Source organism: Prochlorococcus sp. MIT2302, from assembly GCF_059772385.1.
Genome location: NZ_CM186285.1, coordinates 899,212 through 1,011,888, shown reverse-complemented (window position 1 = coordinate 1,011,888; position 112,677 = coordinate 899,212). Strand labels below are relative to the sequence as shown.

Genomic DNA, 112,677 nt, shown 5'->3' with positions numbered 1-112,677 from the left:
TACTTTTAAAGAATTAGAACAAGTGCCTACCTCTGAGGATGCTAGCTCTATTACGAGTGAAGTATTAGCAGAATTTCTCTCCGAAAGTACAGATCGAGTAGAGGTCATTTATACTAAGTTTGTAAGTTTGGTTAGTTGTAACCCAACAATACAAACTCTTTTACCTTTAGATCCTCAAGGAATAGCAGATTCAGAAGATGAGATTTTTAGATTAACTACAAAAGATAGCCAACTAATTATTGAAAAAGATGCAGCTCCTTCGAATGAAGAACCGAAATTACCTTCGGATATTGTTTTCGAACAAAGTCCTGATCAACTTTTGAATGCTCTTTTGCCTCTTTATTTACAGAATCAATTACTACGTGCGTTACAGGAGTCAGCTGCTTCAGAGTTGGCGAGTAGGATGACTGCAATGAATAATGCTAGTGATAACGCTAAGGAGTTGGCTAAAAACCTTACTATTGATTACAACAAGGCTAGACAAGCAGCAATTACACAAGAAATTTTAGAAGTTGTTGGTGGAGCTGCAGCGTAGTTTCTTATTTATCTAATTTTGCAAATTCGCAAAGTATAAGTAATTAATAAAGTGAAACTTGAATTTATAGAAATGGACATTGATTGGCCTTATGAATTGTGCATAGTTGACTTAAAAAAACATATTTTATCTGTTCTAAGAGAATTTGGTGACCCACTAAGGTGGGCAATTACTTCAGTGACGACTCGTTCTGAAAAAAAAATCCAGATAATATCGCTGGAAGTTGTATTGATTATTAATCAGGATAAGGAAAAAGGCGTTAATCCCTGAATTGGATTGATCTCTTATGACAAATACTGATCCTTTCCCTACATTATTGATTATTCCTACAGGTATAGGGTGCAGTATCGGTGGCTATGCAGGAGATGCAATACCCGTTGCAAGATTATTGGCTTCTGTGAGTGACTGTTTGATAACTCATCCCAATGTTATGAATGGTGGATCTTTGTATTGGCCAGATACTTGTATCCAATATGTAGAAGGTTATAGTTTAAATCTTTTTGCCGCTGGAGAAGTATTTCTCAAGCCAGTAAGACAACAAAAAGTAGGTTTGCTATTAGATGCTGGTTTAGAGCCTGACTTGAAAAAAAGACATTTACAAGTTGCTGATGGCTGTATCGCGACCCTGGGTCTAGATATTGGTCCTGTAATTACAACTGAAAGAGCTATAAGAATGAATCTGAGGAAAGGTTTAAGTGGTTCAAGTTGGGGGAGTATAGAAGATCCAGATGTTCTTTTGAGAGCTGCCGAAAAACTGAAGAAAGCTGGTGCAACAGCAATTGCTGTAGTAACGCGTTTTCCTGATGATAGTGATGAATTAGAAACTCAACTTTATAGACAAGGTAATGGTGTTGATGTCATTGCGGGACTCGAGGCTGTAATCAGTCATTTCCTTGTAAAACATTTACTGATTCCTTGTGCCCATGCACCGGGGTTAGCTCCATTACCAATTGATTATGATCTAGATCCTCGAACCTCGGGAGAGGAGATTGGGTATACATTTTTGCAAAGTGTTTTAGTTGGTCTTAGTCGTGCACCTGATCTGATCGGCAAGTCAGCTATGAATACCAAAGATAATGCTTTTTCACAGGTGAGAACTTTATTAAGGAATAGTGATTTGGGAGCTGTTGTTGTTCCGCAGGGTGCATTGGGTGGCGAAGCAGTTTTGTCTTGCATCGAAAGATTTATTCCTTTAATAGTGGTTTCTAATCAAGGAGTATTAAATGTAAGCTCCAAAAAGATGAGGCTAGATTGCGTACCTGGTGATAAAGATAAGCATATTTTGTATGCTGAGAATTATTTAGAGGCTGCGGGACTAATAACAGCTTTACGTCATGGGATTAATATTAAGTCTCTACGAAGACCAATTGATTGCTTAAAAGAAATTAATGACGAAAAGAAGTAGATTCAAAGACTTATCTTGAGGCTATTGGCTTTTTCCACCCACTTCCAAAAGCTTGGTGACTGATTTTCAACAAAGGAGGGGCTTGATAACGTTTGAATTCAGCTTTCTTTAATAAATTGGCGACTTGGAGAACTATCTGCTTATCAAAACCTTTTTCTATTAAAACTTCAGTTGGTAAATGCTGTTCAATTAAACCGTTTAGTATTGGATCAAGAATGAAATAATCCGGCAAAGAGTCGCTATCTAATTGCTCTGGTCTTAATTCAGCACTTGGAGGCTTGCTTCTTATTTCAGAGCTTATGATTTCTCCTGTTTCAGGGAGGAAGAAATCATTTCTACAAGTAGATGATGACTCGCCATCTATCCAATCACATAGATCAAATACACTTGTCTTATAAAGATCTCCAATTACAGACAAGCCTCCGTTCATGTCTCCGTAAAGGGTGCAATAACCTACAGCCAGTTCTGATTTATTTCCTGTAGATAGAAGTAAATGCTTCCTTTGATTTGCAAGAGCCATCAATATTGTTCCTCTAATACGAGATTGTAGATTTTCAGCTGTTATACCTGTTGGTATACCCCATATTGAATTAGATAAAACATCGTTGAAACTATTCATTATGGCTGAGATCGGGATCCTTTGATGATTTATTCCAAGTCGATTAGCTAACGCCGTGGCATCATTTACAGACCCTGCTGAACTCCATGGAGATGGCATTAAAATTGCATGAACTTTAGACTTGCCTAAAGCTGCGACAGCAATAGCGGCTACTAGTGCTGAGTCGATACCCCCACTTAATCCAATAATCGCACTTTTGAAATTACATTTCCTTGCATAATCTTTAACTCCAAGAACTAAAGCTCTGAAAAGAACTTCTTGTGATGTTGGAGTCTTACTCGATATCGAGGCTTTTTGTTTGAGGGAAGATATTTCACAAAGACTAATTGACTCTGTGAAGGCAGGAAGTTCATGCCGTAATTTCCCTTCATTGTTAAGAGCAAAACTAGAACCGTCAAAAATTAATTCATCATTCCCTCCTACTTGATTTACATAGATCACGGGGCATGAAAGACGTATAGCTGCTTTGGCTGCTATGCGTTGGCGTAGTAAACTTTTAGCTTCAATAAATGGAGAAGCTGAGAGATTGATCAGTAAATCTAATTTTTCTTGTTCTAGGGATCTTAAAGGGTCTTTCCCTTGGATCTTCTCATTTTGTAAGTTTTTTTCAACCCATATATCTTCACAAATAGTTATTCCAATCTTCCAGAGTTTTTTTTTGGTATTAAAATTTAAAATACTACTATTTTCTGCAGAACGAAAATAGCGTTTTTCATCAAACACATCGTATGTGGGTAGGAGTTGCTTCCTCGCAACGATTCTCCAGGAACCTTTTTCTAGAATAACAACAGAATTATAAAGTTTAGGAATTTCTTTATCTGGAGTTGGTTCTGCGATACCAATTAATACAGATAAGTCTTGACTAAGATTACTTAATCTTTCGCTTAATTTGTTTAGGACATCTTTTTCCTCTTCGAACAGTTTTGGATTAAATAGTAAGTCTTTTGGAGGGTAGCCGATTAAAGAAAGCTCTGGTGTTATTACTAGATCAACATCTTCGTTCTTCAGCTCTTTGCATACTTCAAATATTTTTTCTGTATTACCATCAAGATCTCCAATGACTGGATTTAGTTGGGCTAAGGCTAATTTCATTGTTTGTTATCTGCCAGACCGTATAGATTTTCTTCAATTAGTAATGGAACAAGCTCTTGAGGGACAAGAACTTCTTGAGGTCTTTCTCTGAATTTCGAACTTGATGATTCAGGTATATTAAAAGGCAATAGATTAATTTCACCACCAAGATTTTTAATTTCATCTAATTGATTATCGCTAATTGGCCATCCATCTCTCATTGTGATAGCTATTGCTGCTTTACTGAGAATAGATCTGGCATTGAGCCATTTTGGAATTTGAGAAGCTAAATCACTACCAATTACAAAACTTAACTTCGCTTCGGGCCATAGTTGAGAAGCTTTTTTTAGAGTATCAATTGTCCTAGGACTACTCAATTCTTGAACTAGCTCTAATTTAGGATGTGAAATTTTTTGTACAAGTATTCTTAAAAGCTGAGTTCTTTTTAGAAGGGGAATTTGATGTGTTTTATCAGGGTTATCACTTGCCCATGTTATGACTTTTGGGAAGATTTTTGTTAATTCATTCAACATGGCCTCGTGACCTAAGGTAGGCGGATCAGCACTTGTTCCGAATAGTGCTATTTTGCTCAGTTTTGCTTTCATGGCAACAAATAATTCTTGTTTTTTGTCGTACTTGATGTAAGAAATTTATAGTCACCAAGCATTATTCGAAAGTCTGTATTTTTTTTGAGAATATAGTTCAACATTAATCGAGGTCTCCCATCTTTTTTATTTGTACTCCTTAAAAATTTATAAGCTGCGAGACGACCTATGATTTTTGTTGAATGAATCGCAAGAGTTGCTTGTACAATGGCTATTAAAGCAGTGGGTGCAAGGCTTAATCCTCCCGTAAGAGGTGCAGCAAGTAACAGTATTTTCTTGAAAATGTTTAAAGTAAATTGTATGCCTATTTGTGCCCCCCCAAGTAATGAATTTTGAAAACCAAGCTTTTTAACTAATTGTCTAGCGGATGGACCACCTACCTCTAAACCATATAATTTACTTAATTGGATAACAAGGGCACTATCAAAAGCAAGACCAGTAAGAAGATCAATCATTAAAAAGGGATTAATTGCTACTCCTGAGGCTTTTAAAGTTGCAAATTTGCCGATTAAGCTTTGTGCTTCTGCTTTGTTTTTAAGTAGTCGATTCTCCTTAAGTGATTTGTATAAATAGTCTGCAATCCTAAGACTATTTACACAAAGTAGTAATTCCCCGCTTTGATCGAGAATATCTTTAAGTTCATTCTTGAGAATATCAACTTTAGGTGTTTTTTGTTCACTTCTAACAGTCCCGTCTGGTTTTATTTTTGCTTCCCTTGGAGACGATGATACTAGAGAAATTTTAATTTTCTGTTTGCAAAATGATAATTTTCTGTGAATACTAGAGAGTATTAACTTTGTCTCTTTTGCATTCCATTGATCACAACGATTTAAGACTATTAGTATGGGTTTATTATGCCTTAATAGCTGTTCAATAGAATTCAATTCGATTCGAGTTAGATCACTATCAATTACAAAGAGAATTAAATCCGTATCTAATATGTAATTAAAATGTATTTCTTCTTGATTAGTTTTATTTATTTCATCTATACCAGGAGAGTCTATTATTTCAACTTTGTTTAAGCTGCTAAATCTTTTCTCCAACGTATAAGATTTCGTAGTCTTTGTATTCCCGTTTAGCACATCGGTTGGAAAGATTTGCTTTCCAACTAATGCATTTAACAAGCTTGATTTCCCAACTCCAACTCGTCCATATACTGATATGCGTAGTTCTTTTTTTTCTAATTTGTTTATTTGAACTTCTAGCTGATTTAAAATATCAGCAAACTTAGTTCTCTCGTAATTAGTAAGATTTAGATTCTCTTTCCATTGATCAATGCAAAACTTGCATTTTGTAGCTATGTCTGTTTTGTTAATCATTTATTTGATTTTCTCCACCAACCAGCCAAAACCGCCAATACAGCTTCTGCTCCTATTAAACCAACAAATCCACCAAATTCATCTACCACAACTCTGACTCCATTTTTGTCTTCATTAAAACCAATCAGTAGTCTATCTACTCGAATCATTTCTGGCACAAACTCTACATTTTCGCTTAGATCGTAAGGAGTTAAATGAGAGTCTCCTTGAAGTAAAGAGGCTAGAAGCTTTTCACGGTTAGCGACACCAACAACCTTGTCTACTTCTTCCCCTAATACTACCCACCATGTGGCATTATTTTCTAATAAATTTGATTTAACAGATTGCAAAGAAACTCTTCCTGGAAGTGTTGGAGCAGCAACTCGTGGAGTCATTAGATCTTTAGCCGTAAGATCATTAAGCTGAAAAACTTTGGATATCATTGCAGCCTCATCTGCTTCTATTTGACCTATTTGAGATCCAAGCCTGGCCATCTGTCTTATTTCTTCTTCGTCTGTTGTTAGCTCGCTCTTGGCAGTGATAATTGGTAGTAGACGTTCAAGAACTATTAGCAATGGACGCATAACTATACTTAAGAAATCAAGCACAGGTGCACTCGTTAAGCTTATTTGCAATGCAAGCCTCGTACCTAGTGCTTTGGGTACGATTTCTCCAAGAAGTAAAACAAGAATGGTTAGGCCAATGAAAAATATTGGCTTTACATTTCCGATCCTATTTTGAAAAATAAAACTTGCGTAGCTACCAACCATTAAACTTCCAAAAATATTGAAACTGTTATTAGCAATGGTGACTACAGTTAGAGTTCTTCCAATTCGGTGACGTAATTTCTCTAATCTTCTAGCTCCCAGTACTTTTGGTCTTCTTCTGGCAAGCTCATGCACGCGTAATGGGTTGACAGCCAATAATGCTGCTTCTATCCCTGAGCACATTGCAGAACCCATTAAAATAATTGCGATAAGAGCAGTTAAGAGCAGAATGTCTTGGCTCATCCCCTAAAGATTTTTTAAATAGTAAGGATCTTTTGCTTTTATTTTTCCACTAAGTCAGTTCTCTTGCCATCCTAAAGAGTAAATAGAGTTATTTTTGTGGCTGATTCAAGCATTTTTCGTCGCCGTAGAGACATATTTCTGTCACATTTAGGAGAATATGCGGCCATTATCCCCGCTGCAGAACTCGTGACTCATCATGCAGATTGTGAATATCCTTTCAGGCAAAATAGTGATTTTTGGTATTTAACTGGTTTCGATGAGCCAAATGCAGTAGCGTTGTTTTTACCTCATAAACCCAAGGGAGAGCAATATGTATTGTTCGTATTGCCAAAAGAGTCTGCAGCAGAAGTTTGGACTGGCTTTAGGTGGGGAATAAAAGGAGTTTTAGATAATTTCGATGTAGATATATCCCATCCTTTAAATGAATTACCAAACCTTTTGCCTCATTATTTAAAAGGGGCTGAAGGGATTGCGTTTCGAGTTGGGAAACATCCACATTTGGAACCTTTAGTTTTGAAAACTTGGTCTGAGCACTTACAAAAACTTCCTAGAAGTGGCTGCGCTCCGTTTTCAATGATTGCACCTTGCCCAATACTTCATGACCTGAGACTTCGTAAAGATGAGTTTGAGATAGAAAGGATGCGTATCGCATCAAAAATTTCTGCAGAGGGTCATGAAATAGTTAGAGAATATGCACGCCCTGGGATGAATGAGAGAGATTTGCAAGCTCAAATAGAAAAATACTTTCTTGAAAAGGGGACAAGAGGTCCTGCTTATGGCTCAATAGTTGCTTCAGGTGACAATGCATGTGTACTTCATTACACGGCAAATAATTCACCAATAAGAGATGGAGAGCTTGTTTTGATAGACGCTGGTTGCTCTTTGGATGATTATTACAATGGCGACATAACAAGAACCTTCCCTGCTAGTGGCAGATTTTCTGGAGAACAAAAAGCTTTATATGAAATTACTCTCACAGCTCAAGAAGCCGCAATTCAATGTGTTAAACCAGGTGCTAACACCGAAAATGTACATATGACTGCCTTGAAGCATCTTGTTAAAGGTTTGGTTGATATTGGCCTGCTTGTTGGCGAAGTGGATTCGATCATTGAACAAGAAGCTTACTCTCATTTGTATATGCATCGAACAGGTCATTGGTTAGGTCTTGATGTTCATGATGTAGGGGCATATCGACTCGGTGATTATCATATGAAGCTTGAACCTGGAATGGTTTTAACAGTTGAACCTGGTATTTACATAAGTGATCGTTTAGCAGTACCCGAGGGGCAGCCTGAGATAGATGAGAGGTGGAAGGGTATTGGGATTCGCATTGAAGATGATGTTTTAGTAACAAAAAATTCTGTAGAAGTATTGAGTCGTGGTGCGACTAAGAATGTGAATGATTTGGAAAAATGATTGAATTCATTGAGAAAATTCCAAAAAAATCTGTTTAATTGAATGACAATGAGGAATTAATCTTCCCAAATAATTTTCTATTTTCATAATCCCTTCATTATCAAATAATAGAAAACCTTTTGAATTCCTAATCTAGTTATTCAAATAGGTCCTAGTTCCTGTTAGGTTGTTATCTTGTTAGCTAGTAGAAAACTTAGAGATGATGGTTTCTGAAGAGGCTGGTACTGTGCAAGAAGATGTAACAAGTACTGAGGGAATCCCACAATCTGAAAACCAAGGAAAAGTTAGTTCTGAAGAGACAAAATCAGGTCGACCAAGTGCACTTGGAGGTGCTGCAGCATTAGCAACTGCAACGATAGATGCAGATGGAGTACCTTCTGGATATACACCAAAGGCAGATGAGGGAAGATTTTTATTAAAAATTCTTTGGTTGCCAGACAATGTGGCTTTGGCCGTTGATCAAATTGTTGGAGGAGGGCCTAGCCCACTTACAGCCTATTTCTTTTGGCCAAGAGAGGACGCATGGGAAACATTAAAGTCTCAATTAGAAGAAAAAAGTTGGATTACTGATAATGAAAGAGTGGAAGTTCTAAACAAAGCAACAGAGGTGATTAATTATTGGCAAGAAGAAGGAAAAGGAAAGACCTTAGAACAAGCCAAAATTAAATTCCCTGATGTAACTTTCTGCGGTACGGCGTAAAAAAGTCTTTGAGAAAATATTTGTTCAAGGGGAAAATTTGTTTTAATTTTAGTCAGATTTTGAAGCATTAAACCATGCTTTAGCTTTGTTCAATGCTTCTTGAGCTTTTATTTTTTCGGGGGAGGTTTCTTTATCCTGAGCTTGACTTAGTTGATTTTTAGCTTGTTCTAATTCAGCTTCAGCTTTGGCAGAATCAATATTTTTACCCATCTCAGCTTTATTTACTAAAACTGTAACTTCATTGGATTCCACTTCCGCGAAACCTCCACTTAGCGCGATTGAATCCCACGTACCGTTTTTAAAAACCCTCAAAACACCAAAATCAATAGCAGTAACCATTGAAATGTGACCAGGTAGTACCCCCAATAGCCCTGTGGTGCTTGGAAGTATTATTTCATCAGCAGTATCATCGAACACGCTTTGATCAGGAGCAAGAACTCGTAGAGTTAAAGACATATCTTTTGGGTTTAGAAAACGTTGTACTTAGATGTAATTGTATATAGAAAAGATTTTTAACCTTTTGCTTCAGATTCTATTTTTTCTGCTTTAGCCTTTACTTCCTCGATGCTTCCAACAAGATAGAAGGCTTGTTCAGGTAAGTTGTCCAGTTCTCCTGAAAGAATCATGTTAAAGCCTTTGATTGTATCTTCTAATTTCACATATTTACCAGACATACCAGTGAATATTTCAGCAACAAAGAATGGCTGAGATAGGAATTTTTCGATTTTGCGTGCACGATCTACTGTCTTTCTGTCTTCTTCTGAAAGTTCGTCCAATCCCAATATGGCAATGATGTCTTGCAATTCTTTGTATCTTTGAAGTGTTGATTGAACTGCCCTGGCAGTGCGGTAATGCTCATCACCTACTACAGATGGCTGTAGCATGGTGCTGGTGGAGTCAAGTGGGTCGACAGCAGGATAGATGCCTTTAGCCGCAAGAGCTCTGGCTAGGACAGTAGTAGCATCTAAATGAGCAAAAGTAGTAGCAGGAGCAGGATCTGTTAAGTCGTCAGCAGGAACATAAACAGCTTGAATTGAGGTGATAGATCCTTCAAGAGTGGAGGTGATCCTTTCCTGAAGCTCTCCTACGTCAGTACCTAAAGTTGGCTGATATCCAACAGCAGATGGCATACGACCTAATAATGCAGATACTTCTGATCCAGCCTGAACAAATCTGAAAATATTATCAATAAACAAAAGAACATCTTGTTTGTTTACATCACGAAAGTGCTCAGCCATCGTCAAAGCTGATAGGCCAACTCTCATTCTTGCCCCAGGGGGCTCATTCATTTGGCCAAAGCACAAGGCTACTTTTGACTTGGTTAGATCCTCTGAATTTATGACCCCAGATTCTTTGAATTCTTCGTATAGATCGTTACCTTCTCTTGTTCTTTCTCCAACTCCACCAAAAACTGATACTCCTCCATGTTCTTTAGCAATGTTGTTAATTAGCTCTTGAATTAAAACTGTTTTTCCTACACCAGCACCTCCAAACAGCCCAACTTTTCCCCCTTGGCGGTAAGGAGCAAGTAAATCAATAACTTTAATACCAGTCTCGAATACTTTTGGCTTTGTTTCTAGGTCTGTGAGGCTTGGAGCTGAACGGTGAATTGGCGAAGTTGTTACGTCCTTAAGGTCTCCCTGCTCATCAACGGGTTCTCCAAGAACATTGAAAATTCTTCCAAGGGTAGCTTCACCAACAGGTACTGAAATGGGAGCTCCTGTATCTATTGCTTCCATTCCTCTGACTAATCCGTCAGTTCCACTCATGGCCACGGCTCTGACTCGATGATCACCGAGTAATTGTTGAACCTCTGCAGTTAGTGCAACATCTTGCCCTGCAGGATTCTTGCCTTCAATCCTTAGTGCATTGAGAATTGAAGGGAGTTTGCCAGCTGGAAATTCAACATCTAAAACTGGACCAATTACTTGGCGAACAATACCCTTAGTTCCGACAGTAGTGGTAGCAGAAGCGGCCATAAGATAACTAGAAACTTTGTGAGCATGCTCTGATTTGCATACTCTTATCAGCGGCTTAGACTACCACTTCACAGGCGTTTTTTTTCAGTGTTCGGTCAACCGCACAGAATATATGTGGTCTTGTGAGTGTTTAGATGCATAAATTAATACCGTTGGTAATGAGTAATACTCTTTATCGAGTCAGCGCTTTGCGCTTTTGTTTTTTTTGCTACTGCACTAATTTATGGCAGCTGTATCTCTCAGCGTCTCCACTGTCAAACCACTTGGAGACCGTGTATTTGTAAAAGTTTCTGAATCAGAAGAGAAAACTGCGGGGGGCATACTGCTTCCCGACACTGCTAAAGAGAAACCTCAAGTCGGTGAAGTTGCACAGGTTGGTCCTGGAAAACGTAACGAGGACGGTTCACGTCAATCTCCAGAAGTAAGTGTTGGAGACAAGGTTCTCTACAGTAAGTACGCAGGTACTGATATCAAGCTTGGCAGCGATGAATACGTACTTCTTTCTGAGAAAGATATTCTTGCTGTCGTCAATTAGATCTCAGCTTTTGCTGAACTCAAAACCCAAAACTTTTCGAAATTAAAGGAAATTGCCTCTTATGGCTAAGCGCATTATTTACAACGAGCAAGCCCGCCGAGCACTCGAGCGTGGTATTGACATTTTGGCTGAATCAGTCGCCGTCACTTTGGGACCTAAAGGTCGGAATGTTGTCCTCGAGAAAAAGTTTGGTGCACCTCAAATAATTAATGATGGTGTAACAATCGCAAAAGAAATAGAGCTCGAAGATCACATAGAAAACACAGGTGTTGCTCTAATTCGTCAAGCTGCTTCAAAAACCAATGATGCGGCTGGAGATGGCACCACTACTGCAACTGTTCTTGCCCATGCAATGGTTAAAGCTGGTTTGAAAAATGTTGCAGCAGGAGCTAATGCAATCACTTTGAAAAAAGGAATTGATAAGGCAACCGAATTTTTGGTTGAAAAAATCAAAGATCATTCCAAGCCCATTAGTGACAGCAATGCAATTGCCCAATGCGGCACCATAGCTGCGGGTAATGATGAAGAAGTTGGAAAGATGATTGCTGATGCAATGGATAAAGTTGGCAAAGAAGGTGTTATTTCCCTAGAAGAAGGCAAGTCAATGACCACTGAATTAGAGGTCACTGAAGGAATGCGTTTTGATAAGGGATATATCTCCCCTTACTTTGCAACTGACACTGAAAGAATGGAAGCAGTGTTGGATGAACCTTACATACTTTTAACCGACAAAAAAATTGGTTTAGTTCAAGATCTTGTTCCTGTATTAGAGCAAGTTGCAAAAACTGGTAAGCCCCTCCTAATAATTGCTGAAGATATTGAAAAAGAAGCTTTAGCTACATTGGTTGTTAACAGACTTAGAGGAGTCTTAAACGTTGCAGCTGTTAAAGCTCCTGGTTTTGGAGATCGCAGAAAAGCGATGCTTGAAGATATGGCTGTCCTGACAAATGGCCAACTTATAACAGAGGATGCAGGTTTAAAACTTGAAAATGCCACTCTTGATATGCTTGGTACTTCAAGGCGGGTAACAATCAATAAGGACACATCCACAATTGTTGCTGAAGGTAATGAAGTAGCTGTTAATGCTAGATGTGAACAAATCAAAAAGCAGATGGATGAGACCGACTCAACCTATGATAAAGAAAAGCTTCAAGAAAGATTAGCTAAACTCTCTGGTGGAGTTGCTGTAGTGAAGGTTGGTGCTGCGACCGAAACTGAGATGAAAGACAAAAAGCTTCGTTTAGAGGATGCCATTAACGCCACTAAAGCTGCAGTTGAAGAAGGAATTGTTCCTGGTGGTGGAACAACACTCGCTCATCTGGCTCCTGCCTTGGGTGATTGGTCTTCCTCCAATCTATCTGGGGAAGAATTAATTGGAGCAAATATTGTTGAAGCGGCTCTTACTTCTCCATTAATGCGTATAGCTGAGAATGCTGGGGCTAATGGAGCAGTTGTTGCAGAAAACGTTAAATCAAAACCAGTCAATGATGGCTACAATGCTGCAACAGGTGAATATGTAGATATGCTTTCTGCTGGAATTGTTGATCCAGCAAAGGTAACCCGCTCGGGTTTGCAAAATGCTGCCTCAATAGCAGGAATGGTTCTCACTACTGAGTGCATCGTGGCTGATTTACCTGAGAAAAAAGAGGCTTCCCCAGCAGGTGGTGGTATGGGTGGTGATTTTGATTATTGATTAACTTTTAATCAAAAGAAACTTTAATTTCAATGAGGGTCAGGGCTTATACCTTGTCCCTTTTTTGTTGTTTATCAGAAAATGGTTTTGGAAAATGTAAGAACATACCTTGAGCAAAAAATTAGAAAAGGTTTTGATTATTTTGCCTGGTTAGTATTGGGATATTTTATTAATTTCTCTTGTTTTTTTTAAACAAATATTTTCTAGAAACGTTTGACAGTAATAATATAGTTCTTTTGAAGTCTATTCAATAATAATATTTAGAAGGCTAAAAAATATGAAAGAGTAAGACTGGACTTTATTTTAACCAACCTGCGCTAAGAATAACTGCGAGGGCTAAAAATAAGATAAGGCATGTCCATGTCGCTCTATTTAATGTAGATTCTGCGCTACTGGCACTTGTGAACATAGAACTTCCGCTAGATGCAAGGCCACCCATCCCATCGCCTTTTGGGCTATGAAGAAGAACTAATAGTATAAGAAAAACCCCTAAAATTGCCCAAGTCCAAGATAAAAGTGGAATGATCATTTTTGTTTTTAATTATGCAGGTTGAGGAATAAGATTTGTTTTTTTAGGTAAGTTAATCGGCTCAATAAGTGTTGTGCCAGTCATTGCTTTTGGTTTTGGTAAATTTAGTAAGTGTAAAAGAGTAGGAGCCAAGTCAGATAATCCTCCTCCAGATTCTCTGAGTTTTATATCATTCCCGTATCCACTCAATTTACGTTTTTCACCTTCAACAAGTATTACAGGGACAGGATTTGTTGTGTGGGCGGTCCATGGTTGGCCATCTGGGCCAACCATAACCTCAGAATTACCATGATCAGCTGTTATCAAAATAGATCCTCCTAGCTTCCCTATTGAATTTAATAATCTTCCAAGGCAGCTATCCACTTTTTCATTGGCTTTTATTGCAGCTGAAATTATTCCAGAATGTCCAACCATATCTGGATTAGCAAAATTAATTACCACTAAAGAGTAAATTCCACTTTCAATTGCTTTGATGCAACTTTCGGTCAGCTCATCAGCTGACATCTCAGGCTGAAGATCGTATGTTGCAACTCTTGGAGAGGGCACAAGGTGTCTTACCTCTCCTTTTAATGGTTTCTCAATTCCTCCATTTAAAAAATATGTTACGTGTGGATATTTTTCAGTTTCAGCTGTTCGATATTGATTTAAACCATTATCAGAAACTACTTGTCCTAATAAATCATTTAATGGCTCAGGTGGAAAAGCAACTGAGACGGGAAGACCTGATTCGTATTGTGTAAAGGTGAGGACGTCAATATCTATTTTTCTCTTTCTTTTAAATCCGTCAAAATCTTTTAACTTAATCGCCTTTACTAATTGCCTAGCTCTATCAGGGCGAAAATTAAAAAAAACTACTCCATCCCCATCTTTTAAGAAAGAGGAAGATAACCTAATTGGTTCAATAAATTCATCAGTAATTCCTTCTTCATAGCTTTTATTTAAACTTTCTTCTGCTGAAAGATCGCTAATTATGAAGCCTGGATCTGTCAGTAATTCATAGGCTTTTAATGTTCTTTCCCATCGATTATCTCGATCCATAGCCCAATATCTGCCGCATATAGATGCAATCTCGCCCACTCCCGTTGATTTGATTTTGCTTTCTATTGTTTTAATGTATTTAGAGGCACTCTTTGCAGAGGTATCTCTTCCATCCGTGAATAAGTGCAATGAGAGGTTTTCTAGCCCCTTTTTGGCGGCCCATTCAATTAAGCCGCATAAATGAGTGATGTGACTGTGAACTCCTCCATCAGAACAAAGTCCCATGATATGGAGAGTGCCTTTTTTCTTTTTTAAATTTTTAGAAAAATCATTAAGAGCAGGATTTTCAATTAATTTATTTTCTTTGACTGTATTGGATATTCGAACCAATTCTTGTTGAATTATTCTTCCTGCTCCAATAGTTAGATGTCCAACTTCAGAGTTGCCCATTTGCTCATCTGGTAGCCCAACATCCCCACCACTGGCTTCTATAAGAGTATGAGGATAAGCATGCCATAAGGCATCAAAAACTGGCGTTGAGGCCTGTTTTACTGCATTATTTTCAATTTCTTCTCTATGCCCCCAACCGTCAAGTATCGCCAGCACGACTGGTGCTACTTTATCTTTGTTCATTGAAACAGCGGTGTTTCTGCTTGGCATTCAAAGAAATTTGTTTCTTTTGATGGTTTTCTTTCGTATTAAATTACTTCCTAATAGGTAAACAGGCTAATTCTTTGATGTTTGGTTAGCTTTTCCCTATTAGATTAAAAAAGTCTTTAAGTTATTCCTAAGAAAAAATAAAATTTTTAGGACTTTAAAATATGCCAGATAAAGCCATAAAAAAAGAGAAAGAAATCCTTTCAGAAAAAGAACTTGATAGAACCATCAAAAGATTGGCTTCTCAAATTTTGGAAAAGATCCCAAGTATTAGTTCATTATTGCTAGTTGGAATTCCAACTAGAGGTGTGCATTTGTCTAGATTGTTAGCAAAATATTTAGAGGAATTATCTGGTCAGCCAGTCGAAAATGGATGTTTAGACCCTACTTTTCATAGAGATGATCTTCCCAGAGTTGGGACTCGAATAGCTCAAGTGACAGATTTACCCTCCTCTGTTGATAATAGAGAGGTCGTTTTAATAGATGATGTGATTTATACCGGTAGAACTATCAAAGCTGCATTAGAAGCTCTTCATTTATGGGGCCGAGCAACAAGAGTTACGCTTCTTGCGATGGTTGATAGAGGCCATAGAGAAGTGCCTATTCAACCAGATTTTTGTGGACGTGTGGTTCCCACTAGTAAAGATGAGACTATTGAACTCAGATTAAGAGAGGTTGACGGAGAGGCAGGTATTTTTTTATGTAAAAAACTTTAAATGATTAATATTAAAAATATAAGATATTTATCTGATTTCCCCAAGATTTTGACTTGTGATTTTATTGTTATTTCGTAAATCAATCCCTTCAACTTCAAGTTGACAATTTTCATTAATATTAAAATTTAATTTAATACAATCTTGATCGATTTCTCCTGGAGGATCTAACGGAATGGAAATGATACTATTATTGATCTTTTTGATTTCCTCATTAGATTCTATAGTTTTTAAAGTTGGTAATCCATTAATATAAACAATCTCATTTGATCCTTCTTCTTGAGGTTCTCCAATTATTAAATCTATGCTTAATTGATCATTTACACTTGCAGATAAAATTATTTCTAAAGGTTTAATTGTTGGCCATGTTTGACCTGCTAAGAAAAGAGGGTGCCATATGTGCTTTTCATTTTTTTTGTTCCAGCATCTTAAACTTACCCCTTTATTTAGTACATCTTTTACTTGAACACCTGGCGTTAGATTTAAGGCTCCCAAAGCAATTGCCTCAATAGGTGGAGGAGTCAAAAAAGGGATCGAATTACAGATATTACTTAAATGGTTTTTAATTAAAGGTATTCGAGACCCTCCTCCGACTAAGACAACACTATCAAGATCTTTTAATTCAAATGAATTGCGTCTTGCGATATTAATTGTTTGATTGAAAAGCTTTTCAATACTTTTTAAGAGCCCTTTTTCTATAAGTAATTCTTCAAGTCCTTTTTTAGAAAGTCTTAAAATCTTTTCCTCGTTATCATTATTTTTTACTTGTTTAGTGATAGTAAATGTCTCTTTTATATTGATATTACTTAATTCACATTTCAGCTCCTCGGCCCTTCTCAAGATTGAGTTAGTTGGTTTCTCTTCTGGTAACAAATGATTAGATATCCATCTATCTATATCTTTGCCACCTAACCGAAGCCCTGATTTCCCAAGAACTTTTGCGGTTCGAAGAATTTGTGTGCTTTTTCCTTCTAAATTATTTCCATCAAATCTGACAAGTTGAGCAATGGGAGAGGCTTGTCCCTCTCCACCCTCTAAAGCAACAATTGACATGTCAATTGTGCTCCCTCCAAAATCTAAAACAAGTAATGTGGATCCAGGTTCAAGTCCAGCTCCCATTGCAGCAGCGGTAGGTTCATCAACTAAGGCGATTTCTTTTACTTCTAAGGAATTACATACATTGATTAACCAAGTTCTATATTCTCGATATGTATCTACGGGAGCAGTTAATACTAGTCTTTTGATTTTGACCTTCTCCGAGACTTTTCTCCAAATATTATGAATTAAAACCTCTCCTGCTTTCTCTGGGGAGATTTTTGAATCATATATATCCTCAATTTCTTGAGATCCTATCCATCTTTTAAAGTCTTGACTTAAGTTATTTTCTTTTTCATTAATTAAATTTGAATTGATAACTTCTTGACCAATTAAATAGGAATCTTCTTTTTCTGATAATTTCCAAATTAAGCTCGGTATTTCTCCTGGAGCTCGACTAATGGGGGGCAAATCTAGCATTTCAGGAGGTTCTCCATTTTCTTTTTGAAAAACAACTACCGTTGTTGAACTCCCTAAATCGATGGCTAATGTTCCAAAATTATTTGTATTGATTTCAGTTGGAAGGATGTTTTCGAATTGATTGATTATATTTTTTTCCATCTTTACTAAGTGAATTTTTAATAGGAGCAGAAAAATCTATAAATAGCAAGTGAGTCTAGAAGAATTAACACAGGGTTATTATTTGGCTAAAAATATAGAAATGAGCGATTCTCCTCTAGAATAAGTCAAAATTAAAGTTTTAAGTGTGATTAAGTCAGGTTCAGGTGTTAATTCAAAGGATTTAGCAAAAAGAGGGGAGAGTCTCATAAGACAATCCACTAACCGCTACCTCACTACTGTTCGGATTGCTTTTAGAGCAAAGCAAAGAAGATTTGATGATTTCGATGGCCTTTTAGAAGAATCAACGGTTAAGCCAGTACAAAGAGCCATAATTGAATTAAGTGATGAACAAGATCAGCCTGATCTATTACCTGGTTAGGTGATTAAAAAAGAAGGTCCGGGTTGGAGAATAATTAGAGACTCTTCGAGAGATAACTTTTCTACGCTTATAGGAGGAGAAAATTGGGCTATAGAGTTGAATAAATTTGAGTGGGAAAATCTAGTTAAGCTAGTAATAGATTTGTCTGATCAATACAAATCAGTGAGAGAACAATTAATGGGCGACGAGGATATCACTTTGGAATTAGAGCGTAGCCCTTGGTTGGCAATTTTAAAAGGTGATCAAAATGGATGGAACCTTAGATTGATCTTGAGTGCTAATGGTCTATTAAGTCGAGGAGCAGAAGTCTATTGGCCCAGAAATGTGACAACTTACGTTACTAATGCAATGAGAATAATGTGGGATTCAGACTATTTGTGAGAGAACTTAACTAAAAGTTTTTCAATTTTTCCCCAAATCCAAATGGATTTAACTCACATTTTTTCCACAGGATTGATCCCATTAACTTGGTTCCAACTAATTGCTGTGGAAAAAGACTGAGTTTGATTCCTTGGATTTGATTGTTAAATAAGACTAATAACTATGATAACTAATACTTATTATTCCTTGCGGAAAGTAGTTGAGTGCTTGATCTGAGGATGAGACGGCTCGAGAAAGCGTTTAGTCGTCTTTGATTTTGATAGTAGTTTGATTGTGGATTTAATACTATCAAAAGCCTCTTAAATGAAAGATATTGATTTTATGGAAGAAACCAGCTTGATCCAGAGTTCTGAGAGTTTGGAATCTGAGGATACGATTAGTTTTCAAACAAAAATACCCAAGCAGATTCAACAAGCGATGAAAGTTTATATTGAGAAACATCCAAATTGGGATCAATACAGGCTTTTACAAGCAGCGCTTGCAGGATTCTTAATCCAAAATGGTATCAGTTCTAGATTGATAACTCGTCTTTATATCGGAAATATGTTTGGGTCTCATTCTTTTTAAATTAATTTTTCTGGAGTTTTTCGAGAAGTTTTAAAGCGATATCTTTTTCTATGGGCATTATTGATAGCCTATTGCCTTTGCGGACTAAAGTTAGTTCTTCAGACGTGTAATCTTCTGATAGCTCCTTTAAAGTAATCATATTTTTAAATTCACAGATATATTTTGTCTTGACACAATCCCAACGAGGGCTTTCTCTCTTTGATTTTTTGTCAAAGTATTTTGAACTTTCATCAAACTGAAATGGGTCGATTAAATTGGTTTCAGTGATTTCCATTAAACCAACTATTCCAGGAGGTTTAGTATTTGAATGATAAAAAAAAGCTTGATCACCAATTTCCATTGACCTCATAAAGTTTCTAGCTTGATAATTTCGTATTCCATCCCAGAGGGTTTCTCCTTCCTTTTGCAAATCTTTAATGCTGTAAGCATCTGGCTCACTTTTCATTAGCCAGTAGTTGATTTCTTTCTTTGACATTGATCTTGGGAAAAATGTAGGGTTTGAATAAAGTTTGAATAAACTTGACTCTAGTCGCTCACTAGATTTCTTGATTAAGGCAAGTCTAACTCAGTTCATACAGATCGCCCGTGACTTATTTGAACAATGTTCACGATGAAAATAGGGTCAGGTTGGGAAGGAATCACACCCTCTTTTGCCTCTCTAAATTGGTCCAAAGCTGTGTCTAATAACGTGCATAACTGCTATGTCCACAGTTACGCAAGCTCTTAAAATCATAGCTATAGCCTTGCCAAGCTAGTCATTGTCTTGCTTATTGAGTCGTTGAACCTCTATCTGGACACGGATTGGACACTGAACTGGGCGCAAAAGCGCCAATAGTAATACAATTGTACTAATAATCAACCCTAGGGATGAAGCGTGACGGATGGCTTAAGGAGCCGAGTGGAGTTTGGATATTGAGGTTTAGATATGATTGGTCGAGCTGGGATCAGAATCCAAAGGTCATTGTCGACAAAGGTAGGCTTGAACGTAATGGTATACCTCTACTTAAGAGTCGTAAGAGGATGCGTAGAAATCTAGCGATTCAGTTATGGAAGAACCTTTTGGCTAATGGCTGGCGAAGAATCAAACCTCAATGGGAATAGCCACAGGGAAAAAGGAATGAAATACTTTAAAAAAAACAACCCATAACACCCCATATGGGGGTGCTTTGTGTCCTGCTTTATACGTTAATAGGCTTCAGAAATTTATATTATTTTTTTATAGATTATGAAAAGCGATTAAAGGGGTCAACCCTAGACAGGGATTGATTTCTGTTTATTTAGCTCCTTATTTTACAGGTAACAACGCCTAGGCGTTAGTGCGCGGTATACTGTTGTCTACAAGTATTTTCCCTTATTTTCTTTATATTTGTTTTTCTAAATCGTAGAAAAGTGGTGTATGTTATTTGTTAAATCGAACTTCGCTGAAAGCCATGAAGAATGGAACCACCTATGAAAGACATAAAACGAATAGTGCTGCTTATAAAGATTTTAAAGACGACTTAAAGTTTGAGACGATAGATCCTCCTGTAGATGAGTTGATAGATATTGATTCGTTTAGAAGAAAATTAGAAGATGGCAATACTCATCAAATGCTTCTGACAATTTTCTATCAGAATCGCCATATCATTAAAAATCAACTGGAAGATAAGAAATACCGTGACGACAAAGAGCAACTAAGAGTTTATTTTCTTAGGCATAAGATAGAAAACTGGTTAATGGTGGGCTACACAAACACCCTTGAAAGAAGATTGAAAGAGCATGAAAGAAAGGGGTGGGAATACCTTGGCGATCAAGTTGGAACTCAACAAGGCTTAGAAAAACCACTGTTAGATTCCATTCGTGAGGCTGGCTTTTCTTCGATTCCTACTTCAAATGAAGTTTTTAAAATAACTGCACCTTTGATTAACTTCTTAATTGCCAAGAAATGCAATGGTATTACAGAAGACTTGCTCCAAAAAGATACCCAGACTTCTTTAATCCTCTAGTGATACGCACCTTCCTTAAGTCCATAGGAGGACGGCTAAGAAGGCATTTCAGATTCTCCTGGGAAGACTTGTTGACCGAATTAATTGATAACTTCATTAAGTATTAGTCAGCAGATAACTTAATTATTTCAATATGCAAACATTGAGAGCTCATCCGCTTATAACCTAAGTAAGTTACAAGTCTTAGATCCGTTATTCGAGAATGCCATCCTCAGTTAAGTCAAGTCCGGCGAAGCCCGAACCTCCTGGAAAGAATCGGAATATTGATGAAAATCTCATCTTCGGAAAAGATCAGCACAGCAGGTTGTTCAGGGTTTTTTCTCGCCAATTTTCACAGCCTGAATTAATTCTGCTATCTAAAGAAGTTTGCAAAGTGCCAGCCCTTCACAGTTCTCAAATTTCTGGGCTCCAAAAAAATACACTTAAAGAACCATCTCCAAAACTTTTTCTCATTATTGGTGAACTAAACTTAGCAATGGCAAGAAGTCAAGGGATAAAAGTTTTGCCAAAAGGTCCTAAATGTCCATCTAATCTCAAGCACTTGTGGGAGGGGAAGCTGCTTCTTCGAAATCTAGATGGATCACCAATGGGTCCAGTTGATGTCTTTAAAGTTTTCTCTGGATTGGTAGATATGAAGTTAAATTCAAGAAATATTCCTTCAGAAATTGAGAAGTCTGTCTCTAAAAGTTTAGGTAAATATCTCAGATTGAAACTATCCTCTGCAGGGATTGATTGGTTTGATGAAATGGATTCTCTCAAGAAAAAATGTCCAATAATTGAAGATTTAGTCTTAGGTAAAACGGTTAGTGGTGATTCGATCGTGCCGCAATTGACTGCTCTTTCAGAACTTTGCAACGTCACAGAAGACGAAATATGGGATTCAAATGTTGCTTCAATTGTTGCTACTCAATTAGGTAGAATCTCATGAATAACTTTAAATCGGAAGTCGAGGCAATCATTAATCAAAGAAGAAAAACTTCTAATAAACCTAATCAACAAAAAAGTCGATCTAAGAAGATACCTAGTGAATTACGTTCACATTGGAACAGCAAAAAGCGTCAACGGACCTTAAGCCTCAGTGACGATGGATGGGAGGTCTTGAGTGATTTATCAAGTAATTTGTCTGATAAAGGTCAATGGAATCGTTCCGAAACAATTGAGATAATGGCTCGTTATTTTCACCGAAACAATATTGATCTAATTAAGGCTCGAGAAGAAGAACTTTCATAGCCAAAACAAGAGTATTGATCGAATATCAATTGACATGAACAACCTCCCCTTTTATGTCTTAAGCCGAGTAATCCTTTTCTGTGTTGTTGGCGTGGTTATTAGGCAGATGCTGGTTGTCTCTGGGATTCTTTGAATCTTTTCAAGGTTTGTAGAAAACTAGACAATCTAGTGTCATCTAGAAATATTCATTCAAAATGGTCATCAGGATAGAGATAAGACTTGTCATTCTCATGCGAAGGATCGTACTCGCACCGCTAATACTTGCTCTCTCTTCGCCCGTAATGGCTGAGAACTTTGCTAGTACACAATTAAAAGAATGGCAGAATGTACCAAAAAATAATATTGCCTTTGGTTTGTTTTGGAATAGAGCTGAAGACCTTTTGAAAAGTGGAAAGGACAAATTTGCTGAAGAAGATTATCAAGGTGCAATAGATGACTACACAAAAGCAATTGAAATTAATCAAAAATATGTTGATGCTTATTTATATAGAGCTGTTGCAAAGTCTGATATATCTGATCATTATGGAGCCATCTCGGATGCAACAAAAGCAATTGAATTAAATCCAGATTCGGAGGAAGGTTATTTTATTCTAGGTTACGTAAAAAAAGATTTAAAAGATTATAAATCCTCTATTTCTGACTTAACAAAAGCCATTGAACTTAAATCCGATTATGCAGAGGCATATGCTGCTCGAGCATGGTCAAGAAATAAATTAAAAGACTATAATGGAGCTATAGATGATTATACAAAAGTTATTGAAATTGATCCGAATTATAAGCGTGTCTATTACTATCGAGGAGGAGCGAAATTTGCACTAGATAATTATCAAGGGGCTATAAATGATTTCACAGAAGCTATTGAAATAAATCCAAATTATAGTAAAGCCTACTTTTATAGAGGCTATTCAAAATCTAAGCTTAAAAATCACCGAGGTGCGATTTATGACTACACAAAAGCTTTAGAAATTGATCCATATTATAATCTTGTCTATACTCACAGAGCATCTGCTAAGTACGATGTAAATGATTACTATGGAGCAATTGATGATTATACAAAAGCTATTGAAATAAATCCAAATTCAAAATCTTTGTATCTGAACAGAGGTAATTCAAAATATTTTTTAAAAAATTACACTGGATCAATTAATGACTATACAAAAGCTATTGAATTTGATTCGAACTATTCGTTAGGATATTTAAATCTAGGTTTAGCAAAAAGATATTCTGGCCAGTACTCAGAAAAGTCTGCCTGTATGGATTTTAAAAGAGCTGGTGAACTAGGAAATTCAAGCGGAAGAGAACAATATAAATCAACTTATTGCAGTAATGCATTCAAAGAGACAGCCATTAATACTGACAAAAAACCTTCCCGATCTCTTAATACAGTTAGGTCATCAACCTCTTCTCATGAAGCATGCCTTGAAAAGGCAAGAGCCTCTTCTGGGTCAAATCATTTTCATGATATTTACACCAAATGTAAAGGGAGAACTTACAACTCTGGTTCTCAAATAAAAAACAAAAGAGTTACAACTACCACTAGGAAGAAAGGTAATGGATTCTTAAGAAAGCTAGTTCGTGGTCTTGCAGGTGCAGGCGGTAATAATCAATCTTATCCAGGTCCTGCTCAAAATCAATTTCAACGACAGACTCAGAGAAATTTAAATAATCAATATGAATACAATCAAAGACAGCGTGAACAATACAAACAGCAATATATACCAAATTATAAACCTCATCCTCAACAAAATTACAGACCATATAGATCTCCAGGACTTTATAGTCCATATTAATTCAGAATTTTGAAATGCTTTTTTCTAAAGCCATTCAAGAAGCTATCTAGACGTAGACGTCTTAATATCAAACGTGTCATCTTCTTTCCATTAATCGTCTATGCAGCCTATGTATTTATTGATAGCTTTCTGCCATTGTTTATGGTTGGGTTTGTAATTTGGTTGTTGTATAGCTGGACTGGGAAGAGGAGATATTAGTGCCTAAAAAAAAACAACTGAACAGAAGATATACAACTGAGGAATGGATTTGTATAGCAGAAGAGAGATGGGGAGGTAAATATGATTACAGCAAAGTTGAATATCAAACCAAAGATGAGGAAGTCATAATTGGTTGTCCAGTTCATGGATTTATTCCGATAAAACCATCAACCCATACATGTAAAAAAATATCCAATACAGGTTGTCCTAAGTGTGGAAAAGACAAGATGAGGAGGCACACTTTAGAGTTAAATAAAGCAAAAAGAAAAACTCAAAAACAAGTTATTAGACAATTCAAAGAGAAACATGGAGAGAGGTATGATTATTCAAAAGTCAGATATAAGGGTGCTCATAAAAAAGTTGCTGTGATATGTAAAGTCGAAGGTCATAATGAAGAGCGTAACGGAGAATTTGACATTATCCCGAATAGTCATATTGAGGGATATGGCTGTCCTGATTGTTTTAAGGTCAGCATTACCGAAGATCTGACTGGATGGCAGCCTCCTGGCAGCAAATTAACGGTTCTTGAGCTGATTTTAAATAAGAAAAAGTATGGCATTAAAGATACTGATGCTCATTGGCGGGTGCAATGTGCATGTGGTAGAGAACCCCATATAGTTGGCGCTCAGGAATTAAAGGAAAAAGTTAAGGCATGTAATGTATGTGCTCAAAGAGATAGATCACTCAGAAAAAATAAGAAGTTCTGGGAAAAAATTAAAGATAAGAAATTTGGATTACTGACGATAAAAAGAGATTGGGGTACCAATAAATATCAGCAAAGAATGGTTCTATGTGAATGTGATTGTGGAAGGACTCACGTAACACAATCTCAGCTGCTAATGGCAGGTCATACTTCAAGTTGTGGATGTATGCCTAAAGGACAAGATAATTATTTATCATTTTTAAAAAATGATACGTATGCAAATGAAGGCTGCCATTTTTACATTGCTGAAATTGATGATGATTTTATAAAACCTGGAATTACTAATGACTTGAATGCAAGGAAATTGAGTGGCGAGTATAAGTCTTATTTATTTACTTCACCTCTTTTTGCTAGATGTGAAGCGTGGGTTATAGAGCAAATGATTTTGTTTGAAACTATGAATGCCTATGTGGATAATATTCCTGAACAATACAGTTCTCGTAATGGAGTATCTGAGTATAGATATAGACAAAAAAATGATATAAGTTCTTATTTGACTAAATATCATAATTTAATCGAAAGGCTTTCAGAAGTTGGATGGGACCAGTTATATACAGAAAGATTTTCTCCTAAAGGAGAACCATTTTAACCTTTTCTGTTATCTGCTTTTAAAATATGTCTACTTTAAGTTAGCTATTTATTTGAAATATTTTATCTTTAATGGTGATTTCTTTTGGACTGAAGCTATTAATAGTCCCTTCTTCTTTGAAGGAGCATTGTTTGATTGAATCTTTAACTGCTTGTTGATTTCCATTGTTTGATGAGTTTGTTTTGTGAAATATAAAGTTGATGTATTCTCTACAACTTTGTGTCAGCCTATCTTTGCTGACAATCTCAATACCTAAAGCATTTTGAATCTTTAGCATAAATGGGATAGAGACCGAATCCCTTCCTTTAACAAGCTCTAAGAAGGTTGAGTTATTCATCCCTAGCTTGTGGTTGATTAGGTCTCCTTCCTCAAGTTGTTGGTTGTAAGAAGTAATTAGATTTTGTCTTTCCTCTTCACTAATTCTTATTCGTGTAGACACCTTGATCGCTAGCGGAAAGGGTCTGTATGACGTACTCATAATGTTTAATTTGTTTTCGTTGTTTTCATTAATGTCAGGCGTTTACTTAGCCATGTATTCAATTGGTCTGTAGTTTGAATGCTTGTTGTCAATCACTCTGTCTTCCATCATCACTGCTACTTCGTTAGCAATGTCTTTGCACTTAATTAAGACAGCTTCTCTTACAAATGAAGAGATGTCTGGATAGCCTGCATAGTTCATGAGTGAGATCATTGAGTTGTATGCACCGTTGTCTAAACGTGCGTTTACTGTGTAGCTGTTGTGCTTTGGTCTTTGAGAAGTAGTTACCATTTAGTTAGTTGTTTTGGTTGGTGTAAGTAGATTTAATTGTTGAAGTCTTTTGTTTTTATCTCGCTCTTCCATTTTTTGTATTAGTAACAGCCTAAGTTTTGATTCAAATTCAGAGATATCTAAACTTTTCTCAGTTTCTAGTCTCTGGTTATTCATTGCTAATAGATCATCATCATTTGGAATGGATAGAGTCTCTTCTTGTGGTTCTACTGTCTTTGAAGCCTTGATGTATTCTTTCAAGTTTCTCAACGAAACTTTCTCATTACTCATATGTAATTGAGATGCCTTATCTAAACCAGCCTTACTAAGTAGATAGCATTTCTCAGTCCCATGAGAGTCAAACCAATCAAGGAAATCATCCTGCCAGCCTAGTTTTTTGTAGTCAGCTTTAAATTTATCTATCTGATTTAACTTGCTTAAATAACCTTTGCTTATTCCTATCTCTTCTATAAACGGCTCAGCAAATGCTATCGCTGTTTTGTTAGCTGAAGTCTTCCAGTCTCTATATGTTTCTACAATACTTTTTCTACAGTTATCATATTGTTCGAGGTACGGATTAAGTCTGTTATTTAAATCTTTAAGTTGTTCTTGTGCTTGATAGTTTAATTCGTTAGTTGGTTCAATTGATAGATTCATCGTTTCATTAATTATTCATTGATGTCTGTATAGGAGATATAAGTATCTACTGTAGATATGGATATCATCTATACCGACTTGTTAGAGAGGTTGGGTTAGTGATAGTTAGAGATGTTGTCTTAGTAATCAACCTTCGCTATCTCGGCTCCGCCTCGATTAGCTCAGAGTTAGATAGTCGCTTCGCTCCTATAGAAACACTGGGGTTTGGAGGTCTTCCTGTATATATAACTGACCTCTTCTCCCTGTATATGTAACTGACCGCAAGACTTCAGTCAGAGACTATGGATTTGTTGTCTCCCTTGTATAGGTCCGCCCGTGTTTCTCCCTGTATACGTGACGCACCCCAAAGAAGCGTGTCATAGAAAGAGGTCTTAGGTCTTCCCCTGTATAGTAAGGGGTACCCTTTCTCCCCTTGTATAAGGGTAGACTTGAAATTCTTCAGTCACATAAAGAGGTCTTGTTGCCTCCCTGTATATGTGACGACTCGCTCTTCCCTGTATAGATGACGACTTGCTCTCCCTGTATACGTAACACAATAAAATTTCCCTCTCCTCTGTATATATGACTGACCAAAAAACATTAGTATTTGATTAGTCAGCTTTTTAGTCATGGGAAAGGCTTATTTCGTTGCTGCTAAGAATGAGTACGAGAGACTATTCCTTGAAACTTGTGTCGATAGGAAAATAGTCAGTAGCTTCTCTCCTGTTGGTGATATCAGCTTGGATAACAGACTGGATCATGCATCGAAAGTTTCAGAGATCACATATTACGTAAATGCAATTGCAAGCCAAATCTATAGCCGAGAAGAGTGGCGTGAGTTCAGGGAGAAAATTAAAGATCTAGCCTTTAAATACAAGCCAGATCTTGAGGACTTCGATGAATACGAAAGCTCAAAGAGGATAAATTATCCTTACTAAAAAGCGGCTCCTACTGCCTGTATACATGACTGACCGCCAACCTTCCACGATAAATCGCTCCTAGGGCGCTTGTAAGATTGTGTGACTACATCTACCTAAAGTTGCCTAAGGTCTCTTGTAGGCGATTTTGCATGGAGTAGATACGTGATCCAGTTGTTTGGTTATTTCGTTGCTCAGTCCGTTCTCTGCAGGACTAGCCACAAAGTATTTAAACACTTAGAACCATGAACACCACATGCCTTTTGGTATGGGTGGTAGTCCTACTGCTCGTGCCTTTTATTGTCTTTGCTCGTTTTTGCGAGTCAGAGAAAGAGACTGTCTATCGACTAAGGAAAGATGGAAGATCCTATAAGTGGATTGCTGAAAGATTAGGTCTTTCTGTTTATAGAGTTAAGAAGAATATGACACTTACTCCTCAAATAAGTTGATGATATGAAAGGAATAGTCTCAAGGCAAGATTATTGATCTAGTGACTGTTGCTTTTTCTTCTTCTTCAACTGCTCTTCTAAAAGCTTTTTTTCTCTTTCTTGCTTCGGTGTCAAAGGTATCTCGCTATCGCCTAGATCTAATTCAAAGATTCCTCCTGCACCAAAGTGATTGGTGTCTGATTGTGATGGGGTGGGGAAGATGAGTGTGGCGGTTAGGGCTAGTAGTAAGAGTTTGTTCATTGGTTAAGCAAACCCAGTCATTTCAGTGAAGAGAGCTTTGTTTTCAGCTGATTCAGCAAACCCTAATAGTACTTCATATCTTGTTTCTGCTCCGCTATCTAACTGTCCTAACCAATAGTTTAAGCCTCCTGTATCAGCATCTCTCCCTAGGACATTTTTATAGAGAGTATTCACATAGGTGGAATCAGACACGTTATCTCCATATCGCTCAGCAAATTCAGCTGAACCTAGAAATGATGATGCAACGACTCTGATGGAGTTTGCTCCAGAACTGAACTGATTAATCCAATACTCCAATCCATCAGCATCAGGTAATCGCTTAAACGATGCGTTATATAAACGGAACATACGTCCTGAGTCTGTATTTAAACCCGTGACTTGATCAAATGTTCCTTTGATATCAACGATGGCACTAACGTCTCTAAAGGAACTTGTTATTGCTTCCCCTGTAAAGGTCAATAGTGGAAGACCTGTGATGTCGTCATAACCAGAGTCTGTTTTTATTTGATAGACACCATTACCTTTGTTGTAGAACTTGTAATCACTAAAGTTGCCGCTATAGGTTTTAACAATATCGACTTTTGATTCTTCTACGGTTTGATCTGCAAACTGAATGTATTCAATATTGGAAAGTGTATCTGTCCCATCATTTGTTCCTGTCCGTTGATCAGCTACTTGAATAGAGCTTGCAGTTCTATTAAAGGAATAATCAGAAAAATTACCTGTGTAGATAGAAGTATCGGAACCTGCTCCGCCATCAATCACATCATCTCCTTTTCCACCTGTAATTTTATCTGCACCTCCTAAAGCATTAATCTCATCTTCTCCTGAGCTACCAGTAATGGTGTCGGATGAATTTGTAATTGTATTGCTAGTCTCTTCAAGATCATTGACTCCTAAAAATCTCCATAAAGGACCAGTGCTGAGACCTGAATTATCAATCGCCTCAAACTGGATGGTATATAGAAATTTTGTTTCAAAATCAGGAGAATGATTAATTATCATTTTGTTTCCGACAATTGAAAAGTATTGGTTGTCAGGTCCATATTCAGGACTAGAAACGAATTGAAAAGTATGAGTATCTAATGCATCCTCATCAACCCCAGTAAGTGTTGCTATTACACTTCCGGCTTTAATATTTTCGTCAAAAGTAACGCTTGACATATTCCAATTTGTCGGCGCATCATTTTGATCTATGACTGATAAGTTAAAATCTTTTTCAAATGTATTATCCTGATTGTCGGTAGTTCTGAGACTGACTTTATAAGTCGACTTAGTTTCATAATTTGGTGATTCTTTAATTTTTAACTTGTTATTTGAAATTAGGAAATATTGATTGTCATTGTTTGTATTCTCATCTGTGAGTGTATAGGTATGCGTGTCTGAAGTATTTGAATCTTCCGTTGTCAATGTTGCTACTGTTGAATTAGCGGAAATATTTTCATTAAATGAACTTACTGAAAGGAAAATATCAGTTGGCTTTGAATTAAGTGAATTGATGTAAGAAGTATATGTATCTAACCCTTTATATTTCCAATCTGAATTTGATCCTTTAGTTCTGTAATCATTTTCTTCAAGAGTTACTCTTCTAATCCTTCCATTCGCAATATCCTCTGTAAGATATATTTTATAATCGTTCTCTATCTGTTGTTCGATAACCGAAAGTGGAGTTCCGTTAATTATTCCATTAGCTACTATATTAGGATCAGTAAATACAATAGATTCAATATCATCTGAGATCGTTAAATGTATCGTTGAAGAGCTATATTCAGGGTAAGAATCTAGGGGATCAATTATAAAAGTTAATACTGTTTCTCCTGAATTGTTGCGACTAAAACTGGGTTGATTTATTCCAATTTTCCCACTAATTAGCAAACTGTCTGTTCCAAGTCCTCCTGATATATATCCATATGCATTTGGTACAAATTGAGAGCTTATAGTGATAGTATCATCTCCATTTTGTCCATATATATAATCAGTTCTATTTTTAGGTTGGCCAATAATGGATTCTATTACATCATTTCCATTTCCTGCATATATATTAAAGCCCGATTTATTAGAATATGTATTCTCTAAATTTTGTACTTTTATATTATCAATTCCTGAGGTTCCATAATAATTATAGTTAGTACTTTTTATCGAATTACTTAATTGATTTCCATGAAAAAAGCTATATGTATTTAAACCTTTTGAATACCAATCAGAAGCATTTCCAGATGTTCTTGCTTGTACTTCGTCCCAAGTAACATGATTTAAATTACCGTTAGATCCAAAGTTGAGGTTTTTTGCTAGATCTTCTGTTAAATAATACCTATCTTCATTATTTTCATTTTTTAAAGTTATATATTCAATATCTTCACTTACATAAATTCTTACATAGTCTCCTGCATAGTAATTAAGGTACCACCAGTTTCCACCTGGGTTTAAGTTATCTTGTTTAAAGCTAAGGCTGTAATCAACATTAATATTACCTAGAATTTGTAGATAATCTTGACCTGATCCACCATAAATACCTAGTGTCGATCTTCCTGAATCACGAGAGGCGGTTACGAAGTGATCATTGCCATCCATCCCATACAAAGTATCCCATCTATTCCAATTCTCGTTACCTATGAATGAGGCTTTTAGAATATCGTCTCCTCCGTATCCCCAGACGTAATACTGTTGATATCCCATCGCCCAGCCATACGTAACCGTCCATCCATTTGAAGTTCCGCCTGCATACCAATAAGTATCTACTTCATCTCTTCCATTTGTCCCTTCAATCCTGTATGTACTCATCCGCTTCCAGTTACTATCAACAAAGCCTTTTGACAATTGTACTAGCTAATCTAGTTTTCTAGCAATATTCTCTAATTTGTTACTAGCCTGACCTAATCCACCTCAAACTTTCCTCTGCTGGCTTAATCTTCCTCCCTTTACCAAGAATCTCTGTGGACTCATCTGCTCTGTAATGGAAGTAATGCTCTTGGATATATTTCATGCTTGTGTCGGTGTGTCGAGTTAAGAAAGATCTGAGATTTACTCCTCAAATAAGTTGATGATTTGAGGGACATTCTTTCTCTTCCCGTAGTCAATATCTGTCAGTTCTTTTGCTCTTTCTCTAATATCCATTCTTTCGTACGTATCCATTAGTGTTTTCACGCTATGACCTGAGACTCTTGCAAGCAGAAATATATCTGTGCCTTTGAGTAAGTGGTCTTCAATAAAAGTTGATCTCATGCTGTAAAGGGTGTACTTACGATCAGAGAATTTATGTCCCTTTAACTTCCCTTCAAGCATTAATCCATCAACAATCTTTCTCCAAGCTTGTCTAATTCTGGCTTGGCTTGGTTGCTTCATTTCGTTATGAACCTGAGCAAAGACATAGTCATCTCCACGGATTACATACCCTGATGTCTTCAAGAATTTCATCCATCTTCTGAACTCAGTTCCAAGGTTGCATGGGATCTCTCTAGGCTGGGATGTTTTCTTTCTGATGGTTGAGATGTAAGCGATTAATCGTTCCTCTCTTCCTATGTGGCTAGGGTCAGCAATCCAATCTCCAGACTTCGGATCGTGGAGAGAAGGGATAACTTCAATACCCTCTTGCTCTAGGTCATATATCTCTTGCTCTGCCTTGGACTGGCTATATCTTCCAACATCTCTAATCTCCACATTCTTCCATTTAAGTTTGCAAATCTCTTCGGGTGACATGCCTGTTTTCTTCGCAACTAATATCCAATGCCAGAACATTTCTCTAAACCAGATACTCTTTTTCTCAGACTTTCTTTGTGTACGAATGTTCTTATGAAATTGATTGCTCGTCGTCATTAGAGTTGGCTCGTAAGCCTGTTTCCTCCACACATCCCTTGTGTAATCAAGGATGACTTTCCAGTCGTCTGGATTGATAGCAGGGTTAGCATCTTTATCTATTTGCCTTACTTCAATACGGGGTAAGAACTGACCATCAAGCCATAGATGAGCTGGAATATATTTGAATCTAACTAGGTAGCTTTTAATCCATTCACCTATGACGGCTAGCTCTCTGTGGATGACGATTCTTCTTTTAGTTTTCTGGAACCTAAATTCGATATATTCGTCAAATGTACCTGTTGAGATCTGAGAGGTGAAGAATATTTTCTTGTACTTGAGATAGCTTTTGAGATGTAGAGCTGCATGGTACTTAGCTAAGTAACTGTTCCCTTCAAAGGTTCCAGCATCAACTCGTTTTTTCTGTCCAGCTAACCAATCATCTAAGGCTTTCTCTGTCGTCATCTTTGGGTTCTCTTTCTTTCTCTCTTCTCTGGCTAATCTTTCTTTCCTACTGATTAACTTCTCTTCACGTTGAACCAATGTGAGGGTTTCAGTTGGAATCTTTTCTTGAGGTATCGCGTCTCTTGATTTGTGATGAGGTTCATTTTCTCTTAGAGCAATCATGGCTTCCATTGCCATATCTTCAGCTTGCTCAATATTTCCTGCACCTTCTAGTTTCTTGTTTCTATATCTTTTAGTTCCTTCGATCTTCTCCCTATAGAACCATTGACCAACGGCATTACCATTCGCATAAGTCAGAACAACGCCACGTCCTCCTAATACCTTCTTTTTCTCTTTAATCTTCAACTAAAAGTTTGAATAAAGTTTGAATAGATTATAGCAAATCCGTCAAACTATAGTCTGCTGCTTAAGTTTAACTCTTCATTAGCCAATAGTTGATTTTCTTTGCTGCCATGGGATCTCAGCGAAAAAGCAGTGTGTGGAAAGGGTGTTGACTGATTTATTCTATTCCGCTTGCTTCTCTTCCAGCATTACCTAACTTTTGAATCTAATAAAACTTATCGCTAGACATAGACTTGTCAATTTCTGAAGAGTCAGTCTTACCAGAGTCTTCCAGACCAATCAAATTATCTTTATTACATTTATTTGCTTGTTAATTATACGTAAGTATAAAATCTACTTCTTATAGATGTTTAATTCTAATGGTCTATTTTTATTTCTACTTTAATCAAAAAAATAATTATTTATAATTTCTTTTCAAGTGAAAATTTCCCAGACGTTGAATCCTTTACTCTATAACTCTTTGCTTAGATCTTCCTTTTCGTTTTATTATGATTTGGCAATTGCTAATGTTTATCAAGTTGATTTAGAAATTTTCTACTTCTCTCGTGTCTTGCACTAGAAAAGAAAATATTTGGAGGAGATGTTTCTATAACTTTACCTGAATCCATAAATAAAACTTGATCACTTACGTCTTTAGCAAAACCAATTTCATGTGTTACTACAACCATTGTCATTCCTTGATCAGCAAGTCTTCTCATCGCATCGAGCACCTCATTGATTCTTTCTGGATCTAGAGCGCTAGTGGGTTCATCAAATAGAAGTAACTCCGGCTTTAATGCTAACGCTCTAGCTATGGCTACTCGTTGCTGTTCTCCTCCGCTAAGTTGACTTGGGTATTTTTTTGCATGTGATTCTATTCCCATTTGATTTAAGAGATACATGCCATATTCTTCCGCTTCAATTTGACGACGTTTTTGAACATTTATTGGAGCAAGAGTGATATTTTCAAGAATTGACAGATGAGGGAATAAATTGAATTGTTGAAAAACCATTCCTACTCTTCTTCTTATTTTTTGGATTTTCTTTTCATCATGAATGGAATTAATTGTTATTCCTAAAACATTCAGTTCTCCTGTGTCAAAAGTTTCAAGACCATTAAAGGTTCGAATCAGAGTACTTTTTCCTGAGCCAGAGGGACCCATTACCACTAGGACTTTCCCTTGATTTACTGTCAGAGAAACATTATCAAGAGCTCGTAATCCTTTTGTGTAAGACTTAGTGAGATTCTTTGCAACAACAATAGGTTCCATGAATTATCAAAAATTAGCTTGATTAATGGTCATTCTTTGTTCAAGATGTTTTGCTAGAACAGCCATGATTGTACAAACCATCCAATAGACACATGCTAGCCAAACATAAACTTCAATATATTGACCAATAAATTCTGGATTAGCCAGGATACTCCTTCCTACACCAAGTAACTCTACTAATCCTAAAATAGCCATTAAAGATGTATTTTGAAAAAGTCCGATGGATTGGTTAGTCAAAGCAGGTAATGCAATACGTAAGGCTTGAGGTATCAATATCAATTGGATGATTTGGAATTGATTAAGGCCAAGACTATTAGCTGCTTCTATTTGGGTGTTAGGTATTGACTGCAATCCGCCACGAATATCTTCTGCTATGTAGGCAGAGACAAAAAGAGTGAATGCAAAGATAGCTCTCCATACACGATCAACTTCTATTTCTACTGGAAGAAATAAAGGTATTAATAGTTGACCAAAGAAAAGTACAGCAATAAGAGGTACTGCTCTCATTACATCTATATAGAATGAACTTAGCTTCTGAATTAATGGTAATGAACTTTGACGACAAAGTGCTAAGACTATTCCCAATGGTAATGACAACAAAGAACTACAGGCAGTTAGTAGAATAGTTAGAGTTAAGCCTCCCCAATGTCTACTCATGATAGGTGACAATCCAAGTCCCCCATAAAGTAAATAAAGACCAAGGGGTATAGTGCCTACCCATGCTATCAAAAGATTTTTGCGTAGCCATTTCCACCCAGGGCCAAAAATTGTAATGATACTGAGTGAAAAGAGAATAATAATCCAAGTTGCAGGCCTCCATCGTTCATTCGTTGGGAAGCTACCAAATGCAAACAAAGGAAGATTCGATGTAACAACTGCCCAATTAGCTTTAAATATAAGCCATCTAAACGTATTTAGACAAACTAAACTAATTATCAATATGAAGATTAGACTAATAATGCTATTGGATAAACTTGAAAACAAAGTTTTTCTTAGTCTTTGGAATAGATTTATAATTAAAGTCATATTTAGTATCAATTAGTTATGTTTTCTAGAGTTGATAATTATCCTATTGATAATTTCCATGCTATTACTTATTAATAGATTTAATACTAAGAAACTAGTAAGCAATATAAGGAAGCATTCGATTGCTCTTCCAGTTTGATTAATAATAGTATCATTTATTGCATAAATATCTGAGTAACCAACTGCTATCGCTAAAGTGCTATTCTTTGCAAGATTAAGATATTGACTTGTTAATCCTGGAATGATTGCTGGTAAGGCTTGTGGAATTATGATGCTGATAAGACCTTTTCTTTCAGAGATTCCTAAGCTTCTATAAGCTTCCCATTGCCCCCTTGGAACAGAAAGTATTCCTCCACGAATCACTTCTGCTATATACGCACTTGTGAATATACTTAGACCAAGTAATAACGCTGAAAACTCTGAAGATAGGTTGAACCCTGATAACTGTATTCCTTGATTTGAAATTATAAATATATCTTTTATCTGGATTAATACATTATCTTTTAAGCCTAAAAAACCAACAAAATACCAAAACATAAGTTGAAGTAAAAGAGGGGTTTGGCGAATAATTGTAATGTACCCAGCTGAAAAAAGCCCTAGTAATGAGTTTTTACCAGTTCTTGCAAAGCCTACAAGTATTCCCAATAAAGTAGCTAATAATAATGATGAGACTATTACTTTTAGGCTATTGAGCCAACCTATAAATAATGCCCAAGCATAGCTATCTGAAGAGGTATAAGGTAAGGGGTGTTCCGCTAAAGCAAAACTCGCTGGTTTAAAAAGCCAGCTAAAGTTAAAACCAAGACCTGTTCTTATTAGATTTATTGTCAAATTATTAATTAGTATCCCAATCAAACCAAAAAAGATAATAGTTGTCCCTAATTGAAAAAATATTTTTTGATTTATTTTCATTCCAGTGACAAATTATTTTTAGTTAAATGGTGGTGAAATATGTACACCTCCTTTTTTATATAACTCATTTTGTCCTCTTGGAATAGGCACCTCGCTATTTTGACCTAAATTTCTTTCGTAAATCTCGCCATAATTGCCAGTTGAGCTAATTACTTTAACTACGAAATCGTTGCTAAGGCCAATTTTTTCTCCTAGGCCTCCATCAATACCTAGAAATCTTCTTAAAGGTTTTAATTGAGGATTATTCTTTGCGAGATGTACTTTTTCACCAATATTTGACTTTGTTATCCCTTGCTCTTCTGCTGATATTAGGGCAAAGATAACCCATCTCATCGCATCAGCTAGTTTCTGATCTTGGCCATCGGAGGCTGGAGCAAGTGGCTCCTTACTTAATACATCATCTAGAATAATATGTTCTTTTGGATTCTTAAAACCAGATCTGGCTGCTGCTAATTGTGAACGATCAGAAGTCATGGCTGAACAACGACCCTGTAAATAACCAGCAACTACTTGATTAAGGTCTTGATATTTAATTGGTGTGTAAGGCAGCGAGGCACTCTCGAATGCATCATTTATATTTTGCTCAGTGGTTGTGCCTGAACCTACACATATAGATTTATTTGCAAGATCTTTCATACTTCTAATTTTACTTTCCTTCTTGACCATCAATCCCTGCCCATCATGGAAAACAACTGGTGCAAAAGTTAACCCATTTCCTCCTGAGGAATCTCTACTGAGAGTGAAAGTGGTATTTCTTGATAACAGGTCAATTTCCCCAGTTTTTATAGCTGTAAATCTTTCTGCTGCAGTTAGAGGCCTGTATTGGACTTTTTCCGAATCTCCTATAAATGCAGCAGCAAATGCTTTACATATATCGACATCTATTCCTTCATAACTACCATCACTTTTCAGAAAACTAAATCCAGGAATTTTCCCACTTACTCCACAAATTAACTCGTTGCGATTTTTTATCAGGTTAAGTCTAGAACTATTGTCTTGATTTGTTGTCGCACAACCAGCTAATAGAGCTGCTAGACCAACTATTCCTGATACCAAGCGACGCATAATTTTTTTAATCAATAAATTTGATTTTCGCTAAATTTTTCCATTTACTATGCAATTAAAGAAAATCTTTTGCTTTTTCTTCATTCAAAGTTGTGATCTCATAAATAAAGCTCCTTGAAATTTCAAAGCGTATTTTTTGAGTTTAAATATATCCTAAAGATAGAACATTTGTCTGCATTTATAAATCATTAAGCTTAAATCAACTTGATCAATTTCTGAGGATGAATCTGCATTAAGTTCACTCTTAATTATCTAAAGGTTAATTTCATCTTTATCAAATGATTTGTGAGTAAGTATAGGATCTCAATAAGTTTAGTAACTTTGTAAAATTTAAAGCGAGGGCTTCTTTTTATTGATTATTTCTCGCAAGAGTAGATGTATTTATAAAGAATATGTTCTGTGGAACAAGGTTTTTATTCTTTATGTTTTGATCCATTCTCTGTATTCTTGACAAATAGCTAACTGATCTCCAGTATTGAATTTATCAGTTCTTTTAGACATATGACATGTAAGGCCTGACATCGTTTCTTCGACAGATTGATGAAATGCCATCTGCTAAAGGTAGCTAATATAAATTACTCTCTGAGATCAGTTTGTAAACTTCCATAAACTTTTTTTATAAGCAGTTTAAATGCTTAGATGAATTACGTAAGCCCCTTGCCTGATTGCTATCTTATTATCTAATACTTATTTGTTGTATATGTCTACTAAAAGTAGTTGTTTGTAATTTCTACTTTTGATCTGTCAATTATATATACAATATAAAAGCTGAATCAACTTTTATTACATTAAAATTCCTTTACTATCTATATTGCTTGAGAATAGAAAATATAGATTCCTAATAGGATTTTAAACATTTGGGTATGAAAAATTACAATACAAAAAAAATAATCAGAGCTTTATTAGTAATAGCTTGTCTGACTTTCTCTTTGTTTATTGGTTTTATAGTTAGTATTAATTTTATAGTTGATCCTATTATCTATTGGCTTGCATCAACTGAAGGGGCACGGATATTAATAAGTTGTATTCTATCTTGGTTAGGAGTTTCGACACTTTTCGACTTGTTTTATAAGTACTATAGGCGTAGTGAAAAATTGAAAAGATTTAATGCACTTAATATTCCTTATCCTCGGACTTTTAAAGGTAGGAAATGATTATTTTTTAGAGGACGGCTGAGCAAATATATAAAGATTATAGAAAGGAATAAATGAACAAAACGCCCATAAAACTAAGTTTTCCTTACCTATATCTCTCAGCCTTCTGATTAATAAAGCTACAAAAACTAAAAAAGATGGAATACTATACAAGTAACTCCAATCATATCCTTCAGAGATGGTATAAAAATCATTTGGATCATTAGCAAAGTTGTCATTAGATAGAATTGAAACCACAGCTCCTATTAATCCATCAAGGATAAAAAAGTGCCAAAAAGGTACTCTACTTGTTTTATCTTTGTAGTTGAAAATCTGACTCCAAGCCAGAAAGTAATTTGAAAGAACTCTCTCTAAAAAATTCATCCTTATTTTTACATGTATAAATAATTATGTAAGATCTTACTCTTAAAAGGCTCTAAAGTTTTTTATCTCATAAATAAAATAATGAACCGTATCTTTTTCATGGCTCTATCTTTTGCTCTTATGTCTCCGATGGCTGTTAAGTCTGATGATCGAATTTATGAAACCAAGAATATTTGTGGACGATACTATGCAGTCGAAATTAACGGTGGTGATGCTGCTAGGTTACTAGGCTTAAAAGATTCTGGAAGGGTTAGCTCAAGGGTAGAGCAGTACTGCAATTTCTTTCGCTAAGTTTCTTGTTTATGCTTTCTGCTCTTGCAGTTAATCATATATTCCTAGTTGTTGTAAGTGTTGAGATAGAGTGTATGGCTATTAAGTAATGACAGAATTTATTTATAAATTTCATGTTCAAGCTTTGAAAAAGATCATGAGGACTAAGGGGGGGTAATATTTATGAGTTGGCTTTAGTTATGGACAAGAGGACGTAAGCTGTGTTGATCAGTCTTGTTAATGCTTCTACAGACTTTGGAATAAAAAATCTTTTTAAAAATTTAGATCTTCATATAAATAAAAAAGAGAGACTTGGTTTGATTGGTCCCAATGGATCTGGAAAGTCAACACTTTTGAGAGTCATTGCAGGAGTAGAACCATTGATGGAAGGAGAAAGGAGATGTTTATCATCTTTGCGGATATCTTTGGTTGGGCAAGAAACAAGTTACAACAGTGAAAAAAGTATTTTGGAAGAAGTTCTTGAAGGGTGTGGAGAAAAAAGAAAATTATTACTTAATTTCAGTCAGCTAAGTAGAAAAATCGCTCAAAACCCAGAAGATGAAGACCTTTTGAAAAAACTTGGCCATGCAAGTGAACTTATGGATGTCGCTGGGGCATGGAATTTAGAACAACAATGCCAAGATGTTCTAAGAAGACTAGGTATAAAAGATTTAGATAAGCCTGCAAAAGAGCTTTCTGGTGGTTACCGCAAAAGAGTGGGACTTGCCGCTGCACTTGTATCTAAACCAGATGTTTTGCTTCTTGATGAACCTACTAATCACCTCGATGCATCTGCAGTGGAATGGCTTCAAAATTGGTTAGACCATTATGACGGCGCTCTTGTCTTGATAACTCACGATAGATATTTTCTTGATCGTATTACTACTCGGATGGTTGAAATCAATAATGGAGAAGCTCGCAAGTATTCCGGAAATTATCGCCAATTTCTTCAACAAAAAGTTGAACAAGAACAATCAGAGGCATCTACAAAGAAAAAATTTCAGGGTGTTTTAAGAAAGGAATTAGCTTGGTTAAGACAAGGTCCCAAAGCAAGAAGCACAAAACAAAAAGCACGTATTCAAAGGATTGCTGAAATGCAAGCGAAACCTAAAAATCATTACCAAGCTAAATTAGAAATGAATTCATTGAGTAGAAGAATTGGAAAAATCGCAATTGAAGCTGAAGGTGTAGGACTCTCTTTAAATGAAAAAGAAAATAATTTGGATCTTTTACATAATTTCACGTATAGCTTTAGTCCTGAGGATCGTGTGGGTATCATTGGTCCAAATGGAAGTGGTAAATCGACTCTTTTAGATCTAATTGCAGGTAAAAGATTACCCACTAGTGGGAAAATAAAACTTGGAGAAACCGTTCATATTGGCTATCTCGACCAACATACAAATGATTTAAATCAAGGGGAAGGCCAACAGCGCAAAGTTATCGAATTCGTGGAGGAAGCGGCATTACGAATTGAACATGGGGGAAAACAAATAACCGCATCTCAACTCTTAGAAAAATTCCTGTTTCCACCTAGTCAGCAACATAGTCCTCTACTTAAACTTTCAGGAGGAGAAAAAAGAAGACTTGCTCTCTGTAAAATGCTCATACAAGCTCCAAATGTATTGTTGCTTGATGAGCCTACAAATGATTTAGATATACAAACACTAAGCGTGTTAGAGGATTTTCTAGAGGACTTCAAAGGTTGTGTCGTAGTCGTATCGCATGATAGATATTTTCTTGATCGAACTATTGATCGAATTTTTCATTTTGAAAATGGTCACTTACGAAGATATGAAGGTAATTACTCTCGATTTTTGGAACAAAAAATATTAGAGGAGCGAAATAAAGAAGCCAAAGGCCGAGATCACATAGTTAATAATTCACATAACGAGGTTGGATCAGAAAATAAATCAAAACCTCAACAAACTGTCAGAAAATTGAGTTTTAAAGAAGCTAGAGAATTAAAAGAACTAGATCTTAAGCTTCCTATGTTAGAAAAACAGAAAATATTTTTAGAAAAAAAAATAACTGATAGTGATGAAGACATTAGTGAAATTAGTCATCAATTAGCAGAGCTTATTGAAGCTATACAAGAGCATGAGGATAGATGGATTGAGCTAAGTGAGTTGTCTGAGCTAGCCTAATAGCAACGTAATTGTTTTTTTTGACGACGAAAAACAGATTTAGATCAAATTGTCACCATTGATTTTTTGATAATGGGAAAGCGATGTGACTTTTGCTCCTCAATCGTCAGATTTGCCTATTTAGAGCGTAGTTCGACTCAAGCCAGAGGATGGGGATGGGAGTCGATAACCTGGTTAATATGTATTTCAATGGAAAATTTATGTGTAGTTTAATTCTGATTCAAAGTTTCAGAGAAAGCTCACTTGTATGTGCATTGATGATTTAAAATCAATTTATAAAACCAATAATTTCAGGTATATTAATATATCCATATTGTTAGAATAATACCCCAGCATTTATATGCCTATCAACGTTGCTGAATTAGTTAAATCCCTAGAGTGATATTTTTATAAGTTTTTAAATGACTCATTTTAGTAGCTATTAATTCAATAAAACAATTATGTTTGACTTTAGTTCCTTAGTCCAAGAACTGTTGAGTAGAAAAACAGCTCGCATGAAAAAGACATGCTCTTGTCCTAAAGAAGTTGCTATTTGCTGCTTTTAACTATAATAATTTTATGTATACAGATGAATAGTGAAGTTGATTAAATGGCATAAATCATTTGTTGAACGTGCTCAAAAAGAAATGGGGATATCTAATTACGCCCTTTATTGGTTTGGCTTTCTTGAGGGCGCTTTAGTTATGTGGTTACTTATGAAAATTACGTCTGCCTTATGGATAAAATCTGAGTTTCCTTTTTAATAAATATGTTTTAATAGATGAATTATGGAGTTACTAAAAAAAATCCCTGCCAATACTTATCTAATTTTTTCTTTAATTTTCATAACAGCAGCTATTGCAGTTCTTTTTTTAGGGAAATTTACTTTTGCCATCTTGTCTTTGCTAATAGGACTTGTTTCATTAATAGCATGGACTTTTTTTGGATTATTTGAAGAAACTAAAAAAACATAAACGCTTCATTAAACTTAGATATAGGGGTATGGTTAGCAAAAAATTCTCATGATTACAGTATTCATTAGGGGCTTGTTTTCCTTTTGAATGAATTTATTCTAATTATAGGTTGATTTGTTTCAGTTGAAATGACTATTGATCCAGAAGTAATTCCTCCTTCAAGTAATAAAGGGAGTAGAGCAGGTAGATATGTTCCTAAATGGGCAATTTATAGCTCTGCCGGAATAGGAGTTTTGGTTCTAGTTGGCTTAATTAAAAGCCTTCTTCCTTTAATTGGAATGGCTTTTTTATTGACTTTTATCTGGTCGCAATCAACAACTAACCGAAGATACTGAGAATTTTGCTCTCCAATAACTAAGTCGTTTCCCAGGAAAAGTATGAGTTATCTCCCGATAATAAAATGGTGAACAGAGGGAACCGTTCTATATAGAATGTAAATAATAAGAACTAGTAAATTCCCTCCAACAACGGCTGCTCCTGCAGCAAAATTTCCTTCTTTGGTGGTGTAATCCCACTTTGGCTCGTTATCTGTCATGGTTGAATTATTAATCACTTCATTATCGCCATTTATTCAAAGCGTTCAACAAATATAACTAATAAAAGAATAAAGAAACTCCTAATTTTTTGAGATTCAAAATAGAATTTACTTTTTTAGGATGGGAAATAAATCCAAACAAAGGGGTTTAGAGTTTTCTTCTCTTCAGATCTCCCACTATGACTACGTTGTTGAAATCTAAATTTATGCTTCCTCTTCAGAAACCACCTCGGCATCAACCACTTCTTGTGAATAAATAAATTCGTTTCTCTTCCTATCTATCCAACTATTAATTCCAAATACGAGAGGCTTTGATCCTCGATAAATAAAAATTGCGGTAGGAAGAACACTTATTATCCCAACTGTGGGATTTTTGAATATGAGCCTTCCTGCTTTGACATTAAAAAGAATAATTAATAAAGAAGGTATTAAAACGCTGAGAATGGTCTTTAGAGCCTCAGTCCATCCAACCTTATAAACCCACCAAATTGAGGCTATTCCAGCAAAATACAAAATAATATAAGTCATAAAATATTAATTACCGAGTAAGTAAATTCTAATTACTTAAATATCTTAGGAACTTCTTTTACGCTTTGACTTGCTCGTCTCAAGGATGTAAATACTAAAAGCCATCAATAAGGTTACCAAAATCGATGCAGCCAACCAACTTAATTGACTTGAAGTCATACCTAAGTAAGGGCCATCAATAGGTTGCTCAGACCAAGTGCCTGGCAAGTGCCATACCTGTGGATTCGATAGAAAAACCATGCAATACCTTTAATTGCTTTATATGCAAAGTGTATATTTAAAATGAACAAATGCTCTGAATAATTACTTATCTTTACTTGTTTTGATAACTAAATTGAATCTTGATTTAATCCTAAATTATTAACGTATTATTTTTAAATCCTTTAAAAATAATAATTACTCATGGCAAGGCTGTGAAATATAAGCCATCTTTAATTTGAAGTCATTTCGAGATAACAATGTCAAGAGCTATGAATTGGGTCTTGCTTCAATTGGCTATGAGTTATTACGGTGACTCATTAAAAGAGTTTCAAGTAGAAAATGAATAGTTAGTTCTGTATAAGTTTTGAATATTTTTTGAATTTCTCATGATTCTCATAAAATGCTAACTCAGTTCATTATCCCTAATCCAGGCATGGCTGATCTGGCTAAAACCAATAGTAATTTACAAACAAATAAAAAAAGCAACTAAGCAATAAATTGCATTATTTTACAGGCAGAGATTATCTTACTTTAAGATGTTTTGCACGGATTACTGCCTTTTAATCTGACTTTGATAGGGGGCTATGTACCAATAGTGTTTGAAGTGCATCACTCTCTCTACCGAAAAAAAACATGGTATGGCACATCTCATTTAGGGTTGATAAGAGTGAATTTTCGACTACCTTCAATCACTAAATGGTGTTCAATTTGATGATGAGTGTAATACTGATCAAAATCATCGTCACTTGGGGGAGATATGGCATTTCTGTGATGGATGAAATCATCGGCTTCTTTGATACATTTACGCCTGTATCTAAAAAGGATACGTGAGGTGTTTTACGAAAAACATGAATAGGGACAAATCAAGAAGCATTTGTAAACCTCTTGTCCTTGCCATTTATTAATAATCGAAATTAGTTAACTTATAAATCCCGGGTTTAATCTAGTTAGATATTTTTATGAAAATCATTATTTCTGCAAAGATTGAGTTTGCTTAAATTACTTTGTGCAAAGACTTTTTAACTCCGAAAAAGAAAATACTTGTCTATTCATTGCTGAACCTTTTGAAGATTCTTGATGTATGGCTCTGGAAGATAAAACCCAAGGTCCTCCTTTGAATAAAGGTACAAAAGTATCTTCGTAAAAGTTTTTTCCCTTTAAATCTTTTTTTGAAATTGGATCAAGATATTGGCTGGAATAACTCTTGCTTAAGTAGCCATTGCCAGTATGAAGGACATCTTCAGTGAGAATAATTATTAGATTCCCATGAATATGCCTATAAACCATTGTAACTATATCGTTTTTGACCCTATATTTGTCACCTTTGTTTTTCCCTCCAACTATAACTTCTAAGCCGATTTCATTTTTATCCCCAAAAGTAAAAGTATTTTTACCATGGGTTTGTTCAAATGATCTTCTCACTCTATGAATGGCAACTTCCCAAAGTTGTGAAGAAATGGCTTTGTTTATTTCTTCGTCATCTATATCGTGAACAGTAGCTTTTAAATCTTGTCCCAAGCAAAAATTTCCTTCTACTTCTCTTTTGCCATCTGTCCATGAACATTTCCCTTCATAACCTGAAAAATCTGATTCCCATGTGTATCTATTTTCATAGGCAGACTTAAATAGACGAGTACAATCTTCACCTGTCATTTCGTTGTTTAGCGCAAAACTTTATTTACTAACTATTTTAGTCAATTAAAGATATTAATAAACTAAAAAATATATTTACGAAACACAAATTATTTATAATTACCTATAACTATTGTAATAAACAATAAACACAGATAAATAATTTTCCAAGATCTAATTTTTAATTCCGTTTTTTTAAGGGTAAAAAAATTTTTTTGATAGTAGAGAGGATTCAAGATGGCAATCACAAAAAGGATCGTCTGAATTGAAAACTATTTTATATATTATTAATAGATCTTTCAAAAATTTGTAGATTTCATGATACAAATCAACTCAAATCATTTGACTCAACTAGGGACTAAAAGATTACTAGTTGTTTTTTACTAAGGATTTTCTATTTTCTAGCTGCGAAGCGCATCATTTTTATCGGGTTTTTCGTCCCAGCCCCAGCTTCTTTTAATTTGTTTTAGTGATCGACCAGTTTTTCTTTGTTGAGCGCTTAAAGGGATCCAACTCCAATCAATAAAAAGAGTAGCAGCGACTCCAAAAAGGACATGACCTATTAATACGCCTACAACATCAATGATGGTCAGTGAATCTTGTCCAATCGAAGGGTCGTACAAATTCCGTTTTAATTTGACTTTTGAACATTATAGTGATCTTTGATGTTTCAAAGACAATACAAGCACTTAGATTTTGTTTTTATATAGATTTTTCTAATGCACTTGATAATTTTTACTATTATGTTCGGTTGCCCACCATCAACATCAAATGATAGTTCGTTACATTCCTTTACATACTTAATCCATTCCAAATGACTCCTGAAGCAGAAAAGTTTAATGGTTGGGCAGCAATGCTTGGCTTCGTTGCAGCCTTTGGCGCTTATGCAACAACCGGACAAATAATTCCTGGTATTTTCTAAGTCTTAATCATGCAACCATCTAATAAGACAATCTTGGAAAGAAGTATCGGCAGACCAGCAATGATGGCTTTCGTACTTCTTACAGGTATCTACCTAACTACTGGCCAACTTATCCCAGGAGTTGTGTGATGACTACGAAAGAGAACATCACAACAAACATTGACCCTGAAAAGCTAACCGCAGAAAGGCTTAATGGATATGCAGCGCTACTCGGTTGTGTAGCTTTAATCGGTGCATATGCAACAACAGGCCAAATTATTCCTGGTTTTGTTTAACCGTCGAAAAGATATCAAAATCGTGAAACATATTATTGATGTTCATATATTTGATATCTAATCAGCAGTCATTGAAACCGATCAATTTGCTGGTTAATTCCAAAAACATCTATAAATTTTCTAAATAAAAAGCTCCTACTTTTCGGGGGCTTTTTTTTTGATTAGTATCTGGTAACGATGAACTTAAGCTTCATAGGAATATCCCTCTTGATTGAAAAAAACTGTGAAAAGTTGGATTATGAAGATATTCAATGTAAAGTGCGATCAAGAAAGCACCACCTAAGCAACTACTTGCAATTATTGATCCAAAAATAAAAACTTGTTTTTTATTTACATTTTGCTTCGTATCTACAAATACAAATCTCTTTGATCTTGATACAGTCATTTAATTTTTTTCAGTTACTTAATACCTAGCAATGACATGTCTTAATTATTGCCTGCTTAAGACTTTCTTTACGAAACGACGTCCTCTGGGTAAATAGCTTGACAAGAAAATTCTTGAATATCTCCATTAGGTAAAAGTTGAGCAAATCTGGGTTTATCCATTCTTAATCCATTTTTTTCATCCTTATAACTCCATAACCATTTCTTGTCGGTGAAAGATATTTCACCGACCTTAAAAGATACTGGGAGCATAAGGTTGATATCGCGCCAATTAAGAACTATAAATGCTCCTTCATCAATATTGGAGATATCATTTGTTATTGAAAAATCTCCATTTAAGTTGTTTCTAATGACGGCAGTTAATGTGTTCCCATCGCAATCGAAATTTGGTGAAGGATTAAGAGTAATAAGTAAACTAAGGAAAAATGAAATAAAAATCATTTACTTAAGAATGAGAGAATATTTCTGTAAAACCATATTATTTTTTATCTGTCATCATAGTTGTTTTATCGATGATAAAAGGAAATTATTTCATACTTTATATTAACGAATAAATTTGGTAAATAAAACTAAAGTTGAGGCCTTTAAATCAAAAACTAAAAAGATACTTATACCTACTCCACAAAAATTAGTTGCAAATATATTGGGGAATTGCGCATTGAAGCGAAGCATTGCTTTTTAGGGAGTGCGATTCATACTAATTCACCCAAAGGCCATGATGGCGAAGGAAAAGATTTTCCCCCAACTGATTTTTTAGCATCTCCTTTGGGAACTTGTGTAATCACGATTTTGGGTATTGAGGCAAAACGTATAGGGTCGCAACTTGAAAATATTCCTATTGATGTTTACAAAATAATGACAAAAGATGGACTAAGAAAAATAAAGAACCTTACTTTAGGAATATATATATCTGCTATGGACTATGAAAAGTATAAAATCCTTCAAAGAACAGTTCAAGATTGTTCCGTAAAGCGTAAACTAGAAAACTCTATTGAAATTAAGTTGAATTAGCTTCAAACAAAAATTGAAAAAAATAAGTAGATATATTATTGTTTTTTAATTGTCTGATTATTAAAAATTTCTTTAAGTGAGTTCCTTTTAAGATTATTTAAACCGAGTAGTAAACCTCCAATCAGAGATGTATTCATTAGAAAAGCTTTTGCTTGGAAAGGAGAGAAATGAAATATAAAGGTTGTTGGTACAATAAAGATTAGTAGAAGATAGGCGCCTAATTTTTGCTTAAATCCCGAAATGAAAAGGATCGAACCAAAAACCAAGCAAATGATTGCTGAAATTAATAAATATGGTGCTAAAGTAAGAGGTATATTTTTATTTGATATAACCTCAACTGTCCTTTCGAAATTTAATATCTTACCAGGAATTGCATAAATAAATATAGCTGAGATTAATACTCTACCAATTAAATTTCTTGTTTGTTCAAAGTTCATTAGCTTAATATTAAGAAAAAAATTAATGTTTAAGTTTCAATATATTATTATGTAATATTTATTTTGTTTTTGTGGATATTTCTCGATTTTTTAAATTTTGATGCTCAATTGTATTGCTTGTTTGCGTGAGCAATCAAAATGCAAATCTATTGCTATGTTATTTTTAGATTGTTTTACTTTTAATAATGACAAGGGATTGTGAGTCGGGTCCATCAATTTATAAGAAAGGCTCCTTCCACAATAAAATAGGAATGATATTACTTTGGATTTTTATATGCTTGGTCTTAATTCAAATTTTTATATTGATTCTTAGTTGAATTACATTTCCATAATTCTTTAATATTAGATGAAGTATAAATTTATATAATATTTAATTATTAATAAATTGAATTGAATTTCAATTTTCTAAGTTTTGCTTTAATTATGATTCTTCTCAAAATTACTAATGCATCAGATGTGGTTGCCTCTAAAGCAGGTAAATTATTTGAGAAAATGACTCCAGAAATGATTGATCAAAAATTAGTAGAAAGCCAGGTTATGCAACAGATGATTGATCAACTTCAAATAGAGGGCTTGAAAGGGCAGATCTCTAGTGTGAAAGGGATAGATATTAGTGAAGATAATTTGATAACTAAGAATAGTTTTAAAATCAGGACTACAAAAACCTTTTAGCAGAATATATCAGTACTTACAAAATCTATATAAAAGCAAAAATGGCCAAAAGCTAGATTTTTTAGATCAACTAGCGAGTCTCTCCTATTTAGTTTGGATTTGCTTAAAGTTTTTTAGTTCTTCTTATAAAAACTTAATTATTTATTATTGAGAAGAGATTCGTTTTTATTACGGAGGATTACCTATTCTTGAATGATATAACTAGGGAAATGTTTTGGGTTTTGGTGCCCCAAAAATAAGCAAAGAACAAGAGCGATTAAAAGCTCTTGCTGAATATAGAATTTTAGGGACTCAACCTGAGCAATGTTATGACGACATAACGAAAATTGCTTCTTTGACTTGTGGAACTCCTATTTCTTTAATGAGTTTGGTTGATACAGATACGCAATGGTTTAAATCAATGTGTGGGTTTGAGACGAAAGAAACATCAAGGGACGTTTCTTTTTGTGCTCATGCGATTGCTAGCTCTGAGCCGTTGATTGTTGAGGATGCTTTATTGGATGAGCGATTTAAATCAAATCCTTTGGTGGTTGAAGAACCAAAAATTCGTTTGTATGCTGGTTTTCCATTGCAAACCCCTAATGATCAGCGAATAGGAACTCTCTGCGTGATTGATAGAAAGCCTGGACATTTGTCTGGTCAACAGCATCAAATTATGGAGGCATTGTCCAGACAGGTTGTGACTTTATTAGAACTTCGTAAAAGATCTATTCGTCTTCTTGATGCTCTTACCCATATGCATAACACTGAAGGTATTTTAACAACATGTTCATATTGTAAAGAGGTTAGGGATTCTGATGGCGAGTGGCAGCACTTAGAAAAATACCTTTCAAAAATTGCAGATATTCGTTTTAGTCATGGTATTTGCGATTTATGCATGGAGAAGCATTTCCCTGATGTATTAGAAGTTTGGAGTGATGACAAACTTAATTTAAATAGTAAGAAAAACAAGCCAGAATGCAAAAAAAGTAGTTAGTTAACTAGAAAACCAGCTTATTTTAGTTAGTAGCTACGTAAACTATTGATGAACTGAACATTTAATTCTTTTAAAATTTATTTATCAAAAAAGATAAATATGATTGGTTTTATCGCGGCTATATCTGCAGTATTATCTTGGACTTTTGCGTGTTCTGTTTGGCGTAGAGAATCTAGAAACTTGCTACCTAGGCAAATCAATATTTATAAAAATGTTCTTGCTTCAATTTTCTTTTTGCCAGTTGCCCTAACAATAAATTGGGCTTCTGATTTAACCTCTATATTTGTTTTGATGATTAGTGGAATAGTTGGTATTTCTATAGGGGATACCTTGTACATAAATTCATTGAAAATAATAGGGACTAGAAAAACTCTCTCATTTGAAGCGCTAACACCAATAATTGCGACTACTTTAGGAACATTGAGTATTAATGAGATATATCCTCAAAGAGTATGGATAGGATCTCTAATTGTATCTTTTTCTTTATTTATGATTGTACGTCAAAACACATTTCAAAAAGAGGAAGCTAGCGAAACAAATATTCTTGGTATTCTGTGCGCATTAGGGTCGGTATTTTGTGCGGTTTTTGCAGCTTTATTATCAAGGATAATTTTAATCAGCTCTACATTAACTCCACTACAAACAACTGAAATAAGACTTTTATCAGCATCGATGTTTTTATTTTTTATTTTCAAAAAGGATTTTATTGAGCTTCTAAATAATAGATCAATAACTAAAAACAAGAATTTAAATTTAATTTTATCAACCTTACTTGGTACTAATTTTGGAATACTATTTCAACAAATAGTTTTTAAGTTTTTGCCTATAGGTATTGGTTGGACTTTGTTAAGTCTTTCTCCTATCTTTGCGCTTTTTATTTCTAAGATAGAGGGAGATCAAATAAATAAATTAACAATTTTTTATTCTTTTTTATCTTTTTTTGGAGTTGCTATCGCTTTAATTTAGACCTCAAAGTAATCATTCTCTTGCCAATACTCATCTGGATCATCTTCGACGTCGGGTGGATCTTCTAGTTCTCCGGGTTTCTCACCTAGTAGTATAAGTAATCCTTCTAGATATCTCATTTCTGAAGGATTATCTGATTTATCAAGGCGATCTTTTACTTTTTGTCCAACTTCAGGATCCCCTCTCTCAACTGCTTGTGTTAATAAATAAAGAGGATCTTTTTTGGGGTCTATTCCTTTCATTTTAATTAGAAACTATTTATGAAAGTGAAATACAGTGTTTTATATATTCAAGATAAACTTCTATCAGTTGTACCTGGATAGAAAAGAGTATTTTGATCGAGATTAATTTCTGAGAACTTTGTAGGTTCCCAAAATAAATCTCTTGTAATTAAAAAACGAATATCTTTTTCTTTTAAAAATTTTTCATTAACAAGTTCTTGCAGTGCTTTTATCGGTATTTCTCCCCATTTGCTGGAATTAGTTAACCAATTATCCATTTCCCAAGCAGGTTCAGAATTTATTATTTGAAATCCAAAGGCTTTTTCTCTATCTTCTGATATCTCTGAAAGGTACCAGTCACCTACAATTCCATATAGGTGACAATAAATTAAATCATCAACCGAACCAATACTTTCGCCTGATATTGACTTCATCAATTTAGCTGTTGACTCTGGAACGAGAACAAATGGATTTTGGTTTTGTTCGGACAAAATAAGATATTCCTATAATCCCTTTTTAAAGGATTTTATACTTAATTATATTTTTTATAAAGCACATTTAGTTCTTTTAATTTCTTATGTAATAAACTACCTAATATTTAACCCTCTTGGTCAGATTCTGTCGCTTTGAGTGCTTGCAAGGCCATATTTATATGTGCTCCCATAGCCCCAAAGGCTATCAGAGATTTAGGACTTCTGTTTTCAGTTAAAACCTTTTGTTCCTTGCTAATCATTAGGAGTAACTTTTGACTTGATTCTGTCCAGGCTTCAAGTAAATCAATTAATTCTTGACTTTCCTTCGATTTATTTTTTTCAGGAGTATCAAATGAAGATATATCTTTTTTGGCTTTGATTAAAAAGTCACTTAATTCCTTATGACTGATAGCATTTTGTGAGAACTGGTTGTTGTTCAACATACAAATTCTAAGGAATACACTCAAATTATCATGGGGAAAATCTACCCCAAGGGTGGATCTCCGACCAAATCTATTTGTCTTGGAAAAAATAGATCATTGAGTATCTCTATATTTTTTGACTAGTTCTTTAAAATGGTCACCTCTTTCTTCGTAGTTTTGATATTGATCAAAACTTGCACAGGCTGGAGATAATAATATGCTTTTGGAGGCTGTTTCCCTGGCTAAATTAATAGAGGCTATTGTCGCCTCTTCTAGATTGTGTTTGACAATGACTTCTCCTTTATAAGAAGAATCTAATAATACTTTCTGTAAGTTTTTGGCACTAAGTCCAAATAAAACCACTCCGTTAGTAGATTGTTTTATTTGTTTTAACCACGGTAGATGATCTCCTTTCTTTTGTATGCCGCCAGCTAATAAAATTATCGGGGAGGAAATGGATTTTAAACCAGTTATTGAAGAGTCGAAATTAGTAGCTTTGCTGTCATTATAAAAACTTAAATTTTTTGTAATTCCTAAATATTCCAATCTATGGGGTACCCCTCTAAATGAATTTATGGCTGTAGCTATTGATGAATGATCAAGACCTATTTCTCTTGCTGCTGCTGTTACGAGTAAAAGGTTTTGCAAGTTATGTTTGCCTGGCAACTTAAGTATCGAGTTATGAAATAGTTGTTTGTGTTCTTCATAAATATAACCTTTTCGATCGATCCAGAATCTTGGATGATGATTATAGGATGATCTTTCCTCTATCCCAACCCATATTCCTTGAGGTAATGCTTCTCTTTCCTTAGATAAAAATTTGTCATCGGAGTTATAAATTCGAATGGATGATTTTTCTAATAAACTTCGCTTGATTTTGAAATAAGTTTCTATATCACCATGTCTTTCTAAATGGTCAGGCGTAAATGTTGTCCATATGCCTATGGTTGGTTCTACTTTTGGAGAACCTTCAATTTGATAACTACTTAATTCTAAAACTAGCCAGTTCAAATGTTGGTGATGATTGTTTATACTTTCTAAGGCGATTTTAGATAATGCCTTTCCAATATTGCCTCCCATATCAGTATTTAAACCATTTGATTTTAGAACATGATTAAGCATATTTGTTACGGTGGTTTTGCCATTTGTGCCAGTAATAGCAATTGAAGGAACATGATTCAATCTTTCCCAAGCCACTTCTACCTCACCTTGAATATTGATATTTTTGCTTCTTAATTCTTTTAGGACTTTATGTTCCCATTCTATCCCTGGACTTACAATTATAGTATCAATTTTACCTATCCAGGGCGTGAAATTATTAATATTAAGTTGTTCGTCGAGTAAGATAACACTGATTCCTTCTGATTCTAGTTTATTAGATATACTTATTAATTTTTTATTTTTATTATTTTCTAACACTAGGACTTCCTTGCCTTCTGATTTAAGTAGCTTTGCTGCACTGATACCAGATTTGCCCAGTCCGAGGACAATATGTATTTGATTTGATTTTGTTTGTTTTGGCAAGTTAATTTAGATTTGAATGTAAATAGGTTTTTCTATTGGTAACTAGCTTAAGAAGAATCTTCTTGCATAAAAATTTGACTACTCTCTAATATAAAATATTTTTTTGCTTCCATTATTTTCATCCTTAAACAAAGATATTTACTAATTTTTACTACAGTGCTTACTGTCCTAAAGGTAAAAAATTAATAATAAATCTTGCAACTTGATTCTTGTAAGATTAAAGAATCATTAATACTTCTGGCTTTATTCATTAAAAGTTGTTTTGATGCAAAGGAATTTGCTTCTGTTTAATGCCTGCAAACATTGATGGCGTGGAAATGTTAAAACTAAAAGAAAAACAAGAATCAACTAATGGTGAGTATTCTCTAATTGGTGGAGGTGAGCAGAGTGAGAGTGAGATTACATGGATTAAGCTTCATCAAATGTTTGATAAGTAAGAATTTTAAATCTTTTCTATTACTTTTATTTATTCAAATATCTAAGCGAACAAAACTTGATTGATGGGCGATACTGGAATCGAACCAGTGACTCCTACCGTGTCAAGGTAGTGCTCTACCTCTGAGCTAATCGCCCTAGCGAATCGATTTAGACCTAAATTGCTAAGTTCCCCAATGAAGTTAGCAGGCAATAGGACCTAATAATCATTGCCTTAGTAATTTGATTCTCCAGCGTTCTTTTTTTGTTTTATCTATATCTAGTATTTTAAGTGAACCTTTGTGCTCCAAGTGGATTAGGTCTCCAATTTCCAACGATTTACTGGGCTGATTATTCAGCCTCCAGTTAAGTCGCAGGCAGCCTTTCTTAATTTGAGTCGTTATTTTTGATCTCGATAAACCAAATCCTGCAGAGGCTATGGCGTCTATTCGTGTAGAGGCCTCAACTGTATTAATTATTTTTTCTGGTCTCTTAAAAGGGATTTCCATATCATTGAGATCTAACGCTTCGATTGTGATTTCGACTTCTCGTAATTTGCCAATTTTTTGATGAATAAAATCCGCACATTTCTGCGAGCAAATGGCTTGGGCACCTCTATCTCTAATTAACCAAATGTCTCCAATTGCGCCTTCTTCTACTCCGAGCTCATGCAAGGTATCTCTAAAATCATTTTGTTTTGCTCTATCGAATAGGAAATTTCCTTTTAGATAAATACCTTTTATGGGAATATTTAAAGACGGAAAGTTGATTTCTTGTTCAGATCTTATGAAACATATTCTTTTACGTTCTGAACCAGGGAATCCCCCCTCAAAAAAGAGGGTTATATCACTTAAATTATTGAATTTTTTTTTTACTTCCTCCATTAATTGTGCTGAAACGAAAGGAGACCATATAGGTTTTCTCTCATTTAGTGCCTTTTCTGCATAATCAAGTAAAACCTCTAGCTCTTCGCTAAAATTGCTATTTAATAGAATCTTTTGTTTAGGAAGATACATGAAAAGAGAAGAAATTTCTCGTTTTATATTTGAATATTCTAGACCTTTCTTTTAAATTAATGCTTGATTTTGATAAATATACTATTAAATCTAGGTTTTAGCTGCCAACATCAATTTTCCTTGTTTCAATATTATTTAAGTTAGAATTACTCTTTGCCTATATTTATAATTTCTAAGCTATCTATTTCTTTTAGAATTCCCCAGGGTGGTTCTATCTCTAGTGGTAATTCTAGAATTATCAGCCAACAACCTCCTTCGCTTTTTTTTCTAATAGCTCTTAAATCATCATTTGTTTCTTGGCTAATGCCCCCAGCCGAAAAAAAACTCCCCAGGGCTCCTGAAATCATTCCTACTATGCCTCCTAAGAGCTTCTCTAATTGATTTGGGAACCCCATGTCTGCGAATGTTTTAAGATCTGTCATTTGAGAAAAGCTTAGACCTGCAATAAAACCAAAGGGAATCAACCATGATGCCAAAGTTTTTTGGCGATCCTTTCGAGCAAGAGTTGGATTCAGAAGCTTGATATTATTAAAATTTGATTTATTGGAAAAAACTTCTTCAGATGTGTCTAGATTTGACTCCTCATCTTTAGATTGCTTATCCAATGGTTCTACAAGATCGCAATTAAGGATAGGTGTTTGAGCCTCTCTTAATTTGAGAACTAACTCTTTCAATGGTTCCTTTTCTTTCGAGATGATTACGAATGTGGACACTAATTAGCTCCTTGAAATGTTTGGATATTCAATCCTGCTCAACATAATTCTGGCCAGCAGCAAATAGATCACTAAAGTTCAGATCGGCACGTTTATCGCCCTTTAATGACGAAAGTTCTTGTTTCTGATCCAATTGATCAAGCAGGTATAGATATTCTTACTCAGGTTGCTCAGGTTGACCAAAAAGTAGGTCTTTCGATAGATGAGTTAAAGAATATTATTAGTGATTATGATGGTTTAATGATCCGCTCAGGAACTCAAGTTACCTCAGATGTGATTGCTGAGGCTAAGAAATTAAGAATCATTGGTAGAGCTGGAGTTGGAGTTGATAATGTTGATGTTCCAAGTGCTACTAAAAAGGGTGTCTTAGTTGTAAATTCTCCAGGTGGGAACACGATTGCAGCAGCAGAGCATGCTTTGGCAATGATTCTTTCATTATCTAGAAATATTCCTCAAGCACATGCAAGTATGTTTTCTGGAGGTTGGGATCGCAAAAAATATGTAGGGAATGAGCTTTATAAGAAAACTTTAGGAGTAGTTGGACTTGGCAAGATTGGATCTCATGTAGCAAAGGTCGCGAATGCAATGGGTATGGAAGTCATAGGATTTGATCCTTTCGTTTCAACTGAAAGAGCTCAGCAAATGCAGGTTCGATTAAGTGATATTGAAGAGTTGTTCAAGCAATCTGATTATGTAACCCTTCATCTTCCAAGGACAACTGATACAGAGAATTTAGTTGATATGGACCTTTTGAAAAAAATGAAACCAACTGCAAGATTGGTGAATTGTGCAAGGGGCGGAATTATTAATGAAAATGATTTAGCTAATGCATTAGTAGAAAATGTGATACAAGGTGCCGCAATCGATGTGTATGCAAAAGAACCTTTAGCTGAGAACTCCCCTCTACGCGCAGTTAAAAAAGGCTTGGTACTTACTCCTCATTTAGGTGCTTCAACTGTTGAGGCACAACAAAATGTAGCTATTGATGTTGCAGAACAAATTAGAGATGTTCTTTTGGGTTTGCCTGCACGCAGCGCGGTAAATATTCCTGGTCTAAGCGCAGAGATAATGGATAGTCTTAAACCACATTTAAAACTTGCGGAGACATTAGGATTGTTAGTTAGTCAAATTTCAGGGGGACAGATTCAAAAATTAGAAGTTCGTTTGCAGGGAGAATTCGCTCAACATCCATCTCAGCCGCTAGTTATTGCTACTTTGAAGGGATTACTTACTAGTGCATTGGGAGATAAAATTAATTATGTAAACGCTTCATTGGAAGCAAAAGCACGCGGTATTGATGTCGTCGAAATTAAGGATGAATTGAGCCCAGAGTTTGCTCGAGGCTCTTTACAGTTGGATAGTTTTAGCGACAAAGGTGGACATAGCGTTTCTGGTACTGTTTTTGGTGATGGTGATCTCGGTATTACAAGTATTGATGAGTACCCGATAAATTTTGTGCCAAGTAGACATATGCTTTTCACGAGGCATAGGGACATGCCTGGAATTATTGGTCAGATAGGCTCACTTCTTGGAAAATACAATGTTAATATTGCCTCAATGCAAGTAGGAAGAAGGATCGTTCGAGGTGAGGCAGTTATGGTTTTAAGTATCGATGACCCTATTCCATCTGAGTTGCTTGGCTCAATTCTTTCAATGCAAGGAATAAACGAAGCTCATTCTGTGACTTTATAATTTGTTAGTTGAGCAGAATACAGAGTTGAATAATTCTCAGATTATTTGGTTGAGATTGGAGCAAGAAATTGCAGTTGAGCTAGAAGATTCTTTTTATTGGCTTTTGAGCAAGCTAGATATTCATAGATTCTCTTTAGAGCATGATCCATCAAACAATTCCACTGAAAAACTGTTTGTATGGCTTCCTTTGAATGAATGGTTGATTAAGGATCAAGAGATCTTAGTCCAATCATTTATTTCGTTAGCAAAACCTTTTGACTTGACTTTGCCTGCATGCAAATGGATAAAAGTGAAAGATGAAGATTGGAGCTTAAGTTGGAAAAAAAACTGGAAACCTGATCCCGTAGGAAAATCAATCTTAATTTTACCTGCATGGTTAGATGTCCCTGAGCAATTTCTAGAACGAAAAATTATTCGCTTAGACCCAGGTAGTGCTTTTGGAACTGGTAGTCATCCCTCTACGCGTTTATGTATTGAATTCTTGGACAACGACCCTCCAGTAGGTCAAACTATCGCTGATTTGGGCTGTGGTAGTGGAATATTATCTTTGGCTGCATTGAAATTAGGAGCTAAGACCTCATTCTCTGTTGATACCGATTCTCTAGCAATATCTGCCACTAAAATTAATTCTGATTTGAATTGCCTCCCTGAAAACAGCTTAAATGTTTTCATTGGTTCTATCGGTGAAGTCGAGGCGAATATGCCCGATAAAAAAATTGATTTAATTCTCTGCAATATCTTGGCACCTGTAATTAAATCACTTGGTCCGAGTTTCGAAAAAATTGTTAATAACAAAGGTAAACTGATTTTATCTGGTTTATTAGTTGAGCAAATTAAAGAACTTCAAGAATTCTTTTTATCACTTGGTTGGAAAGTTCTTGAAATTAAGACAAAAGATAAATGGGCCTTACTGGCATTGAGTCAATATTTACCTTGAATTAAATAAATTCAAAATTGCTAAATTAACAACTTTCATGAAGTCTTTTAAGATCACTTTTAGTAATAAGTTTAGTGGTCTTAGAGAAATCATCGATATCCCTAATGATAAATATATTCTTGATGCTGCTTGTTAAAAAAACTTTAGCTTTCTTACTTTTGTCGATCGAGAGTATGTTCAACTTGTTTCGGTAAATTAGAAAGAAGAGTTTGACAAACAGGATCAAAGTTTTTTTTGATGATGATCAAATAAAAAAGGTTATGTTTTTCGTTGCATCTCTGACAGCTGGCTGTCTAATTAGAACTCATGTGAAGAGAAAATGTATTGATATTAATTTTTTCGAAAGATTCTTATTGTTTTGCTAGCCATGTATCTCCTTTTTCGCCAGAATTTATCCTGTGTGCTCATGGGCGCAAATAAATTTATTTATTGATTAATTGATTTCAGAAGTTTTACCAACCGATAAAGTTAAAGATCTTTTAGATCATGGTTCTATTCACTCAAGTGTTGGTGGTCAATTTAGTTATAGGGTTCTAGGCCCTTGTTGTCGTCTTTATGACCGTGAAGAATTACCTTGGCCTTGTTGCAGGCTTTCATGGAGAGGGAGGGAGCCTAGTTGGAAAAGAGTTGGCAAAAGATTTGTTCCTGATATCGCAGCACAAAAATGCCCATCTTATTCCGTTGAGATAATCCAACCTGGAGAGAGACCTACAAAAATGATTTTGACATCATATTCTGAACGATTAGATTCAAATATTGAGGAATGGTGGTATAGCAAACGTCCTCGTTCAAGAGTTAGCACAAATATTGCGCCTCAAGCTGTATGAATTTAAGAAAATTGAAAATCCTTTTTGGATTTAAAGTGATGAAGATATGAAGCATTTCACGTTAAAATTCATACCATTTTTCAAAATTGAAGGATAATTGTAAGCAATTAAATTTCAACAAAGGGATGAACTTCGACTATCACGCTGTTGCTTCTGCTGCCACTGCTGCTATTCCATTGGCTGCGGGAGCTGCTGGGGTTGGCTATTTTATATTGCGCCAAAAAGGCTTTGGCTTTGGCACCTCACATTTGCTTGTTGGCCTGCCAATGTTTGCGGTTGGCGGAGCTGCAGCGGCTTTCTTCCTTATCACAAAATAAAAAAGTTAGTTTTCAACCTAATAAAAAAGGGGCCAATGGCCCCTTTTTTATTAGGTGTTAAATTTTGGAGAAATTTAAGTACCTGGGTTGAAACCCTGACCTTTGGTCGCGGGGACATATCCAGCACCTCTAGTGCTACAACCAAGACTATCGGCTGTGCTTCCAGTAGCTACCTCACAAAGCTTTTTCTGTTGACTTCTATCAAGTACAGCATCTGTAAAGTCAGCACCTTCGATGGTTACACCATCAAAAACACTCTTTAGAAGCTCTGCACCGGTGAGTTTTACGTTTGTGAGGTTCGCATTATCAAACCTAGTTGCATAAGCAATGACATTTGTCATGTTCGCACCTGTTAGGTCAGCATTTTTTAAACTAGAAACACTGAAATAAGCACCTGTAAAATTTGCCTCACCAAGATCTTTTCCTGATAAGTCGTACTTTACATATTCTGTATTTTGCAAGTCCTGACCATGCAAGCTGTCATCTATAGCGTCTACTGATGAAGGATCGCTGGGATACAGGGCACTTGCAGATAAAGGACTAATGCTGAGACTTACAAGCACAGGTATCAAGATAAATAGTCTTGTAAGTGACCGTTTAAGGGAAGAAATAAGAGAATCCATTAATAACGCCAGCGATTGACGGAAGCACCAAACTCGACCATTGTTTCATGTAGTGGCAATTCATAGGCAAGGGATCAAGAACTGTTGCAGCGTTTTTTTAGGTCAATTTGTAAAAAGTCTTTTGCCAACTGAGTATTTGGAAAAATTGCTTTTGCTTCATTAAGCAAATCATTAGGAGTTGTTTCATTCCCAGGGGTATATCTCGGGCTTAAATGAGTCAAAATTAATTGATTTACGTTCGCTTTTGCAGCAATTTGAGCCGCCATAGTGGAAGTAGAATGACCTCTTTGATAAGCCATCTCGGTTTCTTGGTAACCATATGTAGCTTCATGAATTAATAGGTCAGCCTCTCGCGAAAAATCAACTGCGGATTCTGTATAAACAGTATCCGTGCAGTAAACCATGCTGATGCCAGCTCTAGGAGGCCCGCAGAATTCTTTTCCAGAAAAAATTCGTCCATCATCTAAGCGCACTTCCTCTCCTCTTTGGAGTGCGGCATATACGGGGCCAGGTGGTATTTTTTGTGATTTTGCTTTATCTATGTCGAATCTGCCTGGTCGGGATTTCTGATTCACTCTGTAAGCAAAAGAGGGAATTCGATGCTTAAGAGGAGCAACTTTTACTTCTAAATTGGAATCTTCAAATAAAATTTCTTTTTGAAAAGCAGAATTTTCTACCCTATGGAATTTTAATGAGTAAGCCAATCTGCTGGAACTGTTATATAAGCAAGCATCAATAAAATTTTTAAGAGGTGCAGGTCCATAAAGCTCAATTCCAGAGCTGCTTCCAGCCAACCCAATACTTGATAAAAGTCCTGGTAGGCCATACACATGATCACCATGCATATGAGTTATGAATATTTTTTTTATTTGAGATAGTTTAAGGTTGCTTCTCATGAATTGATGTTGAGTACCTTCACCACAATCAAACAACCACAAATCTGATCTTTGTGGAGGCTTTAGTACCATCGCTGATACGTTTCTAGTTAGAGTTGGAACTCCTGAGCTTGTTCCTAGAAAAGTGACTTGCAAGTTTCTCCTCTTTAGTACATGGTGCCATTCAAAGCTTTGACCACTGGTAGATCTTCTATCTTATAGGCAGAATTAGTACCTAAATTCAATTTTTATTGTGAGCACGTCACTTAAAAGTAGTAAGGGATGGGCCATGATTTTTTTAGCTATATTTTTCATCTCCCCATTAAAGTCAATTGCTGCTAAAGATCCAGTAATAAGAGTCTTAATTGGTCAAGAAAAAAAGGCAAGATTTAGAGCAGATGGTGCTAAATCTTTTTTTGTTAAAGGGATTTCTTCTAAACAAAGATCTATTAAATCTATAAATATAATTTACGATAATGGCAATGTTAACTATTCTATTAACAACAATAAAAATTCTTGGTTTGAATTACCTAAGAACTTTAATTTAATAATCAGAAATAATGATGATAGAGGGATTTGGTATAAAAATAGAAGATATGCGGGAGACTTAAGAATTTCTTTGAATGATCAAAATTTGCAAATAATAAATTCTTTAAACTTAGAGAAATATTTAAAAAGTGTTGTCGGTAGTGAAATGCCTAAAGAATTTCCACTTGCAGCACTTCAAGCTCAAGCAATAGCAGCTAGGACTTATGCTTTAAAACTTTTAGACGGGAATCAATCCTTTGATATTCATTCAACTCAAGAAAGTCAAGTTTATTTAGGACTTGAAGCTGAAACAGCAAAAATAAATAGAGCAGTCAAAAGTACAAGATCACTTGCTTTGTTTTATAAAAATAAACTTATAGAGGCAGTTTTTCACAGTAGCTCTGGAGGGAGGACTGAGAATAGTGGCACAGTTTGGAAGTATCAATTACCTTATTTAAAAAGTGTTATTGACTATGATCAAAACGGTGAAAAGTATAGATGGAGTAATAAATTTACCTTAGGAGAGTTAGACAAGATCTTTCCTGACTTGGGTGGAGTAAACAGTATACAAATTATTAATAAAAGCAATACCGATCGAGTTTTGAAAATTAAACTTTATGGATTGAATGGGAATAAGAATATTTCTGGGAAGAACTTTAGAAAAAAATTTAAATTGCTTAGTACTAAATTTGATGTTTATTTAAAATATAAACAAACTAATTTGGATAATAAATTGAATATTTATAATAAAGTTTTCAATGATATAGCTCCTCAACCTCTACCGGAGATTCCAAAAGATTATTTCTTATTAGTGAGAGGTTATGGAGCTGGGCATGGGGTAGGAATGAGCCAATGGGGTGCTAAAGCAATGGCTGAAAGAGGATCAAGTTTTCGTGAAATCCTTAAACATTATTATACGGGAGTACAAATAAAAACCTATTAGGTAAATATTATTAGTTATGGATTAATATTATAAGTTTTATATTTTATGAGTTTAACCAATTGCATTAAAAACAACCTTAGGCTTAATTGCATAACTTTCATCTAAAACTGCTATCCCAAGGATTTTATTTTCAATATCCAATACTAAAATATTATTAATATTACTATTTTCAATTTCTTTGTTCTTAGATAACTTTAAACGTTTTGTATTATTTTGAAAACTTATCTTTCTTCCTGAGCGCCAACTAATAATCTCCTCTTCAGAAATTAATTTAAAAGAAGAAAGATGTTCAAAAAAAATATTAGGGTTAAAAACTTTAGGTTTATTTTTTTCTGGATAAAATTCTGATTTCTCAGGAAGTAGTACTGAATGATTCTCGTTAAAATTAAAGGCTTTGGTGCGTCTCAACTTTTTTAAATGACCACCGCATCCAATTTTATCTCCAATATCTCTAGCCAAGGATCTAATGTATGTTCCTGCTGAGCAGTCGACGTCAACTAATAACTCACCATTACTTGGTGACCAGCTTATTAAATTTAATTTGTTTATGGTTATTTTTTTAGGTTTCAAATCAAATTTTTCTCCTTTTCTTGCTTTCTTATAAGCTCTCTCTCCTTTTACATGAACACTAGAGAAAATAGGGGGCTTTTGTAATATCTCTCCTCTGAAATTTTCAAGTATACAATCTATATCATTTTTGCTAATTAATGGCAAAATTTTTGATTCTATGATTTCTCCTTGCATATCATCAGTATTAGTAGTAATCCCCAACTTAATGATTCCTGTATAGGCTTTAGAGCCTTGTAAATAAGGGATTAATCTCGTCGCATCACCTATTGCTATTGGTAGTACACCAGTAACTGAGGGATCTAGGGTTCCACTATGTCCAATTTTTTTGATATCAAATACTTTTCGAAGTCTATTCACGCAATCATGAGAAGTAAGCCCAGCAGGCTTATCAATGACAACAAATCCAAAAGGCTTTTCCAAAATTTATATTGTAGGTTGAGGCTCACTTAAAAAGATTGTTCAAGTAACCTTGAACATTTAAAGTTATAACTCAGTGTGTTCAGTGAGCCAAATAATATGACCAATTTAGATCTAAGTATTTCCTGCTTCCTTAAAAATGGCTTTAATTTAAAAAAACACCTTATTGATTTCCTTCAAATAAATAATGATCAACTAGATCAAAGGTTAATTAACGGAGTTCATGATTTGGCGGCTCTGCATCCAGGAGCCTTTACTGAAAAAAATGCAGGTGATTTTTATGAGGCAGAAGTTGGAGATGCTCATTTGATAGACCTTGCATCTTGGCATTTAAATAGTTCTAATTACATAGCTGATACTCTTCGTTTACAACAAAAATTTGCCTCTGGAAAAGTTTTGGATTTTGGCGGGGGTATTGGTACGCATGCTCTGGCTGCATCATTTTTGCCAGATGTTGAACATGTTTGGTTTGTGGATCTTAATCCTCAAAACCGTAGTTTTGTAGAACATAGATCTAAGGAATTGGGTATAGAAAATAAGATTTCAGTTTTTAGAGATTTAGAAAGCACCTCTGATGTGATTTTTGATTCTCTTATTTGTTTTGATGTCTTAGAACATCTTCCAGATCCAGCAAAACAACTGAGAATATTTTTGGAAAAACTTTCACCAGAAGGAATAGCTCTACTGAATTGGTATTTTTACAAAGGTAAAAACGGAGAATATCCATTCCATTTTGATGATCCTGTTCTTATTGAGAATTTCTTTTCAACCTTACAATTAAACTTTATAGAAGTGTTCCATCCTTTTTTAATTACTGCTCGAGCTTATAAACCTTTAAAAAAATAAACTAAACAGCTTTAGCAGTAGATATATTGATTCTTTTTCTATTCCTTAACCCTCTTCGGATACTTTCAAAATGAACTGAACCATCAGCTAGGGCGAAAAGAGTATCATCTTTTCCTCTCCCTACATTAATCCCTGGGAGTATAGATGTGCCTCTTTGGCGAATGAGAATAGATCCCGCAGTTACTTTTTCACCACCATAAGCTTTTACCCCAAGTCTTTTGGAGTTTGAGTCTCTCCCATTCCTTGTGGATCCAGTACCTTTCTTATGAGCCATGATTTATGGAATTTTTTAGTTTTTTACTTCTAAGATTCTACTTTAGCAGTAGTGGTTTTGGTGTCTTTTGTCTCTTTAGATTTTTTGGGTTTTGATCCTAATGATATTGATTGAACTAAAACTCTCGTTAGTTCTTGACGATGTCCATTTTTTCTTCTTGTCTTTTTCTTTGGTCTCATTTTATAAACTATTATTTTTGGACCTCTTCTATGTTCTAAGACTTTAATTTCTACTTTCGCATCTTTTACGTAAGGTTTCCCAAGCTTTAAATCTTTACCATCGTTAAGCAGAAGCACTTTCTCAAGAGTCAAAACATCATTAACTTCTGCATGGCATCTGTCTAAATCGTAATAACGGTTGGGTTGAAGCCAAAATTGTTTTCCTGAGGCTTCGACTATCGCGTAAGTTTTATCTTGTGTAGTGTTCTTTGTGGGAGTTGATTTTTTATCAGCCATAATTATTGGTGACACGTTAAGGCTCGAAATAAAATAAAAAAGGGTTTCCTTTTTTTTAATCGATTAAGCCTTAATCGTAATCGAAAAACAAACTAACATTCTGGCTTTTTGTTGGTTATTTAGTCAAGATCTAAGTAGGGCAAATGTTCTATTGATTTTTAAGAGGTTTTTAAATGAGTGCAAGAAAGACATATATCCTTAAGCTTTATGTGGCTGGGAATACTCCCAACTCTATGAGGGCTTTGAACACTCTGAGAGAAATCCTAGAAAGTGAATTTAAAGGTGTCTATGCTCTTAAAGTTATTGATGTTTTAAAAAGTCCTCAATTAGCCGAGGAAGATAAAATCCTTGCAACGCCAACTTTATCTAAGATATTACCCCCACCTGTCCGAAGAATCATTGGCGACCTTTCAGATAGAGAAAAGGTGCTAATTGGATTGGACCTTTTGTACGATGAACTTTCAGATCAAGAAATGTTTTACTCTTCTGATAAATAATTTAGCTAATTAAACAAGAAGTAAATGAATTCTTAAGCCCAACCTATAACTAAGCAATTTTTAGTGTTTGTTGATTATGTTTTACATATAACAGCTTTAAGCGTTCTTTAATAGAAAAATTCGATCAAACATGCATGTTCAAAAACTCCCAACTGGGATCGAGGGCTTTGATGATATTTGTCATGGTGGGTTGCCTAATGCACGCAGCACTTTAGTTAGCGGAACATCAGGGACTGGTAAAACAGTTTTTTCTCTGCAATATCTTCATCATGGAATTTGTAATTTTGATGAACCTGGGATTTTTGTTACTTTTGAAGAATCACCTCTAGACATTGTTCGAAATGCCGCAAGTTTTGGTTGGGATTTACAAGAATTAATTGATCAAAATAAACTTTTTATTTTAGATGCATCTCCAGACCCAGAAGGACAAGATGTCGCTGGAAGTTTTGATTTGTCTGGGTTAATTGAAAGGATTAGTTATGCCATTAGAAAGTTCAAAGCTAAGAGAGTGGCTATAGATTCAATGACAGCAGTTTTTCAACAATATGACGCTATTTATGTTGTTAGAAGAGAGATTTTTCGACTTATCGCAAGACTAAAAGAAATAGGAGTGACTACTGTTATGACCACTGAAAGAATAGATGAATATGGTCCAATTGCTAGATATGGAGTTGAAGAATTTGTTTCTGACAATGTTGTGATTTTAAGAAATGTTTTAGAAGCAGAGAAGAGGAGAAGAACTGTAGAAATTTTGAAATTAAGAGGAACTACTCATATGAAGGGAGAATTCCCTTTCACAATGGGTCCCCAAGGAATAGTTGCATTTCCTTTAGGTGCAATGAGATTGACTCAAAGGTCATCAAATATTCGCATAAGTTCTGGTGTCCCTGATTTGGATGAAATGTGTGGAGGAGGATATTTTCAAGATTCAATTATTCTTGCAACTGGTGCGACCGGTACTGGGAAAACCATGTTGGTTTCTAAGTTTGTTGAAGATGCGTATAAACATAAAGAACGAACAATCCTTTTTGCATATGAAGAGTCAAGAGCTCAACTACTAAGGAATGCAACTAGTTGGGGGATTGATTTTGAAAAAATGGAAGCTGATGGATTATTGAAGATTATTTGTGCTTATCCAGAGTCAACTGGGTTGGAAGATCATCTTCAAATTATTAAATCAGAGATTACTGATTATAAACCTTCCAGGATGGCAATCGATTCATTATCTGCACTGGCAAGAGGTGTAAGCTTAAATGCATTTAGACAGTTCGTTATTGGAGTAACTGGTTACGCAAAACAAGAAGAAATAGCTGGATTCTTTACTAATACTGCAGAAGAATTTATGGGAAGCCACTCGATTACTGATTCCCATATTTCGACGATAACTGATACTATTTTGCTTTTACAGTATGTAGAAATAAGAGGGGAAATGGCAAGAGCAATAAATGTTTTTAAGATGCGGGGATCATGGCATGACAAAAGAATACGTGAATATATCATTACTAATGAAGGCCCTGAGATTAAAGATTCATTCTCTAATTTTGAACAAATTTTTAGTGGAGCCCCTCATCGAATTAATCCTGAAGAGCAAATTCCTGGTGTTTTTAAAACCATTGAAATGAAAGAAGAGTGATTTCTAATTTATTAAAGACTTGTCATTTTCAATTTCCCAATTTTTTCTTGCAGATTTAAGTAATAACTGATCAGAATCCGAATCTTCAAGAGGGAGCTCAAACCAGAAAGTCGTTCCTGTATTTGGTTCACTAGCCATTCTTATTTCACTCCCATGTTTGTCGACGATACCTTTGACAATTGAAAGCCCTAATCCAGTACCTATTTCCGTATGAACTGAATCCTCAACTCTGTAAAAACGTTCAAATATTCTTTGTTGATCTATTTCAGAGATACCACATCCTGTATCAGACACTTCAACTCTTATTTTTGGCATTGGAGATAATATCTCACAATGTGGAGCCTTGTTATCTTGATCAACTGGGGAAGCAACGCATATGTCGGGCCATGTGTATGCCTTTAAATTTATTGTTCCTCCTTCTTTGCTGAATTTGAGAGCATTGCCAACAAGGTTATCTAAAACTTGTAAGATCATATCCCAATTCCCTAAAACAAAAGCTAAATTATTTTCAACATTTAGTAAGAGTTTTACATTTTTATCTTCAGCATTAAGTTTATAGTTCCTGAGGGTTTGTTCCATAGCTTCTTTTATACTTAGTGATTCTAATTGGATTGTTCTTCCAGACTCCAGTTTGGATAAGTCAAGAACATCATTGACCAAACGAGTAAGTCTATCTGTCTCTGAATTTGCAACACCCAGAAACTCTTTTTGCTCATCTTTTGTAAGCTGTTCACCTAAGTCGTATAGTGTCTCTACATAGCTTTTAATATTAAATAATGGCGTTCTTAATTCGTGCGAAACGTTACTGATGAATCTTTTTTGTGCTGCGTTTAATTGAACTTCCCTAGTGAGATCTTGAACGGTAACAGCGATACCTTTGATGTTTTCTCCTGTTGTATCTCTAACGGACTTTAAAACTATACGAAGTGTTCTTGGGGGTTCGTCAAGATTGCTGCGCAAATCATCGCTGTCTCCAAAATTATTTAAAAGAGAAGTTATTGGAGTTTCGAGCTCTTTCGCGAGGGAATCAGGAAGTTGATTTAGCAATTTTTGACCTTCAAGATTTCTTCCTTCCCATCGAAACAGTCTTCTAGCAGTTGGATTTACTAAAACAATATTTCCTTGTTCATCAATCAGAAGTGCTCCATCTGCCATGGTGGCTATTAAAGACTGCTGCTTAACTTGAGCAGCTTTTAATTCTTCAATATTTGCCGCATCATAGTCTTCTAGTCTTGACGCCATTGCATTAAACCCATTTAAGAGTTCTCCAAGTTCTCCACTCATAGGTAGATCTACTCTTGATTTAAAATTACCTTTAGCAATCTCCCTAACTCCAATAACTAATTCTTTGATGGGACGAGTGATTGTTAGAGCATTAAATACTGCGCCAATTATTACTAAAACCCAAATAGAAATAAACACAGCAACTGTAATCTCTCTTGTTAATGCTGCTGTGGCAAGAGCTTTTTTATTTGGTGTTACTCCAAGAGCTAATGTGCCAAGGTACTCACCTTTCCAAAGCATTGGAACAAAAACGTCAGTTACTTGACCTTGAGGAGTTGAATGTTGCCTGACTAGTGGGAATTGAGGTTGTTTTTTTAATTCACTTGGGAGTTTAAGTTTTCTGGTGAGTTGTAAGGCGCCTTCCTCTTCGGATTCCTTGGTCGTTGCGCTGACAGGAATACCCAGTTTCACTAAGCCATCGGGGTCAGTGAAGAAAATGTACCTTAAATTTCTGCTTGAACGCCAAAACTTCTCTGCTACGTTAAAAAGTTCTCTTGTTTGATTTTTTGCAACTAATTCTGTGACATTCCCCGATAATAATAATCCTAAATCTCTGGCATATCTTGTATCGTTCATGCCTGCATCTTTTTGTATACTACTCAGAGCAAAGAACGTAATAAGTGTCATTATAAAACTAACTACTAGTGTTCCAAATGCTAGTAACTTTGATCTCAGATTAAATCTTGACCACCATAAATATATTTTTTCTAATATGCTTAATTCATTTTGAAAGCTACCGTCTTTTGACGAAGAAAAGGAATTATTTTGTTTTAAATTTGAATTATTCATTTAATCTCAATTAAATTAAATATTCCTAACTTGATAACCAATATCTTTGCGATAGTGCATATCATCAAACTTGATTTTTTTCATATTAGAGTAAGCCAAGTTGAAAGCCTCGTCAAAGGTTTCTCCCTGAGCAACTACTGAAAGAACTCTTCCTCCTGATGTAATTATATTGCCAGATTTGTCTACCTCGGTTCCTGCGTGAAAAATTTGTAGAGAAGAATTTGAATCAATATCCATATTAATTTCGTCACCTTTTCGAGGACTTTCAGGATATCCTTTAGATGCGGCAACAATACAGGCACTTCGTTTTGCCTTGAATGTAAGTTTTGGAGCATTTCTTAACTCTCCTTTGGCACAAGCAAAAATTACTGATGAAAATTCTTTTCCCATTAATGGCATTAAGGCTTGACATTCTGGGTCGCCAAAACGACAGTTAAATTCAATAACTTTTGGCCCAGATTTTGTGAGCATTAATCCTGCATAAATAACTCCTATGTATTTGATATTCTTTTTTTTCAGACCTTTTAAAGTAGGGATAAGAACAAGCTCCGTTAAGTCATCAATCTCTTGTTGATTGAGTAAAAGTGCAGGAGCGTAAGCTCCCATTCCACCAGTGTTTGGCCCATTATCTCCCTCGAGTAATCTTTTGTGATCCTGGGCTGGAGGAAGAATAACTAAGTTGTCTCCATCACAAAGAGCAAAAATAGAAACTTCTGGCCCTTCAATTGTTTCTTCGAGAATAATTTTATTTCCTGCAGATCCAAACTTTCCAGAAAATACTTCATTAATTGCTTCCCTAGATTTCTCAATTGTTTGACAAACGGTTACGCCTTTACCTGCAGCAAGACCGTCTGCTTTGACAACAAGTGGTTTATTGAATCTTTGAAGAATTTTCAAGGCTTCTTCTTTAGAGCCCGCAGTCCAGTACTTTGCTGTAGGGATATTGTTCTCTATCATCAGACCCTTAGCCCAGCCTTTGCTTGCTTCTAGTTGAGCACCTTCTTTCCCGGGACCAAAGACTATTAAATCTGCTTCACGCAGTTTGTCTGCCAAGCCTTCAGCTAAAGGGACTTCAGGACCGATGATGACCAAATCAATTTGAAGTCTTTTGCACTCATTAATAATTGCTTTTTCATCTTTGGATTTTGGTCTCAGGCATATACATTTTTCAAAATTGGTTGTACCACCATTCCCTGGGCAAACATATATTTTTTCTATGGATTGATTTTTTGATAGAGCCCAAGCAATAGAATTTTCTCTTCCTCCATTCCCAACTATTAATACCCTTCTTAATTCAGCTAATTCTTCTGGCTTTTGATTCTTTGTCATAGTTGTTCTCTTGCTGCAATGAAAAATAGTTTTAGTGGAGCGTTAATTACCTTTTAATTTTTAGAAAATATATTTCTTGAAGAAAAGTTATTAAGTTGTTTGAAAGTTAGTTTTTTAAAAAAAATTGTTTTGATTGAGGTGATTTTTTTAGCATTGTCTATTTATACTAATTAGATAACAGAGGTATTAATGAATCATATCGAAAGGTCACTAATTTATGAAGGAAAGGCAAAACGGATTTTTGCGACTGAAAATCCAGATAGGGTTTTAATAGAGTTCAAGAATGATGCTACTGCTTTTAACGCAAAAAAACGATCACTGATCGAAGGGAAAGGTCGATTAAATTGCAAAATCTCTGCTGCTCTTTTTAAATTGCTTGAATCTAATGGAATTCCAACCCATTTTTTAGAACTCCATTCGGAAACCTTTATGATTGCGGATAAAATTAATGTAATACCTTTGGAGGTTGTTATTCGCAATATTGCAACAGGTTCATTATGTAGAGAAACACCAATACATCAAGGAACAATATTAGATCCTCCTCTACTAGATTTATATTATAAAGATGATGAATTAGGAGATCCTATACTTACAGAAAGAAGATTGAAGTTGCTTAATATAATATCCTCTTCTCAGATAGAAGAGGTAGAGAAAATTACTAGAAGTGTAAACAAAATTTTAAAAGAATATTTTGATTCACTTGATTTACTATTGGTCGACTTTAAATTAGAATTTGGCCTTAACTCATCAGGAAAACTTGTGTTGGCGGATGAAATAAGTCCAGATAATTGTAGGTTTTGGGATAAGAAAAATTCTGACCCTAGGGAACGTATCCTTGACAAAGACCGCTTTCGGCAAGATCTTGGAGGTGTTATTGATGCATATGAGGAGATTCTGAAACGGATAGAAAAAGAGTCTTCTAACGCTTTTTAATCAAATCATTCTTGGCTAAGAATCACTTTATTTTACTGAATTATTTTGAAATCTATGTTCAAAAGACACACTCTATCTAAGAAGAAATTAAAAAACAAAAGCATATATGCTATTGCTTTAGTATTTCCTTTTATTAGCCTTTTTGGAGAAACTAAAGCTTCTAAAATAATCTTAGGTGAAGATCAATTATTTGTTGAAAAAGTTTTTACTGATAGTGTTCAATATATGGGTCAAATCAATAATAATAAATTTAATTTAAAGCTTAATGATTTGTTGATAGCTGATGAAATGAATCAAAAAGACGAAAATACCGTAGCTGAAGAAAAAAGAGTTTTAATTTCTGAAATAATTATTGAGGGACTTGAAGACCATCCTGACAAAGAGAATTTAGAAGTTATTGCTTATGATGCAATGTTAATTAGGCCTGGTAGTAAGGTGATAAAAGAGGAAGTAAAGAAGGATTTAGATAGAATTTATTCAACAGGTTGGTTCTCAGGTGCAAAAATTGAATCTTTAGAGAGTCCTTTAGGAGTTCAACTTTTGATTAAAGTTGAACCTAATCCGATATTCAATGAGATAAATATTCTTCCTTTGGAAAGAAAACTTTCAAATAATAAATTAAATGAGATTTTTGATGATGATTACGGAAAAACTTTAAATTTAAATACCCTTCAGATAAGAATTAAAGAAATTAAAGATTGGTATAATGCAAATGGATACTCATTAGCAAGGATATCTGGACCAAGTCGTGTAACCAAATCTGGTATAGTAGAACTTAATATCCAAGAAGGATATATTTCAGGTATTGAGATTAGCTTTATAGATGAAGATGGCAATATAGAAGATGAAAAAGGGAGAAAAATAAAAGGGAAAACGAAAAAATGGGTAATTGAAAGAGAATTATTAACCAAAGTTGGAGATGTTTTTAATAGAAATAAATTAGAATCAGATATAAAAAGACTATATGCAACATCACTTTTTAATGATGTAAAAGTCACTCTTAAACCAGTTAGCTCTAAGCCTGGAAATATTATAATTTCATTAGGTATTACAGAACAAAGAACGGGTTCTTTGACAGGAGGTCTTGGTTACAGCGGAGCGCAAGGAGTCTTTGGTCAGATTGGTTTGCAAGAGTCCAATTTAATTGGAAGATCATGGTCATCAAATATGAATTTGACCTATGGTGAATATGGAGCCCTTTTGAATATTTCCTTATATGACCCCTGGATTAAAAATGATAAACACAGAACATCTTTTAGAACTTCATTGTATTTAAGTAGAGAAGTTCCTCAAGAACTTAGAAGTCAAGATGGGGGAAGTATAAGAGGAGTTATAGATAGATATGAGGCGTCTAATTCTTCGATAAGTTATGATATTAATCAATCCCAAAAATTGGATATAAATAATAATAATATTCTAATAGAAACTGGACCATTTACGAATCTTTCTTCGGCTAAGTCTTCAGCACCTCAGTTTAGCTGGTTTGATTATGAGGGTGACTCTATTGTCTTGGAGCGAACAGGAGGTGGCTTCTCTTTCGCAAGGCCATTAAATGGTGGTCAGCCACTAAAAAAGGTTCCTTGGAGTGTACTTATTGGTGCAAATTTCCAGAAAGTCAAACCAATAGATTACGCAGGAGATAAAAGACCTTATGGAGTGGCATCTACAAATTTTAAAGAAGGTATCGTCCCAAAGGACGAAGTTATTTGTGTAGCATTTAACTGTTCTTCAGAAAATACACTTATTAGTGTTAAAAGTGCCGTTACTTACAATAATTTAAATAATTCAAGAAATCCTACCTCTGGAGATTATTTCACTCTTGGTTCAGAACAATTTATTACTTTAGGGGAGAATTCTCCCGCTTTTAATAGATCTAGGGTAAGTTATTCACGTTTTTTTCCTGTAAATTGGCTTAAGTTTCATAAGGGTTGTCGTCCAAAGTCTGGTGAAAAATTAAATTGCTCTCAGTCGTTAGGTTTTCAGGCAAAGATTGGAACAATTATTGGTGAGCTACCTCCTTATGAAGCATTTTGCTTGGGTGGAACTAACTCTGTTCGAGGTTGGAACTCTTGTGATCTAGGTGTTGCGAGAAATTATGGAGAGGCAACAGCAGAATATAGATTTCCTATTTGGCGGTTAGTCTCTGGAGTCATATTTGTTGACGCAGGATCTGATTTTGATTCTCAATCGAATGTCCCTGGGAAGCCTGGAAAAATCCTTGAAAAACCAGGGTCTGGTTTTTCAGTTGGACCTGGAGCAGTTATAAATACACCTGTTGGCCCAATTCGGATAGAGGCAGCGAGTCAAGATTTTAGTGGTAATTGGCGATATAACATCGGTATAGGCTGGAAATTCTAGTGTTCTCATTCCCCAATGATTATGAACAAGGTTGGACGCTTAAAACCGAAATTATAAAAGATGGCGTTGGATTGCATACAGGTCTAAAATGTAAAGTCATTATCAAGCCAACAGAATTAACCGGGTTTTACATCTCTTTTTCGGACGAACCTAGCAACGTGATTCCTATTGATATTTCTCAAGTACGAAATACTCCTTTATGCACAACCCTTGACCTGAATGGAAAAAAAGTATCTACTGTTGAACACTTGTTGGCTTCATTAATTGGCGCAGGCTTGACTCATGTACATATAGAAATATTTGGTAGTGAGATCCCTTTACTTGATGGTTCTGCGATTGGTTGGATCGAGGAAATTGAAAAGGTGGGAATAACCAGCTCGACTTCAGCTCCTAGACCAAGGCCAGAAATAAAATCTCCAATATTTGTAAGCCAAGGTGAGAGTGTAATTTTTGCTAAACCATCAAAAAATTTGAAATTGATAGGTTTGATTGATTTCCCGTACAAGGCAATTGGTCAGCAAATTTTCTCTATTGAGATGTCTCCAAATAATTTTGTTAAAGAAATTGCACCTGCTCGAACTTTTGGCTTTCTTGATCAGTTAGAAGAATTAAAGAAAGCCGGCCTAATTAAAGGAGGATCTCTTGAAAATGCATTGGTTTGTAATGGTGATTCTTGGGTTAATCCACCCTTAAGATTTCCAAATGAACCAGTGCGTCATAAATTGCTTGACTTTATTGGAGATCTAGCTTTTGTTGGATTACCGAGAGCGGTGATTTTTGTTTATAAAGGGTCTCACTCTCTTCATGCTGAATTTGCAGCTTCTCTTCAAAAGGTATTAACTTAATTAAATCTGATTTTGACTGACATCTCTTCTTCTCAACCTCTTGTTTTAAATAGCGAGCAAATAATGGGGCTTTTACCTCATAGGTATCCTTTTGCGCTTGTTGACAGAGTGATTGAACATGATCCAGGGAAAAAAGCGGTGGCAATAAAGAATGTCACTCTCAATGAGCCTCAATTTCAAGGCCATTTCCCTGAAAAGCCATTAATGCCAGGGGTTTTAATAGTAGAAGCAATGGCTCAGGTAGGTGGCTTGATCGTTTCTCAAATGCCTGATCTTCCAAAAGGACTGTTTGTTTTCGCTGGAATTGATTCGGTTCGTTTTAAGCGTCCAGTGGTCCCTGGGGATCAATTGTTAATCTCTTGCGAATTGATAAGCATTAAAAGGAAGAGATTTGGAAAAATTAGGGGCGAGGCCAAAGTTGATAATACATTGGTTTGTTCTGGAGATTTGATGTTTTCTCTTTTGGATTGATCTGATGAGTGAACTTGATTCTTCTGAAAGTTTAGTAGGAGATGAAACAGTTAATATTCATAATTTTGCTGATGTCTCTCCAAAGGCTGACCTAGGCAAAGGTGTTCGTGTGGGTCCGGGAGCTGTAATTGGTCCAGATGTGATTGTTGGTCCTAATACATTGATAGGACCAAATGTAATTATCGAGGGGAAAGTAAAAATAGGATCAAATAATAAGATTTTCCCAGGAGCGTGTATTGGGTTAGAACCCCAAGATTTGAAGTATAATGGAGATTCTACTTATGTTTCAATTGGAGATAATAATACTTTTAGGGAATGTGTAACTATAAATAGAGCGACTTTTGAAGGAGAAAAGACAACAGTTGGGAATCAAAATTTGTTAATGGCTTATTCACACTTAGGACATAATTGTGAAATTGGGAACAATGTAGTAATAGCAAATAGTGTGCAGATCGCCGGTCATGTTGTTGTTGAAGATAGAGCTGTTATTGGAGGTTGTTTGGGAATACATCAATTTGTGCATATTGGTTATTTAGCTATGGTGGGAGGCATGACAAGAGTTGATAGAGATGTTCCTCCTTATTGCCTAGCAGAAGGTCATCCGGGAAGGATGAGGGGATTAAATAAAGTTGGAATTAAAAGGAAAAGTATAGATAAAGTGAATAAAGAAGAATATTTACAATTGAAAAGAATTTGGAACTTATTATTTAAGTCTAATCATGTAATTGCTGATGGTTTGAAAATAGCAAAACAAGAGAATTTATTTCAATCTTCCCAAAGGTTATGTGGATTTATAGAACTCTCAATTGGGAAAGGTAGAAGAGGTCCAATGCCTTCTTTAATGCCAACTAAATAAATCATGAAGTTATTAATTAGTACTGGTGAAGTTTCAGGAGACTTGCAGGGAAGTTTACTGATAAAGTCTTTGATGACTAATGCAGAAAAAAGAAAAATTAAATTAGAGATAATTGCTTTAGGTGGTGAAAGGATGAGAGAAGCTGGTGCTAAATTAATATCTAATACCTCTTCAATAGGTGCAATTGGTTTTTTAGAAGCCCTTCCTTACGTTCTGCCAACTTTAAATGCACAATCAAAAATTGATCATTACTTAAAATCTTCCTCTCTTGATGCAGTTATTTTAATTGACTATATGGGGCCAAATATTCGACTGGGATTAAAAGTAAAAAAAAAGTTTCCTAATGTGCCAATAATTTATTATATTGCGCCTCAGGAATGGGCATGGAGGTTAGGTGATTCAGGTACAACTGACTTGATTACTTTTACAGATAGAATATTATCTATCTTCGAAGAAGAAGCTGAATTTTATTCAAATAAGGGAGGAAATGTAAAATTCGTAGGCCACCCCATGTTGGATTTTTATAGAAATATTCCTACTAGAGAAGAATCATTAAAAAAAATAGGACTTAGTTCTGATAAAAAACTTCTTCTGATCATTCCTGCTTCGCGTAAACAAGAACTTAAATATATCCTACCGACACTTTTAAAAGCGGCTAAGCTTCTTCAAGAAAATGATCCCTCTATCACTGTTATTATCCCATCAAGTTTAAAAGAATTTAATGAAGTATTAAATAATTCATTAAAAGAATATAGTGTATCTGGAAGGGTTATTTTATCAAATGAAGTTGATGAGATTAAGCCATTTTTATTTTCGGCTGCTCATCTGGCTTTAGCGAAGTCTGGGACTATAAATATGGAATTGGCTTTAAGCTCAGTTCCACAAATAGTTGGATACAAAGTAAGTAGAGTTACTGCTTTTTTCGCAAGATATTTATTGAGATTCAATGTTAAATATATTTCTCCAGTTAATCTTCTTTTAAATGAAATGTTGGTTTCAGAGTTTGTACAAGAGGATTTTAAAGCAGAAAAAATTTTTAATGAAGCATTAAGAATACTTGAAGATAATTCAAAAAAAGAAGAGATAATGCTTGGTTACAAAAGATTAAAAGATAAATTAGGAAAACCTGGAGTTACAGATAGAGTATCAGAAGATATTCTGGACTTATTAGTTCAATGATTCCTATGAATAAAATCTTCAGAGTATTAATAGTATTTTGTATGCTAGTGCAAATATTAATAGCTTCTCCAATCAAAGTATTTGCTCAATCAGAAGAAGCTATCTTTGCTGGTGGTTGTTTTTGGTGCCTAGAGCATGATCTAGAGAAGATTGATGGAGTCTTGTCGGCAGAAAGTGGATATTCCGGGGGAGACTTAACTAATCCCACTTATGAAAATCATAGTGGCCATCAAGAGGTTGTTAAAGTAAGTTATGATAATGATGTTATTAGTTATAAAGATTTACTTAAGCAATATTGGATTAATATAGATCCTTTTGATGATCAAGGACAATTTTGTGATAGAGGTAATTCATATAAGCCTATTATTTTTACATCTAGCCCAGAACAAAAGAGTGATGCCATAGAGACTCAAAAAAAGATATCTGATGCATTAAATGTACCTTTGGAGCAATTAAAGGTTGGTATTATTGATTCAAGAGCCTTTTGGATAGCAGAAAATTATCATCAAGATTTTGCAGTTAAAAATCCCCTTAAATATAATTTTTACAGAACCAGTTGTGGTAGAGATAATAGATTAAAAAAAGTCTGGGGCGATTATAAATAAAAAAAGATTGTAAATTTAAAATTTATTTAATTAAAGTATTAATTTGAGTTTCTACTCAATTCTTTTATCCAATTAACTAACATTCGAACTCCATAGCCAGTTGCCCCCTTTGGAGTGATATCTCTATCTTTTTCCGTCCAGCATGTACCTGCTATGTCAATATGAGCCCAGGGAATACTTGAGTTAACAAATTCTTTTAGAAACAAGGCAGCAGTAATTGAGCCCCCAGGCCTAGGTCCTGTGTTTTGCAAATCAGCAATAGATGAGTTAATTCCAGCTTTGTATGAATCTTGCATAGGCATTCTCCAAATACCCTCTCCAGCTTTACTTGCGGCTTGAGTTAATTGGTTCGATAGCTTGTCGTCGTCAGTCCATAACCCAGCTATTTCATCGCCTAGTGCAATAACACATGCCCCAGTAAGAGTAGCAAGATCAACGATAGCGTCAGGTTTGAGCTTGCAAGCGTAAACCAATGCATCAGCTAAAGTTAATCTTCCCTCTGCATCGGTATTGTTTACTTCAATAGTTTTTCCATTGGAGGCTTTGATGATATCTCCAGGATGCAATGCAGAACCATTAATCATGTTTTCGCAGGAAGCGACAATGAAGTGAACCTCGATGTCATTTGGTTTTAATTCTGCTATGGCTCTTGCTGCTCCAAGAACAGAGGCACTTCCTCCCATGTCATATTTCATTTTTTCAATTTGAGAGGCACCAACTTTTAAGTTGTATCCACCAGAGTCAAAAGTTAAGCCTTTCCCAATTAATACGATTTTATTTTTAGTAGTTTTTGTAGAATATTTTAAATGAATAAATTTTGGATCTAGATCTGATCCTTTGGCAACTGCTAAGTAAGCTCCCATGCCTTGATCTTCACAATCTTTTTTATCAAGAATTTTTAAATCTAGATCAAAGTCTTTTGCTAATTTCTCGGCCTCTATGGCCATTTGATAAGGAGTTAGGAAATTGGGTGGAGCTGAGACCAGTTCTCTCGCAAATTTAACTCCTTCGCAAATTGGCATTATTTCAGCAATTGCTGATTCGGTCGCTTTCACGTCCAGCCCTATCAACTCAACTTCCTCGATTGAAGTCGATTCTATTGGTTCGGATTTAAATCTTAGATCTTTAATCGAGGACAAACGAACGGCTTCACCAACGGCCGCTGCAGCTGAAGATGGATCAAATGCATCCCAAGGGAAAGAAATTCCTAATTTTTTTTCATAACCCAAAACTTTACGAGTTGCTGTTGAAGCTGCTTTTCTTAGATCATCAATTCGCAGGTTTTCAGCTTTACCTAATCCAACAAATATAATTTTTTTTATGTTGCCTTCTGCAAGCTCTATTGATAATTTCTGACTTTTTTGGCCTTCGAACTTTGCGTCATTAAACCTTTGTTTCAAATAAGTATCATTTATTATTGTCTTAAATGAATTTATTTGACATTCGATTGATCCTTCTAAAATTCCAGCAATAAGTACTGATCCTGACCATTCGTTAATTTCTTTGGCGACTACTGAAATGCGCATTTAATTTTATTGTTTGTGTTAATGATAACAATTTTTGCTAACTGACTTAAGAAGTAAATGGTGTTGCCCATATTCCTCTTGTCTCTTTATTGAAAGGTGGAAGCCAAGTTTGAATAAGTTTTTGTTCTAATTTTCTTCTTTCCTTAGTTTTAACTGGAACATCAAGCCAGAAACGTATGTTTAATTTGGGCATCAAATTTGCTTTTTGTAAACTATCCGAATAATTTGAAAGGTAATTTTTACAGTCATGCTCACCTTTCCACCTCTTGTCTGCGGAAATTGTTTCTCCAATATATAAAATAATATTTTCTTCAGAATTAAAAATTTTATCCATTACAAAATAAACCGCAGGTCCTTTGTGCAATGTTCTTGGCCATCTCCAAAAACTTAATGGTAAAGGAGTAAGTTGAATAGGATTAAAAGTTTCGTTTAACTCATCTGAAATAGATTCAAATAGTGAAGACTGATTTATGTCTTTACGGTTATATTTAAAAATGGGAGATTGATGATTAATTATTTTTTCTTGCCATTCAATAATTATTTTTTTTTCAATAAATATATCTTCAAGAAGATTATGTGCTGAAAAATCTAAATAATTATTGTTAAATAAATCATATTGTCTTTCCAAATTTTTCATTTTAAAAAGGTTAGAATCATAAGATGACTTTCGATCAATATTTCAGCATAGTAAGATCAAGATTTTTATTTTACAACAGTTTTATTTTAGCTTGTTAAGATAAGATAAAAAGTCTTTTTCTTGTATTTGTAGGTTTTTATATGATTTAAGTAATAATAATATTTTGGGGTGTGGCTATTTACACTCTCTAAGCAAATGTTGTCTGGTAAAGATCGATTAGACTAAACAGAAATATAAATGATACAATCTATGCCAGAGGTTCAACTCAAAATTAAGCAATTGATCTATCAGCAGAGGCTAGAGATATGAGCTTTTTTGAATCTGATATTGTTCAGGAAGAGGCAAAAAAACTTTTCACCGATTATCAGAATCTTATGCAATTAGGCTCTGATTATGGAAAATTCGATAGGGAAGGAAAAGTGATGTTTATCAATACCATGGAAAACTTAATGGAGAGGTATAAAGTCTTTATGAAAAGATTTGAACTCTCAGAAGATTTTCAGGCAAAAATGACAGTTGAACAGTTGAAGACTCAGTTGGGTCAATTTGGTATCACTCCCGATCAGATGTTTGATCAAATGAATAAAACGTTGGTTAGAATGAAATCAGAATTGGATAAATGACTATTTACCATTTTAGATTTAAATATGTTAAATAATTTTAATGATTTACCTGATTGGATTTCTAGGGGTTTGGATGATCTTTTTCCTCATAAAAAATCTGAAGATTCTGATCAAAGTTTTATAAAAAGATTAGAACTTTCATATATAGAAAAAAAACCTTTACGTGTAAAGCTTGGAATTGATCCAACAGGAACAGATATTCATATAGGTCATAGTATTCTTTTTAGAAAATTAAGGGCTTTTCAAGACGCAGGACATACTGCAGTTCTTATAATTGGAGATTTTACTGCAAGAATTGGAGATCCAACTGGTAAAAGTAAAACAAGAATTCAGCTTTCAAAAGACGAGGTTGAATTAAATGCATTAAATTATCTCGAGCAATTAGGACTTGGCAAAGATCCAAAAAATTCGTTGCTCGATTTTTCTACTCCTGGTCGTCTAGAAATCAGAAGAAATAGTGAGTGGTTAGAAAATCTTGATTTGTCTAAAACTATAGAACTTTTGTCAAATTCAACAGTTGGCCAGATGCTAGCAAAGGAAGATTTTAACAATCGATATAAATCTGGCACTCCTATATCTTTGCATGAATTTCTGTATCCACTTCTTCAAGGATATGATTCTGTCTCAATTAATTCTGACTTAGAACTTGGTGGTACAGATCAAAAATTTAATATTGCAATGGGTAGAGATTTACAAAGAGCTTTTGGTCAAAGGCCTCAATTTGGTATGTTATTGCCTATTTTGGTGGGTTTAGATGGGACTCAAAAAATGAGCAAAAGTTTAAACAATATTGTAGGAATTAATGAAGATTCGTTATCGATGTATTCAAAATTAGAAAAGGTACCAGATAATCTAGTTTTTAGTTATTTAAATTTGCTAACTGATGAAAATTTAAATAATTTGAGTTCAAGCCCAAGAGAGGTCCAGAAATTCATGGCTTTAAAAATAACATCTAATTTTAAAGGAGTTCAAGCAGCACAAAAAGCTCAGTCTAATTCTGAAAAATTAGTTTTAGGAACACAAAATACTCTTAATGACATACCAGAATCTTCAATTTCAAATGTTAATTTTCCAGCTAAAGCATTTTATTTATTAAGTAAAATGAAAATGTGTTCAAGTAGCAGTGAAGCTAGAAGACAAATTCTTGGAGGTGGCGTACGAATTGATGGAGAAAAAATTTTAGACCCTAATTTAGAGTTTGACAGTCCAGAAGATCTCATTGGCAAAATTTTGCAAGTTGGAAAGAAAAAATTTCTTCGGGTGTCAAGTTGATTGGTTTTATGAAAAACATAGATCATCCAAGTGAAAAAATAATTATTGCCTTAGATGGTATGGATAAGAATAATGTTTTCAAATTATTTGAAGAAATACCTGAAATTATCTGGGTTAAAGTTGGTCTGGAGTTATTTGTTAGTGAAGGGCCAGACATATTGTCAACCTTGAGAGATAGAGGAAAAAAAATATTTTTAGATCTTAAATTTCACGATATTCCTACAACAATTGCTAGAGCATGTTTTGCTGCATCACAAATAGGTGCTGAATATATTTCTTTGCATACTTGCGCAGGTATCAAAGCTCTAAAGATGGCAAATGAAGCTGCTCAGGAAGGAGCCGCTAAAGTTAATTTAATGCCGCCAAAGCTTTTGGGAATAACAATCTTAACTAGTTGGACTCAAGAAAGTTTTGCTAACGATCTATTAATTGATCAATCAATAGATCAACGTGTTAAGCACCTAGCAGAGATTGCATCAAATGCTGGATTGGGTGGATGTGTCTGTAGCCCTAGGGAGGTTCATTTCCTTCGGGAAATTTATCCTGAGAGTTTTGATTTGATAACGCCTGGAATCCGGTCAATTGGTTCAGATAATAATGATCAATCTAGAGTTTCTGAGGCATCCGAAGCTCTTAAAATGGGGGCTTCAAAGTTGGTTATTGGAAGAGCAATTACCCAATCGGATAATCGTGCTTTTATGTTTAAAAGTTTTTGCGATACAGTTCTGAATTAATTTTCTAGGACTGCCCAATTCTGGGCTCTTTCCCTTTCATTAGCCTAAGTATATTGTCTCTGTGTCTCCAAATAACTAAAGTCATAGCTAATAGTGAAATAATTAAAAAGGGTAATGAAATACTGGAGGTATTGAAACTTAGAAACATTATTAAAGGCAGAGCTAATGCTGCACTAACACTTGCAAGTGATACTATTCTAAAAAATGTAATCATAAGAATGAAGATTCCTAAAGTTGCAAGCCCAACTTGCCATGAAAGGCCAAGAAATATTCCTAATCCTGTCGCTACCGCTTTGCCGCCTCGCCAATTCAGCCAGACAGGCCAAATGTGACCAATTAAAGTTGATAGACCTACGGCTACTTGCCAAGAATCATTCAGAAGGAAGTATTTTGCTAATAAAATAGATAAAACACCTTTGAGAACATCTAGTAGAAATACTGTAATTGCTGCGCGTTTACCAATATGCCTTAATACATTTGTTGCTCCTGTAGACCCTGAACCTAATGATCGAATGTCAATTCCTTTAGCAATCTTTCCCGCTAAATAACCACTAGGAAAAGAACCAAATAAATATCCTAAAAAAAGAAATAATAGATTCAAAAGAATTGCCATCTGAATTTTTATATTAATTCATTCTCTTCATAAATTTCATTGGGGCTTCCTGCAAAAGCCAGCCAAATAGGAAACTGAAGAATAGGAATCTCTACGTTTATCTCAGCGGCATCAATAATTATCAAAGGTAACTCACCTCTTTCTTCAAGTCGATCTGCTCTGTCTATTAAGCCATCGGATCTTTCGAAAAGGACTATCCCGCTATTAGGTCCGAAATCCTCACGGTTGAGTCCCAATGCATCTTGGAGACATCTTCTCCATTCTCCAAGTCGCTCTGGTTGACTCGCTAAAACCAATGTTTGAAATTGTTCGCCGTACAATTCACCTAAAATTGCAATAATTCCTGCCGCAACTAAAGCATTCTTTGATCTACTCCCTCGACTTGGTTGAGCACCTCTTCCGCCCATGCTAAAGAACCAATCTTCGAGCATTTGAATATCATTATCTTCAAGACTTCTTCTTAATTTCCAGGGCTCTGCATAGAAATCGGGTTGTTCAACAAATTGACCAAAGCATCTCCTGATTAAACTCTCGTCAGGCTTGAAAGTATCAGCAACAGCAGGGACAACTTCTTGTTCATGAGAAAGTTCAATTTTTTTATTTTCATCTAGTGGAGATGGTTTAACTATTACTGGTGGTACAACAAGCTCTAATTGCTCGGCTGATTGAGCTAAGTCTTGTAAAGCTCCAGTTAAATATTCCTGAAAACCTTTAACTTTCCTAGCGATTGCGTCAGATTGACCTGAAAATGAGCTTTTAAGTTCATTTTCGATTTGTACTTTCTTTTTTGAAAGTTCTTCTAATTCTTTTTCTAATCTCTCGCGAGAAAGCTGAAGATCCTTAAGGGCAATGTTAAAGAGTTTCTGTGTCTTATCAGTATAGATTTCTTGATTATTTTTAGGATCAGTGGTTGTTGCTAATTCAGGTTGTTTTTCGATAGATTCTTTGGGTTTTTCTTCCAATGGTGAAGAATTTTGTACAGAAATATTCTGTTCTAAATTTTGTGTTTCTCCAGTTAGATTTTCTTCGGATTCCATATTTCAAAAACTTAGGTTAAGTTTTAGATTTTGATGAGTCTACTTCTTTTTCTATTTCTAAATCCTTGACTCTTAACCTTAACTGTTTTTTTAATGAGTTAACCTCAAAAAGGATTGGCAAAAGATGAGGGCTTGCCTCTTCTCTAAAGTAAAGAAAACCTGGCAAATTGGGTAATATGATTCTCCAGGCTATCCAATTTTTAAAGGGAAACCTTCTTAATTCATTACCAAGTTGCATAACAACTAAATCGTCTTTAGTGAATTTCAGTTTCAAGGTAAATGATTGAAGTAATAGGAAAAAACCAAAACTGCTAATCACAATTGTTGGCCAAGGATTAAGTGGTGTGATTAAAAATAATAAGCCCGCAAAGATTATTAAGCTGGGTAAACGATATGAAGGTGACAAAATCACACTATCTTTGTCGAGTGAATTTTTAGAAGTCATAGTTTCTAGCCAAAAAGAACTTGAGTGAGTAAAACATCTACTAAAGAAACGGTTATTAAAGTCATTACGACTGCTCCAGTAGTGCTTGATCCTACTTCTTTGGGCCCGCCTCTAGTGGTTAACCCCCACCCACAAGCAATGACTGCTATTAAGAAACCAAATACAAATGCTTTTACAAGCATAAATGGAAGATCAGATGTTATGAGCCATTCTCTTACCGAATTCCAAAAAATGCTTGGTGGAATTTGATAGAGAACGGTGCTGCTAAATTGACCGCTAAATAGACCGATAGAAAAAAATAGTAAGCATTGAATTGGTGCCATTACGACCATCGCGAATAGCCTTGGGACAACAAGATATTCAACTGGATCTGTTTGTAACATCGTGATAGCGTCAATCTGTTCAGTAACTTTCATTGTCCCTATTTGAGCCGCATAAGCAGTTGCGACTTTCCCAGTAAGTAGAGTTGCGGTAAGCAAAGGAGCTATCTCTCTAGCCATGCCAATTGCTAGAAGACCGCCAACAGCAGAACCTAAGCCTTGCTTACTTAATTCTGCAGCTACCTGAATATTAAAAACTGTTCCAGCCGCAACGCCTGTTATGAGAATAATAAGAAAGCTACCTGGACCTGCTTCCATTAATTGATCTATTAAGTCGGATTTATTGACCTTCCTTTTGGCTATTGATGCAATTGCTTGTCCTCCAATTAACATACTGCTGAAGAATCTTCTTAGCCAACGAGGTGTGGTGTTCATGGCCCTACGCTTTCAGATTTGAAGTCTAAATTTCGCCAAGGTTTCATTGTTATTAATCCAGCTAATACTAGAAAAGATGGTATTAATCCCATACATAATCTAATGGTAATTATTGCTGTTAAAGGTTGATCTAAATCTTGAAAACTTGATAAGCAATTGGTTGATGATTTATATCCTGATAAAGATAAAAGAACTCCTAAAAATTGAACACTTAAACCTATACCAATTTTCTGAATAAAAACCATCCATGCAGTATATATTCCTGAAGGTTTTTCGGGGTCTTTATCAATAGCATCGGGAAGTAGAGACCATGGAATGAGGTAAGCAGTTGACGCTCCAAATCCTACTAAAATAATTATTACTAATAGGATTAGCATTTTTATGCCTTCAATATTATCAAAAAACAATAAATTATTGATACTTATCCCCTTAGTTAGAGGAGGCATAATCATAACAAAAAGACAAGCTAATATCCATATTGAACCTCCTTTGAATAGTGCTGTTATTCTCCCATATTTATTGGAGTAAAAGCTCCAAAATTGCAGACCTAATAGAGTGCTAATTTGAAATGGAATTGGGATCCATTTTGAAATTTCTATTGGGACAAGCATTACTTGTTCAAGATAGATTAATGAAACGGTTTGCATTAATTGTAGTCCGCACCAAAGCAGCAAATAAAGAGCAATAATCCTTGTGAAAAGTTTGTTATTTAAAACTCTTTTTAGTTGCTGGTTAAAAGGTTCAGATTGAGAAGCCGGTTTCCTTGCTTTTTTAGCAAATGGGGCAAGTCCCCAGCAAGCAATTAAAGTTGTAAAAGTAGCAATTATCCCTGTAACTCTTCCCATTGAAGTATATCCGTCTGCGCCTTTAGATAAGAAGCCTGCAGCTACTATTAATCCAGAAGTTCCTGCCAGAATAGAGCCAGTAAATCTTGCTGCATTTAGTCTTGTCCTAATCCCCATATTTTCAGTCAGCTCTGTAGATAATGCTGCAAAAGGGAGATTTACTGCTGTATATGCTGTCATCAAGAAAATTGCGGTGAATACGTAATAGGTAGTTTTTGTTTCTATGCTTCCTGGAGGGATCCACCACATTGCTGCAAGAAATAAACCAAGGGGAACAGCACCTCCAACCATCCATGGAAGCCTTGGCCCCCATTTCGAGTGTGTGTGATCACTCATCCATCCAATTAGTGGATCATTTATTGCATCCCAAAGTTTAGAAACCATAAGCAGTGAGCCTGCAATAAATGCAGGTATTCCTGCAGCACAAGTGAAAAATAGAAATAGATAAGTACCTAACTGTATTGCGGCTAATCCCGTTCCAGCATCTCCCATTGCATAAGAGATCATTAGTCTTGTGCGATTACTCCCTTCGTAAAGCGATGTGGACTTCATCAATCTTTTTTGGATAATGGGACTCGCAAGGTAATAATGGAGGAACAGGAATTAATGTTTACTCCGATCGGAAGTAAATCTTTAGTTCCAGTGCGGGCGTAGTTTAGTGGTAAAACCTCAGCCTTCCAAGCTGATGATGCGGGTTCGATTCCCGCCGCCCGCTTGATAATGAGTCTCATAGCTTAATTTTTTTTGAATAATCGTTAGCGACCATAAGAACTAGGCTGTTACTCTCAATAAGTATGTTCGATTGATTTATTAAGGGTTTTTTTGAGACATTTTTATTTTTTATAAATGAAGTATCAATATATTTTTTCCATGGAGAAATTGGTGTTGGCAATTCAAAAAGCATTGGGTCTTTGTAAGCATTAAAGCCAAGCCAGATTGCTGAGCCTTCATTATTTTTGTTGATGCTAAAACCAAGAGTATGTGACCAGTCACTCCAGTCAGGTTTGTTAACTTTAATGCCATGCCACTGAATCCAAAAATTGGACGTTTTGACCTTGGTATTATCTTTTTCACTATTATGAATACAATCTGGACTAAAAAATTCTGGTAATTGTTTTCTTAAAGATATGAGTTTTGTTACAAATTCTTTTAAGTCATGGTCCCAATTCTCATGGTCCCAATCCATCCATCCAAGTGGATTATCTTGACACCAAGTGTTGTTATTTCCTCCTTGGCTTCTTCCTACTTCGTCACCCATTAAAAGCATTGGGACCCCTGGAGACAATAGGAGTGATGAAAGAAGATTTCTTTGTTGTTTTTGCCTTAAATTATTTATTTCTTTATTAGTAGTTGGCCCTTCAACGCCATGATTATAACTGTTATTATTATTCTCTCCATCACGATTGTTTTCGCCATTGGCTAAGTTATGTTTTTTGTTAAAACTTACCAGATCTTTCAAAGTAAATCCATCATGAGAAGTTATGAAATTTATACTGTAAGTATTTGCTAAATTATTATCATTATAAAGGGATTTATTACCTATTAACCTATCTTTAAGTGGCCATATTGTACTTTTCTCCCCTTTCCAAAATTTTCTAATATCATCTCTAAAATGTCCATTCCATGTTCTGAACTTTTTCGCTGGGAAGTCTCCTAGCTTATAAAGCCCTCCACAATCCCAGGGCTCACTGATTAATTTCACATCACTAAGTTGAGGATCTGTTTCGATTTCTTCAAACAAGGGAGGTTTTTCTAAAGGAATTAAATTTTCGCCTCTGCTTAAAGCAATACCTAAGTCAAATCGAAAGCCGTCAACTCCTAATTCAATTGCCCAACATCGCAATGACTCTAGGATTAATTTTCTAACTAAAGGACGATTGGCAGCGATACTATTACCGCACCCACTTACATCTTGATAATTTCCATTCTCATCTTGATGGTAGTAAGCTTTAGGACCAAAATTTTTCCAACTTATTTTTGGGCCATGTTGATTACCCTCAGTTGTGTGATTATAAACAACATCGATTAACACTTCGAGCTCATTATCATGGCAAACCTCTACTAACTTCCTGAATTGTTTTCTTGCTTCTAATGGATTCAAACTATCTACAAAACTTTGATGCGGCGTAAACCAATTTATAGGGCTATAACCCCAATAGTTAACTAGTCCGTCAGGGGCATCACTAGCATCAAAAGCGAAAACAGGGAGCAGCTCAATCGATGTAATACCAATATTTTTAAGATAAGGTATCTTTTCGATTAATCCAATAAAGGTTCCTTTTTTTGTTTCGCTAATGCTTGAATCTGTTTTTTTAGTGAAACCTCCAACATGTAATTCATAAATAATTGTTTTATTCCATGCATGCTTAGGTCTTGGATGACAATTGAAATCAAAATAATCCCTCTCTGTTACTACTCCCTTTAGAGAATGACTATAGTCATTAATTCTTTTTCCTTCTTGAGGTCTTATGTAATTTCGCCATCCTGTAATAGCTCTGGCACATGGATCTAAAACAAGATTACCCTCAATGGCTTTGTTATTTTTAATTGACACTCTATATCCATATAAAGTGCCTTCAGTTAGTCCCTCTACTTCAATATGCCAATAATCTCCTGACCTGTTTTGATGATCTAGGGAAATTATTTCTATAGGAGAGTCGTCATTTTCATTTTGGAAGATTAGCAATTCTATATTTGTTGCATGTGGTGCTGCGATGGAGAAATTAACCCCATCAGGAGTGACTGAGCTACCCAAAGGCCATGCTGAACCAACTTTTACTTTGCTCAATTGTGTTTGTCCTTCAAATTAAGTAATCAAGTAACTTTCCCTCCAAGTTAGGCGGTTGGTTTGTTTTAACAAGTTCTAAAAAACGAAATTCAATTTTTGAAAAAAATTTTATTGAGCACGGACTGCTTTTTTTAATGAATACTTAATAGTTTTTTCAATAGCACTCCATTGTTATTGTTGTTGTGACTTGGACAGTAACTTCAGTTGAAACACATTCTTATTTAATTGAAATTCAAATCTTTTGAAATTTAAAAAAAAAACCAGTCAACAAAAATTTTTTTGGTTTTTTTAGGGATTACGGCTTCCATATAGATCTCCTAAAGCTAGAAAAAATCTAATTTTTCATTTATCTGTCTTTTTTTTAGTGTGGGTATTATTTTGTAATACCAATAAATGTGCTTTTCTGTAGACCTTTGTTAATTCATGAGAATTAAATTAAATGTCTGATTTTCTTTAGAAAAAAGAATTAATTTCAAACTTTAGAGCCATCCTTGATGGTAAATTTGAAAACGGAACTTTTTAGAAGTACTGCCCTGACAAGCTTCTTGGCGAAAACTGAAAAAAAACATCTTTCTTTCCGGTATTTGATTCAAATCTTTTAAAGCTTATTGAATCATGACAAAAAGCACTTATGTTTTTTAGAAAGCTTACTGTCACAAGCTCTTTGGGTTGCAGGTAAGTGATTTGGTCCATACGATTAGCAAGATTGAGTTTTATGGAAACTAATTATTTTTTGGTTTCCCTCTTCTTACTCCCTGCTACATACAATCTTTCCAATGAACAAAGCAGATTTAGTCAACCTGGTTGCAGCTCGTACTGAGCTAACTAAAACAGATGTCTCTCTGGTAGTAGATGCCGCCATAGATACAATTATTGATTCTGTAGTGGAGGGTAAGAAAGTCTCCATTCTAGGGTTTGGCTCTTTTGAGCCACGCGATCGTTCTGCAAGACAGGGTTTAAACCCTAAGACTGGGGAAAAGATTGCAATACCTGCTAAGCGAGTTCCTGCTTTTACCGCTGGGAAGTTGTTTAAGGATCGTGTTCAGGGTTGAGTTTTCTTAAAAGCTGTTTTGCTTGCTTACCTTTTCTTTAGTAAGGGACTCTTTAAAAATGAGTCCTTTTTTTTGTGAAAACTTAGTATTTGTATTATTAATAAAATAATGTTGTTTTTATTGACTCAAAAACTGTTACATATATTCAAATAATTTTTAAATCACTTTAACGGAGATTACGTTTTGATTGGTTCTCTATGTAAAAAAAATAAATTCCAATTCCTTCTTTTAATATATTTCCTTACTGCATTAATCCCTTTGATGGCATATGAAAACAGAGATTTTCTACTAATTAATACACTAGTAAAGAGTTGTTATAGAGATATAAAATCTTGCAATCAAGCATTACTTAAAATAAATAATTATCAAATTAATGCAGCAAAAAATAAAAAATTTTCTTGTCAAACTAGATTACTTGGCTTAGAGGCGAATTTAATAATGGCTATGAATTCTGATTTTAAAAGAAAGGAAGCGAAAAATATTCTTGATGCCATCAAGAAATATTGTTAAATATAATCAATATATTGATCACTAGATTCCTGATCTATGACTTAGTCAACAAACTAATGTGAAAAACTAGAACAAAATAGTTTTTTATCTGATTTATCTAAGTAAGCTTAGAACCATAAAGATAAAGAAGTTACTCTAATTAAGAAAATGGGCTCCAAAGCTTCGAATTCCAAAAAAACTAACGATAAGGCAGCAAAGACAAACAAGGTCAAAGAGAATAAATTTAAGAAATCAAGTTCTAATGATCCAGATGTATTAGTTAACCTGCCAGCCGGCATGAAATATAAAGTCCCAGGTAAGCGTCAGAGAGTAATCATAGGTTCAATAGTAATTGGTTTGAACGTTTTATTAGTTATTAGTGTGCTTGTTTATTTTTATAATCCTTCATTTCAGGATTTTATTTATAATTTTGGTAGAGGCTAGTGTTTATATAACTTTTACAGTGAAATGATTAGGAAAGATTTAGTTAGACTCCTGAAAATAGGAAAATATTACTACTAAGCAAAAATAAAAGTAAAGTTTGGCTAAGAATTTTTTTTTGAGTTTTGATATATAACCTTTATATTTTAATGTTTTATAAAAGTTTGTTTATTAGCAATGGTACAAAAAAGAAGTCAGGAAAACATATCTAAAAAGATTCCTCAACAGAGGAAGACGACTCTTAAATGGGGATCTAATGGGGAGTTGTCTGCAGTTGATATGGTTCGCATATTAGATCGTTTAAATGATCAAGATTTAACTGAATGTGAAATACCTATGGAAAAAGAAAAAGAAACAAAATTATAAATACTTTTTTTATCTACGGTAATAGCTAATATATAAATAATAATCTATTACCTATTATGAAAATACCTATCGTGGTTATATCTTTAATAGTATTAATTTTCGGGTATTTACATTTTTTTACTGGCTATAAATCTGCGTTTGAAGCTGATCAGCAATGCCATTATGAATTGCGATTGAAATCTATTGAACTAGAAGGCTTGGGTTGTGACCATGATCTTGAAACTAATCAATGGATCCTTTATCAGAATGGAATCAATGATATGCCTTCTCAAGTAGTTGAACGTTATCGTTATTAACTTATAAACTTTTTATTTATTATTGGGAACATGTATGTTGCGGCAATAGAAGAGATCATAGCTGTAATTATAAATGTTAAATATTGACCAAATGAGCCTGGAAGATATGTATTTTGAAGGAAATAAAAATCAATAAGTGAACCAATTGTTCCCCAAATAATGATCCAAGCAGATACGTATGAAACACCAACTAATGTTTTTTTATTCATAGCTTTTGAGAGGATCAATAAAGTTGTTGGAATAAATATAATACAAAGCTTTGTTCACTAGCTAATTCCAAAAATTTTAAGTGTTGCTGGCTCTCCAGCGAAAGCTAATTCAGTGAGTATGAGCATTAAAAACCCTATCATTGCTACTCTTCCATTAACAAGTTCAGCATTTTCATTAAAGCCAAAGACTTGCTTTACCTCTTCGCCTTTATTATTTATCCATTTAGGATATGAACTGAGACTTTGGCCTTGATCAGTAATGTCTGGATTTATCTCTGGTTCAATTGTCTTTGTGTCATCTAGATCTGAATTTATACTTTGCTTATTGTTCTCGGCATCAATTTCAGACATTTGAATTTAAAATCTAATTCTATAGTGAATTATAAGCTATTTTTGTTAAGATTTTGTTTTTACGGGACTTGGTTTTTTGTTTGGACTAATTGAAGCGAATAACTATCAAGTTATTTAGAATAGAATGAATTAAAAATAAGAATCAGTACAATATTACATACTACATATAAATTAAATTACATATAGTATATAATTATAATTTTGATGGTTGATATGTTAAAATAGAGATAAGTTTTATAAAATTCAAAAAGTTTTTTCCCCTTATTAAGTTTTGTTTGACTATTAATTTATAGCTTGTTTTTAGCTCATTTTCCTGCTAAAAAAAAAATATAAAATGTTTTTACAAATGAATAGTGCTAATCTGTTTAGTATTACGTTGCTTTCAGAGCACTTTTTTATTTTTGTTCTTCGAGAACAATTAAAAGAACTTATTCTTGCATGTAAAATTGAGCTTGTTTTATAACTATGCTATTAAATCTTACTTGGCTGATACCTGGACTACCAATAATTGCATCTATTTTTATAGCTTTGCTCTTATTGAGTTTTAGTAAAACAATGAATAGGCTAACTAAGCCAGTATCCTATTTGATAATTCTCAGCCTTATATTTTCGGAAATAATCAACTTTATTTTATTTAAAAAAGATATATCAGGAATTGAGCTAGTAAATGGAATCAACTTAAATTTAGTAGTTGATAGACCAGCTTTGCTGGTTTCCGAATCAATAGGTTTAGTTTTCTTATTAATTATGCTTTTTTCAGTTGCCAAACTAAAAAGAAGAAGTGGCTATGTTAGGTACTTTATTCTTCTAGGATTATTAAGTGGATTTGCTTATTTATTTTCTTTTAGTGGTAGCTTGTTTCACAACTTTTATGATCCTTTAATAACATCTTTAGATAAAATAGAAATTTCTTTTTAAAATTATTATTTCTTTAGCTATGGATCTTAATGAAAATAATATAAGTTTGCTAAATTGATACTTAAGTTATCTGTTGTCATAATATCTTGGTTGTAATAAGCTAAAACTAATTTTATGATTTAAGGTTTTAACTTTGAGTGTAAATTCATCTTTAGATCTTCCAAGCAATATTGCATTAGTACATGAATGGTTCACTCCAAGATCAGCAGGTGGTGCCGAGAATGTTGTTCGGGCAATTGATGATTTGCTTAATGAAATTTCATCGCAACCAGACCTTTTCTCTTTAGTTAATGGAGAGAATATGCTGAAAAATAGTTGGTTGTTTAAAAGAAAAGTAAAAACTAGCTTCATTCAAAAATTACCATTTGGCATCTCACATGTTCAACAATATTTACCTCTTTTACCTTTCGCAATCGAGCAGATCGACTTAGAAGGGTATCCCTTGGTTATAAGCAGTAGTCACCTTGTAGCTAAGGGCGTTTTGACTTCGCCTGATCAACTTCACATTAGTTATGTTCATACACCAGTTAGGTATGCTTGGGATCAAATGAATATATATTTGAAAAGATCCTTTTTAAGAAGAATAGGTTTAGGACCATTAATTAGATGGCAATTGCATACTTTGAGGCAATGGGATCAATTAAGTAGCTCAAGAGTAGATTACTTGCTAGCAAATTCTAATTTTACGGCAAAGAGAATTTGGAAGTATTGGAGAAGGCGTTCAGAGGTTTTACATCCACCTGTCAATGTCAATCGTTTTGAGTGGAATAAGCCCAGAGAAGATTTCTATTTAAGTGTTTGTAGATTGGTACCTAATAAAAGAGTTGATTTGGTCGTGAGGGCTTTTAATAAGCTTAAATTACCTTTAGTTGTTGTTGGTGATGGAGTCGAAAATGCACATTTAAAAAATCTTGCAGGTCCAACAGTTCAAATTCTTGGTTTTCAGAGCCAAGAGAATATTCAAAAACTTATGAGCAAATGTAGAGCATTTGTTTATGCTGGTATTGAGGATTTTGGGATTGCTCCTGTGGAAGCAATGGCTTCGGGAGCCCCTGTGATTGCTTTTGGTAAGGGAGGTATTTTAGATACAGTGAAATGTTTTAATTCAAACTCAGATAAAGGTGCGACTGGACTTTTGTTTCATGATCAGACAGTGAAATCCTTGGTTGAAGCAATTGAATTTTTTAAGGAAAAACAACTTTGGAGAGATTTAAAATCTGAGTTAATTAGGGATTGGAGTAATTCTTTTTCTCAAGATTCATTTAAAAAAAGATTAGAGAAAATCATAAACAGAGCTTGGAGAGAGCATATGAATTCTTGTGACATTGCTACTAGTGACCTTAGTTCTACATCAAGAAAATCTTAATTAAGTATGGTGTAAATTTATTGCAGCCTTGAGCTAACTAACTCAATAATTTGTGCAAACTAATCCTAAAAAATCTTTATTACGATGGTCTGAGTTCCGTAAAGGATCTCCAATAATTCCTTTTGAAGTAATCTCACAAGAATCTTCTTCTTTGCCCGCGGTAGAAATAATAAAAAATCAAAGTCGATATGGAAGAACATTGAAAAGGATAGGGGATATTGTTTTTTCTTTGCTTGTGTTAACTATAGGCTCACCAGTTTTTATCCTAATTGGAATATTAGTAAAGTTTAGTTCTCCAGGAGCTGTTTTTTATGTTCAAAAAAGAGTAGGAAGAAATTACAAAGAATTTGGATGCATAAAGTTTCGCACTATGTATAGAGATGCTGATGATTTACTCCCAAATTTATTAGATAAATATCCTCTTATGAGAAAGGAATTTGAAAAAGATTTTAAATTACGTAAAGATCCTAGAATAACAAAATTAGGAAGATTTCTGCGAAAGTCTAGTTTAGATGAATTACCCCAATTTTTTAATGTTTTAAAAGGGGAAATGAGTGTAGTGGGGCCAAGACCAATTGTTAGTAATGAGATTAATAAATACAGTCTTTTTATGGAAGAAGTTATTTCAGTGAGACCCGGACTAACTGGCTTATGGCAGGTTAGCGGAAGAAACAACCTTAGTTATAAAAAAAGGGTTGAATTAGATTTGGTTTATGCAAGAAATAGAAATTTTCTACTTGATTTAGAAATTATTATTCTTACATTAGGAGTCTTGCTCTTCCCTATGGATAGAGGTGCCTTTTGATTTTATAAATTTATAAATATCATTATCAAGCAAAAGATAAGAATCCAAGCAAGTTGAAGCCTAAGACTTATATTTAGTATCTTTTTGACTAACCTTTTACTTGCAATAGGATAAGATCTTGCAATCATTGATTTTATTCTTTTTTGACCTTTGTAATAGTTTATTCCCCCCATTCTTACTCCAGCACAATAAGCAAATATTGCTTCAGAGATTCCTGAATTTGGTGAAGAATCTAAAATGCCATCCTTCCAGGAATCTTTTATCGTTTTGAAAAATGATTTCTTTGTTTTGCAGCAAAGAGGAAGTGTAATTAATACAATTCTTGAAGGGATCCAGACCATTAGATCATCAAGTTTTGCACCAGCAAATCCTAGCCACTTTAATTTACCCTCTTTATATCCAAGCATTGAATCAATGGTGCTAGATGCTTTAAAGATCCATGCCATAGCTAATGGTCCTGGTATTGATTGATCAAACTCCCAGAAAATAGTTCCTAAAAATATCCAAAATAACGGAGCAAAGATACCATCAACAGAATTTTCGCTTGCTGTCTCAGCTGCCGCTCTGAGAATTTCATTAGTATTTAAATTCTCAACATCTCTACCAACTATAAGACTTAGTTTTTGTCTTATATTACTGATATTTTCTTTGCCTATCGAATTTATAATATCTAAAACACTTTTATTTAGACTTCTTGAGGCAAGTGAACTACTTAAAATTAAAGAAAAAAATAATGTACTTAAAATAGGATTTTTCAGTTGAAAAAATAAAAATAATCTTTCTATAAGCCATCCAGTTATGCCACTTAATGATACGACTATAATTGTAATTATTGCGCCTAAAATATATAATTTTGTTTTATTTTCTTTCGCATAATCTTCAGCTAATCTTCTCAAAAAACTAATCACCACACCCATGAATTGGACTGGGTGTGGCAACCCCCTCGGATCGCCTATTAAAAGGTCAAGAAGAAAGGCGATTAAGATTAAGTGAATGATATTGCTAGTCTGATTTAAGCCAACTAAACATAGAGCGAAGTGTTTTGCCTACTTTTTCTATTGGGAGTTCTGAGTCTTTTTGGCGAATTCTCTTCATTTCAGGCTTTCCTTCATCGCATTCTTTCACAAAGTTTTTAGCAAAAGTACCATCTTGAATATCTGCAAGAATATTTTTCATTTCTTCTTTTGTCTCTTTGGTAATTAACCTTGGACCGCTTACGTAATCTCCATACTCTGCTGTATTTGAAATCGAATCCCTCATTGCAGTGAGACCTCCTTTAACCATAAGGTCAACTATTAATTTGACTTCATGCAAGCATTCAAAGTAGGCCAATTCAGGCTGATATCCTGCTTCTACAAGAGTTTCAAAACCAGCCTTTACTAATTCTGAGAGGCCACCACATAAAACTGCTTGCTCTCCAAAAAGATCAGTCTCTGTTTCCTCTTTGAAATTAGTTTCTAAGATCCCAGCGCGTGTTCCACCAATCCCTTTCGCGTATGCCATCGCAAGTGATCTAGCTTTGCCTGAGGCATCTTGCTCAATAGCAAATAAAGCAGGAACTCCTTGACCATTTTGATATTCCCACCGAACTGTGTGTCCTGGGCCTTTTGGGGCAATCATTACCACATCGACAAATTCAGGTGGTTTTATTAATTCAAAACGAATATTGAAACCATGAGCAAAACTTAGTATTTTCCCTGGTTTCAAATGAGGTGCTATTTCTTTGTTATAAACATCTTTTTGAAATTCATCAGGCAAAAGAATCATGATCCAATCTGCCCTCTCTGAAGCCTCTGAGACAGTTAAAACTTCCAATCCATCAGAAGTTGCTTTGCTGGCTGACCTACTCCCTTCATAAAGACCAACGACAACTTTTATTCCACTATCTTTTAAGTTCAATGCATGTGCGTGGCCTTGAGATCCATATCCAATAATTGCGACGGTTTTATCTTGGAGAAGACCTAGGTCTGCATCGGAGTCGTAAAAAAGTTTTGCCATGTGAGTGGGTATTTCAGAACTGTATTCAGGCTGAGCTTACGAAATAGAGTGCTATCGAGACTACTTTTGTTGAGATGTTTTTTTGACTATCAAGACAATTTAATTGATAAAAAAAGCAAAATTATCAAATTAACTTTCACTTGGATGATTTATCACTCGGTCGATTAAACCATAATTTTTTGCTTCCTCTGCGCTCAAAAAGTAATCACGATCAGTATCTTTTTCTATCTTTTCATATGTTTGACCCGTCATTTCTGCCATGGATTTATTGAGCATTTCTTTTATTCTAAGAATTTCACGTGCTTCTATTTCTATATCACTCGCTTGTCTTTGAGCAGTCCCTCCCAGAGGCTGGTGAATCATTATTCTGCTGTGAGGTAATGCAAGTCTTTTCCCTTTCGTTCCTGCAGATAATAAAAACGCACCCATTGAGGCCGCTAACCCCACACAAATGGTTACGAGGTCACTTTTTACATATTTCATCGTGTCATATATGGCTAAACCAGCGGTGACTGAGCCCCCAGGACTATTGATGTACAAATAGATTGGTTTACTGCTGTCCTCAGAATCAAGATAAAGCATTTGTGCTACGAGGCTATTTGCGATGCCATCGTTTACCTCTTGGCCCAGGAATAGAATTCTCTCCGCGCCAAGTCTTGTATAAATATCGACCCATCTTTCAAATTGACTTCCTGGAAGACGGTATGGAACGCTTGGAGTACCTATTGGCATGGCTAATTAATGTTTGGTAGTTGAGGTAATGATTTTTAAAAATATTTTGGGAAAAATTATTTAGTTATGTGGACAAAACTTTCTCTCCTGGTAAATCTTTTCTACTGGTAAGAACGCGATCTATTATCCCATAATCAACTGCTTCATGAGGGTTGAGGTAACTCATTCGATCTGAGTCTTTGGACAATTGATCTACTGATCTTCCGGTGTTATGGCTAAGAATTTCTAGCATAGCTCTCTTGTTGTGAATAACTTCCTTCGCTCTAATTTGAATATCAGTTGCTTGGCCTTGAGCGCCACTTCTAGGCTGATGAAGAACAATTGATGCATGGGGTAATGCTGCTCGTTGTCCTTTTGTACCTGCCGATAGAATTACTGCTGCAGTTCCCATTGCTTGACCTATACAGATAGTGTGAACAGGAGGCTTCACATATCTGAGCGTGTCGCAAATTGCAAAGGCTTCAGTTTCAAATCCAATTGCATCTCCTGTATACCAACTTGTTCCAGTTGAGTTAATGTAAAAATATATAGGTTTTTCTGAATTATCAAATTCTAGATAAAGAAGTTGGGCAATAATTAATTCTGTCACGTCCATTCCTAATTGCCTTTTTGCATCATCATCTGAAAAAAGCGGCAAGCCTAAATAAACTATCCTCTCTTTCAAAAGAAGGGATGGTAAATCAGGGGGTGGAGTTCTCATTACGGCAGAATCGCCGTAATACGGTTGTGATGCAGTCATATGAAGTTTAAGTATCCTTGATCAAAAGCCTAGCTAGATCTCGTCTTGATATGCTTTTGTTTTTTTAAAATTTGTTCGTGGGCTGATCATTGGAAGCTTTACTAAAAACCATTCGCCCTGTCGGTGTTTGTAATGCTCCAGTCACAACTACTTCTATCCTTTTACCTATCCATTGGAAGCCTTCCTCTATAACAACCATTGTGCCATCCTCAAGATAGGCAATACCTTGTGAATTTTCCTTTCCTTCTCTGACAACTTTTAAATTTAATTTTTCACCAGGTTGAACTTCTGGTCTAACTGCAAGCACTAGATCGCTTAAATTTAGAACTTTTATTTCTTGTACTTGTGCTACCTGAGATAAGTTGTAATCAACAGTTATTAACATTCCTGAAATGTCTGATGTTAATTTTAAAAGAATTTCATCGGTTCCTTCTCCTTCATATTTTGTACTGTTTATAACTAATCTTCTCCCATAACTTTCTCTCAATTGGTTTAGCAATTTAAGACCTCTTCTGCCTTTCCCACGTTTCTCGTTGTTACTTGAGTCCGCGAGTTTTTGTAGCTCGTCCATAACTGATTGAGCGACAATTATTTGCCCTTCTATAAGCCCAAATCTAAGTAGAGACTGAATTCGACCATCAATTATTACACTTGTATCTAAAACTTTTGCACTCGCTGGGGTTAAAATTCCATCTGCCATTAATAAAGATTCAGTGCTGTTCGGATTGAAAAGACGTAAAACTGTTCGACCATGAACATCAGCAAGGTTGTATCCAAGTACTCCAAAAAATATGTTGCTTAGTACAGCAAAAATTGGCTTTACAAAAAAGAATTCAGCGGGTAAAGGTAAAAGTAATACAGGTACCAATAAAAGTGTTGCTATGAGAAGTCCAAGAACAATGCCAACAGATCTACTGACAAGTAGATCTGTTGGCATTGTTCTTATCCTTTTTGTTAATTTATTTCTAAATTGCTGAAAAAGAAAGGCAATTAAAAGACCTACAAAAGCGGTTAAACCTGATAGAGCAATTTTAAAATTCTTTAGACTAGTAATATGATCTAAAGTCTTTTCAGGTAACCAATTCACCCCAATCCATCCGGTGATTGCACCTGATAAAAGAAATAAAACCAGAATAACTATGTCTGCCATATATTCAGGTTATGCTTGCTTCTGGTTTTTTACTAAAGCTTTATTTATTTTCAAAGATTTGGGCTGCAAAAGTGACCATTTATTTGGGTTTGTATATCTAGAGCTCAAATGGTAGCCCCACCCAGAAGTGCATATTTGCATATACCCTTTTGCCATAAAAGATGTTTTTACTGTGATTTTTCCATTATCCCTTTAGGTGATAGCGCTCAAGTTACTGGTAGTCCAGGGATAACTTCTATTACCGCATATTTGGATTTACTTCATAGAGAAATTTCAATTAACCCTCCAGGTCCTGCTTTATCAACAATTTATATAGGGGGTGGAACGCCTTCTTTATTGAAAAAAGATGAGTTAGGTGAGTTGTTGAAAAATCTTCGAAGAAAATTTGGATTTCAGGATGGTGCAGAGATAACTATGGAGATTGATCCAGCAACATTTGTTGAAAATGATCTGAACGGATACATAGAAATTGGAATCAATAGATTTAGCTTGGGAGGTCAGTCATTTGATGACAGTACTTTGGCTTCAATTGGAAGAAAACATAATGGCTCTCAATTAATAGAGGCTTGTAATTGGGTAAATGATTTATTTAAAAAAGGGATGTTAAGAAGCTGGAGTCTTGATTTGATTCAAAATCTTCCAGGATTAAATTTGTCTAAGTGGCTGGAAGAGTTAGAACAAGCAGTAAAAATTGAAGCCCCTCATTTGTCAATTTATGATTTAACTATTGAACCGGATACTGTTTTTGGAAGAAGACATAAAAAAGGTGAGTTGAAAATCCCAATTGAGACTGAAGCTCAAAAAATAGATTTCTTAACTAATAAATTTTTGAAAAGTAAGGGTTTTTCTAGATACGAAATTTCAAGTTACGCATTGCCTGGTCATGCATCTAGACATAATCGTATGTATTGGAGTGGCTCTGGTTGGTGGGGGTTTGGCATGGGAGCAACAAGTGCTCCTTGGGGGGAGAGATTTTCTAGACCCAGAACAATTGCCAGTTATGAAAAATGGCTTGATCAGCAAGGGAGTCAATTATTAGAGCAAACTTTGTCTAGAGATAAGTCAAAACCAATGCCATTGGATGAACTACTGATGATTGGTCTCAGAAGGCGTGAGGGCGTTCATTTGGAGGAGCTTGCTAAAAATGTTGGATGGACTCAAGAAGAGTGCGATAAAAATTTTAAATTATTGCAAAAATTCTGGCTAAATTCTCTAAATCAAGGCTCTTTAGTAAGAAAACATGGTAGGTATTTTTTAAGCGATCCTGAAGGAATGCAAATTAGCAATCAGGTTTTAATTCAAATGTTTTTGTGGTGGGATTCACTTGATTTGGATTAGTAGAATTAATCCATTCTTTTAGGGCATCGATGCAAAGTTCGCGTCCTGCAATTAAAGGTTTCGCAAACGGGGGCTGTGCAATCGAAAGGCCAAGAATATCAGCAGTAACTCTTACCTGCCCATCACAATCACTTCCTGCACCAATGCCAATTATTGGAATGTCTAAATGTTTTTTTAATCGGCTGGCAATTTCTCCTGGTATATGTTCCAGAACTATTGCAAAACACCCTGATTCTTGAAGCATTTTTGAATCGTTGAAAATTTTTTCTTGACTATGTTTATCTCTAGCTTGTGTTTTATATCCAAGTTGATGAACTGATTGTGGAGTTAGGCCAAGATGGCCCATTACTGGGATTCCCATCCTAATAAGTCTTTTAATAACCAATAAAGTCTCAGGTTCCGCTCCTTCAAGTTTCACTGCTGAAGCAGTGGAGTTTTTCAGGAGAGTTCCGGCAGCTTCAACAGCCTTGTCTTCTCCACATTGATAACTTAAAAAAGGCAGATCACATACTACTAAAGGTTGCTGGGAAAGGGGTTTAGAAAAGCCTCTGCAAACTGCCTGTGTATGGTGAAGCATTTGATCAAGTGTTACCGGAAGCGTCGTTGCATGACCTAAGACAACCATTCCAAGTGAATCCCCAACTAGAACAACATGAGCTCCTGCTGCCTCCACTATTGAAGATGAGATAGCATCCCAAGCTGTTAATACAGTTATCTGTTTGCCTACCTTTTTAAAGTTAACTAATTCTGTGGTTTGCATGTAATTCTTAATAACGAGTTTAGCTGTTGCTAGAATATTATCGACTCGGCCCCATGCGGCTATGACGCCTAAACCTGGTCAGGACCGGAAGGTAGCAGCCATAATGGATGCTCAAAGCAGGCGTGGATTCCGGGTCACCATAATTCAAGCAAGTTGATAATTCTCAACGATTTTGTCTTAGACGTAAAAATTCAGGTATTGAGGCCCCTGATTCTTTAACTTCTGACTGTTCGTAAAGTGATTGAGGCGAGAGTCTTGCTCTGTTTCTTTCATTTGAATAAATCTGATTACTGTCGAATCCAGTTGCAATAACGGTTACTTGGATTTCCCCTTCAAGTTTTTCATCAACAACTGTACCTACTATGATGTTGGCTTCTGGATCTACAACATCAGATATAACTTCTGAAGCAGAAGTCATGTCTTCTAGAGTCATATCTTTCCCACCAGTGATGTTTATTACACATCCTTTTGCTCCATCTATTCGAGCTGCTTCTAAAAGTGGGCTATTGATTGCTGCTTGAGCTGCTTCTAGAGCTCTTGATCTTCCAGAGCCTAAACCAATACCTAAAAGGGCAGTACCAGCTTCTGTCATCACAGAACGCACATCCGCAAAATCTACGTTAACCAAACCAGGACAAGTGATTATGTCGCTTATCCCTTGAACTCCTTTCATCAAAACATCATCAGCACTTCTAAAGGCTTCTTGCAAAGGTGCTCCAGAAATTACGTCTTTTAATCTGTCGTTTGGAATAACAATTAATGTGTCAACATTCTCTGCAAGCCTTGCAATACCCTCATCTGCTTGTCTTAAACGACGTTTACCTTCAAAGCTGAATGGTTTAGTAACTATTCCTACTGTCAAAGCACCACTTTCTTTGGCAACTTGAGCGACAACAGGGGCAGCACCTGTTCCAGTGCCTCCGCCCATGCCAGCGGCAATAAACACTAGGTCTACACCCTCTAAGGCTTGTTGGAGGTCAGCTCTAGATTCTTCTGCGGCCTTTTGACCAATGCTTGGATTGCCGCCTGCACCAAGGCCTCTAGTTAAGCTTTGACCAAGCTGAACTCTGTGAGTCGCAGATGATTGAATAAGAGCTTGAGCGTCTGTATTGAGAACACGATATGTGACTCCATCAAGATCACTATTAATCATCCTGTTGACGGCATTACTCCCGCCACCTCCAACGCCAATAACCTCAATACGTGCAGATTGACTGGGTAGGATTCCTTCATCCATGTTGAAACTAGATTTGTTTCCCATTCCCATCACCATGTTCAGGATTAGAACTCGTTTTGGGCATTATGAACATCATCCATGAATTCTGTTGGCTTATAAGTTCAAATTGATTAACAAATTAATTTCCCAGATTGGTCGTGAATTATTATTAATATGCTAAGGATTTCTGAAAAGTTGAGTCGTGGCAGGGCTTTTACTTTCTGTTCCCTAATGTTTTTTCTATTTTTAATTCCGGTTTGAGTGGATCTGAAAGATCCACGATTTTGACTTTTGTGTTGATTAAAAGATTTGGTAATGATTTTTGTAGCTGGTTTAGTTTAGCAATTTGCTCGATTAAGCGATCGGTTCCCGAGCCTAGAAGGACTGAATCGAAGTGCTCAGTTTTTAGGCTTATTTCTCCAAGAGGGTTTATTTCGATTTTTTGAAGAGGGCTACTAAAGTTAAATCTATTTTTTAGTATTAAAATCATTTCGTTTTTTTTATTCTGATTCCAATTTTCGATAGATAATTTTATTTTATTTTTTTTTGACTGATTTACAAATTGAAGTGGTATCCAATATCCTTCTATATCAATCATTCCTTTTTCTGTAGTGTTTGATAAAACTCTACTCGCGAAAGCAATTGGTTCTCTTTCTAAAAAAATTAAATGAATCTCGGGAGGGAAAATTTGTCGGCTTACGGAAACACTCTTAATAGGTAGCTTTCTTATTAAATAAGATTCAATTTCTTTTGGATTTAATTCCAACAAATTTTTTGGATAAAAAATACTGGTGGTTTTTTTAATGTCGTTTTTTGTTATTCCAGATAGACCTGTGATTCTAGTTTGATCAAAACCAATTGGTTTCCAAGCCTGGTTTAAAAATGTAATGATCAGAAAAATTGAAGTGCTTGAGAAAAAAAGTAATTGCCAAAGTTCAATGAGAAAATTCTTTTTATGAATAATGAACGAAACTTTTCTAGTTGATAATCGATTATTTTTAAATGAGCTTCTGTTTTTTCTTTTGTTAGATTTCAAAGGTCGCATCTTGCTCTGGACATAAGTTTGTCCATCCATTGACGAGCACGTTCAGCATCTGAAAAAGGCACATCTATTTCTCTACCTGAACCAATAAGCCTAAGTCGGCAGCGACCTTCAGATTCTTTTGTTAGAGGAGCTTCCCCTGAACTCAGAGCCATTAGCTCAACCATTTCTAATTTCTTGACTTCAAAAGTTGCTTCCTCCTTGAAGCTACCAGCCTCAAAGCTGCTCCAGCATAAAATACCAGCCTTTAATCGAGCAGCTCCTGTTCCGTCAAGCTTTGCCAGCTCTGAACCTTTAGCCCAAATCAAATAGAGATTCTGTCGCCTTCTCTCGATCCAACCAAGGGAAGCAATGAGAATAAAAGCCATCAGTAATGGCAACCAAAGAAGACCGTGAATCATTTTTTGAAATAGAGATCTAAAAATGTCATGGTTAATTCATTCTCTAGCTGTTTCTATGAGATTAGCAACAAGTTTTTCAAGTTTTATTCCTGAAGCTTCCCACAACATTGGATACATGCTTGTTCTAGTAAAGCCTGGCAAGGTATTAACCTCATTTATATAAATCTGTTGCGTACTTTCTTGATAAAAGAAATCGACTCTAGCCAAACCACAAGCATTGATAGCTTTACATGCCTCGATAGCTAGCTTTTGTATTTTATTGGATATATTTACGTTCAAGGCAGCTGGGATGATTGTATTGCTCAAGTACTCATTATATTTTGACTCATATGTATACCAATCAGTTTCAAATTTAACTTCGCCAATAACTGAAGATTTCATTTTGGACTTTCCTAATACGCCACATTCAAGTTCTCTCCCTTCGATATTTTTTTCTACTATTAACCTATCATCGTATTTTGCTGCTTTTTCTATACCAGAAATAAGTTCTTGCTTTGACTTTGCTTTGGTTATGCCAATAGAGGAACCCAAATTAGCTGGCTTTACAAAACATGGATAATGTATTTTTTTTTCTATTTCATCAAAAATAGATTTCATAAATAATTTATTTAATAAATCCTCTTTATGTAAAAAAACATACGGAGTTTGAGGAAGGTTGAATGATTTAAAAATTGATTTCATTGCTATTTTATCCATTCCTAATGATGAACCAAGAGTTCCTGATCCAACAAAAGATTTTCCTGTTAATTTAAATAGTCCCTGAATGACGCCATCTTCCCCATTTGGTCCATGTAGTGCAGGGAACCATACATCAATATTCTTACTTAATATTGGAAAGTTACTGAGATTATTAATGGAAACTTTATTGCTTTTTGTTGTGATGATTGGTTTTTTTTCTTCCAATAAAATTGACTTTGAGTATTCTGTATTCTCCCAAAACCCATTCTTGTTTATATAAATTGGATTTACAATAAAGTTTTTACTATTGTAAGGATGAGATAAGGCATTATAAATTGTCCTAGCTGATTTTATGGAAACTTCGTGTTCGCTTGATTCTCCACCGAAAACCAGCCCTATAATTAGCTTTGTATTTGACATATTTATTTAGCTCTCAATACTCTTTAAACGTAGGTTACCGAATTAATCAACATTTATAACAAACTTCCAGTTAATGAGAATGGACGTATCTCATTGATTTTTATTTTCACTATTTCTCCAGGTTGAGGTGATTCTCTGTCTGTTGAAGACTTTGGGAAAAATGTTAATCGATTTGTTCTAGTTCTTCCAAGTAATTGGGAACTATCTTTAGAATTTATGCTCTCTATGAGTATTTCCTGTAAAGAGTTTTTATACCTTAAGTTTCTTTTCTGTGCAGTCTTTTCTACTAAGTTATTAATTTCTCTTAGTCGATCGATTTTTATTGTTTCAGATAATTGATTAGGCCATAAGGCAGCTGGGGTATTTGGTCTGGGCGAATAGGCTGCAGTATTTACCAAGTCAAATTGAACATCCTCAATAAGTGATAGTGTCTCTTCGAATTCATCTCTCGTCTCTCCAGGAAAAGCGACAATTGCATCAGAAGTAATTGAGGACTCAGGCATTATTTGTTTTATATAATTTACAATTTCTTTATAGGATTGAACAGTATATCCTCGACCCATATTTTTCAGTATTTTATTACTTCCACTTTGGACAGGTATATGAAAGTGTTCACAAACCTTAGGAAGTTTTGCACATACATCTATTAATTCTTTCGTGAAATACCTAGGGTGACTTGTGGCAAACCTTATACGCTCTATTCCCTCAATATCATGAATATATTCTAGTAAATATGAAAGTGTTAATTGCCCAGATTCGTTGAATTTATAAGCTTTAAAGTCTCTGCCATAAGCATCTATATTTTGCCCTAAAAGGGTTATTTCTTTATACCCAATTCTCGCTAATTCCTCTATTTCATGTTTAATAGCTTGCGGTGTTCGTGATTGTTCTTTACCTCTAACCGAGGGGACTACGCAATAAGTGCACCTCTCATTGCATCCATAAATAATATTAACCCAGCCACATATAGCGCTCTCTCTTCTTGCAGTCGCGATGTCTTCGTAAATGTGCTGTTCATCAGTCGCTAATACCTGATGACCGTTATCAACTTGATTAAGAAGAGTCTCCAGTCGATTTGCATGCTGAGGTCCCATAACAAGATCTACTTCAGGAACTCTTCTTAAAAGTGTTTCCCCTTCTTGTTGAGCTAAGCATCCTGCAATAATAATTTTTAAATTAGGATCTGATTTTTTCCTTCTAGCTTGCTTACCTAAATAGCTGTAAACTTTTTGCTCAGCATTATCACGAATAGTACATGTGTTGTAGAGAACTAAATCTGCCTTAAGTTCCTCTTCTGCAAGCTCGTATCCCATTGTTTGTAAAATGCCTGACATTCTCTCTGAATCAGCTTTATTCATTTGACAACCGAAAGTGGTAATCCAGTAGCTTCCTCTATGGCTTCTAAAGGACTTGCTTTGTTTAGTAGGAGCTATGGATGTTGTCATCGCAGATTAATTTTTTTCCTAGGGGAAAAAGATTTTTAAGATTGTCCTAAAAAAATTTTTAAGGGCGAGCGAGGGGATTCGAACCCCCGTATAGCGGCGCCACAAGCCGCTGCCTTAACCACTTGGCGACGCCCGCCTTGTGCTTTTAATCTACCAATGATTTGTCATTTTGAAATTCCAAAATGATTTTGGTAAAAAAATTTAGCTTGTGAGTATTGTAGATAGTACGGATTAAAAATATCACTTTTTATATCTTGATCAAAACGCAATTGACAGATATAGAAGTTACTGTGTAAGTAGAACTCATAATAAAAAAGCCCGGGATTGAAATCTATTTACAAGTGAATTTCGCTAAAGATGTTGAATTTATTGAAAGTCCTCCAAAGTCTGGGCGAGTGGATGTTCTTGTTCCAAGATGTTTAATTGGTAATGGACATGATGTGCTGGGAACTTCAATTGACAAAGAAGGATTATTGTCTGCTCGGCTTGAGTGGCTAGATGGAACAATTACATCAATTAAGGGCTTAGAAGAAACTTCAAAAGTCTCTGAGGAAATCCTTTTGCCAAGATTTGTAGAACCGCATGCGCATATAGATAAAGCATTTTCATGGTCACGCTCACCTAACTTGAGAGGTAGTTATCAAGAAGCTTTAGCAGCAAACCTCCGTGAATATGAATTGAGGTCAGAAGAAGAATTAATTTTCAGAGTTGAAAAGTGTCTCAACCTAGCCCTTGTTAATGGGATTAGGGCAATTAGATCTCATATAGATAGTTTTGGAAAAACAGCAATGAAAGATTGGGATCAGATAGAAAGTATTAGAACAAAATGGCAAGAGAAAATTTTTTTACAGTTTGTGGCTTTGGTTCCATTAGATTTTTGGCAAAGTGATGAAGGCGAGCTTTTAGCTCAAAGAGTTGCTCTAAATGGAGATCTCTTAGGTGGGGTGATAGCGCCACCTTTCAATAAAAGGAAAACTTTTAAGTCCTTACTTTACCTAGTGGAACTAGCAAATAGACTTAAGTGTGATATTGATCTTCATATTGATGAGTCTCAACTTTGCCCGGCTGGGGGATTGAAATTACTTCTAGAAGTATTAGGTCAAGTTAAAAATGAGATATCAATAACTTGTAGTCATCTAAGCAGTATGGGATTGTTAAGAGAAAAGGAGATTTCATTGTTAGCGAACAAAATGGCTAAGAACAGATTAAAAGTAGTTTCTTTACCATTAACTAATTCTTGGCTTTTAGGAAGAAAAGATCGATCCACCTTAACTAAAAGACCATTAGCACCTATTTTTCAACTTCAAAAAGCCGGAGTCGATGTATCTGTAGGAGGAGATAATATAAATGATTCATGGTTCCCTTTATCTAATTTTGATCCCATAAATTTAATGTCATTCTCCATGACAATTGCTCATTTATCTCCCTGGGACAGATTGGGCCTTTCTCCATTTACTTGGTCTCCAGCCGATTTGCTTAATCTTAAATGGGATGGCATTTTTCAAAAGGGAAGTCCTGCGGATTTTATTTTGTTAGATTCAACTAGTTGGGTGAAAGTTTTGTCTGAAAGACCTAAAAGAAGAGTAGTAGTTAATGGTGAATTCTTGAATGAATTGCCCAAAAAACAAAAAACAACATTCACAAATTATGAGTCATGACTAGAAAAGAGAAAATAGAGTTGCTATTAAGTGAACTAAAACAAGTATCTCATCTAGAGATCTATCAACAAACTAGTGATTTAAAAAGGTTCTCTAAAGATTTCTTTGATTATTCACCAATATTAATTAATGAATTGAAAGATTGCTTGGCTGAAATAGTTGTTCGACCACTTTCGGTAGATGCCATTATTGATGTTGCTCGAATTTGTAATAAATACTCAACTCCGTTGACACTTAGAGGGTCAGGAACAGGGAACTACGGGCAAAGTGTTCCCCTTGATGGAGGAGTAGTCATGGTTATGTCTGGTCTAAAGAAGATTAGAAATTTCGATTCAAAATCAGGTGAAATTACAGTTGAATCTGGTTGTTTGCTTAGAGATATCAATGATGAGTTGATTAAACATGGTCGACAATTACGGTTGCTTCCAAGTACATGGAGAAGCGCCTCTATTGGCGGCTTCATCGCTGGTGGTTCAGGTGGCATAGGATCCGTTCGTTGGGGCTTCCTGCGAGATCCTGGCCATTTGCAATCCTTAGAAATAATAACGACTGAGGATTCCCCAAGAAAACTAGAATTGAACGCAGATAAGTCTGAGGCATTGAACCATGCTTATGGAACCAACGGAATTATTACTGCGTTGACATTAACGACTGCTCCATCTGTTGAATGGCAACAAATAGTTGTCGATTGTTTTGATTGGAATCAGGCTGTTGACTTGTTAAGCAAATTTAATTGTGCTGCACTAGAGCTTTATTTAGGAACCTTGTTAGAGAAAGAAATTCTTAACTGTCTTCCGCATTGGTCTGGTAAACCATCAAATAAACATAGGATATTATTGTTGGTTGCACCTGATGGCGTTAGTACAGTTGAGCGACTTGCAAAGTCAGCTGGCGCAGACTTTGATGACTTGGGCACGGAGAACCTGAAGGCTGGAAAAGGTCTTCGAGAACTTTCTTGGAACCATACAACTTTACATATGCGTGGTATTGACCCTGGTTGGACTTATTTGCAAATGCTTCTTCCTCAGCCTGAATCTGCAATGATGAGAAAATTGAAAACTGAGTGGGGATCCAATCTTTTATGGCATTTGGAATGTGTTCGTCAAAATGGAGTTCAAAGAATAGCTTCACTCCCACTTGTTAAATGGCAAGGTGAAGAAGCTATGAATCAATTAATCAGTCAATGCAGAGACCTTGGCGCAGTAATTTTTAATCCGCATACAATCACTGTTGAAGATGGAGGTCTAGGTGTAATTGATTCTGATCAAGTTCAAGCTAAGAGTAACTTTGATCCAAAAGGGATTCTCAATCCAGGTAAACTCAAAGGGTGGAATCTAAAAAGCAATTGACTTATTAATCTATTAGACAATTTAAATTGTCAATATTTTCCTTTGAAAAAGATCACCTATTAAATAGAGTGATCCTGTAATTACAGGTGGTGGAGATGGCCATTTATGTTGCTTCTTAAGTGCTGATAAAACATCTTCCACGCTAAGCGCTTCTTTGATTTGGTCTTTAAACTCAGGGCAGGAACTTAAAATTTGATCTTTAGCCCAGCTTTGTTGGCCAGGAACAGGAACTAGCCATGCTGAATCTTTTTCTCTGATTAGCTTCTGTAAAATTCCTATCATGTCTTTTCTTTTTTGAATTCCTAGTATCCAAATAATTCCATTTTCTTGATCAGTCCATGCGTCTCGTTCAATGGATAATTGGTTTGCCGCATGAGGATTATGTGCACCATCAACAACTATTGGCAATCCTTTCCATTTTGTTGATTGAAGTCTTCCCGGCCATTTGGCACGAGAGAAGCCCTCTCGAATTTGTTCTTTAGAAATAGACCATCCCATATTTTTTAAGGATTCAATAACTCCTTTAGCTACAGCTGCATTTTCTTTTTGTATCGCTCCTGATAGACCAAGTTCCCAATCTGATGGAAGTGGATCCACCCAATGAATGACTGCTTGTTGCTTTAGGGCGGTTTCTTCGAAAACTCGTTTTACAATATTGTGTTGAGCAGCTGTAATGACAACACTCTTTGAAGTTATTACAGCTGCTTTTTCAATAGCTATTTTTTCTAGATTATCACCCAGGTATTCACAATGATCAAGACCAATAGCTCCAAATGCAATAATAGGTCTATATTTATGTGCGGTTGTGGCATCAAGTCTACCTCCGAGTCCTACTTCAAGGATAAGAAGCTCAACTTCTTTTAAAGTAAAATATTTAAGTGCTATTGCAATAACAAATTCAAAAGGAGTTAATCTATTTTTTTCTGCAATTGGAGTAAGAGCGAGACCTAATGATTTAAATTCTTCTTTAGATATATGAATTTTGTTGATACATATTCTCTCCACCCAATCGACTAAATGGGGCGAAGTGGTAACTCCAGTTTTGATATTGACTAAGCTAAGAACGCTATTAATAAAAGCTGCAATAGAGCCTTTCCCATTTGTTCCGGCAATATGAATGGCAGGTGTTTTTTGGCAGGGCTCTCCCATGGCATTAATAGCCGACAACATACGATCTATTCCCAAATTCATATCTTTATATTCTGTGATCTTGGTTTCAAAAATGAAGTTCGATTTTGTTATGAAAGTTTCATCAGACATTTGTCTAGTCTCACTATAAGTTCTTTGACTTCTTTTTTTGTAATAGTTAAAGGTGGAACTATCCTTACTACCTTTGCACCTGCTGATACTAGAAGAAGTTTTTCCTCTAAGGCGGATTTGACAATATCAAGAGATGTTATTTTGATATCGTCTTTTATAACGAGACCTTGAATAAGACCAACGCCTCTTGTGGAGATAAATATATCTGAATATTTTTCTGATAGTTTAATTAATCCTTCTTTTAACTGATCACCTCTGTCGTTGACTTTATTTAGGAGGTCTCTTTTTTGAATTTCTTTCCCAACGGTTAGAGCTGCTCTGCAAGCGAAAGGATTACCTCCAAAAGTGCTGGCATGATCACCGGGCTGAAAGACATCAGCAAGCTTATTGGCTAATAGGGCTCCTATTGCATGCCCACCTCCAAGGCCTTTGGCTAATGTGAAAACATCAGGTTCAACTCCTAGTTGTTCATATCCCCAAAGAGTACCTGTCCTTCCCATTCCGGTTTGGACTTCATCAAATATCAATAAAACATTGTTGCTCGTACATTTTTTTCTTAAAAGCTCAAAAAATGATTTTTTCCCAATATTTATTCCTCCCTCACCTTGTATGGGTTCAATTAAAACAGCTGCAATTGTTGGACCTGTTTTTTCTAAATCATCAAATAGATTTTCAAAAGACTCACTATCGTTATAAAAAAAGAACTTGAATCCCTGAACAATTGGCTCGAAACCTTTGTGATACTTCGGTTGCCCAGTCGCACTTACTGCTGCGAGAGTTCTTCCGTGAAAGCTTTCCTTTGAGCAAAGAATTACTGGATTGTCGATGTTGCGTTTAATATGCCCATATTTTCTTGCCAATTTTATTGCAGCTTCATTTGCTTCTGCACCGCTATTACAGAAAAATACACTCTTAGCAAAACTATTAGAAGTCAACCACTGAGCTAATTCTTTTTGCTCTGGGATACCGTAAAGATTAGATACATGTTGAAGTTTTCTTAATTGCTTTGATAAGGATTTATTTAGTGCTTTATCACTGTGGCCTAACGAACAAGTGGCAATGCCAGCTACCGCATCAAGATATTTTCCACCTTCTTTGTCCCATACCCACGAGCCTTTACCTTTAACGAGGTCTAAAGGAAAACGATTGTAGGTGCTCATCATTGAAGTGGGAGCGGTCGGACTTGAACCGACAAACCCGAAGGTGCCGCATTTTGAGTGCGGTGCGTCTACCAATTCCACCACGCTCCCATAGAACTATTTTATGCCAAAACTAGCAAAAATATGAAACTAAGCAGCATTTTTTTGAGTATTAATATTGTCTTCACTAATTGCGTTGCTGGTGAAGGAATTTTGAGAGGTTGTTTGATCGAATTTTCTAGAAATAATAGAGCCAGCATTATTTAATTTTTCCTCTAATTTTTCATACCCTCTATCCAAGTGCTCTAGACCAGTGAAGATGCTTTTACCTTTGGCAGATAGACATGCAAGAATAATGGCAGCAGATGAACGTAAATCTCCACCTTCTACCTTTGTACCTAAAAGTTTTTCTACACCTTTTATGTAAGCCGT

At 35.2% G+C, this 112,677-nt stretch carries 128 protein-coding genes, 4 tRNA genes and 1 other RNA gene (2 of these 133 cut by a window edge); 63 read left to right on the top strand and 70 right to left on the bottom strand.

Features of this window, described 5'->3' with window-relative positions; translation table 11 throughout:
• From AC6EI2_RS05990 to AC6EI2_RS05980, 3 genes are all read left to right on the top strand, one after another.
• Positions 1–535: the 3' portion of a F0F1 ATP synthase subunit gamma gene (locus tag AC6EI2_RS05990; RefSeq protein WP_498461455.1), read on the top strand. Its footprint begins 416 nt before the window's first position; only the last 535 of its 951 coding nucleotides appear in the window; its start codon lies beyond the left edge, outside the window; its stop codon occupies positions 533–535.
• Between the two features lie 72 nt (positions 536–607).
• Positions 608–805 carry a DUF8621 family protein gene (locus AC6EI2_RS05985; protein WP_498461454.1) on the top strand — a complete coding sequence of 66 codons (198 nt, stop codon included), beginning with the start codon at positions 608–610 and terminating at the stop codon, positions 803–805.
• A 16-nt stretch (positions 806–821) separates the two neighbouring features.
• Positions 822–1,940, top strand: coding sequence for a DUF3326 domain-containing protein (locus AC6EI2_RS05980; RefSeq protein WP_498461453.1), 1,119 nt, complete (start codon positions 822–824; stop codon positions 1,938–1,940).
• A 10-nt stretch (positions 1,941–1,950) separates the two neighbouring features.
• On the opposite strand, the gene AC6EI2_RS05975 is transcribed toward AC6EI2_RS05980, so the two are convergent.
• The 4 genes from AC6EI2_RS05975 to AC6EI2_RS05960 are packed head-to-tail and all read right to left on the bottom strand — an operon-like array spanning position 1,951 to position 6,543.
• Positions 1,951–3,651: an NAD+ synthase gene (locus tag AC6EI2_RS05975; protein WP_498461452.1), complete on the bottom strand. Its 1,701-nt coding sequence runs from the start codon at positions 3,649–3,651 to the stop codon at positions 1,951–1,953.
• Positions 3,648–4,235: a nicotinate-nucleotide adenylyltransferase gene (locus tag AC6EI2_RS05970; RefSeq protein ID WP_498461451.1), complete on the bottom strand. Its 588-nt coding sequence runs from the start codon at positions 4,233–4,235 to the stop codon at positions 3,648–3,650. The genes AC6EI2_RS05975 and AC6EI2_RS05970 overlap by 4 nt, the downstream gene beginning before the upstream one ends.
• Positions 4,232–5,554, bottom strand: coding sequence for a GTP-binding protein (locus AC6EI2_RS05965; RefSeq protein ID WP_498461450.1), 1,323 nt, complete (start codon positions 5,552–5,554; stop codon positions 4,232–4,234). The genes AC6EI2_RS05970 and AC6EI2_RS05965 overlap by 4 nt, the downstream gene beginning before the upstream one ends.
• The gene (locus AC6EI2_RS05960; RefSeq protein WP_498461449.1) at positions 5,551–6,543 is read right to left on the bottom strand and encodes a CNNM domain-containing protein; all 993 of its coding nucleotides are present in this window, start codon (positions 6,541–6,543) and stop codon (positions 5,551–5,553) included. Before AC6EI2_RS05960 ends, AC6EI2_RS05965 begins: the two co-directional genes overlap by 4 nt.
• A 96-nt stretch (positions 6,544–6,639) precedes the next feature.
• Here AC6EI2_RS05960 and AC6EI2_RS05955 point away from each other — a divergent pair, with 96 nt between their 5' ends.
• Positions 6,640–7,959, top strand: coding sequence for an aminopeptidase P N-terminal domain-containing protein (locus tag AC6EI2_RS05955; protein WP_498461448.1), 1,320 nt, complete (start codon positions 6,640–6,642; stop codon positions 7,957–7,959).
• A gap of 199 nt (positions 7,960–8,158) precedes the next feature.
• Positions 8,159–8,659, top strand: a complete 501-nt coding sequence (locus tag AC6EI2_RS05950; protein ID WP_498461447.1) for a 30S ribosomal protein PSRP-3 — start codon at positions 8,159–8,161, stop codon at positions 8,657–8,659.
• Positions 8,660–8,707: 48 nt separating this feature from the next.
• On the opposite strand, the gene atpC is transcribed toward AC6EI2_RS05950, so the two are convergent.
• Both atpC and atpD read right to left on the bottom strand, forming a co-directional pair.
• The gene (atpC, locus tag AC6EI2_RS05945) at positions 8,708–9,115 is read right to left on the bottom strand and encodes an ATP synthase F1 subunit epsilon (protein WP_498461446.1); all 408 of its coding nucleotides are present in this window, start codon (positions 9,113–9,115) and stop codon (positions 8,708–8,710) included.
• 56 nt (positions 9,116–9,171) lie between these two features.
• Complete coding sequence (gene atpD / locus AC6EI2_RS05940) at positions 9,172–10,638, bottom strand: F0F1 ATP synthase subunit beta (RefSeq protein ID WP_498461445.1); 1,467 nt, start codon at positions 10,636–10,638, stop codon at positions 9,172–9,174.
• Between the two features lie 223 nt (positions 10,639–10,861).
• Between atpD and groES the strand changes: the two genes are divergently transcribed.
• Entirely contained in the window at positions 10,862–11,173 is a 312-nt protein-coding gene (groES, locus tag AC6EI2_RS05935; protein ID WP_011295315.1) for a co-chaperone GroES, read from the top strand.
• A 61-nt stretch (positions 11,174–11,234) separates the two neighbouring features.
• Positions 11,235–12,866, top strand: coding sequence for a chaperonin GroEL (gene groL / locus AC6EI2_RS05930; protein ID WP_498461444.1), 1,632 nt, complete (start codon positions 11,235–11,237; stop codon positions 12,864–12,866).
• Between the two features lie 298 nt (positions 12,867–13,164).
• Here the strand turns inward: groL and secG are convergent, their stop codons facing one another.
• Positions 13,165–13,395 carry a preprotein translocase subunit SecG gene (gene secG, locus AC6EI2_RS05925; protein ID WP_498461443.1) on the bottom strand — a complete coding sequence of 77 codons (231 nt, stop codon included), beginning with the start codon at positions 13,393–13,395 and terminating at the stop codon, positions 13,165–13,167.
• Positions 13,396–13,407: 12 nt separating this feature from the next.
• Positions 13,408–15,033 (bottom strand): 2,3-bisphosphoglycerate-independent phosphoglycerate mutase, encoded by a 1,626-nt coding sequence (gene gpmI, locus AC6EI2_RS05920; RefSeq protein WP_498461442.1) that lies wholly within the window; start codon positions 15,031–15,033, stop codon positions 13,408–13,410.
• Between the two features lie 161 nt (positions 15,034–15,194).
• Here gpmI and pyrR point away from each other — a divergent pair, with 161 nt between their 5' ends.
• Positions 15,195–15,746: a bifunctional pyr operon transcriptional regulator/uracil phosphoribosyltransferase PyrR gene (pyrR, locus tag AC6EI2_RS05915; protein WP_498461441.1), complete on the top strand. Its 552-nt coding sequence runs from the start codon at positions 15,195–15,197 to the stop codon at positions 15,744–15,746.
• Positions 15,747–15,773: 27 nt separating this feature from the next.
• Here the strand turns inward: pyrR and AC6EI2_RS05910 are convergent, their stop codons facing one another.
• A complete protein-coding gene (locus AC6EI2_RS05910; RefSeq protein ID WP_498461440.1) occupies positions 15,774–17,399 on the bottom strand; it encodes an Hsp70 family protein in 1,626 nt (541 codons plus the stop codon).
• 145 nt (positions 17,400–17,544) lie between these two features.
• Between AC6EI2_RS05910 and AC6EI2_RS05905 the strand changes: the two genes are divergently transcribed.
• The 3 genes from AC6EI2_RS05905 to AC6EI2_RS05895 all read left to right on the top strand — a co-directional run bounded on the left by AC6EI2_RS05905 (position 17,545) and on the right by AC6EI2_RS05895 (position 18,726).
• A complete protein-coding gene (locus AC6EI2_RS05905) occupies positions 17,545–17,778 on the top strand; it encodes a DNA-directed RNA polymerase subunit omega (RefSeq protein ID WP_498461439.1) in 234 nt (77 codons plus the stop codon).
• Positions 17,779–18,159 carry a DUF1818 family protein gene (locus AC6EI2_RS05900; RefSeq protein ID WP_498461438.1) on the top strand — a complete coding sequence of 127 codons (381 nt, stop codon included), beginning with the start codon at positions 17,779–17,781 and terminating at the stop codon, positions 18,157–18,159. It begins immediately after the preceding gene.
• A gap of 303 nt (positions 18,160–18,462) precedes the next feature.
• Positions 18,463–18,726, top strand: a complete 264-nt coding sequence (locus AC6EI2_RS05895; protein WP_498461437.1) for a DUF2811 domain-containing protein — start codon at positions 18,463–18,465, stop codon at positions 18,724–18,726.
• A gap of 1 nt (position 18,727) precedes the next feature.
• Here AC6EI2_RS05895 and AC6EI2_RS05890 read toward each other — a convergent pair whose 3' ends face one another.
• On the bottom strand, positions 18,728–19,201 hold the full coding sequence (locus AC6EI2_RS05890) for an EVE domain-containing protein (protein WP_498461436.1): 474 nt from the start codon (positions 19,199–19,201) through the stop codon (positions 18,728–18,730).
• Positions 19,202–19,593: 392 nt separating this feature from the next.
• Between AC6EI2_RS05890 and AC6EI2_RS05885 the strand changes: the two genes are divergently transcribed.
• The 6 genes from AC6EI2_RS05885 to AC6EI2_RS05860 all read left to right on the top strand — a co-directional run bounded on the left by AC6EI2_RS05885 (position 19,594) and on the right by AC6EI2_RS05860 (position 25,221).
• Positions 19,594–19,827, top strand: coding sequence for a DUF1651 domain-containing protein (locus AC6EI2_RS05885; protein WP_498461435.1), 234 nt, complete (start codon positions 19,594–19,596; stop codon positions 19,825–19,827).
• A gap of 329 nt (positions 19,828–20,156) precedes the next feature.
• Entirely contained in the window at positions 20,157–20,711 is a 555-nt protein-coding gene (locus tag AC6EI2_RS05880) for a hypothetical protein (protein WP_498461434.1), read from the top strand.
• A 202-nt stretch (positions 20,712–20,913) separates the two neighbouring features.
• Positions 20,914–21,639 carry a DUF8644 domain-containing protein gene (locus tag AC6EI2_RS05875; protein ID WP_498461433.1) on the top strand — a complete coding sequence of 242 codons (726 nt, stop codon included), beginning with the start codon at positions 20,914–20,916 and terminating at the stop codon, positions 21,637–21,639.
• A complete protein-coding gene (locus tag AC6EI2_RS05870; protein WP_498461432.1) occupies positions 21,636–21,941 on the top strand; it encodes a hypothetical protein in 306 nt (101 codons plus the stop codon). The genes AC6EI2_RS05875 and AC6EI2_RS05870 overlap by 4 nt, the downstream gene beginning before the upstream one ends.
• A 230-nt stretch (positions 21,942–22,171) precedes the next feature.
• Positions 22,172–23,731, top strand: a complete 1,560-nt coding sequence (locus tag AC6EI2_RS05865; RefSeq protein ID WP_498461431.1) for a tetratricopeptide repeat protein — start codon at positions 22,172–22,174, stop codon at positions 23,729–23,731.
• Between the two features lie 197 nt (positions 23,732–23,928).
• Positions 23,929–25,221: a DUF723 domain-containing protein gene (locus AC6EI2_RS05860; RefSeq protein ID WP_498461430.1), complete on the top strand. Its 1,293-nt coding sequence runs from the start codon at positions 23,929–23,931 to the stop codon at positions 25,219–25,221.
• 40 nt (positions 25,222–25,261) lie between these two features.
• Here AC6EI2_RS05860 and AC6EI2_RS05855 read toward each other — a convergent pair whose 3' ends face one another.
• The 3 genes from AC6EI2_RS05855 to AC6EI2_RS05845 form a co-directional block, all read right to left on the bottom strand.
• A complete protein-coding gene (locus AC6EI2_RS05855) occupies positions 25,262–25,660 on the bottom strand; it encodes a hypothetical protein (RefSeq protein WP_498461429.1) in 399 nt (132 codons plus the stop codon).
• Positions 25,661–25,741: 81 nt separating this feature from the next.
• Positions 25,742–25,990, bottom strand: coding sequence for a hypothetical protein (locus tag AC6EI2_RS05850; protein WP_498461428.1), 249 nt, complete (start codon positions 25,988–25,990; stop codon positions 25,742–25,744).
• Complete coding sequence (locus tag AC6EI2_RS05845; protein WP_498461427.1) at positions 25,991–26,626, bottom strand: hypothetical protein; 636 nt, start codon at positions 26,624–26,626, stop codon at positions 25,991–25,993.
• 608 nt (positions 26,627–27,234) lie between these two features.
• On the opposite strand from AC6EI2_RS05845, the gene AC6EI2_RS05840 reads away from it, so the two are divergent.
• Both AC6EI2_RS05840 and AC6EI2_RS05835 read left to right on the top strand, forming a co-directional pair.
• Positions 27,235–27,543, top strand: coding sequence for a hypothetical protein (locus tag AC6EI2_RS05840; RefSeq protein ID WP_498461426.1), 309 nt, complete (start codon positions 27,235–27,237; stop codon positions 27,541–27,543).
• Positions 27,544–27,767: 224 nt separating this feature from the next.
• Entirely contained in the window at positions 27,768–27,971 is a 204-nt protein-coding gene (locus AC6EI2_RS05835; RefSeq protein ID WP_498461425.1) for a hypothetical protein, read from the top strand.
• Positions 27,972–28,001: 30 nt separating this feature from the next.
• On the opposite strand, the gene AC6EI2_RS05830 is transcribed toward AC6EI2_RS05835, so the two are convergent.
• The 9 genes from AC6EI2_RS05830 to AC6EI2_RS05790 all read right to left on the bottom strand — a co-directional run bounded on the left by AC6EI2_RS05830 (position 28,002) and on the right by AC6EI2_RS05790 (position 38,580).
• A complete protein-coding gene (locus AC6EI2_RS05830; RefSeq protein WP_498461424.1) occupies positions 28,002–28,211 on the bottom strand; it encodes a hypothetical protein in 210 nt (69 codons plus the stop codon).
• Between the two features lie 3 nt (positions 28,212–28,214).
• Entirely contained in the window at positions 28,215–30,992 is a 2,778-nt protein-coding gene (locus tag AC6EI2_RS05825; RefSeq protein ID WP_498461423.1) for a DUF4214 domain-containing protein, read from the bottom strand.
• A gap of 240 nt (positions 30,993–31,232) precedes the next feature.
• A complete protein-coding gene (locus AC6EI2_RS05820; protein ID WP_498463440.1) occupies positions 31,233–32,813 on the bottom strand; it encodes a site-specific integrase in 1,581 nt (526 codons plus the stop codon).
• Positions 32,814–33,313: 500 nt separating this feature from the next.
• Entirely contained in the window at positions 33,314–34,060 is a 747-nt protein-coding gene (locus tag AC6EI2_RS05815) for an amino acid ABC transporter ATP-binding protein (RefSeq protein WP_498463439.1), read from the bottom strand.
• Between the two features lie 6 nt (positions 34,061–34,066).
• Entirely contained in the window at positions 34,067–35,086 is a 1,020-nt protein-coding gene (locus AC6EI2_RS05810) for an amino acid ABC transporter permease (RefSeq protein ID WP_498463438.1), read from the bottom strand.
• Between the two features lie 12 nt (positions 35,087–35,098).
• Complete coding sequence (locus AC6EI2_RS05805; RefSeq protein WP_498463437.1) at positions 35,099–35,998, bottom strand: ABC transporter permease subunit; 900 nt, start codon at positions 35,996–35,998, stop codon at positions 35,099–35,101.
• Positions 35,999–36,016: 18 nt separating this feature from the next.
• Positions 36,017–37,063 carry an amino acid ABC transporter substrate-binding protein gene (locus AC6EI2_RS05800; RefSeq protein ID WP_498463436.1) on the bottom strand — a complete coding sequence of 349 codons (1,047 nt, stop codon included), beginning with the start codon at positions 37,061–37,063 and terminating at the stop codon, positions 36,017–36,019.
• 420 nt (positions 37,064–37,483) lie between these two features.
• A complete protein-coding gene (locus tag AC6EI2_RS05795) occupies positions 37,484–37,615 on the bottom strand; it encodes a hypothetical protein (RefSeq protein WP_498463435.1) in 132 nt (43 codons plus the stop codon).
• A gap of 602 nt (positions 37,616–38,217) precedes the next feature.
• Positions 38,218–38,580, bottom strand: a complete 363-nt coding sequence (locus AC6EI2_RS05790; protein ID WP_498463434.1) for a DUF805 domain-containing protein — start codon at positions 38,578–38,580, stop codon at positions 38,218–38,220.
• 99 nt (positions 38,581–38,679) lie between these two features.
• On the opposite strand from AC6EI2_RS05790, the gene AC6EI2_RS05785 reads away from it, so the two are divergent.
• The 5 genes from AC6EI2_RS05785 to AC6EI2_RS05765 all read left to right on the top strand — a co-directional run bounded on the left by AC6EI2_RS05785 (position 38,680) and on the right by AC6EI2_RS05765 (position 42,282).
• Complete coding sequence (locus AC6EI2_RS05785) at positions 38,680–38,871, top strand: hypothetical protein (RefSeq protein ID WP_498463433.1); 192 nt, start codon at positions 38,680–38,682, stop codon at positions 38,869–38,871.
• 200 nt (positions 38,872–39,071) lie between these two features.
• Positions 39,072–40,994: an ABC-F family ATP-binding cassette domain-containing protein gene (locus AC6EI2_RS05780; protein WP_498463432.1), complete on the top strand. Its 1,923-nt coding sequence runs from the start codon at positions 39,072–39,074 to the stop codon at positions 40,992–40,994.
• Between the two features lie 575 nt (positions 40,995–41,569).
• Complete coding sequence (locus tag AC6EI2_RS05775; protein WP_498463431.1) at positions 41,570–41,737, top strand: hypothetical protein; 168 nt, start codon at positions 41,570–41,572, stop codon at positions 41,735–41,737.
• A 24-nt stretch (positions 41,738–41,761) separates the two neighbouring features.
• Positions 41,762–41,947 (top strand): hypothetical protein, encoded by a 186-nt coding sequence (locus tag AC6EI2_RS05770; protein ID WP_498463430.1) that lies wholly within the window; start codon positions 41,762–41,764, stop codon positions 41,945–41,947.
• Between the two features lie 128 nt (positions 41,948–42,075).
• The gene (locus tag AC6EI2_RS05765; RefSeq protein ID WP_498463429.1) at positions 42,076–42,282 is read left to right on the top strand and encodes a hypothetical protein; all 207 of its coding nucleotides are present in this window, start codon (positions 42,076–42,078) and stop codon (positions 42,280–42,282) included.
• Positions 42,283–42,329: 47 nt separating this feature from the next.
• Here the strand turns inward: AC6EI2_RS05765 and AC6EI2_RS05760 are convergent, their stop codons facing one another.
• The 5 genes from AC6EI2_RS05760 to AC6EI2_RS05740 form a co-directional block, all read right to left on the bottom strand.
• Positions 42,330–42,500, bottom strand: coding sequence for a hypothetical protein (locus AC6EI2_RS05760; RefSeq protein ID WP_269606777.1), 171 nt, complete (start codon positions 42,498–42,500; stop codon positions 42,330–42,332).
• 186 nt (positions 42,501–42,686) lie between these two features.
• Complete coding sequence (locus tag AC6EI2_RS05755) at positions 42,687–43,010, bottom strand: hypothetical protein (RefSeq protein ID WP_498463428.1); 324 nt, start codon at positions 43,008–43,010, stop codon at positions 42,687–42,689.
• A 45-nt stretch (positions 43,011–43,055) separates the two neighbouring features.
• Positions 43,056–43,250 (bottom strand): hypothetical protein, encoded by a 195-nt coding sequence (locus tag AC6EI2_RS05750; protein WP_498463427.1) that lies wholly within the window; start codon positions 43,248–43,250, stop codon positions 43,056–43,058.
• Between the two features lie 960 nt (positions 43,251–44,210).
• On the bottom strand, positions 44,211–44,864 hold the full coding sequence (locus AC6EI2_RS05745; protein ID WP_498463426.1) for a DUF3386 domain-containing protein: 654 nt from the start codon (positions 44,862–44,864) through the stop codon (positions 44,211–44,213).
• 380 nt (positions 44,865–45,244) lie between these two features.
• A complete protein-coding gene (locus AC6EI2_RS05740) occupies positions 45,245–45,466 on the bottom strand; it encodes a hypothetical protein (protein WP_498463425.1) in 222 nt (73 codons plus the stop codon).
• 191 nt (positions 45,467–45,657) lie between these two features.
• Between AC6EI2_RS05740 and AC6EI2_RS05735 the strand changes: the two genes are divergently transcribed.
• Genes AC6EI2_RS05735 through AC6EI2_RS05725 form a run of 3 tightly spaced genes read left to right on the top strand, consistent with a single transcriptional unit; the run spans position 45,658 to position 46,040 of the window.
• The gene (locus tag AC6EI2_RS05735) at positions 45,658–45,765 is read left to right on the top strand and encodes a high light inducible protein (RefSeq protein WP_011125327.1); all 108 of its coding nucleotides are present in this window, start codon (positions 45,658–45,660) and stop codon (positions 45,763–45,765) included.
• Positions 45,766–45,774: 9 nt separating this feature from the next.
• Positions 45,775–45,894 (top strand): high light inducible protein, encoded by a 120-nt coding sequence (locus AC6EI2_RS05730; RefSeq protein ID WP_011294968.1) that lies wholly within the window; start codon positions 45,775–45,777, stop codon positions 45,892–45,894.
• The gene (locus tag AC6EI2_RS05725) at positions 45,894–46,040 is read left to right on the top strand and encodes a high light inducible protein (RefSeq protein ID WP_498463424.1); all 147 of its coding nucleotides are present in this window, start codon (positions 45,894–45,896) and stop codon (positions 46,038–46,040) included. The genes AC6EI2_RS05730 and AC6EI2_RS05725 overlap by 1 nt, the downstream gene beginning before the upstream one ends.
• A 190-nt stretch (positions 46,041–46,230) precedes the next feature.
• On the opposite strand, the gene AC6EI2_RS05720 is transcribed toward AC6EI2_RS05725, so the two are convergent.
• Together AC6EI2_RS05720 and AC6EI2_RS05715 are read right to left on the bottom strand one after the other, a co-directional pair.
• On the bottom strand, positions 46,231–46,425 hold the full coding sequence (locus tag AC6EI2_RS05720) for a hypothetical protein (RefSeq protein WP_498463423.1): 195 nt from the start codon (positions 46,423–46,425) through the stop codon (positions 46,231–46,233).
• 68 nt (positions 46,426–46,493) lie between these two features.
• A complete protein-coding gene (locus AC6EI2_RS05715) occupies positions 46,494–46,865 on the bottom strand; it encodes a DUF8671 domain-containing protein (RefSeq protein WP_498463422.1) in 372 nt (123 codons plus the stop codon).
• Positions 46,866–47,075: 210 nt separating this feature from the next.
• Between AC6EI2_RS05715 and AC6EI2_RS05710 the strand changes: the two genes are divergently transcribed.
• A complete protein-coding gene (locus tag AC6EI2_RS05710; RefSeq protein ID WP_498463421.1) occupies positions 47,076–47,435 on the top strand; it encodes an OsmC family protein in 360 nt (119 codons plus the stop codon).
• Between the two features lie 35 nt (positions 47,436–47,470).
• Here AC6EI2_RS05710 and AC6EI2_RS05705 read toward each other — a convergent pair whose 3' ends face one another.
• Positions 47,471–47,872: a DoxX family protein gene (locus AC6EI2_RS05705; protein ID WP_498463420.1), complete on the bottom strand. Its 402-nt coding sequence runs from the start codon at positions 47,870–47,872 to the stop codon at positions 47,471–47,473.
• Between the two features lie 423 nt (positions 47,873–48,295).
• On the opposite strand from AC6EI2_RS05705, the gene AC6EI2_RS05700 reads away from it, so the two are divergent.
• The 3 genes from AC6EI2_RS05700 to AC6EI2_RS05690 all read left to right on the top strand — a co-directional run bounded on the left by AC6EI2_RS05700 (position 48,296) and on the right by AC6EI2_RS05690 (position 50,486).
• Positions 48,296–48,544 (top strand): DUF8653 family protein, encoded by a 249-nt coding sequence (locus tag AC6EI2_RS05700; protein ID WP_498463419.1) that lies wholly within the window; start codon positions 48,296–48,298, stop codon positions 48,542–48,544.
• Positions 48,545–48,758: 214 nt separating this feature from the next.
• Complete coding sequence (locus AC6EI2_RS05695; RefSeq protein WP_498463418.1) at positions 48,759–49,520, top strand: GAF domain-containing protein; 762 nt, start codon at positions 48,759–48,761, stop codon at positions 49,518–49,520.
• A 99-nt stretch (positions 49,521–49,619) separates the two neighbouring features.
• Complete coding sequence (locus AC6EI2_RS05690; protein ID WP_498463417.1) at positions 49,620–50,486, top strand: EamA family transporter; 867 nt, start codon at positions 49,620–49,622, stop codon at positions 50,484–50,486.
• Here AC6EI2_RS05690 and AC6EI2_RS05685 read toward each other — a convergent pair.
• The 4 genes from AC6EI2_RS05685 to murD all read right to left on the bottom strand — a co-directional run bounded on the left by AC6EI2_RS05685 (position 50,483) and on the right by murD (position 53,126).
• Positions 50,483–50,728, bottom strand: a complete 246-nt coding sequence (locus AC6EI2_RS05685; protein WP_498463416.1) for a hypothetical protein — start codon at positions 50,726–50,728, stop codon at positions 50,483–50,485. The genes AC6EI2_RS05690 and AC6EI2_RS05685 overlap by 4 nt on opposite strands.
• 47 nt (positions 50,729–50,775) lie before the next feature.
• Positions 50,776–51,198 (bottom strand): hypothetical protein, encoded by a 423-nt coding sequence (locus tag AC6EI2_RS05680; protein ID WP_498463415.1) that lies wholly within the window; start codon positions 51,196–51,198, stop codon positions 50,776–50,778.
• A gap of 107 nt (positions 51,199–51,305) precedes the next feature.
• A complete protein-coding gene (locus AC6EI2_RS05675) occupies positions 51,306–51,623 on the bottom strand; it encodes an MATH domain-containing protein (protein ID WP_498463414.1) in 318 nt (105 codons plus the stop codon).
• A 93-nt stretch (positions 51,624–51,716) separates the two neighbouring features.
• Positions 51,717–53,126 (bottom strand): UDP-N-acetylmuramoyl-L-alanine--D-glutamate ligase, encoded by a 1,410-nt coding sequence (gene murD / locus AC6EI2_RS05670; RefSeq protein WP_498463413.1) that lies wholly within the window; start codon positions 53,124–53,126, stop codon positions 51,717–51,719.
• A gap of 290 nt (positions 53,127–53,416) precedes the next feature.
• Between murD and AC6EI2_RS05665 the strand changes: the two genes are divergently transcribed.
• Entirely contained in the window at positions 53,417–53,563 is a 147-nt protein-coding gene (locus tag AC6EI2_RS05665; RefSeq protein ID WP_498463412.1) for a hypothetical protein, read from the top strand.
• 64 nt (positions 53,564–53,627) lie between these two features.
• Here AC6EI2_RS05665 and AC6EI2_RS05660 read toward each other — a convergent pair.
• The 3 genes from AC6EI2_RS05660 to AC6EI2_RS05650 all read right to left on the bottom strand — a co-directional run bounded on the left by AC6EI2_RS05660 (position 53,628) and on the right by AC6EI2_RS05650 (position 55,269).
• Positions 53,628–53,699, bottom strand: a tRNA-Val gene (locus tag AC6EI2_RS05660).
• A 68-nt stretch (positions 53,700–53,767) separates the two neighbouring features.
• Positions 53,768–54,556, bottom strand: a complete 789-nt coding sequence (locus AC6EI2_RS05655) for a photosystem II electron transport protein, Sll1252 family (protein ID WP_498463411.1) — start codon at positions 54,554–54,556, stop codon at positions 53,768–53,770.
• A 146-nt stretch (positions 54,557–54,702) separates the two neighbouring features.
• The gene (locus AC6EI2_RS05650) at positions 54,703–55,269 is read right to left on the bottom strand and encodes a hypothetical protein (RefSeq protein WP_498463410.1); all 567 of its coding nucleotides are present in this window, start codon (positions 55,267–55,269) and stop codon (positions 54,703–54,705) included.
• 105 nt (positions 55,270–55,374) lie between these two features.
• Here AC6EI2_RS05650 and serA point away from each other — a divergent pair, with 105 nt between their 5' ends.
• From serA to AC6EI2_RS05630, 4 genes are all read left to right on the top strand, one after another.
• On the top strand, positions 55,375–56,961 hold the full coding sequence (gene serA / locus AC6EI2_RS05645; protein WP_498463409.1) for a phosphoglycerate dehydrogenase: 1,587 nt from the start codon (positions 55,375–55,377) through the stop codon (positions 56,959–56,961).
• A gap of 25 nt (positions 56,962–56,986) precedes the next feature.
• Positions 56,987–57,898: a 50S ribosomal protein L11 methyltransferase gene (gene prmA, locus AC6EI2_RS05640; protein ID WP_498463408.1), complete on the top strand. Its 912-nt coding sequence runs from the start codon at positions 56,987–56,989 to the stop codon at positions 57,896–57,898.
• Positions 57,899–58,335: 437 nt separating this feature from the next.
• Entirely contained in the window at positions 58,336–58,725 is a 390-nt protein-coding gene (locus tag AC6EI2_RS05635; RefSeq protein ID WP_498463407.1) for a DUF8632 family protein, read from the top strand.
• Between the two features lie 125 nt (positions 58,726–58,850).
• Positions 58,851–59,042, top strand: coding sequence for a hypothetical protein (locus AC6EI2_RS05630; RefSeq protein WP_158467090.1), 192 nt, complete (start codon positions 58,851–58,853; stop codon positions 59,040–59,042).
• A gap of 74 nt (positions 59,043–59,116) precedes the next feature.
• Here the strand turns inward: AC6EI2_RS05630 and AC6EI2_RS05625 are convergent, their stop codons facing one another.
• Both AC6EI2_RS05625 and AC6EI2_RS05620 read right to left on the bottom strand, forming a co-directional pair.
• Positions 59,117–59,665 carry a pentapeptide repeat-containing protein gene (locus AC6EI2_RS05625; RefSeq protein WP_498463406.1) on the bottom strand — a complete coding sequence of 183 codons (549 nt, stop codon included), beginning with the start codon at positions 59,663–59,665 and terminating at the stop codon, positions 59,117–59,119.
• A gap of 74 nt (positions 59,666–59,739) precedes the next feature.
• Positions 59,740–60,696: a ribonuclease Z gene (locus AC6EI2_RS05620; RefSeq protein WP_498463405.1), complete on the bottom strand. Its 957-nt coding sequence runs from the start codon at positions 60,694–60,696 to the stop codon at positions 59,740–59,742.
• A gap of 97 nt (positions 60,697–60,793) precedes the next feature.
• Between AC6EI2_RS05620 and AC6EI2_RS05615 the strand changes: the two genes are divergently transcribed.
• Complete coding sequence (locus AC6EI2_RS05615) at positions 60,794–62,011, top strand: SpoIID/LytB domain-containing protein (protein WP_498463404.1); 1,218 nt, start codon at positions 60,794–60,796, stop codon at positions 62,009–62,011.
• Between the two features lie 51 nt (positions 62,012–62,062).
• On the opposite strand, the gene truB is transcribed toward AC6EI2_RS05615, so the two are convergent.
• Positions 62,063–63,001: a tRNA pseudouridine(55) synthase TruB gene (gene truB, locus AC6EI2_RS05610; RefSeq protein WP_498463403.1), complete on the bottom strand. Its 939-nt coding sequence runs from the start codon at positions 62,999–63,001 to the stop codon at positions 62,063–62,065.
• Positions 63,002–63,097: 96 nt separating this feature from the next.
• Here truB and AC6EI2_RS05605 point away from each other — a divergent pair, with 96 nt between their 5' ends.
• Positions 63,098–63,844 (top strand): class I SAM-dependent methyltransferase, encoded by a 747-nt coding sequence (locus AC6EI2_RS05605; RefSeq protein WP_498463402.1) that lies wholly within the window; start codon positions 63,098–63,100, stop codon positions 63,842–63,844.
• 1 nt (position 63,845) lies between these two features.
• Here AC6EI2_RS05605 and rpmA read toward each other — a convergent pair whose 3' ends face one another.
• Positions 63,846–64,118 carry a 50S ribosomal protein L27 gene (rpmA, locus tag AC6EI2_RS05600; RefSeq protein WP_498463401.1) on the bottom strand — a complete coding sequence of 91 codons (273 nt, stop codon included), beginning with the start codon at positions 64,116–64,118 and terminating at the stop codon, positions 63,846–63,848.
• 29 nt (positions 64,119–64,147) lie between these two features.
• On the bottom strand, positions 64,148–64,573 hold the full coding sequence (gene rplU / locus AC6EI2_RS05595) for a 50S ribosomal protein L21 (RefSeq protein ID WP_498463400.1): 426 nt from the start codon (positions 64,571–64,573) through the stop codon (positions 64,148–64,150).
• Between the two features lie 173 nt (positions 64,574–64,746).
• Here rplU and kaiB point away from each other — a divergent pair, with 173 nt between their 5' ends.
• Together kaiB and kaiC are read left to right on the top strand one after the other, a co-directional pair.
• Positions 64,747–65,070: a circadian clock protein KaiB gene (gene kaiB, locus AC6EI2_RS05590; RefSeq protein ID WP_498463399.1), complete on the top strand. Its 324-nt coding sequence runs from the start codon at positions 64,747–64,749 to the stop codon at positions 65,068–65,070.
• 130 nt (positions 65,071–65,200) lie between these two features.
• Positions 65,201–66,703 (top strand): circadian clock protein KaiC, encoded by a 1,503-nt coding sequence (kaiC, locus tag AC6EI2_RS05585; RefSeq protein WP_498463398.1) that lies wholly within the window; start codon positions 65,201–65,203, stop codon positions 66,701–66,703.
• 3 nt (positions 66,704–66,706) lie between these two features.
• On the opposite strand, the gene AC6EI2_RS05580 is transcribed toward kaiC, so the two are convergent.
• Positions 66,707–68,776, bottom strand: a complete 2,070-nt coding sequence (locus AC6EI2_RS05580) for a HAMP domain-containing sensor histidine kinase (protein WP_498463397.1) — start codon at positions 68,774–68,776, stop codon at positions 66,707–66,709.
• Positions 68,777–68,791: 15 nt separating this feature from the next.
• Positions 68,792–70,105: a phosphoribosylamine--glycine ligase gene (purD, locus tag AC6EI2_RS05575; protein ID WP_498463396.1), complete on the bottom strand. Its 1,314-nt coding sequence runs from the start codon at positions 70,103–70,105 to the stop codon at positions 68,792–68,794.
• A 189-nt stretch (positions 70,106–70,294) separates the two neighbouring features.
• Between purD and purC the strand changes: the two genes are divergently transcribed.
• The 7 genes from purC (at position 70,295) to msrA (ending at position 77,352) form a co-directional block, all read left to right on the top strand.
• Positions 70,295–71,038 (top strand): phosphoribosylaminoimidazolesuccinocarboxamide synthase, encoded by a 744-nt coding sequence (purC, locus tag AC6EI2_RS05570; RefSeq protein WP_498463395.1) that lies wholly within the window; start codon positions 70,295–70,297, stop codon positions 71,036–71,038.
• 54 nt (positions 71,039–71,092) lie between these two features.
• A complete protein-coding gene (locus AC6EI2_RS05565) occupies positions 71,093–73,396 on the top strand; it encodes a BamA/TamA family outer membrane protein (protein WP_498463394.1) in 2,304 nt (767 codons plus the stop codon).
• Positions 73,396–74,241 (top strand): UDP-3-O-acyl-N-acetylglucosamine deacetylase, encoded by an 846-nt coding sequence (lpxC, locus tag AC6EI2_RS05560; protein WP_498463393.1) that lies wholly within the window; start codon positions 73,396–73,398, stop codon positions 74,239–74,241. Before AC6EI2_RS05565 ends, lpxC begins: the two co-directional genes overlap by 1 nt.
• 63 nt (positions 74,242–74,304) lie before the next feature.
• Positions 74,305–74,712 (top strand): 3-hydroxyacyl-ACP dehydratase FabZ, encoded by a 408-nt coding sequence (gene fabZ / locus AC6EI2_RS05555; protein WP_498463463.1) that lies wholly within the window; start codon positions 74,305–74,307, stop codon positions 74,710–74,712.
• A gap of 4 nt (positions 74,713–74,716) precedes the next feature.
• Positions 74,717–75,568, top strand: coding sequence for an acyl-ACP--UDP-N-acetylglucosamine O-acyltransferase (gene lpxA / locus AC6EI2_RS05550; protein ID WP_498463392.1), 852 nt, complete (start codon positions 74,717–74,719; stop codon positions 75,566–75,568).
• Positions 75,569–75,571: 3 nt separating this feature from the next.
• The gene (gene lpxB / locus AC6EI2_RS05545) at positions 75,572–76,747 is read left to right on the top strand and encodes a lipid-A-disaccharide synthase (RefSeq protein ID WP_498463391.1); all 1,176 of its coding nucleotides are present in this window, start codon (positions 75,572–75,574) and stop codon (positions 76,745–76,747) included.
• Positions 76,744–77,352, top strand: a complete 609-nt coding sequence (msrA, locus tag AC6EI2_RS05540; protein ID WP_498463390.1) for a peptide-methionine (S)-S-oxide reductase MsrA — start codon at positions 76,744–76,746, stop codon at positions 77,350–77,352. Before lpxB ends, msrA begins: the two co-directional genes overlap by 4 nt.
• A gap of 38 nt (positions 77,353–77,390) precedes the next feature.
• On the opposite strand, the gene AC6EI2_RS05535 is transcribed toward msrA, so the two are convergent.
• Positions 77,391–78,878 (bottom strand): leucyl aminopeptidase, encoded by a 1,488-nt coding sequence (locus AC6EI2_RS05535; RefSeq protein ID WP_498463389.1) that lies wholly within the window; start codon positions 78,876–78,878, stop codon positions 77,391–77,393.
• A 46-nt stretch (positions 78,879–78,924) separates the two neighbouring features.
• Entirely contained in the window at positions 78,925–79,515 is a 591-nt protein-coding gene (locus tag AC6EI2_RS05530; RefSeq protein ID WP_498463388.1) for a GIY-YIG nuclease family protein, read from the bottom strand.
• Between the two features lie 305 nt (positions 79,516–79,820).
• Here AC6EI2_RS05530 and AC6EI2_RS05525 point away from each other — a divergent pair, with 305 nt between their 5' ends.
• From AC6EI2_RS05525 to pyrF, 3 genes are read left to right on the top strand one after another with little or no spacing between them, the layout of a single operon-like run.
• Positions 79,821–80,138, top strand: coding sequence for a DUF1825 family protein (locus AC6EI2_RS05525; protein ID WP_498463387.1), 318 nt, complete (start codon positions 79,821–79,823; stop codon positions 80,136–80,138).
• Positions 80,139–80,162: 24 nt separating this feature from the next.
• Positions 80,163–81,410: a tyrosine--tRNA ligase gene (gene tyrS, locus AC6EI2_RS05520; protein ID WP_498463386.1), complete on the top strand. Its 1,248-nt coding sequence runs from the start codon at positions 80,163–80,165 to the stop codon at positions 81,408–81,410.
• Positions 81,411–81,418: 8 nt separating this feature from the next.
• Positions 81,419–82,144: an orotidine-5'-phosphate decarboxylase gene (pyrF, locus tag AC6EI2_RS05515; RefSeq protein WP_498463385.1), complete on the top strand. Its 726-nt coding sequence runs from the start codon at positions 81,419–81,421 to the stop codon at positions 82,142–82,144.
• Between the two features lie 4 nt (positions 82,145–82,148).
• On the opposite strand, the gene plsY is transcribed toward pyrF, so the two are convergent.
• The 5 genes from plsY to AC6EI2_RS05490 are packed head-to-tail and all read right to left on the bottom strand — an operon-like array spanning position 82,149 to position 86,391.
• Positions 82,149–82,745 carry a glycerol-3-phosphate 1-O-acyltransferase PlsY gene (gene plsY / locus AC6EI2_RS05510; protein WP_498463462.1) on the bottom strand — a complete coding sequence of 199 codons (597 nt, stop codon included), beginning with the start codon at positions 82,743–82,745 and terminating at the stop codon, positions 82,149–82,151.
• A 20-nt stretch (positions 82,746–82,765) separates the two neighbouring features.
• The gene (locus AC6EI2_RS05505) at positions 82,766–83,794 is read right to left on the bottom strand and encodes a DUF3086 domain-containing protein (RefSeq protein WP_498463384.1); all 1,029 of its coding nucleotides are present in this window, start codon (positions 83,792–83,794) and stop codon (positions 82,766–82,768) included.
• A 16-nt stretch (positions 83,795–83,810) separates the two neighbouring features.
• Positions 83,811–84,239, bottom strand: coding sequence for a DUF3119 family protein (locus AC6EI2_RS05500; protein WP_498463383.1), 429 nt, complete (start codon positions 84,237–84,239; stop codon positions 83,811–83,813).
• A gap of 5 nt (positions 84,240–84,244) precedes the next feature.
• Positions 84,245–84,994, bottom strand: a complete 750-nt coding sequence (locus tag AC6EI2_RS05495) for an MlaE family ABC transporter permease (RefSeq protein ID WP_498463382.1) — start codon at positions 84,992–84,994, stop codon at positions 84,245–84,247.
• Positions 84,991–86,391 carry an MFS transporter gene (locus AC6EI2_RS05490; protein WP_498463381.1) on the bottom strand — a complete coding sequence of 467 codons (1,401 nt, stop codon included), beginning with the start codon at positions 86,389–86,391 and terminating at the stop codon, positions 84,991–84,993. Before AC6EI2_RS05490 ends, AC6EI2_RS05495 begins: the two co-directional genes overlap by 4 nt.
• Positions 86,392–86,483: 92 nt before the next feature.
• Here AC6EI2_RS05490 and AC6EI2_RS05485 point away from each other — a divergent pair.
• Positions 86,484–86,554, top strand: a tRNA-Gly gene (locus tag AC6EI2_RS05485).
• 12 nt (positions 86,555–86,566) lie between these two features.
• Here AC6EI2_RS05485 and AC6EI2_RS05480 read toward each other — a convergent pair.
• The gene (locus AC6EI2_RS05480; RefSeq protein ID WP_498463380.1) at positions 86,567–88,627 is read right to left on the bottom strand and encodes a glycogen debranching protein; all 2,061 of its coding nucleotides are present in this window, start codon (positions 88,625–88,627) and stop codon (positions 86,567–86,569) included.
• A gap of 776 nt (positions 88,628–89,403) precedes the next feature.
• On the opposite strand from AC6EI2_RS05480, the gene AC6EI2_RS05475 reads away from it, so the two are divergent.
• From AC6EI2_RS05475 to AC6EI2_RS05455, 5 genes are all read left to right on the top strand, one after another.
• Positions 89,404–89,679, top strand: a complete 276-nt coding sequence (locus AC6EI2_RS05475) for an HU family DNA-binding protein (RefSeq protein WP_011295240.1) — start codon at positions 89,404–89,406, stop codon at positions 89,677–89,679.
• A gap of 183 nt (positions 89,680–89,862) precedes the next feature.
• A complete protein-coding gene (locus AC6EI2_RS05470) occupies positions 89,863–90,189 on the top strand; it encodes a hypothetical protein (protein WP_498463379.1) in 327 nt (108 codons plus the stop codon).
• 147 nt (positions 90,190–90,336) lie between these two features.
• Positions 90,337–90,612, top strand: a complete 276-nt coding sequence (locus tag AC6EI2_RS05465) for a hypothetical protein (RefSeq protein WP_498463378.1) — start codon at positions 90,337–90,339, stop codon at positions 90,610–90,612.
• Positions 90,613–90,786: 174 nt separating this feature from the next.
• Positions 90,787–90,975 carry a DUF8633 family putative protein gene (locus tag AC6EI2_RS05460; RefSeq protein ID WP_498463377.1) on the top strand — a complete coding sequence of 63 codons (189 nt, stop codon included), beginning with the start codon at positions 90,787–90,789 and terminating at the stop codon, positions 90,973–90,975.
• A 56-nt stretch (positions 90,976–91,031) separates the two neighbouring features.
• A complete protein-coding gene (locus AC6EI2_RS05455; RefSeq protein WP_498463376.1) occupies positions 91,032–91,271 on the top strand; it encodes a hypothetical protein in 240 nt (79 codons plus the stop codon).
• Here AC6EI2_RS05455 and AC6EI2_RS05450 read toward each other — a convergent pair.
• Complete coding sequence (locus AC6EI2_RS05450; RefSeq protein ID WP_498463375.1) at positions 91,268–91,480, bottom strand: hypothetical protein; 213 nt, start codon at positions 91,478–91,480, stop codon at positions 91,268–91,270. The genes AC6EI2_RS05455 and AC6EI2_RS05450 overlap by 4 nt on opposite strands.
• A gap of 57 nt (positions 91,481–91,537) precedes the next feature.
• Positions 91,538–91,831, bottom strand: a complete 294-nt coding sequence (locus tag AC6EI2_RS05445) for a high light inducible protein (protein WP_498463374.1) — start codon at positions 91,829–91,831, stop codon at positions 91,538–91,540.
• Between the two features lie 465 nt (positions 91,832–92,296).
• Here AC6EI2_RS05445 and AC6EI2_RS05440 point away from each other — a divergent pair, with 465 nt between their 5' ends.
• The 3 genes from AC6EI2_RS05440 to AC6EI2_RS05430 all read left to right on the top strand — a co-directional run bounded on the left by AC6EI2_RS05440 (position 92,297) and on the right by AC6EI2_RS05430 (position 94,920).
• Positions 92,297–92,749: an NAD(P)H-quinone oxidoreductase NdhF gene (locus tag AC6EI2_RS05440; protein WP_498463373.1), complete on the top strand. Its 453-nt coding sequence runs from the start codon at positions 92,297–92,299 to the stop codon at positions 92,747–92,749.
• A gap of 133 nt (positions 92,750–92,882) precedes the next feature.
• Positions 92,883–94,115 (top strand): glycosyltransferase, encoded by a 1,233-nt coding sequence (locus tag AC6EI2_RS05435; RefSeq protein WP_498463372.1) that lies wholly within the window; start codon positions 92,883–92,885, stop codon positions 94,113–94,115.
• A 52-nt stretch (positions 94,116–94,167) separates the two neighbouring features.
• Positions 94,168–94,920, top strand: a complete 753-nt coding sequence (locus AC6EI2_RS05430) for an undecaprenyl-phosphate galactose phosphotransferase family protein (RefSeq protein WP_498463371.1) — start codon at positions 94,168–94,170, stop codon at positions 94,918–94,920.
• Positions 94,921–94,922: 2 nt separating this feature from the next.
• On the opposite strand, the gene cbiB is transcribed toward AC6EI2_RS05430, so the two are convergent.
• The 5 genes from cbiB to AC6EI2_RS05405 form a co-directional block, all read right to left on the bottom strand.
• Entirely contained in the window at positions 94,923–95,858 is a 936-nt protein-coding gene (gene cbiB / locus AC6EI2_RS05425; RefSeq protein WP_498463370.1) for an adenosylcobinamide-phosphate synthase CbiB, read from the bottom strand.
• 64 nt (positions 95,859–95,922) lie between these two features.
• The gene (gene ilvC, locus AC6EI2_RS05420) at positions 95,923–96,918 is read right to left on the bottom strand and encodes a ketol-acid reductoisomerase (protein WP_498463369.1); all 996 of its coding nucleotides are present in this window, start codon (positions 96,916–96,918) and stop codon (positions 95,923–95,925) included.
• A 129-nt stretch (positions 96,919–97,047) separates the two neighbouring features.
• Positions 97,048–97,650, bottom strand: a complete 603-nt coding sequence (locus tag AC6EI2_RS05415; protein WP_498463368.1) for an ATP-dependent Clp protease proteolytic subunit — start codon at positions 97,648–97,650, stop codon at positions 97,048–97,050.
• A 64-nt stretch (positions 97,651–97,714) separates the two neighbouring features.
• Entirely contained in the window at positions 97,715–98,389 is a 675-nt protein-coding gene (locus AC6EI2_RS05410) for an ATP-dependent Clp protease proteolytic subunit (RefSeq protein WP_498463367.1), read from the bottom strand.
• Positions 98,390–98,453: 64 nt separating this feature from the next.
• On the bottom strand, positions 98,454–99,539 hold the full coding sequence (locus tag AC6EI2_RS05405; RefSeq protein WP_498463366.1) for a PIN/TRAM domain-containing protein: 1,086 nt from the start codon (positions 99,537–99,539) through the stop codon (positions 98,454–98,456).
• Between the two features lie 108 nt (positions 99,540–99,647).
• On the opposite strand from AC6EI2_RS05405, the gene hemW reads away from it, so the two are divergent.
• Complete coding sequence (gene hemW, locus AC6EI2_RS05400) at positions 99,648–100,877, top strand: radical SAM family heme chaperone HemW (RefSeq protein ID WP_498463365.1); 1,230 nt, start codon at positions 99,648–99,650, stop codon at positions 100,875–100,877.
• Here the strand turns inward: hemW and panB are convergent.
• Complete coding sequence (gene panB / locus AC6EI2_RS05395; protein WP_498463364.1) at positions 100,819–101,637, bottom strand: 3-methyl-2-oxobutanoate hydroxymethyltransferase; 819 nt, start codon at positions 101,635–101,637, stop codon at positions 100,819–100,821. The genes hemW and panB overlap by 59 nt on opposite strands.
• A 42-nt stretch (positions 101,638–101,679) precedes the next feature.
• Here panB and ffs point away from each other — a divergent pair.
• Positions 101,680–101,776, top strand: an RNA gene (gene ffs / locus AC6EI2_RS05390) — signal recognition particle sRNA small type.
• A gap of 24 nt (positions 101,777–101,800) precedes the next feature.
• On the opposite strand, the gene ftsZ is transcribed toward ffs, so the two are convergent.
• From ftsZ to AC6EI2_RS05360, 6 genes are all read right to left on the bottom strand, one after another.
• Positions 101,801–102,898, bottom strand: coding sequence for a cell division protein FtsZ (gene ftsZ / locus AC6EI2_RS05385; RefSeq protein ID WP_498463363.1), 1,098 nt, complete (start codon positions 102,896–102,898; stop codon positions 101,801–101,803).
• Positions 102,899–103,067: 169 nt separating this feature from the next.
• Complete coding sequence (locus tag AC6EI2_RS05380) at positions 103,068–103,898, bottom strand: cell division protein FtsQ/DivIB (RefSeq protein WP_498463362.1); 831 nt, start codon at positions 103,896–103,898, stop codon at positions 103,068–103,070.
• Positions 103,886–104,296 (bottom strand): hypothetical protein, encoded by a 411-nt coding sequence (locus AC6EI2_RS05375; protein WP_498463361.1) that lies wholly within the window; start codon positions 104,294–104,296, stop codon positions 103,886–103,888. The genes AC6EI2_RS05380 and AC6EI2_RS05375 overlap by 13 nt, the downstream gene beginning before the upstream one ends.
• Positions 104,297–104,332: 36 nt before the next feature.
• On the bottom strand, positions 104,333–105,394 hold the full coding sequence (locus AC6EI2_RS05370; RefSeq protein ID WP_498463360.1) for a D-alanine--D-alanine ligase family protein: 1,062 nt from the start codon (positions 105,392–105,394) through the stop codon (positions 104,333–104,335).
• Between the two features lie 53 nt (positions 105,395–105,447).
• A complete protein-coding gene (gene miaB, locus AC6EI2_RS05365) occupies positions 105,448–106,839 on the bottom strand; it encodes a tRNA (N6-isopentenyl adenosine(37)-C2)-methylthiotransferase MiaB (RefSeq protein ID WP_498463359.1) in 1,392 nt (463 codons plus the stop codon).
• A gap of 63 nt (positions 106,840–106,902) precedes the next feature.
• A tRNA-His gene (locus AC6EI2_RS05360) sits at positions 106,903–106,975 on the bottom strand.
• 205 nt (positions 106,976–107,180) lie between these two features.
• Between AC6EI2_RS05360 and AC6EI2_RS05355 the strand changes: the two genes are divergently transcribed.
• Positions 107,181–108,497 carry an amidohydrolase family protein gene (locus tag AC6EI2_RS05355; protein ID WP_498463358.1) on the top strand — a complete coding sequence of 439 codons (1,317 nt, stop codon included), beginning with the start codon at positions 107,181–107,183 and terminating at the stop codon, positions 108,495–108,497.
• Positions 108,494–109,846, top strand: coding sequence for an FAD-binding oxidoreductase (locus AC6EI2_RS05350; RefSeq protein WP_498463357.1), 1,353 nt, complete (start codon positions 108,494–108,496; stop codon positions 109,844–109,846). Before AC6EI2_RS05355 ends, AC6EI2_RS05350 begins: the two co-directional genes overlap by 4 nt.
• Positions 109,847–109,867: 21 nt before the next feature.
• Here the strand turns inward: AC6EI2_RS05350 and AC6EI2_RS05345 are convergent, their stop codons facing one another.
• From AC6EI2_RS05345 to murA, 4 genes are all read right to left on the bottom strand, one after another.
• Positions 109,868–111,106 (bottom strand): bifunctional folylpolyglutamate synthase/dihydrofolate synthase, encoded by a 1,239-nt coding sequence (locus AC6EI2_RS05345; RefSeq protein ID WP_498463356.1) that lies wholly within the window; start codon positions 111,104–111,106, stop codon positions 109,868–109,870.
• Positions 111,085–112,269 carry an aspartate aminotransferase family protein gene (locus tag AC6EI2_RS05340; protein WP_498463355.1) on the bottom strand — a complete coding sequence of 395 codons (1,185 nt, stop codon included), beginning with the start codon at positions 112,267–112,269 and terminating at the stop codon, positions 111,085–111,087. Before AC6EI2_RS05340 ends, AC6EI2_RS05345 begins: the two co-directional genes overlap by 22 nt.
• Positions 112,270–112,274: 5 nt before the next feature.
• Positions 112,275–112,356, bottom strand: a tRNA-Leu gene (locus tag AC6EI2_RS05335).
• A 39-nt stretch (positions 112,357–112,395) separates the two neighbouring features.
• Positions 112,396–112,677, bottom strand: partial view of a UDP-N-acetylglucosamine 1-carboxyvinyltransferase gene (murA, locus tag AC6EI2_RS05330; protein WP_498463354.1) — the 3' portion only. 1,095 nt of this gene lie beyond the right edge of the window; the window shows 282 of its 1,377 coding nt (coding positions 1,096–1,377); its start codon lies beyond the right edge, outside the window — the gene reads right to left on this strand; its stop codon occupies positions 112,396–112,398.

Bases quoted from the DNA above. Each gene is read 5' to 3' on its own strand.
- AC6EI2_RS05985 (WP_498461454.1), top strand. From the start codon at position 608: ATGGACATTGATTGGCCTTATGAATTGTGCATAGTTGACTTAAAAAAA.
- AC6EI2_RS05980 (WP_498461453.1), top strand. From the start codon at position 822: ATGACAAATACTGATCCTTTCCCTACATTATTGATTATTCCTACAGGT.
- AC6EI2_RS05975 (WP_498461452.1), bottom strand. From the start codon at position 3,651: ATGAAATTAGCCTTAGCCCAACTAAATCCAGTCATTGGAGATCTTGAT.
- AC6EI2_RS05970 (WP_498461451.1), bottom strand. From the start codon at position 4,235: ATGAAAGCAAAACTGAGCAAAATAGCACTATTCGGAACAAGTGCTGAT.
- AC6EI2_RS05965 (WP_498461450.1), bottom strand. From the start codon at position 5,554: ATGATTAACAAAACAGACATAGCTACAAAATGCAAGTTTTGCATTGAT.
- AC6EI2_RS05960 (WP_498461449.1), bottom strand. From the start codon at position 6,543: ATGAGCCAAGACATTCTGCTCTTAACTGCTCTTATCGCAATTATTTTA.
- AC6EI2_RS05950 (WP_498461447.1), top strand. From the start codon at position 8,159: ATGATGGTTTCTGAAGAGGCTGGTACTGTGCAAGAAGATGTAACAAGT.
- atpC (WP_498461446.1), bottom strand. From the start codon at position 9,115: ATGTCTTTAACTCTACGAGTTCTTGCTCCTGATCAAAGCGTGTTCGAT.
- atpD (WP_498461445.1), bottom strand. From the start codon at position 10,638: ATGGCCGCTTCTGCTACCACTACTGTCGGAACTAAGGGTATTGTTCGC.
- groES (WP_011295315.1), top strand. From the start codon at position 10,862: ATGGCAGCTGTATCTCTCAGCGTCTCCACTGTCAAACCACTTGGAGAC.
- groL (WP_498461444.1), top strand. From the start codon at position 11,235: ATGGCTAAGCGCATTATTTACAACGAGCAAGCCCGCCGAGCACTCGAG.
- secG (WP_498461443.1), bottom strand. From the start codon at position 13,395: ATGATCATTCCACTTTTATCTTGGACTTGGGCAATTTTAGGGGTTTTT.
- gpmI (WP_498461442.1), bottom strand. From the start codon at position 15,033: ATGCCAAGCAGAAACACCGCTGTTTCAATGAACAAAGATAAAGTAGCA.
- pyrR (WP_498461441.1), top strand. From the start codon at position 15,195: ATGCCAGATAAAGCCATAAAAAAAGAGAAAGAAATCCTTTCAGAAAAA.
- AC6EI2_RS05910 (WP_498461440.1), bottom strand. From the start codon at position 17,399: ATGGAAAAAAATATAATCAATCAATTCGAAAACATCCTTCCAACTGAA.
- AC6EI2_RS05895 (WP_498461437.1), top strand. From the start codon at position 18,463: ATGAAAGATATTGATTTTATGGAAGAAACCAGCTTGATCCAGAGTTCT.
- AC6EI2_RS05890 (WP_498461436.1), bottom strand. From the start codon at position 19,201: ATGTCAAAGAAAGAAATCAACTACTGGCTAATGAAAAGTGAGCCAGAT.
- AC6EI2_RS05885 (WP_498461435.1), top strand. From the start codon at position 19,594: ATGAAGCGTGACGGATGGCTTAAGGAGCCGAGTGGAGTTTGGATATTG.
- AC6EI2_RS05880 (WP_498461434.1), top strand. From the start codon at position 20,157: ATGAAGAATGGAACCACCTATGAAAGACATAAAACGAATAGTGCTGCT.
- AC6EI2_RS05875 (WP_498461433.1), top strand. From the start codon at position 20,914: ATGCCATCCTCAGTTAAGTCAAGTCCGGCGAAGCCCGAACCTCCTGGA.
- AC6EI2_RS05870 (WP_498461432.1), top strand. From the start codon at position 21,636: ATGAATAACTTTAAATCGGAAGTCGAGGCAATCATTAATCAAAGAAGA.
- AC6EI2_RS05865 (WP_498461431.1), top strand. From the start codon at position 22,172: ATGCGAAGGATCGTACTCGCACCGCTAATACTTGCTCTCTCTTCGCCC.
- AC6EI2_RS05850 (WP_498461428.1), bottom strand. From the start codon at position 25,990: ATGGTAACTACTTCTCAAAGACCAAAGCACAACAGCTACACAGTAAAC.
- AC6EI2_RS05845 (WP_498461427.1), bottom strand. From the start codon at position 26,626: ATGAATCTATCAATTGAACCAACTAACGAATTAAACTATCAAGCACAA.
- AC6EI2_RS05840 (WP_498461426.1), top strand. From the start codon at position 27,235: ATGGGAAAGGCTTATTTCGTTGCTGCTAAGAATGAGTACGAGAGACTA.
- AC6EI2_RS05835 (WP_498461425.1), top strand. From the start codon at position 27,768: ATGAACACCACATGCCTTTTGGTATGGGTGGTAGTCCTACTGCTCGTG.
- AC6EI2_RS05830 (WP_498461424.1), bottom strand. From the start codon at position 28,211: ATGAACAAACTCTTACTACTAGCCCTAACCGCCACACTCATCTTCCCC.
- AC6EI2_RS05825 (WP_498461423.1), bottom strand. From the start codon at position 30,992: ATGAGTACATACAGGATTGAAGGGACAAATGGAAGAGATGAAGTAGAT.
- AC6EI2_RS05815 (WP_498463439.1), bottom strand. From the start codon at position 34,060: ATGGAACCTATTGTTGTTGCAAAGAATCTCACTAAGTCTTACACAAAA.
- AC6EI2_RS05810 (WP_498463438.1), bottom strand. From the start codon at position 35,086: ATGACTTTAATTATAAATCTATTCCAAAGACTAAGAAAAACTTTGTTT.
- AC6EI2_RS05805 (WP_498463437.1), bottom strand. From the start codon at position 35,998: ATGAAAATAAATCAAAAAATATTTTTTCAATTAGGGACAACTATTATC.
- AC6EI2_RS05800 (WP_498463436.1), bottom strand. From the start codon at position 37,063: ATGCGTCGCTTGGTATCAGGAATAGTTGGTCTAGCAGCTCTATTAGCT.
- AC6EI2_RS05795 (WP_498463435.1), bottom strand. From the start codon at position 37,615: ATGGCATTTCATCAATCTGTCGAAGAAACGATGTCAGGCCTTACATGT.
- AC6EI2_RS05790 (WP_498463434.1), bottom strand. From the start codon at position 38,580: ATGAATTTTTTAGAGAGAGTTCTTTCAAATTACTTTCTGGCTTGGAGT.
- AC6EI2_RS05785 (WP_498463433.1), top strand. From the start codon at position 38,680: ATGGCTCTATCTTTTGCTCTTATGTCTCCGATGGCTGTTAAGTCTGAT.
- AC6EI2_RS05770 (WP_498463430.1), top strand. From the start codon at position 41,762: ATGGAGTTACTAAAAAAAATCCCTGCCAATACTTATCTAATTTTTTCT.
- AC6EI2_RS05765 (WP_498463429.1), top strand. From the start codon at position 42,076: ATGACTATTGATCCAGAAGTAATTCCTCCTTCAAGTAATAAAGGGAGT.
- AC6EI2_RS05755 (WP_498463428.1), bottom strand. From the start codon at position 43,010: ATGACTTATATTATTTTGTATTTTGCTGGAATAGCCTCAATTTGGTGG.
- AC6EI2_RS05750 (WP_498463427.1), bottom strand. From the start codon at position 43,250: ATGGTTTTTCTATCGAATCCACAGGTATGGCACTTGCCAGGCACTTGG.
- AC6EI2_RS05745 (WP_498463426.1), bottom strand. From the start codon at position 44,864: ATGACAGGTGAAGATTGTACTCGTCTATTTAAGTCTGCCTATGAAAAT.
- AC6EI2_RS05735 (WP_011125327.1), top strand. From the start codon at position 45,658: ATGACTCCTGAAGCAGAAAAGTTTAATGGTTGGGCAGCAATGCTTGGC.
- AC6EI2_RS05730 (WP_011294968.1), top strand. From the start codon at position 45,775: ATGCAACCATCTAATAAGACAATCTTGGAAAGAAGTATCGGCAGACCA.
- AC6EI2_RS05725 (WP_498463424.1), top strand. From the start codon at position 45,894: ATGACTACGAAAGAGAACATCACAACAAACATTGACCCTGAAAAGCTA.
- AC6EI2_RS05720 (WP_498463423.1), bottom strand. From the start codon at position 46,425: ATGACTGTATCAAGATCAAAGAGATTTGTATTTGTAGATACGAAGCAA.
- AC6EI2_RS05715 (WP_498463422.1), bottom strand. From the start codon at position 46,865: ATGATTTTTATTTCATTTTTCCTTAGTTTACTTATTACTCTTAATCCT.
- AC6EI2_RS05705 (WP_498463420.1), bottom strand. From the start codon at position 47,872: ATGAACTTTGAACAAACAAGAAATTTAATTGGTAGAGTATTAATCTCA.
- AC6EI2_RS05700 (WP_498463419.1), top strand. From the start codon at position 48,296: ATGATTCTTCTCAAAATTACTAATGCATCAGATGTGGTTGCCTCTAAA.
- AC6EI2_RS05690 (WP_498463417.1), top strand. From the start codon at position 49,620: ATGATTGGTTTTATCGCGGCTATATCTGCAGTATTATCTTGGACTTTT.
- AC6EI2_RS05685 (WP_498463416.1), bottom strand. From the start codon at position 50,728: ATGAAAGGAATAGACCCCAAAAAAGATCCTCTTTATTTATTAACACAA.
- AC6EI2_RS05675 (WP_498463414.1), bottom strand. From the start codon at position 51,623: ATGTTGAACAACAACCAGTTCTCACAAAATGCTATCAGTCATAAGGAA.
- AC6EI2_RS05665 (WP_498463412.1), top strand. From the start codon at position 53,417: ATGCCTGCAAACATTGATGGCGTGGAAATGTTAAAACTAAAAGAAAAA.
- AC6EI2_RS05655 (WP_498463411.1), bottom strand. From the start codon at position 54,556: ATGTATCTTCCTAAACAAAAGATTCTATTAAATAGCAATTTTAGCGAA.
- serA (WP_498463409.1), top strand. From the start codon at position 55,375: ATGACGAAAGTTCTTGTTTCTGATCCAATTGATCAAGCAGGTATAGAT.
- AC6EI2_RS05630 (WP_158467090.1), top strand. From the start codon at position 58,851: ATGAACTTCGACTATCACGCTGTTGCTTCTGCTGCCACTGCTGCTATT.
- AC6EI2_RS05625 (WP_498463406.1), bottom strand. From the start codon at position 59,665: ATGGATTCTCTTATTTCTTCCCTTAAACGGTCACTTACAAGACTATTT.
- AC6EI2_RS05605 (WP_498463402.1), top strand. From the start codon at position 63,098: ATGACCAATTTAGATCTAAGTATTTCCTGCTTCCTTAAAAATGGCTTT.
- rpmA (WP_498463401.1), bottom strand. From the start codon at position 64,118: ATGGCTCATAAGAAAGGTACTGGATCCACAAGGAATGGGAGAGACTCA.
- rplU (WP_498463400.1), bottom strand. From the start codon at position 64,573: ATGGCTGATAAAAAATCAACTCCCACAAAGAACACTACACAAGATAAA.
- kaiB (WP_498463399.1), top strand. From the start codon at position 64,747: ATGAGTGCAAGAAAGACATATATCCTTAAGCTTTATGTGGCTGGGAAT.
- kaiC (WP_498463398.1), top strand. From the start codon at position 65,201: ATGCATGTTCAAAAACTCCCAACTGGGATCGAGGGCTTTGATGATATT.
- AC6EI2_RS05580 (WP_498463397.1), bottom strand. From the start codon at position 68,776: ATGAATAATTCAAATTTAAAACAAAATAATTCCTTTTCTTCGTCAAAA.
- purD (WP_498463396.1), bottom strand. From the start codon at position 70,105: ATGACAAAGAATCAAAAGCCAGAAGAATTAGCTGAATTAAGAAGGGTA.
- purC (WP_498463395.1), top strand. From the start codon at position 70,295: ATGAATCATATCGAAAGGTCACTAATTTATGAAGGAAAGGCAAAACGG.
- AC6EI2_RS05565 (WP_498463394.1), top strand. From the start codon at position 71,093: ATGTTCAAAAGACACACTCTATCTAAGAAGAAATTAAAAAACAAAAGC.
- fabZ (WP_498463463.1), top strand. From the start codon at position 74,305: ATGGGGCTTTTACCTCATAGGTATCCTTTTGCGCTTGTTGACAGAGTG.
- lpxA (WP_498463392.1), top strand. From the start codon at position 74,717: ATGAGTGAACTTGATTCTTCTGAAAGTTTAGTAGGAGATGAAACAGTT.
- lpxB (WP_498463391.1), top strand. From the start codon at position 75,572: ATGAAGTTATTAATTAGTACTGGTGAAGTTTCAGGAGACTTGCAGGGA.
- msrA (WP_498463390.1), top strand. From the start codon at position 76,744: ATGATTCCTATGAATAAAATCTTCAGAGTATTAATAGTATTTTGTATG.
- AC6EI2_RS05535 (WP_498463389.1), bottom strand. From the start codon at position 78,878: ATGCGCATTTCAGTAGTCGCCAAAGAAATTAACGAATGGTCAGGATCA.
- AC6EI2_RS05530 (WP_498463388.1), bottom strand. From the start codon at position 79,515: ATGAAAAATTTGGAAAGACAATATGATTTATTTAACAATAATTATTTA.
- AC6EI2_RS05525 (WP_498463387.1), top strand. From the start codon at position 79,821: ATGAGCTTTTTTGAATCTGATATTGTTCAGGAAGAGGCAAAAAAACTT.
- tyrS (WP_498463386.1), top strand. From the start codon at position 80,163: ATGTTAAATAATTTTAATGATTTACCTGATTGGATTTCTAGGGGTTTG.
- pyrF (WP_498463385.1), top strand. From the start codon at position 81,419: ATGAAAAACATAGATCATCCAAGTGAAAAAATAATTATTGCCTTAGAT.
- AC6EI2_RS05505 (WP_498463384.1), bottom strand. From the start codon at position 83,794: ATGGAATCCGAAGAAAATCTAACTGGAGAAACACAAAATTTAGAACAG.
- AC6EI2_RS05500 (WP_498463383.1), bottom strand. From the start codon at position 84,239: ATGACTTCTAAAAATTCACTCGACAAAGATAGTGTGATTTTGTCACCT.
- AC6EI2_RS05495 (WP_498463382.1), bottom strand. From the start codon at position 84,994: ATGAACACCACACCTCGTTGGCTAAGAAGATTCTTCAGCAGTATGTTA.
- AC6EI2_RS05490 (WP_498463381.1), bottom strand. From the start codon at position 86,391: ATGAAGTCCACATCGCTTTACGAAGGGAGTAATCGCACAAGACTAATG.
- AC6EI2_RS05475 (WP_011295240.1), top strand. From the start codon at position 89,404: ATGAACAAAGCAGATTTAGTCAACCTGGTTGCAGCTCGTACTGAGCTA.
- AC6EI2_RS05465 (WP_498463378.1), top strand. From the start codon at position 90,337: ATGGGCTCCAAAGCTTCGAATTCCAAAAAAACTAACGATAAGGCAGCA.
- AC6EI2_RS05460 (WP_498463377.1), top strand. From the start codon at position 90,787: ATGGTACAAAAAAGAAGTCAGGAAAACATATCTAAAAAGATTCCTCAA.
- AC6EI2_RS05455 (WP_498463376.1), top strand. From the start codon at position 91,032: ATGAAAATACCTATCGTGGTTATATCTTTAATAGTATTAATTTTCGGG.
- AC6EI2_RS05450 (WP_498463375.1), bottom strand. From the start codon at position 91,480: ATGAATAAAAAAACATTAGTTGGTGTTTCATACGTATCTGCTTGGATC.
- AC6EI2_RS05445 (WP_498463374.1), bottom strand. From the start codon at position 91,831: ATGTCTGAAATTGATGCCGAGAACAATAAGCAAAGTATAAATTCAGAT.
- AC6EI2_RS05440 (WP_498463373.1), top strand. From the start codon at position 92,297: ATGCTATTAAATCTTACTTGGCTGATACCTGGACTACCAATAATTGCA.
- ilvC (WP_498463369.1), bottom strand. From the start codon at position 96,918: ATGGCAAAACTTTTTTACGACTCCGATGCAGACCTAGGTCTTCTCCAA.
- AC6EI2_RS05415 (WP_498463368.1), bottom strand. From the start codon at position 97,650: ATGCCAATAGGTACTCCAAGCGTTCCATACCGTCTTCCAGGAAGTCAA.
- AC6EI2_RS05410 (WP_498463367.1), bottom strand. From the start codon at position 98,389: ATGACTGCATCACAACCGTATTACGGCGATTCTGCCGTAATGAGAACT.
- AC6EI2_RS05405 (WP_498463366.1), bottom strand. From the start codon at position 99,539: ATGGCAGACATAGTTATTCTGGTTTTATTTCTTTTATCAGGTGCAATC.
- hemW (WP_498463365.1), top strand. From the start codon at position 99,648: ATGGTAGCCCCACCCAGAAGTGCATATTTGCATATACCCTTTTGCCAT.
- panB (WP_498463364.1), bottom strand. From the start codon at position 101,637: ATGCAAACCACAGAATTAGTTAACTTTAAAAAGGTAGGCAAACAGATA.
- ftsZ (WP_498463363.1), bottom strand. From the start codon at position 102,898: ATGGGAAACAAATCTAGTTTCAACATGGATGAAGGAATCCTACCCAGT.
- AC6EI2_RS05380 (WP_498463362.1), bottom strand. From the start codon at position 103,898: ATGCGACCTTTGAAATCTAACAAAAGAAAAAACAGAAGCTCATTTAAA.
- AC6EI2_RS05375 (WP_498463361.1), bottom strand. From the start codon at position 104,296: ATGATTCACGGTCTTCTTTGGTTGCCATTACTGATGGCTTTTATTCTC.
- AC6EI2_RS05370 (WP_498463360.1), bottom strand. From the start codon at position 105,394: ATGTCAAATACAAAGCTAATTATAGGGCTGGTTTTCGGTGGAGAATCA.
- miaB (WP_498463359.1), bottom strand. From the start codon at position 106,839: ATGACAACATCCATAGCTCCTACTAAACAAAGCAAGTCCTTTAGAAGC.
- AC6EI2_RS05350 (WP_498463357.1), top strand. From the start codon at position 108,494: ATGACTAGAAAAGAGAAAATAGAGTTGCTATTAAGTGAACTAAAACAA.
- AC6EI2_RS05345 (WP_498463356.1), bottom strand. From the start codon at position 111,106: ATGTCTGATGAAACTTTCATAACAAAATCGAACTTCATTTTTGAAACC.
- AC6EI2_RS05340 (WP_498463355.1), bottom strand. From the start codon at position 112,269: ATGATGAGCACCTACAATCGTTTTCCTTTAGACCTCGTTAAAGGTAAA.